This is a genomic window from Kitasatospora sp. NPDC001119, from assembly GCF_053598475.1.
Genome location: NZ_JBSFKI010000027.1, coordinates 57,672 through 145,278, shown reverse-complemented (window position 1 = coordinate 145,278; position 87,607 = coordinate 57,672). Strand labels below are relative to the sequence as shown.

Sequence of the window (87,607 nt, the reverse complement as noted above, 5' to 3'; positions counted from 1 at the left end):
AAACGCGTCCAACACCGCAACTGGCCACCACCAGTCCCCGCAGTCATCGCGATCACCAGAGCAGCCACAACCTAAGTCACTGGCATTGGGCCTAGTACCAGTGGTGGGACTGCCAGAACGACCAGGCGGCGCAGGGGCTGCCGTAGCGGGTGTTCATGTAGTTCAGGCCCCACTTGATCTGGGTGGCCGGGTTGGTGCGCCAGTCGGCGCCCGCGGAGGCCATCTTGGAGCCGGGCAGGGCCTGGACCAGGCCGTAGGCGCCGGAGGAGGCGTTCACCGCGAGGGGGTTCCAGCTGCTCTCGCGGAACACGATGTTGCTGAAGCACTGGAGCTGGCCGGCCGGCACGATCTGCGCGGCGATCTGCTGCGGGGTGCCGGAGTAGGCGGCCGGGGCGCTGTTCAGGTCCTGGCGCTCCTGGGAGCGGGAGGCGGCGGCCTCGGCGTCGGCCTTGGCCTTGGCGTCCGCCTGGGCCTGCGCCTCGGCCTGGGCCTGGGCGGCGGCGTCCGCCTCGGCCTTGGCCTGGGCCTCCTGGGCGGCCTGCTCGGCGGCGCCGGCGGCAGCGGTGTCGGCCTGGCCCTGCTCGGCGACCAGCGTGCCGTCCACCGACACGGCGGCCACGGGGGCGGCCTCGGTGCCGTTCCCGGCCTGCGGGATGGCGAGGGCCGCGGTGGCGGCGCTCGCGACCACGAGGGTGGCGACGCCGGTGATCAGGGAGTTGCGGCGGGCATGGCTGAGCTGCATGGGGCGGACGATCCTTCTCCGTCGGGGGCCGTGCCGGTGGCACCGGGGGCGGGGCATCGCGTGGGCTCCGGGTGAGCGGGGCCCGTGCGGCCGCCCTGGACGGCCGTGGCGCCCCGGCGGAAGCGGCGGGGCGGGCGGGCTGCGCGGCGGCGGGGGGTGGTCGGCTGCGCTGTCTGGCGACGGGCCATTCTTGGCAGGGCCGGGGACGGGTGGCAAAGGCGTTCGCTACTACGCAGGGTCGTGGCTGAGGGGTGGCCGGAGCGGGGCCCGGCGGCTTATTTGGGCAGATTTGTCCGAATCATCCATCCGGAGGTGGCAGCCCGGGGGTGGTGAAGGATCGCACCGCCGGCAGGTGCGGTGGCCTGTGTTCTTCAGGCGGATCACGGTCGCGGGCGGCCCGGTCGGGGCGGCTCGACGGCGCCGGGGGCGGTGCTACGGGGAGCGCGTCCACTATCGGGGATCGTGGATGGCGATCCCGCTGTGGGCGGGCTCACACGCCGACGGGCGCGGCGTCGACGCGGAGTGAGCGACCGGTGACGGCTCCGGGGGGTCGCGCACGGGATTCCCCGGAGCGGGCCGTGAGGTTCGGTGCGTGATCGTCCCGGGCCCTCCGCAGCCGGAACCCCTCATTGCCATGTTCCTGCCAGATCCGACCGGCAAGGGCGGACCCCTCCTATCGCGCCGCCCGTCGGGCCACTCTCGGTCTTCCCCCACCTGCAAGGAGGATCTGATGAAGCGTCAATTCGGCAGGTTCGTCTGCCTGCTGGCCGGCCTGGTGCTCGGCGCCGGAGCGCTCGTGCTGCCCGCCGCCGCCTCACCCGAGCCGTCGCCGAGCGTGGTCGGCGGCACGCGGGCGGCGCAGGGCGAGTTCCCGTTCGTGGTGCGGCTCTCGATGGGCTGCGGCGGCGCGCTCTACACCTCGCAGATCGTGCTCACCGCCGCCCACTGCGTCGACGGCACCGGCGCCGACAGCAGCATCACCGCCACCGCGGGGGCGGTCGACCTGAACAGCGGCAGCGCGGTCAAGGTCCGCTCCTCGTACGTGTACCAGTCGCCCGCCTTCACCGGCGCCGAGAACGGCGACGACTGGGCGCTGATCAAGCTGGCCTCGCCGGTGACCGGCGGCCAGGTCAGCACCCTGCCGATCGCCACCTCCACCGCCTACGACAGCGGCACCTTCACCATCATGGGGTGGGGCGCCGCGCGCGAGGGCGGCGGCCAGCAGCGGTACCTGCTCAAGGCGACCGTACCGTTCGTCGACGACGCGACCTGCGCCCGCGCCTACCCGGGGCTGAACGCGGCCGGCTCGCTCTGCGCGGGCTACGTCTCCCAGGGCGGCGTCGACACCTGCCAGGGTGACTCCGGCGGCCCGATGGTCCGGCAGGACGCGGCGGGCCGCTGGGTCCAGGTCGGCATCGTCAGCTGGGGCAACGGCTGCGCCCGCGCGGGCTACCCGGGCGTCTACAGCCAGGTGAGCACCTACGCGGCCGACATCGCCGCGGCGGCGGCCGGCCTCTGATCCGACCCGGCGGGTCCCCGGGCTGACCCGGAAGGTCACTGATCCGACCCGGCAGGGCCGGTCGAAGCGGTACGGCAGGGCCGGTCACCACACCCGCAGGTGGTGGCCGGTCCTGCCGTTCCGTGACGGACCGGGGACGGCCGTGCCCGGGGAGCCTCACCCGCGCAGCCACTCCTCGGCCCGCCGTCGCTCCCGGGCGATGCGGCCGGCGGCGTGCGGGGGCAGCCGGGTGAGCAGGGCGACGGCGGCGTCGGCGCGGCCGGCGAGGGCGTGGGCGCCGGCGAGGCGGGCGGTGACCAGGGCGTGGTCGCGCGGGCGGGCGGCCGGGTCGAGGAGCCGCAGGGCGGCCTCCAGCCAGGCCGCCGCGGTGCGGGCGTGGCCGGCGCGGCCGGTGCGGACGGCGAGGTCCCGGTGGCAGGTGCCGTGCGCGACGGCCAGGACCAGGTCGGCGCGGTCCGCCCAGGGCGTCGGTTCGCCGGTGCGCAGCGCGGTGTCGGTCAGCCGCCGGGCCTCCGCCAGGGTCCGGCGCACCAGCGGGGCCCGGCCGGCCAGCGCGTGGGCGTGGGCCTGGGCGACGGCGGTCCAGGCCCGCAGCCCCGGCAGGGGAGGCGCGGTGGTCCGGGCGGCCTCGGCCAGGGCGAGCGCGGTGGCCGGGTCGCCGTGCCACCAGTACAGGGTGCTCTGCCGGGCGAGCAGCGCGGCCGCGGTGATCCGGTCGCCGGTCGCGCGTGCCCACTCCAGCCCGGTGGCGTACCAGCTGAGCGCGCGGGCGTGGCGGTCGCCCTCGAAGTGCGCCCAGCCGGCGAGTTCGGCGTACTGGGCGGCGAGCGAGCGGTCGGCGGCGGGGTGGTCGCGGGGGTCGGGGTACTGGTGCGGGTCGGGGTGCGGCCGGCCGAGCAGGGTGTGGGCGTGGTGCTCCAGGACGGTCGCCAGTTCCTCGCCGCCGATCCGGCCCGCGGCGGCGCGGTAGACGGCGAGCAGCTGGGCGAGCACCTCGACGGTGGCGGCGTCCGGCGGGCCGGTGGCGGTGGTGTCGAGCGGTGGCCGGGTGGCGGCGGCGCGTTCGCCGAGGTGTTCGCGCTCCTGCTGCACGGCCTGCCAGAGGTCCGCCAACTCGCCGTCGGCGTGCAGGAGTTCGTCGGCCCGCGCGGGCAATCCGGGTGGTGGCCAGCGGTGGGCGTTCTCCACCCGGCTGATCAGCGAGTCGTGGTAGCCGAGCAGCCGGCCGAACTCGGCCTGGCTGAGGCCGCGGGCCTCGCGCCAGTGGCGCAGTCGGCGGCCGAAGCGCAGGCGCGCGGACCCGGGCCCCGTACGGGGCGGCGGCGGTGGCGGCTGGGGTGGTGGCGGCGGGGGTGGCGTGGGGGCGGGTAGGGACGGCACGGGGTCTCCCGGAGGGGGCGGGGGGAGCGCTCGTGGGGGAGCGCCCGGCCCTGGTATCCCCGTTGACGTGCCTTGGTCAAACTGGACGGGCGTTGCATCGCGGTGCGCCGCGGTGCCGGGCGGTGCGCTGCGCCGAGCAGAACGGCGCCGGGCAGAACGGCGCCGGGCCCGGGAGCCTCCGCATCGGCTCCCGGGCCCGGCGTTCCCGCGCGGGGCGGACGGGTCAGGAGCCCGCCGCCGCCACCGCGGCCCGCCGCCGTCGGCCCACCACGGCCGAGGCCGCCAGCACGATGGCTGCGGCGACCAGCGACAGGTACATCTGCTTGCGTCCGTCGGCGTCGGTGAACATGTACGCCATGACGAACCCGATCATGCCCATGGCCGTCCAGGTCAGGTACGGGTACAGCCACATCCGGACGGTGTGCCGCTCGGGCATCTCGCGCTCGATGATCCTGCGCATCCGCAGCTGGGTCGCGCAGATCACCAGCCAGACGAAGAGCGCGACGGCGCCGGAGGAGTTGAGCAGGAAGGCGAACACGGTGTCCGGCGAGGTGTAGTTGAAGAACACCGCGACGAAGCCGAAGACCACCGAGGAGAGGATCGCCACCCGCGGCACGCCGCGCGAGGTCACCGTGGCGAAGGCCTTGGGCGCGTCCCCGCGCTGGCCCAGCGAGAACGCCATCCGGGAGGCCGTGTACATCCCGGAGTTGAGGCAGGACAGCACCGCCGTCAGCACGATCACGTCCATCACCTGGCCGGCGCCCGGGATGCCGATGTGGTCCAGCACCGCCACGTACGGGCTCGCCTTGACGTCGGCGGAGTCCCAGGGCAGCAGGGTGACCACCAGCAGGATAGAGCCCAGGTAGAAGATCCCGATCCGCCAGATCACGCTGTTGGTGGCCTTGGAGACGGCCTTCTCCGGGTTCTCCGACTCGCCGGCGGCCAGGGTCACGATCTCGCTGCCCATGAAGGCGAAGACCACCGTGAGCATGCCGGTGAACACCGCCCCCACCCCGTGCGGCAGGAACCCGCCGTGGCCGGTGAGGTTGCTGGCGCCGACCGCGTGGGTGCTCGGCAGCAGGCCGAAGGCGGCGAGGGTGCCGATCACCAGGAACGCGGCGATCGCGACCACCTTGATCCCGGCGAACCAGAACTCGAACTCGCCGTAGGAGGCCACCGAGAAGAGGTTGGTGGCGGTCAGCACCGCCATGACTATCAGGGCCCAGCCCCACTGGGGGACGCCCGGCACCCAGTTGTTGAGGATCTTCGCGCCGGCCGTCGCCTCGACCGCGAGCACCACCACCCAGAAGAACCAGTACAGCCAGCCGATGCTGAACCCGGCCCAGCGGCCGAGCGCCCGGTCCGCGTACGCCGAGAACGAGCCGCTCTGCGGGTCGGCCGCGGCCATCTCGCCGAGCATCCGCATCACCAGGACGACCAGCACGCCGGCCATGGCGTAGGAGAGCAGGATGCCCGGGCCGGTGGTCGCGATGCCCGCGCCGGAGCCGACGAACAGGCCGGCGCCGATCACGCCGCCGATGGCGATCATCGACAGGTGGCGGTTCTTGAGTCCGGCCTTCAGGTGGCCGTCGCCGCCGTGGCCGATCGGCCCGGTCTGGTGGGGGAGCTTGGTGGCCGTGGCCGGGGGCTTGGTGGTGTCCGCACTCATCTGGGTGCCCTGTGCCTTTCCCGCGCGGCGTGTCCCTCGGCTCGTCGCGCCGAGGGTGGGGGACTGACCCGCGCATTGCGTCGCAACCTAACTTCTACGCCCGAGTATCGGAACAATCCTTTGGTAACTGTTCGCTCAACGGACGGAAAAGGCCTGGTCGGGGTGGGTGGAAAGGTGGCATGGAAACCTCAAATCTGACGCATCGTCAGCATTCGGAAAGGTCGCCAAGCTCTGTTGGGGCTCAAATCGCCCGCGGGTGGCCGGTCAGATCGGCCGCACGTCGAGGACGGTGATCGACGCCTCGTCCGCCGGCCGCCCGGTGAGCCGGGCGGCGAGGATCCGGGGGATGTCGTCCTCCTGCGAGTATCCGGGCAGCACCGTGACTTCCGCGCGCCGTGCGCCGGGCTCGCCCCGCACCGCGTACGTCACCAGGTAGCCGTACCGCTCCGGCGGCGGCGCCTGGTCGCGTTCCCGCTGGTCCCGCCGGCCCCGCTGGTGCCCCCGGCTCCGGATGCCCATCCGCGTCGACCTCCTCGGCCCATTGTCGGCGCGCTGTGGACGATCGGGGCAAACCAGAGCACAGTGGGACTCTCGGGACATGCCGTAGGAGCATCCCGAGCGTTCTCGGTGCCGGCCGGTTCCCGGCGCCGGTCAGGAGCGACCCCATGCAGACCACCTGGAAGGGGACGATCAGCTTCGGGCTGGTCAGCATCCCCGTCCACCTGTACTCCGCGACCCAGGAGCACGACGTCCCGCTGCACCAGGTGCACGCCAAGGACGGCGGCCGGGTGCGGATGAAGCGGTACTGCGAGCGGGAGGAGAAGGAGGTCCCGTACGCGGAGATCGCCAAGGGGTACGAGTCCCCCGACGGGCGGACCGTCACGCTCTCCGACGAGGACCTCGCCGACCTGCCGCTGCCCAGCAAGAAGATCATCGACGTGCTGGCCTTCGTGGACGAGGGCGAGATCGACCCGCTGATGTTCTCCAAGGCCTACTACGTGGGCGTCGCCGACAAGGCCGCCGCCAAGCCGTACGCGCTGCTGCGCGACGCGCTCACCGACTCCGGGCAGATCGCCGTCACCAAGATCGCGCTGCGCACCCGGGAGTCGCCCGCGGTGCTGCGGGTGCACGACAACACCCTGGTGCTGCAGACCTGCATCTGGCCCGACGAGGTCCGCCCGGCCGCCGGCATCGCGCCCGAGGGCGACGTCGCCGTCCGGCCGCAGGAGCTCAAGATGGCGCGGTCGCTGATGGACACCCTCTCCGAGGACTTCGACCTGTCCCAGCTGCACGACGACTACCAGCAGGCGCTGCAGCAGGTGATCACCGCGCGGCTGGAGGGCGTCGAGGTCCCGCACGAGGAGGAGCCGGGCGAGGCGCCGGACAACGTGATCGACCTGATGGAGGCGCTGCGCAGCAGCCTCAAGCAGGCCAGGGGCGGGCGGGGCGGCGGGGCCGGGGAGGCCGCCCCGGAGGAGGCGGAGCCCGCGCCGCGCAAGCGCGCCCCGGTGAAGCGGAGCGCCTCGAAGGCAGCAGCCTCCGGGAAGGCCCCCTCCGAGACGGCCGCCTCCGAGAAGTCCGCCGGGAAGACCTCCGCGAGGAGCCCGGCGGCGAAGAAGACCACCACCCGGAAGCCCTCGGCTCCCCGCAAGGCCTCCTGACCCCACCGGGGCCAGGCACCCCTCCCGTCCAGCCGTCCAGCACTGGAGGCGATCCCGATGGACCTGCTGACCTACAAGGAACTCGACGCCGAACTCGACGCCCGGGCCGAGGCCGACCCCGCAACCCGCAGGGCCCGGGGCTTCGGGCACCGCGTCTGGCACTGGCTGCTCAGCCTCAGCCCCACCGTGGTGACGTTCATGATCGCGCTCTCGATCGGCCTCTGCATGGTCGCGGTCCAGGTGAGCCTGCTGCCCGTGCTGGTGCCGATGGCGGTCTTCTGGGGCCTGACGCTCATCGCGATGGGCGGCGTGGTCGCCCGCTGGATGACCCCGGGGCCGGGTCGGCACCGGATGGCGTCCTGACCCGGCCGGGACGGGTGCGGGGCCGGAGGGGCGCGGGCCCGGGAGGGCTCAGCCGATCCACACCGTGGTGACGTTGCAGAACTCCCGGATCCCGTGCCCGGACAGCTCCCGCCCGAACCCGGAGCGCTTGACGCCGCCGAACGGCAGCGCCGGGTGCGAGGCCGTCATCCCGTTGAAGAACACCCCGCCGGCCTGGATGTCCCGGACGAAGCGCTCCCGCTCGGCCTCGTCGGTGGTCCAGACGTTGGCGCTCAACCCGAACGGGGTGTCGTTGGCGACCGCCACCGCCTCGTCCAGGTCGGCCACCCGGTAGACGGTGGCGACCGGGCCGAAGGTCTCCTCCAGGTGGATCCGCATCGCCGGGGTGATGCCCGTCAGCACCGTCGGCTCGTAGAACCAGCCGGTGTCCCAGCCCTCCGGGCGCCCGCCGCCGCACTCCACCCGGGCGCCGTGCACCCGGGCGTCCTCGACCAGTTCCTCCAGGTCGTCCCGGCCCTGGCGGCTGGCCAGCGGGCCGACGTCGGTGGACTCGTCCATCGGGTCGCCGACCTTCAGCGCGCCCATCGCCGCGGTGAAGGCGGCGGTGAAGCGGTCGTACACGTCGGTGTGCACGATGAAGCGCTTGGCGGCGATGCAGGACTGGCCGTTGTTCTGAACCCGGGCCCGGACGGCGGTGCGCACCGCCGCGTCCAGGTCGGCGCTCGGCAGCACGACGAACGGGTCGCTGCCGCCCAGCTCCAGGACGGCCTTCTTCACCTCGTCCGCCGCGGTGGCCGCGACCGCCCGCCCGGCCGGCTCGCTGCCGGTGAGAGTGACGGCGACGACCCGGCGGTCCCGGATCACGCCCTCCACCGCGCCCGAGCCGATCAACAGGGTCTGGAAGCAGCCCTCCGGGAACCCGGCCCGCTGGAACAGCTCCTCGATCGCCAGCGCGGTGCGCGGCACGTTGGACGCGTGCTTGAGCAGGCCGACGTTGCCCGCCATCAGGGCCGGCGCGGCGAACCGGAGGACCTGCCAGAGTGGAAAGTTCCATGGCATGACGGCAAGAACCGGACCGAGCGGACGGTAGCGGACGTAGGCCCGGGAGGCACCGGAGTCGGCGACGTCGGCCGGGGCCGGGTGCTCGTCGGCGAGCAGCTCCTCGGCGTGGTCCGCGTACCAGCGCATCGCCTTCCCGCACTTGGCGACCTCGGCGCGGGAGGCGGCGAGCGGCTTGCCCATCTCCTCGGTCATGGTGCGGGCGACCGCCTCCAGCTCCCGGTCCAGCAGGTCGGCGGCGCGGCGCATCAGTTCGGCGCGGGCGGCGAACGGGGTGCCGCGGTAGCTGTGGAAGGCGGCCTCGGCGCGGGCCAGCCGCCGTTCGATGCCGGCCGCGTCGAGCGGCTCGAAGGTCTGGACGGTCTCGCCGGTCGCGGGGTTGACGCTGGCGATGGGCATGCGGGGCTCCCAGGTGGGGTCACGGTCCGGTGCGTCTGCCCTCACACCCTCCCCGACCGCCCGCCTCCGGGCACGCCACCGGGCGCCCGGCGTGTCCCGGCGGGCGCGCGGCCCGCCCCGTCACTCCGGCAGCGACTCCACCCGGGCCGCCGCCTCCCGGGCGCGGGCCCCGGCCCTGGTCCGCGCGGCGGTGACCTGCCGGGTCGGGAAGCGGTGCAGGTACTCGGCCTCCAGCTCCCCGGTGCGCAGCGTGTGCCGCTTCAGTGCCTCCTCCGAGCCGTACAGGAACGTCTCGTGCCGCGTGCGGTGCAGCTGCTCCAGCTCGTGCAGGAGCGTGTCGTTGCCCAGGGCGTGCGCGGAGATGCCCGCGGGCCGGATGTGCGGGTCTTCGGCGTGCCGCATCTCGGTGCCTCCTCGGCGGAAGTCCCCTCCTCCAGGGTGCCCGCCGTCCGCCGCCGCTGCACCCGGTCCGTCGGCGCGGATCATAGGATGAATCCTTCCGTACACGTTCAGGACCACCCCGCTAGCGCTCGGACACCCACATGCCGCTTCCCAAGGCCGAACTCCACCTGCACATCGAAGGCACCCTGGAGCCCGAACTCGCCTTCGAGCTCGCCGCCCGCAACGGTGTCGAGCTGCCGTACGCCGACACCGAGGCGCTGCGCGAGGCGTACTCCTTCAGCGACCTCCAGTCCTTCCTGGACCTCTACTACGCGCTGATGGCCGTGCTGCGCACCGAGGACGACTTCGCCGACCTCGCCGACGCCTACCTGGCCCGGGCCGCCGAGCAGGGCGTCCGCCACGCGGAGATCTTCTTCGACCCGCAGGCGCACACCGCGCGCGGGGTGCCGCTGGGCGTGGTGGTCGACGGGCTGACCCGGGCGCTGGAGCGCGCCGAGGAGCGGTACGGCATCAGCACGCAGCTGATCATGTGCTTCCTGCGGGACGAGTCCGCCGAGTCCGCGCTGGAGACCTTCGAGGCCGCCCGCCCGTACTTCGGCCGGATCGCCGGCATCGGCCTGGACTCCGCCGAGGTCGGCCACCCGCCGGTCAAGTTCCGCGAGGTGTACCGCCGGGCCGCCGAGGCCGGGCTGCGCCGGGTCGCCCACGCGGGCGAGGAGGGCCCGGCCGCGTACATCACCGAGGCGCTGGACGTGCTCGGCGTGGAGCGGATCGACCACGGGCTGCGCTGCCTGGAGGACGGCGAGCTGGTCGCCCGCCTGGTGCGCGAGCAGGTCCCGCTGACCCTCTGCCCGCTCTCCAACGTCCGGCTGCGCTGCATCGACACCCTCGCCGACCACCCGCTGCGCGAGATGCTGGACGCCGGCCTGCTGGTCACCGTCAACTCCGACGACCCGGCGTACTTCGGCGGCTACGTGGAGGACAACTTCCGTGCCGTGCGCGAGGCCCTCGCCCTCGACCAGGAGACCCTGCGCCGGCTGGCCGCCAACTCCTTCCGAGCCTCCTTCATCAGCGAGGAGCGCCGCGCCGAGCTCCTCGCCGAGGTCGCCGCGTACGCCTTCTGACCTGCCGGACCGCCGCCCCCGCGCGGGCGGGGGCGGCGGACGGGGTCAGAGCAGGGTGCTCCAGTAGTACCAGAACCGGTTGAGGACCAGCAGCGCGATCACCGCGTACCACAGCGCCGGGACGACCCAGTGGTAGCGGGCCGCCTCCCGGACGGCCACCCGCAGCCGCGGGCCCACCGGGATCACGCCCGAGCGCAGGTTGTGCAGCGTGGTGTACCAGAACAGCGGGATCACCGCGGCCCACACCACCATGCAGTACGGGCAGAGCGCGCCGATCCGGTACAGCGCCTGGTACATCAGCCAGGTCACGAAGCCGATGCCGAACACCGTCCCGGCCTGCAGGCCGAGCCAGAACCAGCGCCGGAACGCCGCCCCGGACAGCAGCCCGGCACCGACCGCGATCACCACCCCGAAGGCGACCAGCCCGATCAGCGAGTTGGGGAAGCCGAAGGCCTCCGCCTGGTCGCTGCGCATGATCGAACCGCAGCTGATGATCGGGTTGATGTTGCAGCTGGGGACGTAGGACGGGTCCTCCAGCAGCCGGATCTTGTCCAGGGTGAGGACCGTCGAGGCGAACAGGCCGACGGCGCCGCCGATCAGCAGCAGCCAGGCGAACGGGCGGCTCGCGCCGTACCCGGGCCGCCCGGCGGGGGCGCCGGCCGTCACCCGGTCACCTGCTTGACCATCGCGGTGAACTGCTCGGGGGAGACGGCCTTGCCGTTGTTCAGGACGTCCAGCTTCTTGCCGTCCAGCTTGACGGTCGGGGTGCCGGTGACGTCGCTCTTGTTGAACTCCTCGTTCACCTTGGCCGCCCACGGCGCGTACGTGCCGTCCTGGACGGCCTTGACGAAGGCGTCGGTCTTCAGCCCGGGCACCTGGCCGGCCAGGTCCAGGATGTGGTTGACGTCGCCGAAGGCGTCGCTGCGCTCGTCCGGCTGGTTGGCGTACAGCACGTCGTGGAACGCCTTGAACTTGTCCACGCCCTCGTTCAGCGCGGCGCCGGCCGCGGCCAGCGCGGTGCGCGAACCCTTGCCGCCCAGGTTGTTGTCCAGGAACGTCGCCAGGTGGTACTCGACCTTGTACGTGCCGTCGTCGGCGAGCTGCTGGATCGCCTTGCCGGTGGTGGTCTCCAGCTGCTCGCAGAACGGGCAGCGGAAGTCCTCGTAGACGTCCAGGGTGTGCGGGGCGTCGGCCTTGCCGTAGGTGATCACGGTGCCGTTGGTGCCGCTCGCGTTGGCCGGCACGACCAGCGGGCCGTTCGCGGCGTTCGAACCGGAGCCGGAGGAACCGCCGACGGCGAAGGCCACGCCCGCCACCAGGGCGAGCACGGCGGCGGAAGCGCCGCCGACCACCACCCGGCGGCGGATCCGGTCGGAGCGCTCGGCCTGGGCGCGGGCGACGCGCATGCGGTCGGTGGCGGAGGCCTTCTTGTCGGTCTTGCGGGTGTTGCTCATGGGGTGTCGTCCTGTGCTCTCGGGCGTACGGGGCGGCGCGGCCGGTCGGGGCCAGCGCGGGAGGAGAGAACAGCCGACTGAGCGGGCGGGGAAGCCCGTGGCTCAGACGGCCAGGGCGAACACCGGCGGACCGCGCCGGACGGCCGGACGGACGACGACGTCCTCGGCGGGGACCAGCACGCGGCTGGCCCGGGGGAACGGCACCCGGGACGGCGGACGGGCCGGCAGCGGCGCGACCAGCAGCCGCAGCCAGCGGGCGGCGGCCGGCAGGTGGCGGTGCAGGAACTCGCCCAGCATCCGGACGGCCCCGGTCAGGCAGCAGAGTGCGGCGTCCGCGCGGCTCAGCCAGAAGGCGCCGGCCAGCGCGATCACCGTGTGCAGCAGGAGGAGCAGCAGCAGGCCGGTCTGGGCGGAGACGCCGTGGCCGAGCAGGAAGCCGCCGAGCGAGCCGCCGCCGCAGAGCAGCGGCTGGAGGCCGTGTCCGCTGCCTGGCGGCAGCGAGGGACAGGTGCTCTGGGCGAGGTCGAAGAGGGCGCCGGCGGCCAGCTCCAGCGGCAGGAACACCGCCGCGACCGCCGGGAAGCCGCGTTCGCGGCCGGCCAGGGCGAAGGCCGCGGCGAAGACGGCGGCCGAGGCGAGCAGCATCGGGCCGACGGGGAGGGTGCGGCCGGTGACCAGGACCTGGCCGAGCCCGGCGAGCAGCACGACCAGCGCGGCGAAGACCGCTGCGCGGAGCGTTCTGGTGACCGGGCTGGTGTTCATGGCATCCGAGTGTGCCACAGGTTGAATGTGGAACAGCCTGCTGGGAGGGGGGCTGTGAAGAGGGTCACCACCGGTGCTGAGCTGGGCTTATGCGGTGCTTACGGGGGTTGGGGTGGGGGTGTGGGCTCTCGGGAGGGTGGGGGGCCGGGGGCGGCTCCGGGGGTGGCCGCTCCGGGGGCTGGATGATTTTCAGACTGCCGACCCTGGGGGTGGGGGGCTACCACCGTTGGCAGTCTGAAAATCACCCGTCACGCCCCTCTCCGCGGCCACCCCCTGCGCCACCCCCTCCCGCAGCGCGTCCCTCTCGCCTGGTCGGGTGGGGAGGAGGGGGTGGGTGGGGGGTGCTGTGGGTGGGTGGGTGTTGGGGGAGGTTTTGTTGCGGGCGCGCGGGCTTTCGCCCTGCGCGCCCGCTGGGTGGGAGCGCAGGCGGGGGGTGGGGGGTCGGGGGAGACTGGGGGCATGCCGGAGCTGCCTGAGGTCGAGGCGTTGAGTGCTTTCCTGTCCGAGCGGTTGACCGGGCGGGTGATCGCTCGGGTGCAGCCGGTGGCGATCAGTGCGTTGAAGACGTACGACCCGCCGGTGACGGCGTTGGAGGGGCGGACGGTCGGGGCGGTGACCAGGCGGGGCAAGTTCCTGGACGTCGAGGCGGAGGGGCTGCACCTGGTGGTCCACCTGGCCCGGGCGGGCTGGTTGCGGTGGAAGGACGGTCTGCCCGCTGAGCCGCCGCGGCCTTCTCCGCGCAATCCGCTGGCGTTGCGGGTGCGGTTGGCGGGGGAGGCCGGGGACGGGTTCGATCTCACCGAGGCCGGGTCGAAGAAGGGGCTGGCGGTGTATGTGGTGCGGGAGCCGGCCGAGGTGCCCGGGGTGGCCAGGCTCGGGCCGGATCCGCTGGATCCGGGCTTCACGCTGGCGGACTTCGCGGCGTTGTTGCGGGGCGAGCGGCGTCGGCTCAAGGGGGTGCTGCGGGACCAGGGGGTGTTGGCGGGGGTGGGCAATGCCTACTCGGACGAGGTGCTGCATGCGGCCCGGATGTCGCCGTACAAGCTGGCCGCGAGTCTGACCGAGGACGAGGTGGCCCGGCTGTATGAGGCGCTCGGGGGCACCTTGCGGGAGGCGGTGGAGCGCTCGCGGGGGCTGGCGGCGGGGGAGCTGAAGGCGGAGAAGAAGCTCGGGCTGCGGGTGCACGGACGGACCGGTGAGCCCTGCCCGGTGTGTGGGGACACCATTCGGGAGGTGTCCTTCGCGGACTCCTCGTTCCAGTACTGCCCTACCTGCCAGACCGGGGGCAAGCCGTTGGCGGACCGGCGGTTGTCGCGGCTGTTGAAGTGAGGGGGAGGAGAAGTGAGGGGGAGGGGGAGGGGAAGTGAGGGGTGGGACGGGTTCTGGCCGTCCCACCCGGTCGTCGGCGTTTGGTCAGCGCTTGATGGCGACGCCGCCCCAGTAGTAGGCGGCCTTCGGGTCGGCCGGGGGCTCGCTGTCGGGGCGCCAGGCCAGGACCGGGGCGACGCCCGGCTCGACCAGGTCCCAGCCGTCGAAGAAGCGGACGACGTCGTCGTAGCCGCGCGGCACCAGGGTCATCCCGCCGGCCCGGGCGGCCTCGGCGACCTTGCCGACGGCCTCGGGGTCGAAGTCCGGGGTGGGGGTGGTCAGGGCGATGCAGCTGCCGGCGGGCAGGGCGTCGCGCAGTGCGGCGACCCGGCCCCAGGGGTCGTCCTCGTCGGCGATCAGCATCAGTACGGCGATCATCAGCAGGCCGACGGGCTGGGTGAGGTCGAGGGTGGCGGTGAGCGCCGGGTCGGCGAACAGCTCCTCGGGCTTGCGCAGGTCGGCGTGGATGTAGGTGGTGCGGCTGGCCGGGCTGGAGACCATCAGGGCGCGGGCGTGGGCGAGCACGATCGGGTCGTTGTCGACGTAGACCACCCGGGTGCCGGGGCTGACCGCCTCGGCGATCTCGTGGGTGTTCGGCGAGGTCGGGATGCCGGTGCCGAGGTCGAGGAACTGGCGGATGCCGTGCTCCTGGGCGAGGTGGCGCACGGCCCGGCCCTGGAACGCCCGGTTGGCCTTGGCCATCGCCTTGACGCTCGGTACGGCCTGCTCGATGGCCTGCCCCATGGCGCGGTCCGGCGGGAAGTTGGTCTTCCCGCCCAGCCAGTAGTCGTACACGCGCGCAGAGTGCGGGGCGGTGGTGTCGACACCGAAGCGTTCCCACTGGCTGAGCTCGGTGGCGTCGTCGTCCTGCGGGCCCTGGCGGGGGGAGTCCTGACTTGTCGTCATGGCCACGTCCTCTGATGGCAGATCATCACACTGGGGAAGGCACAGCGTAGCGGTCCGGACGGGAGGTGGAGCGTCCGGTCGGGGAAGATCCGTGGAAGATCTTCGGAAGCGGAGTGGACGGCGGGAATCGTCAGACACGCCCTGGGCCGTCGGAGTGGTGATGGGGGCCGTCGGAGTTGCCGTCGGGGAACCGTGGTGACGGCCGGGGGAAGCATCCAGAATGCTGTCAGATCGTCAGATTACTTCGCGCAGATTGCTGCTGGTTACGGCCGGAATGTCCCTGCTGGGGACGGCCGCCGGATGTCGGAGCCCCTGGGGTGGTGGGGAGGGCGGTGCGGCAGCGGGGGCGGCCGATGCCGCCGCTCCGGCCGCCCCGGCGGGGACCGAGGGGGCGTCGGCCGCGCCGTCGGTGGCGGCCCCGGGGGGCACGCCGAGCGCGGTGCCCTCGCCGGCGCCGCCGTCCGGCGCCGCGCCGAGCGCGGTGCCCGTGCGCCGGGCGCTCTCCGAGGCGGAGAGCAAGCCGGTGTACGACCTGGACCCGGAGCGGAAGGTGGTGGCGCTCACCATCGACGACGGGCCGGACCCCCGGTACACGCCGACCGTGCTGTCGATGTTCGAGCAGTACGGGATCAGGGCCACGTTCTTCCTGATCGGGGAGAACGCGGTCGAGCACCCCGCCCTGGTGCGGGAGATCGCGGACCGCGGCCACCACATCGCCAACCACACCTGGACCCACCCCGACCTGCGGCACATGTCGGAGGGCAAGGTGCGGGACGAGTTGGAGCGCACCTCCGACCTGCTGCAGCGGACCACCGGCCGGCAGCCCACCTGGTTCCGTGCGCCGGGCGGGGACTTCTCGGCGGTCTCGCTCAAGGTGGCCGCCGATCTGGGGATGCGGAACATGGCGTGGTCGGTGGACCCGCGGGACTGGGCCCGTCCGGGGACCTCGGCGATCATCGACCGGGTCCTCAAGAACGTCCGGCCCGGGTCGATCGTGCTCAACCACGACGGGGGCGGGGACCGGTCGCAGACGGTGGCGGCGTTGAAGGCGTACCTGCCGGTGCTCGTCGACTCGGGGTATCTCTTCACGGCTCCGCCGAACTGAGTTTCGCATGACGGGGCAGGTCGCGGTTTTAACCCTTAAACCACTCGAATGGGTGGATTAGAAGAACCGTTTCTGCGTTTTTTGGGCCTCTAGGGTGATCTCGCACCAATTAACCGGGTACTGCCGAGTACCACCTGAAAGGCCCTCACTCATGCGTCTCCGCAACGCCATGCTCGCCGCCGCCAGCGCCGTCGCCCTCGTCCTCGCCGTCCCGTTCTCCGCGAATGCCGCGACGGGCGACTTCCTCTACAAGGTCGGCCCCGGGGTCCCCGTGGGCCTGGCCGACCCGCAGAGCCGCGAGTGCATCGACCTGCCGTGGACCACCGAGGAGGACCCGGGCTTCGCACCGGAGAACCGCACCCAGTCCACGGCCACGGTCTTCCTGGACTTCGGCTGCTCGGGCGACGTCTTCTACGTCATGAACCCGGGCAAGAAGCTCGGTGACCGACTGAAGCTGCGCTCCGTGGTCTTCTCCTGAGCCCCGGGGAGCGCGGGGTGGCCGGGGCCGGGCGGGCGGCGTAGGTTCGAACTGTCCGGCCCGGTCGCCGGCCCCTCGCCGTGCCCGTACGCCTGTCGTCGTCGCGCGGCCCGCCGTGCCCGTGGTCGGGCGTCGCAGCCTGGGCAGAGCGAAGGAGGGCCTGGGATGACCGGCAACGGCTACGCGCACCCCGAGGCGTTGGTCCGCACCGAATGGCTGGCCCACCACCTGGACGACGGGACGATCCGGGTCGTCGAGGTGGACGAGGACACCGAGGCCTACGACCGGGACCACATCCCCGGCGCGGTCGGCTGGAACTGGACCACCGACCTGCACAGCCAGGTCGGCCGGGACTACATCGACCGCGACGGCGTCCAGCACCTGCTGCGGGCGGCCGGGGTCGAGGACGACACCACCGTGGTGCTCTACGGGGGCAACAACAACTGGTTCGCCGCCTACGCCTACTGGCTGTTGCGGCTGCGCGGCTTCGGGCCGGTGCGGCTGCTGGACGGCGGGCGCAAGAAGTGGGAGCTGGAGGAGCGGGAGCTCACCCGTGCGGTGATGGACTACCAGCACAGCGGGTTCCGGTTGAGCGGGCCCGAGCGGCCGGAGCTGCGGGCGCTGCGGGACGAGGTGCTGGCCAGGGCCGAGGTGTTCGCCAAGCCCGGGGCGGACGCGGTGCTGGTGGACGTCCGCTCGCCGGCCGAGTTCCGGGGCGAGCTGATCGCGCCCCCGCACCTGCCGCAGGAGCAGGCGCAGGTGCCCGGGCACATCCCCGGCGCGGTCAACATCCCGTGGTCCCAGGCGGCCAACGACGACGGGTCGTTCCGTTCGGCGGAGGAGCTGCGGGCGCTGTACGGGGGGAAGGGCGTGGAGCCGGAGCGCGAGGTGATCGCGTACTGCCGGATCGGCGAGCGGTCCGCGCACACCTGGTTCGCGCTCACCGAGCTGCTCGGGTACCCGCACGTGAAGAACTACGACGGCTCGTGGACGGAGTACGGCTCGTTGGTGCGGGCGCCGGTGGTGCTCGGGGCGTGAGGGGCAGGAAGGGCAGGAGGGGTGCGAGGGGCTTCAGGGGCCTCAGGGGTGGGTGAGGTGGCGTGACGGCTTCGCGGCCGGGCTGCGAAGCCGTCGTGTCGGCGGGTTTCTTTTCATGAACATCTCACCGGAGGGGAGTGGACGAGGGGCTGCCGGGACAAGGATCGATCCGACCCAATCGTTCCGGTGATCCCTGGAGGACCACGTGCGCAAGAGGCTGATCGTCTCTGCTGCCAGTGCCCTGAGCCTGTTCCTGGCCGTTCCCGCCTCGGCTTCCGGCTTCCAGCCGGGCGCGGCCGGGGTCGGCGACCCGTACTACCCGACCTACGGCAACGGCGGGTACCGGGTCTCGCACTACGACATCCGGTTGAAGTACCAGCCCGCCACGGACGAGCTGGAGGGCACCACGACCATCCTCGCGACGGCCACCCAGGACCTCTCCCGGTTCAACCTCGACTTCGCGCTGGACGTCTCGGAGGTGCGGGTCAACGGCCGGGTCGCGAAGTTCGCCACCAGCGGTGAGCAGGAGCTGGAGATCACCCCCGCGCGGCCGCTCGCCAAGGGCGCCCAGGCCACCGTGGTGGTGCGCTACAAGGGCGTGCCCTCCACGGTGAAGAAGTACGGCTTCACCAGCTGGCACCGGACCCCGGACGGCGCCGTGGCGGCGAACGAGCCCGAGGCCGCCTGGTGGTGGTTCCCGAGCAACGACCACCCGAGCAACAAGGCCACCTACGACGTCTCGGTGCTCGTCCCGGACGGCAACCAGGTGATCAGCAACGGCGTGCTGACGGGCACCACCTCGCAGGCCGGCTGGACCCGGTACAGCTGGCGGGAGAACAAGCCGCAGGCGACCTACCTGGCCACGCTCGCGGTCGGCAAGTTCGACATCACCCGGGACACCACGCCGAGCGGGCTGCCGGTCTACAACGCGTACAGCAAGGACCTCGGCGAGAACGCGGACGCGGCGCGGGCGAGCGTCGAGCGCACCGGTGAGCTGGTGGACTGGCTGAGCGGCTACTTCGGCGAGTACCCGTTCAGCTCGGTCGGCGGCTACGTCCCCAATGTGCCGACCGGCTACGCCCTGGAGACCCAGACCCGGATCTTCTACAGCCCCCGGCAGTTCGCCCGGGGCACCAACACCTCGGTGGTCGTCCACGAGCTGGCCCACCAGTGGTACGGGGACAGCGTCTCGCTCTCCAAGTGGAGCGACATCTGGCTGAACGAGGGCTTCGCCCGGTACTCGCAGTTCCTCTGGTCCGAGCAGGAGAACGAGGGCACCGCGCAGGAGCTCGCCGACTACGTCTACGCCTCGCACCCGGCCGACGACCCGTTCTGGAAGGTCAAGCCGGGCGACCCGGGCCCGGACGACCAGTTCTCCGGCGCGGTGTACGACCGGGGTGCGGTCGCCGTCCAGGCGCTGCGCAACGCCGTCGGGGACGAGAAGTTCTTCAAGATCCTGAAGGGCTGGCCCACCGAGCGCCGCTACGGCAACGCCACCATCCCGGAGTTCCAGGCCTATGCGGAGAAGGTCTCCGGGAAGAAGCTCGGGGACGTGCTGAACACCTGGCTGTTCACCCCCGGCAAGCCGGCGGTCGGGCCGGTGGCGCCGGGTGCCGCGGCCGCCGCCTCGCTGGCGCCGGGTGCGGGCCGGGCGGAGGGTCGGCTGCCGGCGGAGCCGAAGTCCTGGAAGCAGATCCAGGAGACCAACTCGGTGCACCAGTCCCACAGCTGACGACATGTCGGAATGGTCGGCGTGACGGCTTCGGGGCGCGGGCGCGAAGCCGTCATGTCGGCGCATTTCTTTTTATGAACATCTCACCGGAAGGGAGTGGGGGAGGGGTTGACGGGACAAGGATCGGTTCAACCCCATCGTTCCGGTGATCCCTGGAGGACCATGTGCGCAAGAGGCTGATCGTCTCTGCTGCCAGTGCCCTGAGCCTGTTCCTGGCCGTCCCGGCCTCGGCTTCCGGCTTCCAACCCGGCGCGGACGGCGTCGGGGACCCGTACTACCCGACCCTCGGCAACGGCGGGTACCGGGTCTCGCACTACGACATCCGGTTGAAGTACCAGCCCGCCACGGACGAGCTGGAGGGCACCACGACCATCCTCGCCACGGCCACCCAGGACCTCTCCCGGTTCAACCTCGACTTCGCGCTGAAGGTCTCCGAGGTGCGGGTCAACGGCCGGGTCGCGACCTTCGCCACCAGTGGCGACCAGGAGCTGCAGATCACCCCCGCGCGGCCGCTCGCCAAGGGCGACCAGGCCACCGTGGTGGTGCGCTACAAGGACGTGCCGTCCACCGTGGAGAGGTACGGCGGCTACACCGCCTGGCGCCGCACCCCGGACGGTGCGGTCGTGGCCGGCGAGCCCGTGTCGGCCGCGTGGTGGTACCCGAGCAACGACCACCCGAGCAACAAGGCGACCTTCGACGTCTCGGTGCTGGTGCCGGACGGCAACCAGGTGATCAGCAACGGCGTGCTGACCGGGACCAGTTCGCTGGCGGGCTGGACCCGGTACAGCTGGCGGGAGAACAAGCCGCAGGCGACCTATCTGGCGACCCTGGCGATCGGCAAGTTCGACATCACCCAGGACACCACCGCGAGCGGGCTGCCGGTCTACAACGCGTACAGCAAGGACCTGGGCGACAACGGCGCCGCGGCGCGGGCGAGCATCGAGCGGACCGGCGAGCTGGTGGACTGGCTGAGCGGCTACTTCGGCGAGTACCCGTTCAGCTCCGTCGGCGGCTACGTCGCCAACACCTCCTCCAGTGGCGCCCTGGAGACCCAGACCAGGGTCTCCTACGGCCCCGGGCTGTTCGCCCGGGGCACCAACACCTCGGTGGTCGTCCACGAGCTGGCCCACCAGTGGTACGGCGACAGCGTCTCGCTCTCCAAGTGGAGCGACATCTGGCTGAACGAGGGCTTCGCCGAGTACTCGCAGTTCCTCTGGTCCGAGCACGAGAACGAGGGCACCGCGCAGGCAGTGGCCGACTACATCTACGCCTCGCACCCGGCCGACGACCCGTTCTGGACCGTCAAGCCGGGCGACCCGGGTGAGGAGAACCAGTTCTCCGGTGCGGTGTACTTCCGCGGCGCGGTGGCCATCCAGGCGCTGCGCAACGCCGTCGGGGACGAGAAGTTCTTCCAGATCCTCAAGGGCTGGCCCACCGAGCGGCGCTACGGGAACGCCACCATCCCGGAGTTCCAGGCGTACGCCGAGAAGGTCTCCGGCCAGAAGCTCGGGGACCTGCTGAACACCTGGCTGTTCACCCCGAGCAAGCCGGCCGTCGGACCGGTGCCGCCGGGTGCCGCGGCCGCGGCCTCGCTGGCGCCGGGCGCGGACGCCGGCCGGGACGCGGCGCCGGTCGAGCCGAAGTCCTGGAAGAAGATCCAGGAGGCCGGTTCGGTGCACGAGGGCCGGCACTGACGGCAGGGCGGTACGAGGGGGTTCGGGTCGGCGGTTCCGCGCGCGCTGCGGGGACCGTCGGCCCGGCCTATGCCTCCCCGGGGCCGTCCGCCGCCAGCAGTTCGGTGAGGCGGCGGACGGCGAAGGGTATGAGCTCGCGGACCGGGACCAGGCGGCAGGGCGCGGCGCCGACGAGGACCTCGCGGATGCCCGCCAGCTCCTCGAACTCCCGCCCCACGACCGGGAAGTGGGTGTCGTTGTCGTCCCCCACGTCCGGTGCCTCGATCCAGACCCGCTCGCCCTGGATCGCCATCGGGAAGCGGCGGAGCTTGAGCCGGCGGTTGGGGGCGAAGGTCTCGGCGTAGTGCAGGAAGGTGTTGCGGTTGTGGCCGACGCCGACCAGCAGCACGTGCCCGCCGAGGTCGTGCAGCGCGCCGAACGGCGACTCCCGGCCGACGGCGAAGCCGAGCGAGCGCCGGGCGGTGACCTCCCGGGCGTGCGCGCCGACGGCGGCGACCGAGACCTGCGGGTGGGTGCTGCGCAGGCTCTCCGGCAGGGCGCGCAGTGCCTCCGCGACCGCGCCCGTGTCGCAGGGCAGCCCGGCGTGGAACAGCGGGACGGCGGCCCGGAGTTCGGCCAGCTCGGGGCCGGGCGGGCCGCTGTGCCCGGGGGCCGGGTCGTGGACCGTGCCGGAGGTGAAGGCGGGCACGGCGACGGTGCCGCCGGGCCCGACCGCCTCGCGCAGGCCGGCCACCACGGCCGCCGCGCCGCCCTCGACCCGGCCGAGGCTGGAGAGCGAGGAGTGCACGATCAGCGCCATGCCCTCACGGACGCCCACCCGGTGCCAGCCCTCCACGAGGTCGGCGGTGGTGAGCGGGCGGGTGCCCGGTGTGGTCATGGTGCCCCCTGGTGACGGCGGTGCGGTTGGTACTGGATGGTTCGGGGCCGACCATAGCGGGTGGCACTGACAGTGGGTCAGGACGGGGGTGCCCTGGGTCAGCTCGTGGTCGGCCGGACGGCGGGGTGGCCGGCCGGGAGGCGGGGGTAGTCGGTGTAGCCGGTGGCCTCCTGGCCGTAGAGGTGGGTGGGGTCGACGGGGGTGAGCGGGGCGTTCGCGGCGAACCGTTCCGGCAGGTCGGGGTTGGCGATGAAGGCGCGGCCGTAGGAGACCAGGTCGGCCAGGCCGGCGGCCAGCACGGCCTCGCCGCGCTCGCGGTCGGTGGCGGCGCGGTTCTCGCCGACGTTGCCGATCAGCGGGCCGGACCAGCGCGGGCGCAGGTCGGCCAGGGCCGGGTAGTCGTCGTTGTCGGTGAGGTGGAGGTAGGCCAGGCCGAGGCCGTCGAGTTCGGCGAGCAGGGCGCGGTAGACGGGGGCGGGGTCGGCCTCGTCCATGCCGAACTGCGGGTTGCCGGGGGACAGCCGCAGGCCGAGGCGGTCGGGACCGATGGCCTCGGCGACGGCGGTGACCAGTTCGATCGGGAAGCGCAGCCGGTCGGCGAGGGTGCGGGGGCCGTACTCGTCGGTGCGCAGGTTGGTGTTGTCGGCCAGGAACTGGTGGATCAGGTAGGAGTTGGCGCCGTGCAGTTCGACGGCGTCGAAGCCGGCGGCGAGGGCCAGGCGGGCGGAGTCGACGTGGTCGGCGACGGTGCGGCGGATCTCCTCGCGGGTCATGGCGCGCGGGGTGACGGCCTCGGCCTTGCCGCCGTCCTTGACGTGCACCGGGCCCGGGGCCGGGACGGCGGAGGGGCCGGCCGGGACGTCGCCGAGCAGCCGGTAGAGCGGGTGGCCCTGGCGTCCGCCGTGCATCAGCTGGGCGGCGATCCGCCCGCCGGCGGCGTGCACGGCCCCGGTCACGGCGCGCCAGCCGGCCGCGTGCGCGGGCGTCTCCAGGCCGGGCAGGCGCCAGCCGGACTGGCCCTGCCGGCTGGGCCAGATGCCTTCGGTGACGATCAGGCCGGCGCTCGCGCGCTGGGCGTAGTACTCGGCGACGACGGGCAGCGGCGTGCCGTCCTCGGCGGCCCGGTAGCGCGTCATCGGGGCCATGACGACGCGGTTCGGCAGGTCGAGCGCGCCGAGGCGGTACGGGGTGAGCAGGGATGCGGTGGCGGTCGTGGTCATGCCGGTACGGTAGAACTTGACATCAGTGTCAGGTTCAAGCGCCGACGGCCGCTCCGTCCGCCGGCGTGGCCGCCTCGGTGAGGATCAACTCCTCGATCCCGTACAGGAACCGCTCCATCGCGGGGCGCGGCAGCACGGCCGGGTCGGCCGTCATGGCCAGGCTCAGCGCCTCGGCGGACTGCAGGGCGTCCAGGGCGTAGGTCAGGCCGGGGCGCGGCTCGAAGTCCACCGGCCAGCTGAGGGTGGTGTGCTCCTCGCCGGGGGCGGCCGGGGCCGGGAGCAGCTCCCGGGTGTCGTTGAACACGCAGGAGCGGTCGGCCAGTTGGACCCCCTCGGCGGTCAGTCGGTCGATCTCGGCGGCCAGGGCCAGCCTGTCGTAGTACGCGTGGCGGTAGGTGCCGATCGCCGCGGCGTGGGTGCGGCGCACGACCTCGCCGAACTCGGCGGTGGCGTCCGGGAGATGGAACAGGCCGTCGCCCGCGATCACGCCGACCGCGTTGGCCAGCTCCGGCAGGAAGCGGTTGTTGACCACGACGTTCAGCACGGCCTCGGTGGAGCCGGCGAGCCGGGCGGTCATCGCGGCCGTCGCGGCGAGCAGCACCGAGCCCGTGCTGACCCGGTGCCGGGCCGCGACCCGCTCGACGGCCCGGGGCAGGGCGGGGGAGCGGAGCACCGCGTTCGGGAACCGGGCGGGCTCTGCGGTGGTCGGCGGGAGGGGGTGGGACGGGAAGAGTCGGGGCGGGCCGAGTCGGAGCTTGCGCACGAACTGCTTGCGGGCCCCCGCGTCGCGCCGCCGGCCGCGTTCGGAGGTCTGGAACTCGGCTTCCTCCAGCGGCTGTTGGGCTGGTTCGCGCAGCTCGGCCAGCTCCTCGGGGGAGCTGCCGAGGCAGAGCGCGGACAGGTCGGCGACCAGCCTGCTCATCCCGGAGCCGTCCACCGCGGTGTGCGAGAGCACTAGGCTGATGTGCCGGACCAGCCCGCCCGCCGTCACCGCGCCGATCCGCACCGGCCACTGGGCGGCGGTGTCGAAGGGCTGTGCCGCCAGCTCCTCGTGCAGCCGGGTGCCGAGTTCGGCCGGGTCCTCGTGCTTCCCGGCGGGCCACAGGTGGACGTCCAGGGTGCCTTCGCCGTCGACGAGTTGGCGGAGGCCGCCGGCCTCGTCGGGGCGCAGCCGGGTGTGCAGCGAGTCGTGCAGGTGCAGCAGCCGCTCCAGGGCGGCGAGCAGGACGGGCAGGGGCAGCCCCGGGTCCAGCGGCGCGGCGGTGGCGATGTTGTAGCGCGGCGCGTCGGCCGGTGGCAGCCGTCGTACGGCGTCCCAGATGGCCCGTTGGCCCCAGGTGGCCGGTCCGGCCCCGGTCCGTCCGGACGAGAAGGCGAGCTCCAGCAGTTGGCGAGTGGTCACCGATCGGCTCTCCGTAGTGCGGTGGTCGTGGCGTCGTGGCGTCGTGGCGTCGTGCCGGTGCGTTGGGAGCGCGGGTGCTGCTGGGGAGAGTGTGGCGCACCGCCCGCCGCGCGTCGAGGGTCGTGCGGCCGGCCGCGCCCGGCGGCCGTCGGGGGTTCGGGGCTTCCAAAAGTCTCTTGATGTGAAGTATCTTGATATCGAGATTGATGCCGATCGCGCGACTCGCGCCACGCACACGACGGGGGCCTGCCATGCGGGGGAACGGACTGATAGCGCAGCTGCGGCGGCCGCCGGGCGGGCGGGACGCGCGGATCATGCTGCTGGCGCAGTGTGTCGACCGGACCGGCACGGGGGTGTGGGCAGCGGCCTCGGTGCTCTACTTCACCTACGTCTGCGGGATGGACGCGCGGCAGCTGGGACTGCTGCTCGGGGTCGGGGCGGTGGCGGGGATCGCCGGGTCCCCGCTGGCCGGGCGGGCGGCCGAACGGGTGCCGGTGCGGTGGCTGCTGATCGGCTGCCACCTGCTGCGGCTCGGGGCGATGGGGCTGCTGCTGGTGGTCGACGGCTTCGCCGCGCTGCTGCCCGTGGTGGCCCTGATCTGCCTGGCCGAACGGGCCGCCAAGACCCTGGAGATGCTGTTCGCGACCCGGGTGGCGGGCGAGCGGCGGGCCACCTACCAGGCCCTGTTCCGCAGCGTGGCCAACGCCGGGTACGCGCTCGGCGCGGGTGTCGCGGCGATCGGGCTGGCGGTCGGGACCACCGCCGCCTACCGGGTGCTGATCCTGGCCAACGGGCTGTCCTACGTGCTGGCCGCCGTGCTGGTCTGGCGCACCCGGGAGCCGTCCGGGCGCGGCCTGGTCGCGGCGAAGGCCGGGGAGGCGCCCGCCGGGGCGGCGGCCGCGCCCAGCCCCTGGCGCGACCGCGGCTACCTGCGGTTCGTCCTGCTGGACATGCCGCTGAACCTGGACGACTCGGTCCTCAACGTCGGGCTGCCGCTCTGGCTGGTCCACCACACCGGCGCGCCGCACGCCGTCGTCCCGGTCTTCCTGGTGCTCAACACGGTGCTCGTGGTGCTGCTGCAACTGCGGGTCTCCGCCTGGGCGGAGGGCGCGCTCGGGGCGGCCGCGGCGGTCCGCTGGTACGGGGTGACGGTGCTGGGGGGCTGCCTGCTGATCGCGCTCGCCACCGGCGCCGGGCCGGTCCTGGCCTCGGTCGCGCTGCTGGCCGCGGCGATGCTGATCACGCTGGCGGAACTGCTGCGCTCGGTGAGCTCCTGGGAGCTGGCGGTCGTGCTGGCCCCGCCGGGCGCCCAGGCCTCGTACCTCGGGGTCGCCGGGATGTCCCAGTCGGTGCAGAAGTCGGTGGGGCCGCTGCTGCTGACCGGGGTGGTGATGGCGGCCGGGCCGGTCGGCTGGCTCGGGCTCGGCGCGGCGACCGTCGGCCTCGGCGCGCTCCAGCGCCGGGCCAGCCTGCGGCGGCTGGCGGCGCTGGGCGGGGCGGCCGACGGTGCGGGGGCCGAGCCGGCGCGGCCGGTCACGGCCTCGGTGGGCTGAGTCGCCACGGAGTCGGTGCGGGGGAGTCCCGGGACGGCGCTGGGGGACGACTGGGGGACATCCCCCATTCCTCCCCCAAGTAGCGGAGCACCACGGCCCGTTCGGGCCGGAACCGGTTAGCGTGCGGCCATGACTTCGATCATGGGTTCGACCCTGCGCAGGCACCTCGTCGTGGCGGCCGGCGTCACCGTGCTGCTCGCCGCCAACGCGGCCACCGCCGTCGCCCGCCCGGCCGGTCCGTCCGTCGCCGAGCAGTTGCGCCGGGACGCCGCGGCGATCCACGACCTCGGCATCAGCGGCGTGCAGGCCCGGGTGATCGGGCCCGACGGCCGCCAGACGGTCGCCACCAGCGGCGCCGCCGACGTCACCACCGGCCGCCCGGTCTCCCCCGACGGCTACTTCCGGATGGCCAGCACGGCCAAGACGATGGTCGCGACCGTGGTCCTCCAACTGGAGGCCGAGGGGCGGCTGTCGCTGGACGACACGCTCGGCCACTGGCTGCCGGAGGTGGTACGGGCCAAGGGCGGAGCCGGCGGCGGGACCACCGTCCGCGAGCTGCTCCAGCACCAGGGCGGCATCGTGGACCACCTGCCCGGATACGACTCGAAGGACGGGTACGAGCGGGAGCGCTACAAGGTCTACCAGCCCGAAGACCTGGTGGCCGGGGCGGAGTTCGGCACGGACAAGAGCTGGAGGTACTCCAACGTCGGCTACCTCCTGCTCGACATGGTCGTCGAGCGGGCCACCGGCCGCCCCGCCCACCGGGAGGTCGAGGACCGCATCCTGCGCCCGCTCGGCCTCGACCGGACCCGGCTGATGGGCACCTCGCCCACCCTGCCCCGGCCGCACGCCCAGGCCTACCAGCTCTTCCCCGAACCCGACGGCCGGGTGGACGTCACCGAGCAGGTGCCGATGGACCAGGGGCTCTCCTGGGCCACCACCACGCGGGACGAGAACGTCCTCCTCCGCGCACTGCTCGCGGGCCGGCTGCTGCCGGCGCGGCAACTGGCAGACATGCGGCGGACGGTGCCCGTGGACGACCAGACCTCGGAGATGTGGCACGGCGGCGAGTACGGGCTCGGCCTGGTCAAGCGCTCGCTGACCTGCGGCGGGACCTACTGGGGCCACGACGGCGGGGACGGCGGCTTCATCACCCTCAACGGCGTCACCGAGGACGGGAAGCGCAGCGCCGTGGTCTCCATGTCCGAGGCGCTCGGCGACAGTTGGGACCACATCAAGGCCCAGGAGGACGCGGCCTCGAAGCTGATCGACCACGCCCTGTGCGCCGGGAGCCCCCGCGCCAGCTGAGCGGGCGTCGGACTCTGTGATCGACGACCGCATCGTCCGACGGGAGGGTCGTGCGGGTAGGGAACGTCTCCTCCCCGGGGTGTACACGGATAGGTCGTAGGGTCGAGGGCAGGTCGTCCCGAGGGGCGATGACCGGCGGGTGCCGGCGGCCACAGGGTGAGGCCATGACGGAAGTGAAGAACATGAAGGAACGTCAGTTCCCATCGAAAATAAGGCGGTTCACCTCGGGCGCGCTAGCGGTCGGGCTGACGTCCGCGCTGCTGACGGCCCTGGTGCCCGCCGTGGCCCAGGCCGCCGGCACCGACCTCGGGACCGGCCCGGACGCCGACCGGGGTGGCTGGACCGCGAAGATCAGCCGGACCGAGTACGGCGTCCCGCACGTCCTCGCCCGCGACTTCGGCGGCCTCGGCTACGGCTACGGGTACGCCTTCGCCCAGGACAACCTCTGCCAGCTCGCCGACCAGGTGCTCACCGTGCGCGGCGAGCGCTCGCGCCACCTCGGCCCGGACGGCGAGTCCGTGGACCGGGTGAGCAACCTGGTGAGCGACACCTACCAGCAGGGCCTGCTGCGCGCCGGGACGGTGCGGCGGCTGCAGGCCGCCCCCGCGCCGCTCGGCCCGACCGACGAGGTGCGGCAGCTGGTGGACGGCTACGTCGCCGGGTACAACCGCTACCTGCGCGACACCGGCCCCGACCACCTGCCGGACCCGTCCTGCCGGGGGAAGGCCTGGGTCGGGCCGATCACCGCGGACGACCTGTGGAACATCCTCTACTCCGCCAACACCCTGGCGGGCAGCGGCGCCGCCAAGCAGCAGATCGCCACGGCCGTCCCCGCGGCCTCGACCGGGCCCGCAGCCACAGCCGGGTCCGGCGCCGAGGCCGCCGGACCCGCGGCGGACGCACCCCGGATCGCCGCTCCCGGCCACTCCGCCGACAACCCCGAACTCGGCAGCAACGCCTGGGCGATCGGGCGCGACGCCAGCCGCGACGGCACCGGCCTGCTGCTGGCCAACCCGCACCTCCAGTGGGCCGGCGAGCAGCGCTTCTACCAGGCCCAGCTGACCATCCCCGGCGTCCTGGACGTCGCCGGCGCCGGGCTGTACGGCATCCCGTTCCTCCAGATCGGCCACACCCGTGGCCTCGCCTGGAGCCACACCACCAGCTACGCCGACCACCACACCCTCCACCGGCTCAGCCTGGTGCCCGGCGACCCGACCGCGTACCTGGTGGACGGCAAGGCCGAGCGGATGGCCCAGGAGACCGTCAAGGTCACGGTCCGGGCCGCCGACGGGACGCTCTCCACCGTCGACCGGAGCCTCTACCGCTCCCGCCACGGCTACGTCCTCGCCGAGGGCTGGACCGGGGAGCACGCCTACACCCTCGGCGACGCCAACGCCGAGAACCTCCGCTCCCTGAACCAGTGGCTGGCGGTCGGCCGCGCCCAGAACCTCGACCAGCTCCGCCAGGCCCAGCGCACCTACCAGGGCCTCCCGTGGGTGTACACCACGGCCGTCGACTCCACCGGCACCACCTGGTTCACCGACGCCTCCGCCGTCCCGAACCTCCCCGACGCCCAGCGCGACCGCTGCCTGGTCGCGGGCGGCGGCTTCGGACAGGTACTGGACGGCTCGACCGCCGCCTGCGACCCGGGCACCGACCCGGACGCGCTCGTACCCGGCGTCTTCGGCCCCGCCAACCAGCCGGGCCTGACCCGCACCGACTACGTCGCCAACTCCAACAACGGCCCGTACCTGACCAACGCGGAGGCCCCGCTCACCGGCTTTCCCGCCATGTACCAGGGCGCCTCCGCGCGGATGCTGCGCAGCCAGCTGGGCCTGCGGATGATCGCCGACCGCCGGGCCGGCACCGACGGCCTCGGCGCCCCCGGGTTCACCCTCGGCTCGCTCCAGGCGACGATGTTCGGCAACCGGGTGCAGAGTGCCGAACTCGACCGCGACGACGCCGTGGCGCTCTGCCGCGCCCACCCGGAGATCGCCGCCTCCGACGGCAGCCGGGTCGACGTCCGCCCGGCCTGCGACGCGCTCGCCGCCTGGAACACCCGGGCCGACGCCGACAGCCGGGGCACCGTGCTCTGGCAGGCGTACCGGGACGCGCTGGCGGGGACCGGCACGACCGCCTGGCAGACGGTCCCGGCCGATCCGGCCCGGCCGCTGACCACCCCGCGCGGCATCGACGCCGCCAACCCCGAGGCCCAGCGCGCCCTGGCCGACGCGGTGAAGGGCATGGCGGCCCGCGGCCTGCCGGTGGACGCCCCGATCGGCCTCGTCCAGCGCTGGGCGGGCATCCCGCTGCACGGCTGCTCCCACCAGCTGGGCTGCTTCAACGTGCTGACGGCGGGGCCGGATTCGGGCACCGGCGGCGGCACCTACCCGACGAACCTCGGCAGCGTCCCGCACGGCGGCACCTTCCTGATGGCCACCGAGCTGACCGACCGGGGTCCGCGCACCAGGACGCTGCTCACCTACGGCGAGTCCGCCGACCCGACCTCGCCGCACTTCACCGACCAGACCCGCGTCTACGCCCGCAAGCAGTGGGTGACCGAGCGCTTCACCGAGGCCGAGATCCGCTCCGCGCCGGGCCTCGGCGTCACCGTCCTGCGGCGCTGACGCACCGTCGCACGGGCCTCCGGGCCGCCGCCGTTCCCGGAACGGCGGCGGCCCGTCCGACCTCGTGCGGCGGGGTCAGGCGAGGGTGACCTCGACCGGGAGCCGCTTGATGCCGTTGACGAAGTTGGAGCGCACCCGCGGGACGTCCCCGGCGAGTTCGATGCCCGCCAGCCGCGGGATCAGCTCCTCGAACATGATGCGGATCTCGGTGCGCGCGAGCAGGTTGCCCAGGCACAGGTGGGGGCTGCCCTTGCCGAAGGTGACGTGGTCGTTGTCGCGGCGGGTCACGTCGAAGTCGTAGGGGTTGCCGAAGACCTCCTCGTCGCGGTTGCCGGAGGCGAACCACATCACGACCTTCTCGCCCTCCCTGATCCGCCTGCCGCCGAGTTCGACGTCGCGGGTGGCCGTGCGGCGGAAGTGGTAGACGGGGGAGGCCCAGCGCAGGAACTCCTCCACCGCGCCGGGGATGAGGGACGGGTCCTGCTGGAGGCGGGCGAGCTGCTCGGGGTGCTGGAGGAGGGCCAGCATGGAGTGGCTGATGGTGTGCCGGGTGGTCTCGTTGCCGGCGACGACCAGGAGCAGGAAGTAGTTGTCGAAGTCCTGCGGCGAGAGCGGCACCCCGTCGCGGGGGGTCTCGTTGACCAGCCTGGAGACCAGGTCGGTGCCGGCGCCGCCGCGCCGCTGCCGGGCGAGTTCGCGGCCGTAGGCGAAGACCTCCAGCGAGGCGGGCGAACGGAACGGCAGGTCGCGGTACTTCTCGCTCTCCGCGCTGTGCAGCAGGACGTCGGCGTAGTCCGGGTCGGTGTTGCCGATGATCCGGTTGCCCCAGTCGATGAGCTGCTGGTTGTCCTCCGGGGGCACGTCCAGGAGGCGGGCGAGCACGTTGATCGGGAAGTCGGCGGAGACCTCCTTGACGAAGTCGAAGCGGCCCTTGGCCAGGGCGGCGTCCAGCGTGGTGGCGGTCAGGCCGCGCAGGAAGTCGGCGTAGCTGTTGATCACGCCCGCGCCGAACTGGCGCTGGAGGATGCTGCGCAGGGCGCGGTGGCGGACCCCGTCCAGCTCCAGGATGGAGGCGCGCTTCTTGATCTGGTCGTCGTCGACCTCCTCCAGGTTCACGAACCTCGTCGAGGTGAAGGTCTCGGCGTCCCGGTCGACGCGGGCGATGTCGGCGTGCCGGGTGACCGCCCAGAAGCCGGAGTTGGGCGCCTCCTCCGGCTGCCAGTGCACCGGGTCCTGGTGGCGCAGGGTGTGGAACATCCGCCACGGGGTGACGCCGTCGGTGAAGTTGTCGAGGTCGGCCAGGTCCACCTGGTCGAGGGGCAGCGGTTCGTCGATGGCGCCGGAGGCGGGCGGCGTGGACGGCACGGTGGTCACGGTTGGTCTCCTCGGTCTCACAGGTGGTACGCGTACTCGGTGAACTCCCAGTCGGTGACGTGCCGTTGGAAGCGGGCGACCTCGTCGCGCTTGTACGAGAGGTAGGCGTCGACGAAGTCCCGGCCGAGCACCCCGGTCAGGTCCTGGTCCGCCTCCAGGGCGTCGAGCGCCTCGGGCAGGGACGTCGGCAGCAGCGCGGACCTGGCGCGGTCGTAGCCGTAGCCCTCCAGCGGGGCGGCGGGCTCCTCGCCGGCGAGGACGCCCAGCAGGGCCGCCGCGACGGTCCCCGCGATCAGCAGGTAGGGGTTGGCGCTCGCGTCCCCCAGCCGCAGCTCGAAGCGGCTGCCGGAGCCGCGCTCCGGCGGGATCCGGACCATGGCGCTGCGGTTGTCCAGCCCCCAGTCGATCAGCCAGGGGGCGAGGGTGTCGGGGCCGAAGCGCTTGTAGGAGTTGACCGTCGGGTTGGCGAGCGCCGCGAGCGCCGGGGCGTGGGCGAGGACGCCGGCCACCGCGTGGCGCGCGGTCGCGCTGAGCCCGTACGGCGCGGCCGGGTCCGCGAAGACGTTGCCGCCCGCGCCGTCCACGCAGGACAGGTGGAGGTGGAAGCCGGAACCGCCGGCGCCCTGGAAGGGCTTGGCCATGAAGGTGGCCAACCGGCCTTCCTTGCGGGCGAGTTCCTTGACCGCGGACTTGAAGCGGAAGGCGCGGTCGGCGGCCGCCATGGCGTCGGAGTGGTTGAGGTTGATCTCGAACTGGGAGCCGTCGAACTCGTGGTTGCCGTTGGTGATGCCGATGCCGAGGTCGCGCAGCAGGCGCAGGGTGCGCAGCAGGTGGTTGTCGGCGTCCGCGCGCAGCCCCGCCGTGTAGACCACGCCGGCGGCCTCGCTGTAGCGGCGCCAGCCCTGCGGCGTCCCGGGCGCGGCGTCGCACAGGAAGTACTCCAACTCCGGCCCCACGACCGGGTGCAGGCCGTGCTCCCGGCACCGGTCGACGACCGTGCGCAGCAGGTCGCGGGGGGATTCCGGGGCGGGCCGTCCGGTGGCCGGGTCGGTGACGTCGCCGAGGCAGCTGGCGACTCCGGGCTCCCAGGGCAGGGCGGCCAGGGTGTCGAGGTCGGGGCGCACGCAGATGTCGGGCAGGCCGGCGTCCAGGCCGCCGGGGACGGGGACCACGTCGCCCTGGGGGCTGGTGTGGTAGACGGCGCGGCAGAAGGCGAGGCCGTGTTCGCAGGCCGAGGGCAGGTGGTCCAGCAGGACGTCCCGGGCCCGTTCGGTGCCGATGAGGTCGGGATAGGTCACCCGGACCACGTCGATGCCCTGGGCGGCCAGCCGCTCCAGGTGGTGGCGGACGGGCGGGATGTCGGATGCGCTCACCGGTGTCTCCTCTGGGGGAAGTGGGGCGCCTCCCCGCGTTCACGGCGTCGGGAGGGCCAGGGCGCACGGCAGTGGCGGGGTGGGGGAGGGGGCGCGGCGGCTTCGGGCTGCGGGGTGGGGCAGGACACGCTCGCTCGCTGGTGGCAAACGGTAGGGACGCCGGTCGCTCTCCCGCAAGGGGTCTGCCCCAGAAATTTATCCATCCGGATAGCTCTTGACCAGAGGCCGGCTGCTTCCTATGTTATTTGACATCAAACGTTTTGGCGGTCGCTCGTCACCGCCTTCCTCGGCGGCCATCGCCCCCTGCCTCCGGCGTCCGCCGCCCCCTCGGCCGTGATCCGGCCCCCGCGGCCCCACGCCCCCCGCGATCCCCCCCCGTTCCCTCCCTTTCCCGCGACGCTCCCCCACCACCAGGAGGACCGGCCATGAAGGTCGTCGTCGACATGAACAAGTGCCAGGACCACGGCCAGTGCGTCTTCGCCGCCCCCGACGTCTTCCGCTTCGACGAGGACGGACACCTCGCGTACGTCGCCCACCCCGACGAGGGCCTGCGCGCCGACGTCGAGGAGGCCGCCGACGTCTGCCCGCTCCAGGCCATCCGGATCGAGGACTGAGCCGTGACCGCACCCACCGCCGGGGCCGGCGCACCCGTCCTCGTGGCCGGCGCCTCCATGGCCGGGCTGCGCGCCGCCGAACAGCTGCGCGCCGCGGGCTGGGACGGGCCGATCACCCTCGTCGGGGACGAGCCCCACATGCCCTACAACCGGCCCCCGCTGTCCAAGGAGGTCCTGGCGGGCACGGCCTCCTTCGACTCGCTCGCCCTCCGGCCCCGGGCCGGCGTCTCCGACGTGCACTGGCGCCTGGGCACCGCGGTCGTCCGGGCCGACCTCGACCGCCGGACCGTCGAACTCGACGGCGGCGAGACCCTGCCCTACCGCGCCCTCGTCGTGGCCACCGGCATGCGCGCCCGGCGGCTGCGCTGCCCCGGCCCCGCCACCGGACGGCACACCGTCCGGACCCAGGCCGACGCCCGGGGGCTGCGCGAGGCGCTGACCCGGCCCGGCGCGCGGGTGGTCGTGGTCGGAGCCGGCTTCATCGGCTGCGAGGTGGCCGCCACCGCCGTCGCCCTCGGCGCCGCCGAGGTCACCGTCGTCGACCCGCAGCCGCTGCCCATGGTCGGCCCGCTGGGCGAACTGCTCGCCGGGTCGCTGCTCGGCCGCCACCGGCGGCGGGGCGTCCGCTTCGCCCTCGGCGCCGGGGTGACCGGCTTCCGGGGCGAGGACCGGGTCACCGGGGTGGCGCTGGCGGACGGCCGGGTGCTGGACGCGGACGTGGTGGTGGAGTCGGTCGGCTCGGTGGCCAACACCGAGTGGCTCGAGGGCAACGGCCTGGACCTCTCCGACGGCGTGCGCACGGACGAGCACCTGCGGGCCGGCGGGCGGCCGGAGGTGGTCGCCGTCGGTGACGTCGCCCGCTTCCCCAACGCCCGGTACGACGGCGTCCCGCGCCGCGTCGAGCACTGGTCCATCCCCACCGACACGGCCAAGCACGCCGCCAGGGTGCTCGCCGCCCACCTCGCCGGCGCCGACCACGGTCTCGCGCCGTTCGCCCCGCTGCCGACCTTCTGGAGCGACCAGCACGACTTCCGGCTGCAGTCCTTCGGCGCCCCCGGCCTCGGCCGGGACGACGCGCGCGTCCTGGCCGGCGACCCCGACGGGGACCCCGACGGGGACGTCCTGGTCGGCTACCACCGGGCCGGCCGCCTGGTCGGCGTCGTCGCCCTCGGCGGGCGGGGTGCCGCGGCGGCCGCCGCCCGCTACCGCGCCGAGCTGCTGCGGCGGCCGGACGTCGAGCAGCCGGCCGTAGGGCAGCAGGCCGTAGAGCAGCCCGCCCTCCCGTAGCCGGCCGTAGCGCGGCCCGCCCTCCCACACCCCGCTCCCACCGCGTAAGGAACCCCAAGTGGCCAGTGTCCGTGGATACTTCCACCCCAAGACGGCGACCGGCGACTCGTCGCTGATCCCCCCGCCGCCGTGGCGCTACTCCGGCGACCTGCTCACCGTCGAGTACCGCACCGACCCGGCCCGGGTGCGCGAGCTGCTGCCCGAGCCGCTGGAACTCGCCGACGAGGACCCGGGCGCCGTCGCGCTGATCTGGGCCGACTGGCAGTCCTGCTCCGACTCCGGACGGGAGCTGCTCGACCCGGTGCGCGCCCAGTACAAGGAGGCGTTCGCCGTCGTCCGCTGCGCGTACCGGGGCCGGACGTACAGCCGCTGCGCGCACATCTGGGTCGACAAGGACTTCGCGATCGCCCGGGGGCTGCACCAGGGCTACCCGAAGAAGCTCGGCTCCATCCACCAGACCCGGCCGCACCCGTACGGGCCCGCCCCGCGGATCGAGGCCGGTGCCCGGTTCGGCGCGACCCTCGCCGCCGCGGACCGGCGCCTGGCCCAGGCCGTCGTCACGCTGCGCGAGCCGTCGGAGAGCAACGGCTTCGTCAACGGCCACCCGATGCTCCACCACCGCTGGCTGCCCTCCATCGAGAAGGGCAAGGGCCTCGCCCTGGACGAGCTGGTCGAGTCCGGTGCCGCCTCCTTCGAGGCCGGGCAGCCCTGGGTGGGCGACGCCGAGCTGGAGCTGTTCGAGGCGCCCACCGAGGAGCTGGCCCGGCTGGAGGTCCGCGAGCCGATCGCCGCCTACTACCGGCAGGTCGGCGTGGTGTGGGACGGCGGCCGGCTGCTGGAGTCCGGCACCTCCGGTGCCGAGTGACCCCCCGCCGCACCGCCCACGAGGAACCCGGAGACACGAGGAAGCGCAGGACATGAGCGAACACACCACCACCGTCGCCGGGGTCGCCGTCGACACCCGGCACTGGATCGGCGGCGAACGCGTCGCCTCCGCCGGCACCTTCACCGACGTCTCGCCCGTCGACGGCGCCGTCCTCGGCGAGATCGCCCGGGGTACCGCGACGGAGGCCGCCGCCGCGGTCGCCGCCGCCAAGGCCGCCTTCCCCGCCTGGGCGGCCACCCCGCGCGAGGAGCGGGCCCGCCTCCTGCACGCCGTCGCCGACGGCGTGGAGCGCCGGCTGGAGGAGCTGGCCGTCGTGGAGACGGCCGACAACGGCGCCCTGCTGCGCTCGCACCGCCGCGGCGTCATGCCCCGGGTCGCCCACAACTTCCGCTTCTTCGCCGACTGGCTGCTGCGGCTCGGCCACGAGGACTTCGACACCCGCGGCCACACCAACCACGTCAGCTGGGACCCGGCCGGCCCCTGCGTGCTGATCACCCCCTGGAACGCGCCGCTGATGCTGGCCACCTGGAAGGTCGCCCCGGCCCTGGCGGCCGGGAACACGGTCGTCCTCAAGCCCGCCGAGTGGTCGCCGCTGACGGCCTCGCTGCTCGCCGCGATCGCCGCCGAGGCGGGGCTGCCGGCCGGCGTCCTCAATGTGGTGCAGGGGTACGGCTCCGAGATCGGCGACGCCCTCACCTCGCACCCGGACGTGCGCCGGATCAGCTTCACCGGGTCCGTGCCGACCGCCCGGCGGATCGCCGCGTCGGCCGCCGCCAACCTCACCCCGCTCAGCCTCGAACTGGGCGGCAAGTCCCCGCTGCTGGTCTTCGCCGACGCCGACCTGGACCTCGCCGTCGAGCTCGCGGTGGAGCAGTACGACAACGCCGGCCAGGTCTGCCTGGCCGCCACCCGCCTCCTCGTCGAGGAGACGGTCGCCGAGGAGTTCACCCGGCGCTTCGTCGAGCGGGCCGCACGCCTCGTACAGGGCGACCCGCGGGACGAGGCGACCGACATCGGCCCCACCGTCCACCCCCGCCAGCTGGAGAAGATCGACGGCTTCGTCCGGCGGGCCGTCGCGGCCGGCGCCCGCACCGTGATCGGCGGCCGGCCCCGGGACGGCCGGTACTACGCGCCGACCCTGCTCACCGATGTCGCCCAGGACGCGGAGATCGTCCAGGAGGAGGTCTTCGGCCCCGTCCTGACCCTCCAGACCTTCGGCACCGAGGAGGAGGCCGTCCGGCTGGCCAACGACACCCGCTTCGGCCTGGCGGCCACCGTGGCCACCGGCGACCCGGAGCGCGCCCGCCGGGTCACCGCACGGCTGGTGGCGGGCACCGTCTGGGTCAACTGCTTCTTCGTCCGGGACCTCCAGGCCCCGTTCGGCGGCTCCCGCCACTCGGGCGTCGGCCGCGAGGGCGGCACCTGGAGCTTCGACTTCTACTGCGATGTCAAGAACACCGTCACCTCGCCGAAGGGGTGGACCAGCCATGGGTGAGATCGTCGGGGCCGGCCTGCTGGCCCACGTGCCCACCATCGTGCTGCCCGAGGAGACCAGGCGCCGGCTGAACGACGGCCGGGAGATCACCCTCGTCACCGGCCTGCGGCAGCTGCGCGAGGAGGTCTTCGAGCGCGCGGACTACGACACCGTCGTCGTCCTGGACTCCCACTGGGCGACCACCGTCGAGTTCGTGGTCACCGCCCAGCAGCGCCGGGCCGGGCTGTTCACCTCCGAGGAGCTGCCGCGCGGCATGTGCCGGATGCCGTACGACTTCCCCGGGGACCCCGAACTCGCCCGCGCCATCGCCTCGTTCGCCGACCGGCACGGCACCTGGATCACCCCGGTCGACGACGCGTACCTGCCGATCTACTACGCCACCGTCAACCTGTGGAAGTTCCTCGGCGAGGGCCTGCCGGACAAGCGCTGGGTGACCATCGGCGTCTGCCAGACCGGCGACGCCGAGGACCACCTGCGGCTGGGCCGCGCGCTGGCCGACGGCATCGCCGCCACCCCGGGCCGGCGGGTGCTGCTGATCGCCTCCGGGGCCCTGTCCCACACCTTCTGGCCGCTGCGCGAGCTGCGCGACCACGAGTCCGGCGACCCGGCGCACATCTTCACCCCCGAGGCCCGGGCCGCCGACCGGGAACGGATCGCCTGGTTCAAGGAGGGCCGCCACGACCGGGTCCTCGACACCATGGACGAGTTCCGGCGCCACCGGCCCGAGGCCGGGTTCTCCCACTACCTGATGATGGCCGGCGCCCTCGGCGAGCGGGCCTGCACCGCGACGGCGCGCCAGTACGGCGAGTACGAGAACGCGATCGGCACCGGCCAGGCCCACCTCTGGTTCGACCGCCCGCAGGGCGGCTGGACGGGCACCGGCCCGTCCGCCGCCTCGGCCGGCCCGCGCAACCCCCACAGCCTCCGCTAGAAAGGCCCCGCCATGCCCGAGTACCGCCGCATCCTGCTCGACGGCGCCGCCGTCCAGACCGTGCGCGAGGGCGACGACCTGGTGGCCGGCGACGGCCGGCGCGTCGCGGCCGAGGACGCCCACCACCTGCCGCCCGTCGTCCCCTCCAAGGTGATCGCCGTCCACCTCAACCACCGCAGCCGGGTGGAGGAGTTCCGGATCGGCCTGCCCGACAGCCCCACCTACTTCCACAAGCCGACCTCGGCGCTCAACTCCCACCGGGGCGCGGTCGTCCGCCCCGAGGGCTGCAAGTGGCTCAACTACGAGGGCGAGGTCGCCATCGTGATCGGCCGCACCGCGCGCAACGTCTCCCCGGCCGAGGCGGGGGAGTACATCGCCGGGTACACCGTGGCCAACGACTACGGCCTGCACGACTTCCGGGACACCGACGCCGGCTCCATGCTCCGGGTCAAGGGCTCCGACACCCTGTGCCCGCTCGGCCCCGGGCTGGTCACCGACTGGGACTTCCACGGCAAGCGGCTGCGGACCTACGTCAACGGCGAGGTCGTCCAGGACGGCTCCACCGACGAGATGACCTGGGACATGCACTACCTCGTCGCCGACATCGCCCGCACCATCACCCTGTACCCCGGCGACGTGCTGCTGTCCGGCACCCCGGCCAACTCCCGGCCGGTGGCGCCCGGGGACCTCGTCGAGGTGGAGGTGGAGGGCCTCGGCCGACTCGCCAACCGCATCGTCGCCGGGCCGACCCCGGTGCGCACCGACGTGGGGGCGCAGCCCACCGAGTCGGAGGAGGTGCTGTCCACCGCCCTGGGCGGGGACTGGGAGTTCCGCGGCATCCGGCCGCCGAAGCGCTGACCGGTGCGCGCCGGTAGGGTCGATCACATGACCGATCCCGTCAAGCCCACCACCGTCGAGCGCGGCCCCCGCAAGCGCGTGACGAACTACGGGACGGGACGGACGGCCCTGCTGGACGCCGCCGTGCGCGTGGTGGCCCGGGGCGGTCTGCGCAAGCTCACCTACCGGGCCGTCGCCCAGGAGGCCGGTGTCACCCACGGGCTCGTCGTGCACTACTTCGGTACGCGGGACGCGCTGATCGAGGAGGCGCTGACCCACGCCATCCGCTCCTCGCTGAGCGTCAGCGCGCTCGGCGTCGGCACCGGCCCCGCGGCCGACTTCGCCACCGGTCTCGTGGAGATGGTCGAGTCCGGTCCCGAGGTGCAGGCCTTCCAGTACGAGCTGCTGCTGGAGGCCCGCCGCCGGCCGGAGCTGCTGCCGCACCTGCGCGGCCTCTACGAGGAGTACTTCGAGGCCAGCCGGAGCGAGTTGGGCCGGATCCTGCCCGGCCCGGTGAGCCGCGGCATGTCCCGGCTGGTCTTCGCCGCGCTGGAGGGCCTGGTGCTGCACCAGCTGGTCTTCGGTGAGCGGGAGGCCACCGAGGAGGCGCTGGCGGAGCTCAGGGGCCTGCTGGCCGGGCTGGCCGAGGAGCCCGACGGGCGCTGACGCCGCGCCGTCCAAGCCCCTTTTTCCTGCTTCCCGACCCCTTGTCAAACGCATGGCGCCGCCCCACGATGAGGCAACTCGTTTGACCTGAAACGACCTTCTCCGGACCTTCCCCCACTTCGACCTGGCAGGTGATCCGTGTGGACAGTCGGACGACGTCCTCCGAACGGACCGAGCGGGACGCCCCCACCGCGGCCACGCTCAAACCCAACGCCCTGGGTGTCCTGGGCATCCTCTTCTTCGTCCTCTCCGGCCAGGCCCCGCTGACGGGCATCGCCGGCGCCGCCCCGATCTCGGTCGCCCTCGGCAACGGCTCCGGCACCCCCGCGGCCTACGTGGTGGCCGGGGCGGTGATCCTGCTCTTCTCCGTCGGGTTCATCGCCATGGGCCGGCACGTCGTGGACGCCGGAGCCTTCTACACGTACATCGGCACCGGCCTCGGCCGGGCCGCCGGCGCGGGCAGCGCGAGCGTCGCCCTGTTCGCCTACTGCGTCATCCAGGCGGCGATGTACGGCCTGTACGGCTCGATCGTCAGCGGGCTGGTCTCCGACCACACCCCGCTCCACCTCCCGTGGTGGGTCTACACCCTGGTCACCATGGCTGTGGTGCAGGCCCTCGGCGCCCTGGGCATCGAGATGGGCGCCCGGGTACTGGCCGCGTTCGTCCTCGCCGAGTTCAGCATCCTGCTGGTCTTCGGCGTGGTCACCCTGGTCAAGGGCGGCGGGCCGGAAGGGCTCGGGGTGGCCGAGAGCTTCTCCCCGTCGGCCGCCCTCCAGGGCGCGCCGGGCGTCGCCGTGATGTTCGCCCTGGCCTCGATGTTCGGCTTCGAGGCCACCGCCATCTACGGCGAGGAGGCGAAGGAGCCCAAGAAGACCGTACCGAGGGCGACCTACCTCTCGGTGACCGTGGTCACCGTCTTCTTCGCCCTCACCTCGTGGATGCTGATCTCCGCGTACGGCGCCGCCAAGGCCCCTGCGGCGGCCGCCAAGGCGGTGGCCGCCGGGGACTCCGCCGGGTTCGTCTTCGCCCCCGTGGCCGACCTGTTCGGCGGCTGGATCGGCGGCGTCCTGCCGGTCCTGCTCGCCACCTCGCTGTTCGCCGGCGTCCTGACCTTCCACAACTCCGCCAGCCGGTACCTGTTCTGCCTCGGCCGGGACCGGCAGCTGCCCGCACCGCTGTGCCGGCTGAACCGGCGGCACGCCCCGGCGGTCGCGGGCCGGGTGCAGACCGCCATCGCCGTCCTCCTGGTCGTGCCCTTCGCGCTGGCCGGCAAGGACCCGGTGCTCACCCTCTTCTCCTGGTTCAGCGGACTCGCCGTCCTGGCGATGATGCTGCTCTACCTGCTCACCTCGGTGTCCGTCGTGGTGTACTTCCGCCGTCGACGGGTCGACACCAGGCTGTGGAACACCGTGATCGCCCCCGTGCTGGGCGCGCTCGGCATCGCCGGTGCCATCTGGCTCATCCTGGCCAACTTCACCACCCTGATCGGCGGCGAGGCCGGTACCGCGCTGTGGCTCGTCCTGTCCGTGCCGGTCGTCATGGCGCTCGGCGTGGCCAACCAGCGCATCCGGCGCCGACGCACCGGCTGACGCGCCCCCCGGTCGACGCTTTGCCCGGTCGATGCCTTCCCCGGCTGATCCTTTCCCGGCTGACGCTTTCCCCGGCGCGCGCCCGCAGGCAGGGCGCGCGCCACCCACCCCGCACCCACGTGCTCCGGAGGACCCGATGACCCTCGCCACCCACGACGACTGGCTGCGCCGGGCCGAGGCGCTGGAACCGGCCGTCACGCACCTGATCGACGGCGCCGACGAACCCGGCGACGGCGCTTTCCCCGTGGTGTCGCCCCGCGACGGCCGGGTGCTGGCCGAGGCCGCCGACGCCGGCCCGGCCGAGGTCGACGCGGCCGTCGCCGCCGCCCGCCGCGCCTTCGACCACGGCCCCTGGCCGCGGCTCTCCCCGGCCGACCGCGGACGGATCCTGCTGCGGTTCGCCGACCTCCTGGAGGAACAGCGGACCGAACTGGCGCTCACCATCAGCCTGGAGATGGGCAAACCGGTCACCGACGCCCACGACATCGAACTGCGGGCCGTCATCACCACCTTCCGCTGGTACGGCGGGCTCGCCGACAAGCTCACCGACGAGTCCCCGCACACCGCGCCCGACGCCCTCGCCCTCGTCACCCGGGAGCCCGCCGGGGTCGTCGGCGCGGTCGTCCCGTGGAACTTCCCGCTCACCCTGGCCGGCTGGAAGATCGCCCCGGCCCTGGCCGCCGGCTGCACGGTCGTCCTCAAGCCCTCGGAGCACTCCCCGCTGTCCGCCCTGCTGCTCGGACGGATCGGCCTCGCGGCCGGGCTGCCGCCGGGCGTGCTCAACGTCGTGGCCGGCGACGGACCGGTGGCCGGCCAGGCCCTCGGTCTCCACCCCGACGTGGACATCCTCGCCTTCACCGGCTCCACCGCCGTCGGCCGCCACTTCCTGCGCTACTCCGCCGACTCCAACCTCAAGCGGGTCTGGCTGGAGCTGGGCGGCAAGTCGCCCAACATCGTCCTGCCCGACGCCCCCGACCTGGAGCGGGCCGCGGCCACCGCCGCCTGGGGCATCTTCTTCAACCAGGGCGAGATGTGCACCGCGCCCTCCCGGCTGCTGGTCCACCGCTCCGTCGCCGAGCAGGTCACCGAGGCCGTCGTGGCGCGCGCCCGCGCCCTGCGGGTGGGCGACCCCCTCGACCCGGCCACCGAGATGGGCGCCCTGGTCGGCGAGCACCACCTGAACCGGGTGCTCGGCCACGTCCGCACCGCCCTCGACGACGGCGCCCGCCTGCGCGCGGGCGGCGGGCGCACCCTGACCGGCACCGGCGGCTCCTACCTCGAACCGACCGTCTTCGACCGGGTCGCCCCCGACAGCCGGCTGGCCCGCGAGGAGGTCTTCGGCCCGGTGCTCTCCGTCCTCGCCTTCGACGACCTCGACGAGGCCGTCGCCCTCGCCAACGCCACCGAGTACGGCCTCGCGGCCGGCCTGTGGACCTCCGACCTGTCCACCGCCCACCGGGTCTCCCGCGCCCTCAGGGCCGGTACGGTCTGGGTCAACTGCTACGAGGAGGGCGACCTCACCGTGCCCTTCGGCGGCATGAAGCAGTCCGGCAACGGACGCGACAAGTCCGCCCACGCGCTGGAGAAGTACACCGAACTCAAGACCACCTGGATCCAGTTGTGACCCGTCGCCCGCCCACGGCCCGTCGCCCGCTGATCGCGGTGCCGGCCCGCTTCGCCGCCACCACCTCCGCGCTGCGGTACGCCGCGGAGGTCAGCGCCCGCGCGCTGGTCGAGGCCGTCTGGCAGGCCGGCGGCGAGCCCGCCACCCTGCACCCGCACGCGCCCGGCGGCACCGCCGACCCCGAGGAGGTCGCCGCCCGGCTCTCCCGCTTCGACGCGCTGCTGCTCCCTGGCGGCGGCGACCTGGCACCCCACCGTTACGGGGCGCCCGACGCCCACGAGGCCGTCTACGACGTGGACGAGGAGCAGGACGCGTTCGACCTGGAACTCGCCCGGCGGGCCCTCGCGAGCGGACTGCCGCTGCTGGCCGTCTGCCGCGGACTCCAGGTGGTCAACACGGTGCTGGGCGGCACCCTGCACCAGGACATGGGCGGCCCCGGACGGGACCACCGCCACCTGCGGCACCCCGTCCCGCTCGCGCCCGGCTCCGCGCTGGCCCGGATCATCGACGCCGGGGAGGTCCGGGTGTCCTGCTACCACCACCAGCACGTGGACCGCCTCGGGGAGGGCCTGGCCGTCACCGCCCGGGCCGCCGACGGGACCGTCGAAGCCGTCGAACTCCCCGACTACGAGGGCTGGTTCGCCGCCGTGCAGTGGCACCCCGAGGACACCGCCCACGAGGACCCGGCCCAGCAGCGCCTCTTCGACGCCCTGGTGCGGGCCGCCGACTGAGTCCTACCGACGGGCGCGCCGGCCGCTGCGGCGCGGGGCGGGCTCCTCGCCGTTCAGCAGCGCGCGGCGCCGCTCCTCGCCCGACTCCTCGACCTGGAGCACCACGCGCCGCAGCCCGTCGGCGAGGCCGACGCACTCCGCGTCGCTCAGCCGGCCGGTGACGAAGGACTCCTCCTCGTTGAACGCGGGGAACACCTCGCGCATGAACTCCTCGCCCTCCTCGGTGAGCGCGAGCAGCACCAGCCGTCCGTCGGTGGGGTGGTCGGTGCGCCGCAGCAGCCCGCGCGACTCCAGCGTGCGGGACACCCCGGTCAGCGTCCCCTTGGAGATCCCCGCCTCCTCGGCGACGTGCCGGGTCTCGGACTCGCCCCAGACCCACACCACCCACAGCACCACGAAGGCGGTCCAGGTCAGGTCCGAGCCGCGCAGCACGGAGTTCTCCAGGTGCTGCCGGACGGCGGAGGCGGCCCGGTAGATGTTGGCCACCGCGGCCATCCGCTCCCGGCGGATCGGAATGCCGCCGAGCTTCGCCTGGACGAGCCGCTCCGCCTCGTTGATGGACCGCTGGCTGGGCACCGGTGCTCCCTCGTCTCGCCGTCACCGCTTCGGACATGGCCTGCGCCGCCGGCACGGAGGTTTGGGCCCGTACCAGTGACTCAGGCATCTTAGATGGCCGGATCCGCCCACCCGCGGCGCGACCGCCCGGGCGGGGCGGCGGGGCGGGGCTCAGGCGCGAGCGGCGGGGGCGGAGGCGTGGGCGAGGTCGTCCACGAGGGTGGGGGAGGGCTGGGGGATCTCGCCGTGGTCCTCGTCGTCGGTGGCGACGGGCAGCTGGTGGACGACGGCGGCCACGCGCGGTGGCAGGCGCAGGGTCAGGCCGTCGTGGCAGGCGGCGAGGGTGTCGGCCCACACGGCGGGGGGGAGCGGCCGGCCGGGCCAGGGCGCGGGCGGCGCGGCCGGGTTACGGGCTTCGGCGGCGAGCTGGTCGGCCTGGTTGCGCCAGTAGTCGGCGTCGCGGAACTCGCCGCGGGCGGCGTGCAGGAAGGAGAGGCAGCTGGCGGCGGTCGTGCTGCCGCCGCCGGCGGCGAACTGCAGCCAGAACTGGCAGCCGTCGTCGTGTCCGGCGAGGTGGAGCAGTGCGGCCAGGACGAGCGCGCCGCCGGGGTGGATGCGGCGCCGGTTGTTGGTGAGGGCCTCCAGGGAGTCGGCGGCCTCGGGCTGGGCGATGATCAGGGTCGCGGCGAGGTCGAGTTCGTGGCGGGCCTGGAGGTGCTCGGCGCCCAGGGGGGCGCGGGCGCGGACGAGTCGGCGCAGGTCGGGACCGGACACGCCGTCGGGCAGCTCGACCGGTCCGTCGGGTCCGTCGCCGTTCCCGTCGTACCGGTTCCGGGGGGTGGCTGCCCGGCGGTCGTGTCCCCGTGTCACTGCATGTCCCCCATGGTGGTGTCGGTGCCGAGGAGGCGGCGGAGCTTGGCCAGGCCGTGGCTGGTGGTGGTGCGGGCGTTGGTCTCGGTGATGCCGAGGTAGGTGGCGATCGTCGGGTAGTCGATGTCCAGCATGTAGCGGAGCACGATCATGTCGTACTGGCGCTCCGGCAGCCGCAGGATCGCCTTGTAGAGCTCCTCGTAGTCGTTGTCGAGGTTCTCCAGGCTGACGCGGGCCAGGGCTTGGGCGCCTCGGATGGCGACGATCCAGTCCGGGACGACCGCGCTGGGCGGGGCCTGGCCGGCGCTCATCTCCCGGTCGGCGATGCACCGCTTGGCGATCATCCAGGCGTGGGCCTCGATGTCGGGCTGGCTCAGCGCGCCGAGCCAGTCCTGCCCCAGTTCCCGGCGGGTGCTGCGGACCGCCTGGTCGACGAGTTCCTGGTCGTGCAACCGGGCCCAGGCGACTCCGCGCCAGGTCTCTTCGCGGCTGTCGCAGAAAGCCTGGTAGGACAGCCGATGAGTGGGGCGCACGGCTGCCCACTCGTCGTCGCTGGTCAAATGATCCTCCTCGTCGCCCGTGCGGACGACGTTCGGCCGACCCGGGGGTCGGGAACGGTGGAGTCAGGTGGAGAACGGCCGTCCTCCGTACGGACATCCAATCGTCCTGAAAAGCCTGATGTGAAGGGGATCCCAAAAAGGTTTGTATGAACTGGCATGTGATGACTTATCAGATGGTGATCAGTCACATGCGATCAGATATCGTCACGTTGAGCTGAACGATGGCCCGCGCAAGGGTTCGCCACGCCGCGCCACGGGTTGTGGCGCGCCGGCCTGCGGGCACGACATGACGCCGACGCAGGGGGACAACGCACCATGGCAGCAGAGCAGCACGACGACATCGCCACTCCGCCGGGCGCCGAGGTCAACCTCGCCATCCACCGCCCGCACTCGGCGCGGATCTACGACTACTTCCTCGACGGCACGACCAACTTCCCCGCCGACCGGGAGGCCGCCGGGCACGCCCTCGCGGTCTTCCCCCAGGCCCGGTCGGCGGCCCGCGCCAACCGGACGTTCATGCACCGCGCCACCCGCGCGCTCGCCCGCGGCGGCGTGACCCAGTTCCTCGACATCGGCACCGGCATCCCGACCTCGCCCAACCTCCACGAGATCGCCCAGGGCATCGAACCGCGGGCCAGGATCGTCTACGCGGACAACGACCCCATCGTCCTCACCCACGCCCAGGCGCTCCTGCGCAGCAGCCCCGAAGGGCGGACCGCCTACGTCCAGGCCGACGTCCGGGACCCCGACGCCCTCCTGGACGCGGTCCGCGCCACCGGCGTCCTCGACTTCACCCGGCCGATCGCCCTGAGCCTCGTCGCCCTGCTCCACTTCGTCCCCGAGGGCGCCCACGAGATCGCCGAAACGCTCGGGAACGCGCTGCCGACCCGCGGTTCCGCCCTGGTGATCAGCCACTTCACCCCCGACTACGCCCCCCAGGACGCGGCCCGCATCGAGCAGGTCTACCGCGACAACGGCAACCCGGTCCGCGCCCGGGTCGCCGACGAGTTCGCCCGGTTCTTCACCGGCTGGGACATCCTCGCCCCCGGCATCACCTCCACCCCCCGCTGGCGCCCCGAACCGGACGCCCCGCACGTCAGCGACGCCGAGGCGTCCTGCCTCGCCGCCGTGGCCGTCCGCCCCTGACCGGGCCCCGGCACGGTCCGGCGGACACGGCAGCGAGGACGGACACGGCGCTACGGCCGTTCCGTTGCTGCCCGGACGATGTCGATCATCAGGCGGGTGTCCAGGAGCGCCTCGTGCGCGTTGGTGAGGGGCTGCGCTCCCGGCGCGCCGACGCACTCGTGGAAGTGCGCGAGCTGGGCCTTGAACGCCTCCTCGTAGGACCCCGTGACGGTCTCCTCCACGGCGGCCCCCCTGCCGGCGCCCGGCCCCGCCGGCGCCTCGTCACGCCAGATCCGCACGGTCGACGGCGCGTTGGGCAGGAAGGGGTTGGAGATGTCCAGCATCACCGTGCGGTCCTCGCCCCAGACGGTGAGGCTCTCCTCGAACCGGCGGACCGAGGTGGACGAGCCCTGGAAGACGCACTGGAACCCGTCGGAGTACAGGAGCGAGGCGGTGAGCGTCGTGCCGTCCGGCGAGCAGTGCGCCTTGATGGAGGCCGGCGGCGCGGGGAAGGCGGCCCGGTAGACGTTCACGTCGTGGCTCCACACCCCGAACATGTCCATGTACGCTTCCAGCGCTTCGGGCGAGGCGGCGCCGAACTCCCGGGCGACCCGGCCGCGCCGCTCGTCCGGCCCCGCCGCCCCGTCGGGTTCGCCGGAGCGGGTGATCCGGGACAGCTCGGGGATGATCCAGTTCCCGTACTCGGGGCCCACCACGATGTGGATCCTCGCCATGACGGGCCGGGTGATCCGCGCGATCTCCTCCAGGCCCCGCCGGACGCCGCTGTCGTACCGCTTCATGTAGCCCACCATGACCTTGGAGCCGGTGCGCTCGGCGGCGGCGATCACCTCCTCGGTCTCCGCGACCGTGTGGCCGAGGGGCTTCTCGGTGAACACGTGCTTGCCGTGCTCCAGGGCGGTGAGCACCGGTTCCCGGTGGTCGGTGGTGAGGACGAGGACCGCGTCCAGTTCGGGTGTCTTCGCCAGCATGTCCTCGACGGCCGCGTAGGCGTTCGGGACGTGGAAGCGCTCGGCCACCGACCGGGCCAGGTCGTAGGACCGGTCGCAGAGCGCCACGATGTCGAAGCGGTCGCGCAGCGCCGCCAGATACGGGAGGTGCACCAGCTGCGCGATCATCCCGCAGCCCACGACCCCCACACGGACACGTACCATATCGGCCTCCTCAGAAACGGGCTGGTCCTGGTGCCGGCGGCTGTCGTCGGAGCACGTGCCCCAGGACGTCGACGACCCCCTCCAGGTCGGCCGCCGGCGAGACGTACCAGGCCGCGTCCCGTATGTGCCGGGGCACGGCGGGGTCCGCCACGAACGCGCACCTGACGCCCGGCACCCCGGGGACCCAGTCGGCGGGCGAGTTCCCGACGAGGAGGGTGCTCCTCGGGTCGCGCGCGGCCAGTCCGGCCAGGGCCACGCGCTTTCCGGACTCCGTGCGCGGATAGGGGTGGATCCCGGCGTACGAGCCGCCCGGACCGAGCTCGACGGAGACGGCGACGCGGTTCCCGGTGCTCCAGCCGGTCAGCCGGTGCCGTACGTCGTGGATGAAGTCCGGGGGCCCGAAGACGCTGGCCGACGCCAGGCGGTTCGCCCCGAAGGCCCAGGTGCGGCCGGTCGGCGGCCGGCCCCCGAACTCGGGGGCCACCGCGTCGCCGACCCGGGTCAGTCCGTGGGCGGCGGCCGCCTCCGCCACCTCGGCGCGCAGGCTCCGCAGCGCCGGGAACGGGGTGGTGACGCGCACGGTCCCGTCGACCGCGACCACGTTGCCGTTCTCGGCGATCACCGGGAACCCGGACGCCGTGCCCAGGCCGATCCGGGTGCCGAACTCCCGCAGTTGCCGGAGCGGCGAGTCCGAGCAGAGCCCCACGGCGACGCCCGCGGAGGTCAGGTGCCGCACCAGCCGCCGGAAGCGCTGCAGGGCGAGGGCGTCCGGAGGGCCGCTGGGGACCGAGGGCACCAGGGTGCCGTTGACGTCGAGGAGCACCACGGCGAACGGCTCGTGGCCGGGCCCGGTCACCGGGCGGCCGATCCGGCCGGCACGTCCGTGCCCCGCTCCTCGACCTCCGCGATCAGTTCGGACCAACTGTCCATCCCCGTCTGGAGTTTGCGCAGGACGGATATGACCGGCTCGCCCGGCTCCGCCATCCCCAGCGACAACAGCGGCCGGCGCGCGTCGGGTCGCAGGTCGGCCACCCGGAGGGTGCGCCGCAGCAGCTGGTCGACGCGGGCGAAGAAGCGCGCGTTGGCCTCCAGCATGAGGACGGCGAACTCCCGGTCGGCCCCGGCGGGGCTGCCGAGCCGGGCCGAGGTCCGGACGAAGGGGAGCCAGTACGGTGTGCGGCCCCACGTTCCGTCCGGCAGGCGGACGACGAGCCCCGAGAGGCCGAGCAGGAAGTTCCTCGGGTCGAGCAGTTCCAGGGCGGGCCCGTCCGGCCCGGTGGCGGCGGTCCGGTAGTGGAGCACGGGGTCGACGGCGGCGCCCAGGATGGGGGAATGTGCCGAACCGCCCAGCCGGATACCGGGGATGACGTGCCGGACCCGCCGTCCCGTGTCCTGGAACAGGCGGATGACGGCGGCGACGGTCCCGCCGGTGGCGATGTCGTCCTCGATGAGGGTGTAGCCCCGCCCGGCCGGGTCCGGTGGCAGCGAGGCGATCTGGTCGCGGATGGGGACGGCGCCGGGCCGCGGCACCAGCCCGACCTGCCGACGGCCGCCGAGCAGGAAGCCCCGGGACACCCGCAGCGGCCGGACCGCCCGGTCGAGGAGCGGATCGAGGCTCACCGGCGGCCCGCCGGTGACCCGGCGGCGGACCGCCAGTTCGAGCCGGTGCGCGTCGACCAGGTGGAACCGGAGGCCGCCCGGCCGTGGCACTACCGTGCGCAGCGCGTCCCTCAGGTCCCGCTGGAAGGCGCGGTAGGCCTCCGCGACGGCGGGAGCCGAGCCGCCCGGCGACACGGTGCCGCACCGGGCCGGTGCGCGGCCCAGGGTCCGTACGCAGTAGGAGGTGTCGTCGCGCATGACGATGGTGAACGCGCCCGTGGTGGGGGCCTCGATGCGGGTCGTGACGTCGGAGCCCGGGTCGGGGCTCACGAGGTGGTGGTCGGGGTGTACGAGGTGGTGGCCGGGGACGGCGCGGATCACCGCGGGCTCCGCTCGCGGCCCAGGACGTACCTGCCGCGGGCGACCTCCCGTTCCCCGTCGAGCACCACCTCCAGCGGCATGGGGTGGCAGTGGAACAGGGCCAGCCCCGCGTGCAGGCCGTAGGCGCCGACGTTCGGCACCGTCAGCAGGTCTCCGACGGCCACGTCCGGAAGGCGCGCGTCCCTGGTCCAGACGTCCAGCGGGTGGCAGAGCGGGCCGGCGACGATGGTCCCGTCGGGGACGGCGGACGCGTGGGGATCGTCACCGCACTGGAAGCGCGGCTCGATCCGGTCCTCCTTGCGGAGCCCCGACATCCCGCCCAGGTGGTTGACGCCGGTGTCCAGGACGACGACGCGCCGCCCCTGCGAGCGCTTGACGTCCAGCACCCTGGTCAGCAGCCGGCCGCAGCCCGCCGTCAGGTAGCGGCCCGACTCGAAGACGACCCGCCGCTCCCCGTCCGGCCAGCCGGGGAGCCCCTCCTCGAGCAGGGCGTCGAGCCGGCTCCTGAGCGCGTCGAACCGCGGCAGTGCGCCGGGGACGGCGTACGGTGCGCCGAAGCCTCCGCCGAGGTCGATCACGGGGAGCCGGCGGTCGAGTGCCGTCTCGATCCGCCGCACGACGTCGAGCCCGTAGCGGAACACCGCGAGCAGCGCGTCCACCCGGGTCAGGTTGCTGCCCATGTAGAGGTGCAGGCCGGCCAGTTCCGCGTGCTCCCGGTCCGCGAAGAGCTCGGGCCGCTCCAGCACCCAGGCCAGGTCGGCGCCGAACTGGGAGGGGCCGCCGGTCATCGCGAGACCGGCCCCGGCCGGGGGGACGGGCGGGTTGACCCGCAGCAGTGCGCGCACCCGCGTGCCCGCGGCGCGGCCCAGCCGGTCGAGCTGGTCCAGGGCGTGCGGGGAGTCGACGGAGAACTGCCGGACGCCCGCCGCGAGGGCCCCGGCCACGTCCTCGTCGCGTTTGCCGGGGCCGGTGTAGAGCGCCCCGTCGGCCGGGAAGCCGGCCTGGAGGGCGGCGCGCAGTTCGCCGGGCGAGCTGACCTCGGCGTGGCAGCCGAGCGCCGCCAGCCGGCCGAGGACGGCGGGGTGCGGGTTGGCCTTGAGGGAGTAGAGCAGGGTGGCCGGGGAGGGCAGTGAGCCCACCAGCCGGTGGTGGGCGTCGCTCACGGCGGCCAGGTCGTAGAGGTAGGCCGGTGTCTCCCACCGGGTTTCCGGTAACGCCGTTCTCGTCGTCGTTTCCCCGACCTCGACGTCCATAGAACCGAGGGCTCCTCATGAGTCGTGCGGGCGCACCTTCTGACGGGCTTCAGGAGACCCCGCCGGGCCGGGGAGGACAAGGCCCCCTGGAGCCCGGTGGCTGCTTTCGGTCATGTCATGCCACTTCCGGGTGACGGGGTTCCGGTTTCCCGGGCCGGTCGGCGGACGCCGGGAGACGGCTGGTCAGGCGTCGGTCCGGCGGGTCGGCGGATCCGTCTCCCGGGGCGCCGCGCCGTGCGCGGGTGGGCCCAACTCAGTTTGGCTCATTACGAGTTGGGGTGATAGTGGTCCGTTGCTGTCCGTTGGGTGCGCCTCTAGAGTCTCGGCATCGGCCGTGGTCTGACGACGTTCGATACCCGCAGATTCTCGGTCACGCGAAACACGCCACCAGCAGCGGCTCACGGGACAGATCGGGGTACGCACATGCAGGAGCACATCGAGCAGGTCGGTACCAAACTCGGGCGAGGCGCCCCGGTGGCTCACGCTGGACGAAGCGCTGGCGGCCGACCTGACCCACGCCGTGCGGCAGGTCGTCACCACCTGTACGGAGCAACTGCTGGACGGCTGAGGGCCGGTGGGGGCGGTATCCTCGGGGACCGGCCGGAGCAACCGGTCGGAGCAACAGGAGGACTGGTCCATGGCGGCGCTCATCGACAAGGTGGCGTGGATCCACCTGGAGAACGGCCTGGTGCTGAGCACGCGTTCCCACGGCAAGGACGCCTACTACCTGCCCGGGGGGAAGCGCGAGCCGGGGGAGAGCGACCTCGACACGCTGTGCCGGGAGATCGGGGAGGAGCTGTCCGTCGCCGTCGTACGGGACTCGGCCGCCCTGCTGGGCGTCTTCGAGGCCCAGGCCCACGGGCACGGCCAGGGCGTGGTCGTCCGCATGACCTGCTACACCGCCGCGTACGAGGGGGTGCTCGCGCCGGCCAGTGAGATCGCCGAGCTGGTGTGGCTCACCCACGCCGACCGGCACCGGACGTCCCCCGTGGACCGGATCATCTTCGACCGGCTGCGGGCCGACGGGCTGCTGCGCTGACCTAAGTCCTTTCCAACGCCTCCTCCAGGAGGCCGAGTTGGTCGCCCAGCGCGTCCCCCAGCCTGTCCAGCGGGGCGAGCAGGGAGCGGTCCCCCACCAGGCCCAGGTTCAACCGGCCGCCCGCCGAGCGGGCCGCGATGAACAGGCCGACCCCGTGGCAGACGCTGCCCAGCGGGTGGACCGCCTCCAACGGGCAGCCGGCGAAGTACATCCGCTGCGAGGAGCCGGGGATGTTCGACACCACGACGTTGTACGGGGGCCGGGTCGCGCCGCCCAGGCCCAGCACGTTCTGCGCGACGAACGGCCAGGTGAACAGGGCCCCGTAGAGCCCGGTGGAGCCCTTCGGCAGCTCGCCCAGCTCCCGCTTGGCCAGCGCGCTGGACCGGGCCACGGCGCGCAGCCGCTCCAGCGGGTCGGCCACGTCGGTGCCGAGGCTCATGACCGTCATGGCGAAGGAGTTGGCGGTGGACGCGTCGCCCGCCTCCCTCGTCGAGACGGGGGTGCCCGCGGTCAGGGACCGCGCCGGAAGCGCCCCGGCCGCGGCCAGGCACTGCCGGAGGGCGCCCCCGCACACCGCCAGCAGGACGTCGTTGACGGTCGTGCCGGCGTCCTTCGCCGCCGCCCGGAACCGGTCGAACTCGTAGCTGCGGGTGATCACTTGGCGCTGCCGCCCGACGGCGGCGTTGAGCGGGGAGCGCGGGACCAGGAACGGCACCGCGCGGGTGCGGTCGGCCCTGGCCCGCACGCCCCGCGCCATGGTCCTGGCGGCCCGGCCGAGGCCCAGCGCGGTGGCCGCGAGCCCGCGGGCCGTCGGTCCGGCTGCCCCGGTGCTGTGGTCGGCGGGGGCGGCGATGCTCCACAGCGGGCGCAGCCCCTCGTCCCGCGGATCGGTGCTCAGCATGCGCCGCAGGCGCTGTTGGACGCCGAGCCCGTCCGTGAGCGCGTGGTGCACCTTGACGTACAGGGCGAACCGGCCGTCCGCCAGGCCCTCGATCAGGTGGCACTCCCACAGCGGCCGGGTGGTGTCGAGCGGCCGGGAGTGCAACCGGGAGACCAGGTCGGTCAGTTCGCGCTCGCCGCCGGGCGCGGGCAGCGCGGAGCGGCGCAGGTGGTACGACCGGTCGACGTCCTGCCCGGCGAGCTCCTCCCAGGTGCCGTCGAAGGCCCCCCAGCGTGCGTGGCGCGGCCGGAAGGTGAAGGGGGCCGCGACGGGCGCGGCGACGAGCCGCTCGAACAGGCGCTGTACGTACGGCCCGGGCTCGGCACCGGCGGGCGGCCCGAAGGTGGCCAGGAGCGCCACGTGCTGGGGAGTGGTGGCGGACTCCAAGGCGAGAAAGACCCGGTCGGGCATCCTGATCCTGGCCACAGCACCCCTCCTGTCCGCGTCCGGTCACCAGTCTGGTGGCGGCGGCACCGCCGGACAAGAGCGCGCCGTCGGACAGGGACGCGCGGCCGGACAGGGACGCACGGCCGACGACCCGACGCTCCGGGAACGCACCAGTCTCCGCGCCCGGCCCCGCCGCTGTCAGTCCGTATGGTTCCGGATTCCGCGCCCCCCGGCGGGTGGCTACCGTCCGAACCGTCCGAACGACGGACATCCGGCGGTCGCGGACCGGCCGCCGACACGCACCCTCAGGAGGTCACGGTGACCGCGAACCACCCCACCCGCAGGAGCATCCTCAAGTCCGCCGGCGGGCTCGGCGCCGCGCTGGCGCTCGGCGGCGCGAGCGTCCTCGCGACGGCCTCGACCGCCCACGCCGCCGACGACGGCTTCGGCCTGCACATCACCGACCGCGGCGAGGCCGACGCCCGGATGTGGTACTACCGCTTCCACACCGCCGAGATCGGCTGGGACCCGGCCGTCAACGTGCTGCTCCCCGACGACTACCACACCAGCGGGCGCACCTACCCCGTCCTCTACCTCCTGCACGGCGGCCTCCAGGACTTCATCGAGTTCGACCGCCAGGGCGTCCGCGACTGGACCATCGGCAAGCCCCTGATCGTGGTGATGCCCGACGGCGGGCAGGCCGGCTGGTACTCCAACCCGGTCAGCACCAACGTCGGCCCCCGCAACTGGGAGTCCTTCCACATCAACCAGCTGATCCCGTGGGTCGACGCCAACTTCCGCACCTTCGCCGAGCCCGAGGGCCGCGCCGTCTCCGGCTTCTCCATGGGCGGCTTCGGCGCGCTGAAGTACGCGGCCAAGTACTGGGGCCACTTCGCCTCGGTCAGCGCCCACTCCGGCCCGGCCAGCCTGCGCCGCGACAACGGCGCGGTCGTCCACTGGGCCAACGTCTCCGCCGCCGTCAAGGACCTGGCCGGCGGCACCATCTACGGCGCGCCGCTGTGGGACCAGGCCAGGGTGACCGCCGACAACCCGGTCGAGCGCCTGGAGAGCTACCGCAACAAGCGGATCTTCCTGGTCGCCGGCACCAGCCCCGACCCGACCAACCCCTTCGACACCTTCAACGAGACCGCGGTGCTGGCCGGGCAGCGGGAGTTCCGCGCCCTGCTCGACGGCGCCGGCATCCCGTACGAGGCCCACGAGGAGTCGGGCGGGCACTTCATCCGGCCCGACATGATGCGGCGCGACATCGACGGCATCATCGGCCGCCTCCGCAAGGCGTGAGGGGGCCGCACCGATGATCTCCCGCACCTCGCGGCGGGCCCTGGCCGTGGTGGCCCTGCTGCTGCCGGTCGCCGTCCCGGCCGCTCCCGCTGTCGCCGTTCCCGCCGCTACCGCTGCTCCCGCTGTTGCCGCCGGGTTCGCGGCGGCCTGTCCGACCGACGGCGCCATCACCCAGCACTACACCGCGGAGCACAACGGCATCGACATCGCCAACAACCGCGGCACCCCGATCTACGCGGTCGGCGACGGCAAGGTCGTCATCTCCGGCCCGGTGTCCGGCTACGGCCAGTGGATCCGCATCCTGCACCCGGACGGGACCATCACCGAGTACGGGCACATGCAGCGGCGGGACGTGTTCGAGGGCGACGACGTGAGGGCCGGCCAGCAGATCGCGCTGATGGGCAGCGAGGGCAACTCCACGGGCCCGCACCTGCACCTGCGGGTCTGGGCCGACCCGAACGCGTCCCAGCGCACCGACCCGGAGCCGTACCTCACGGAGCGCGGCGTCACCGTGCCCTGCGTCCCCGGGAGCGGTCCCCGGCCCGCGCCGCTGGTGTATCCGGCCGAGTCCGGCCGGGTGGTGTCGGCCCGGTCCGCGGACGGGCGCCTGGAGGTCTTCGCCGCCGGGGCGAGCGGTGTCTCGCACGCCTGGCAGACCGTGGTCAACGGGGCCTGGTCGGAGTGGGAGAGCCTCGGCGGCCCGGGCGGCGCCGAACTCGCCATCGGTCCGAACGCGGACGGCCGGCTGGAGGTGTTCGCCCTCAACGGCACCACCCTCCAGCACCGTTACCAGCTCCAACCGTCCGGCGCCTGGTCCGGCTGGGAGGACTTCGGCGGCGGGGGCCACGACCTCGCCGTCGGCGCCAACCAGGACGGGCGGCTCGAAGTCTTCGCCTCGGGACCGGCCGCCGTCTTCCACCGCTACCAGACCGCGCCCAACGGCGGCTGGTCCGGTTGGGAGGGCACCGGTGGCGGCCCGGCCAACAGTGAGATCGAGCTCGGGAAGGCCCCCGATAGCCGCCTCGAGGTCTTCGCCCTCAACGGCGACACCTTCCAGCACCAGTGGCAGACGGACGTCAACGGCGGCTGGTCCGCCTGGGACGCGACCTTCGGCGGCGGGGGACACGACCTCACCGTCAGCCACAACCGGGACGGCCGCCTGGAGGTCTTCGCCTCGGGGCCGGTCGGCGTCTACCACAAGTACCAGACGAACCCCACCAGTTGGTCCGGCTGGGAAGCCACCGGCGGCCCCGCCGACTCCCGGCTCACCAGCGAACTGACCGCGGACGGCCGGGTCGAGGCCTTCGCCATCAACGGCAGCACCGCGCAGCACATCTGGCAGACCGGCCTCAACGCCCCGTACGGCCAGTGGGAGACCTTCGGCACCGGCGGCACCGAGATCGGTGCCGCCGCCAACGCCGATGGCCGGATCGAGGTGTTCGGCGCCAACACCGACGGCGTGCACCACCGTTGGCAGACCGGCTTCTCCACCTGGTCCGAGTGGGCCTGGCTGAACACCACTCCCGGGCCCGCCGCCAGTCGAGGAGCCACCCCGTGACCGGACCGCAGCACGCCCGCCGGGCGCCCCACCGCGCCCTGCTGTCCGCGATCGCCGCCCTGGGCGTCACGGCGGGCCTGACGGTCGCCGCCCCCTCCGCTCCGGCCGCCACCGGCAGCGACCTGTGCGCCGAGGTCGCCTACCAGGCGGGCTTCCGGGGCGAGGCCCTGGTGACCGCGATCGCCGTCGGCCTCGCCGAGTCCAGCTGCAACCCGCTGGCCTCCAACCGCCAGGGCAACCAGCCGGACTACTCCGTCGACCGCGGCCTGTGGGAGATCAACGACCACTGGCACAAGGAGGTCTCCGACGCCTGCGCCTACGACGCCCAGTGCAACGCCGACGCGGCCTACCGGATCTCCAACGGCGGCCTCGACTGGCACCAGTGGTCGACCTACAGCGCGCGCGCCCACGTGCGGCACCTGGAGGAGGCACAGGCCGCCGTCGACCGGCTCGGCCACCACGAGCCCGGCCCCGCACCGCTGGAGTACCCGGCGGAGTCCGGCCGGGTGGTCTCGGCCCGGTCCGCCGACGGACGCCTCGAAGTCTTCGCGGCCGGGAAGAACGGCGTCTCGCACGCCTGGCAGACCGTGGTCAACGGCGGCTGGTCGGAGTGGGAGGACCTCGGCGGCCCGGCCGGCGCCGAACTCGCCATCGGCCTGAACGCGGACGGTCGGCTGGAGGTCTTCGCCCTCAACGGCACCACCCTCCAGCACCGTTACCAGCTCCAGCCGTCCGGCGCCTGGTCCGGTTGGGAGGACTTCGGCACCGGTGGCCACGACCTCGCCGTCGGCTCCAACCAGGACGGGCGGCTCGAAGTCTTCGCCTCGGGACCGGTCGGCGTCTTCCACCGGTACCAGACGGCGCCCAACGGCGGCTGGTCCGGCTGGGAGGGCACCGGCGGCGGCCCCGCCGACAGCGAGATCGAACTCGGCAAGGCCCCCGACGGGCGGCTGGAGGTCTTCGCCCTCAACGGCAGCGTCTTCCAGCACCAGTGGCAGACCGCCGTCAACGGCGGCTGGTCCGCCTGGGACTCCACCTTCGGCACCGGCGGCCACGACCTCACCGTCAGCCACAACCAGGACGGCCGGCTCGAGGTCTTCGCCTCCGGTCCGGCCGGCGTCTACCACAAGTACCAGACGGACCCGACCAGTTGGTCCGGCTGGGAGGCCACCGGCGGTCCCGCCGACGCGCAGCTGACCAGCGGGCGTTCGCCGGACGGCCGGGTGGAGGTGTTCGCCATCAACGGCAGTACGGCGCAGCACATCTGGCAGACCGGCCTGAACGCCCCGTACGGCCAGTGGGACACCTTCGGCACCGGCGGCACCGAGATCGGCTCGGCGAACAACGCCGACGGCCGGATCGAGGTCTTCGGCGCCAACACCGACGGCGTGCACCACCGTTGGCAGACCGGCTTCTCCACCTGGTCCGAGTGGGCCTGGCTGAACACCACCCACGGACCCGCCGCCGGCTGACCACGCAGGCTGACCCCGCCGGAAACCCCCTGGAGCGCAGCGATGCACCCGATCAGCAGGCGCGGCCTGCTGCGGGCGGCCGGAGCGGGAGCCCTCGTGCTCCCGCTCGCGGGCCGTACCGCCCCGGCGGCCTCCGCCGTCCCCGCCGTCCCCGCCGGCGCCTCCGCCGGCGCCGTCTGGGTCGGCGCCGGCCCGTTCGACCACGTCTACGACCCGTCCACCGCGCGCCGCCGCTACCTCAACGACCACACCCTGGTCCAGGCCGACGGGCGCTGGCACCTGTTCAGCATCGTCGGCGACAGCGCGCCGCCCGGGCAGGCGCCCGACAGCGCGGCCGAGGTCTCACTCGCGCACGCCTCCGCGCCCTCCCCGTCCGGGCCGTGGCGGAGCCACCCGGACGCGCTGACCGTCGACGCCTCGTACTTCGGCGAGGAGCACCTGTGGGCCCCGCACGTCGTCGAGTCGGGCGGCGTGCACTGGATGTTCTACGCGGCGGGCGGACGCGCCGGGGCGGCGGTCAACGCCGCCACCTCCACCGACCTGTCCACCTGGACGAGGCTGCCGTCCGGTCCGCTGTTCCGCGGGACCGCCGCCCGCGACCCGATGGTGCTGCGGATCGGCGCCGAGTGGGTGATGTACTACACCGAGCTGTCCGCCCCCGGCGGCCGCCACCAGGTCTGCTACCGGCGCTCCACCGACCTGCTGACCTGGGGCGAGCCCGGCGTGGCCTTCGCCGACGCGGCCACCGCCGCGGACGGCGTCTCGGTCACCGAGTCGCCCTTCGTGGTGGCCCGGGACGGCTGGTACCACCTGTTCATCGGACCGCGCAACGGGTACGAGGGCACCGACGTCCTCGCCTCCCAGGACCCGTTCCGCTTCTCCCTCGACGGCTACGCCGGCCATGTGCCCGGCCACGCGGTGGAGGTGGTCACCGACGGGCGGCAGTGGTGGGCCAGCGCCGTCGGCTGGTTCCGGCGCGGCCTCTACCTGGCCCCGCTGGACTGGCGGTCCACCCCGCCGCCCTGGCAGAGCCCGGACAACCCCGTCGCCGCCCCGGACGTCCACGGCCGGCTGACCGTGTTCGCCCTCGACGCCGCCGACCGGTCGGTGCTGCGCCGGGTCCAGACCGGCCCGGACACCGACACCTGGTCGGACTGGGAGGTGTTCGGGACACCCGCCGGCGCGGTGCCCGTCCTGGGCCGCAACGCCGACGGCCGGCTGGAGGTGTTCTCGCTCGCCCCCGACGGCGCCGCCCTGCACCACCGCGTCCAGCGGAGCGACGGCGGCTGGTCGGACTGGGAGGCCTTCGGCGGCCCGGCCGGCGCCGCCCCCGCCGTCGCCCGGAACGCCGACGACCGGCTGGAGGTCTTCGCGCTCGCCCCCGGCGGCGCCCTGATCGCCCGCCGCCGCCAGTCCTCGCCCGGCTCGACCGGCTGGGACGACTGGGACCCGGGCTTCGGCGGCCCGGCGGGCGCGCCGCCGGCCGTCGCCGCCAACGCCGACGGCCGGCTGGAGGTGTTCGCGCTCGCGCCCGGCGGCGCCGCGCTGCTGCACCGCTGGCAGACCTCGCCCGGCGGCACCTGGTCCGCCTGGGAGCCCTTCGGGACGCCCGCCGGGGCCGCGCCCAGGGTGGCCCGCGACGGCACCGGGCGGCTGAACGTCACCGCGATCGCCCCGTCCGGCACGGCCGCCTTCCACCGCCGCCAGTCGGTGCCCAGCGGGGGCTGGGACGCCTGGCAGCCGCTGCTCGGCTGGTCCACCGCCGCGCCGCCGGTGATCGCCGGCTCGGACGGCCGACTGGAGGCCTTCACCCTCTCCCCGGGCGGCGAACGCCTCGCCCACCGCTGGCAGTCGGCGCCCGCCGGAGCCTGGGCACCGACGGACGTGCTCGGCGAGGACTTCGGCGAGCCCGGCCTGGTGCTCGCGGCGCCGCCCTCGGCCGCGGCCGACTCCACCGGGCGGCTGCACGTCTTCGCGGTGGCCGAGGACGGCCGGGTGCGCACCCGCGTCCAGGACCGGCCCGGTGGCGGCTGGCGGCCGTGGGCCGCCTTCGGCGACCGGCCGGTGGCGCCGCTGCGGTCGGGGGCGCCGATGGGTGCGGTGGCACCCGTGCGTTCGGGGGCGCCGATGCGCTGACCGAACGCCTGTACCCTCCGCTCCCGCTTTGTCAAGTAGCCTGCGGCATCCGGTTTATTGTCGTACGCGAAGAGGTACCGTTCGTCCGTCCGGCAAGAGCCGGCGCGCGAAACGGGGGAGCGGTGCGCGGGACGGAGGAACGGTGAGCGGGATTGTCGTCCACCTGCCGGAGGGGAACGGCGACGACACGGTGACCTTACGGCTCGGTCCGGGAGAACGGGCGCGCTTCGGCCGGGGCTCCGCCCGCATCCCCGTGGAGCTGCGCCTCGGCGACGAGACGGTCTCCCGACTGGCCGGTGAGATCCACGCGACCGACGACCACTGGCAGTTGAGCAACCTCAGCAACACCCACGCCTACCTGGTGGAGAACCCGGAGGGCGCCGGCGAGTACCTGCGGGTGCCGCCACGGCGGATCGGCGCGCCGATCCCCTTCGAGTTCTCCCGGGTGGTGCTGCCCTCCCGGCGGGAAACCCCGCTCTCCTTCCAGGTGTTCGCGCCCGACCACGTCTACCTGGACCCGGGCGCCCACGGCGGCTCCCGGGAGAGCCGCACCATGACGGCGTACTCGCTGGACGAGACCGCCACCTACTTCCTGGTCCTGGTCGCACTCTGCGAACCGTGGCTGCGCGACCGCTCCCCGGCCGCCGTCCCCACCACCCCGCAGGTGGTCGCCCGGCTGCACGGCCACCCTGCCTGCGCCCGGCTCACCGCCCGCGCCGTCAGCTCGCACCTCGACTACCTCGCCGACGAGAAGCTCCGCATCGACCTGCCCGACGGCGACCGCGCGGACCGCCGCAGCGGCAAACGCGAGGCCGTGGTGGGGCTCGCCCTGAAGTTCGGCATCGTCCGCGAGGAGCACCTCGCGCTCCTGCCGGCCCCCGAACCCGCCCGCACCGGACGGTAGGGAGGGGCGGAGATGCCGCAAGACCCGGCCCTTCCCGGGGAGGCCGTCCCGAGGGAGGGCGTCCCCAGCGAGGCCGTCCCCAGGGAGGGCGTCCCCGAGCAGGACTTCCCCGGGGACGGCGAGGAACTGCTGCCGGCCGGCCACCGGGTCGGCGAGTGGACCGTCACCGGGTTGCTCGGCGAGGGCGGCTGGGCGACGGTCTACGCCGCCCGCCGGGCCGACGGCGGGGCCGGCCGCGCGGACGACGCGGACGGCACGGTCGCCCTCAAGGTGCTGCCGACCGCCGGACTCGCCCCCCGCCAGGCCCGCCAGGTCGCCGAAGCCGCCCGCCGCGAAACCGAGTTGGGCCGCACCGCCCCGCACCCCCGACTGGTCCGGCTGCTCGACACCCTCGTCCTGGCCGCCCCCGACCAGCCCACCCTCGACGGCGCGATCGTCCTCGTCATGGAACGCGCCCGGTGCACCCTGCGCGACCTGCTCGCCCTCGGCGTCGACGAGGCCGAGGGCGCCCGGATCGTCACCGGCATCTGCGAAGGCCTGGCCCACCTGCACCGCTCCGGCTGGGTCCACACCGACCTCAAACCGGAGAACGTCCTCATCGGCGCCGACGGCGAGGTCCGCCTCTCCGACTTCGGCCTCGCCATCGAACTCACCGGCACCCACGGCCACTGCTCCCCGATGGGCACCCCCGACTACCTCCCGCCGGAACGCTGGACGGAACCGCTCGGCGAACACGGCGTCAAAGTCCGTACCACAGCGGACATCTGGGCGCTCGGCATCGTCATCCACGAGGTCTTCGCCGACGGCGGCCGCCCCTTCCCCGGCGTCACCCCCACCGCCCGCAGCGCCGCGGCCCAACAGTACGCGGAAGGCCGCGCCGCCCTGCGACTGGCCGCCGCCGTCCCCCCGTTCTGGCGCGCCCTCGCCGCCGACTGCCTCGCCCCCACCCAGGCCGCCCGCGCCCCGCACACGGCGGAGAGCCTGCTCGCGCGCATCCGCTCCGACCGGGGGCCACGCCGCCCGCGCCGTCCGAGCACCGCTTTGCTGGCCATCGCCTCCTGCGCCACGGCCGCCGTCACCGCCACCGCCCTCTGGCCACACCCGGAACCGTCGCCCGGACAGCCCGCCCACGTCCGCGTCTTCAACGCCGAACGCGGCTGCCAGGACCGCACCGACCACGACCCCCAGTGCAGCCTCGGCCTCGCCGTCGACCCCCTGCGCCCCTACACCGCCGACAACGTCGGCCCCGTCCGGGTCTGGCACAACGACACCCTCGACGCCGACTGCCAACTCCCCACCGGCCTCCCCGTCATCAACGAGGAAGACCTCACCTCCACCCTCTGGTACCGCATCCGCCTCCCAGGCCACACCCCCGCCTGGCTCCCCGCCGTCCGCACCCGCGACCGCCCCGCCCTGCTCCGCTGCCCATAACCGCCCTACGCGCCATCGGTCTTCCCGACCCCGGCCGCGAGGTCGCCACCGTCCTACGGCCGCACCGCCGCCGACCAGGCCCGTCGCGACCGCGCCCGTCCCGTCCGCGCAGTGGGTGTGCGGACGGAACGGGCGGGAAATGCCCTGGCAGCGGGCTACCGGGTGATCAGGACGTACCCGTCACCGCCGGTGCTCACAGCGGTGTTCCTGGCGCTGCCGCCACCGGTACCCGACTGGTCGTCCGGGCCGGGCGGTGGTGCGCCGCCGTTCCCGCCCCTGCCCCGCCGCTGCTGCCGCCGGTGCCGCCGCCACCGCCCCGGCCCGCGCTGCCGCTCACGCCTCCGTCCCCGCCCCGGAGGATCCGGTGATCGCAGAACCGTTGTGAACGCGGACGAAGGTGTCCCCGCCATTGCGGGGCCTCGCGCCGACGGACCCCGCCGTCCCCGCAGCACCGGGTTCGGCCGGGCGCAGAGTGGCGCCCGCCGCACCGCCCCCACCACCTGCACCGCCATCGCCACTCCGACCTTCGGGGACGCCGCCCCGGCCGACGATGACCACGAGGCGCATGCCCGGGGTCACCGGCACGGCGGTGCAGGCCAGGGCCGCTCCGCCGCCCCCGCCGCCGCCACCGGCCCCTCCGGCGCTGCCGCCGCCCGTGGCGCTGCCGAGGAAGGTCCAGTTACCGCTTCCTCCGCCGCCCTCACCCCCACCTCCGCCACCGGGCGCGCCCCCGCCCCCCGGGCCGAGCGCGTACAGGTTCAGCGAGGTGACGCCCTCGGGCACCTTGAAGAGGTAGATGTCGGCCTTGCCGTACGCCTGCTGGCCGTGGGGCTGGTCGGCCAGGGTCGGGGAGCGGGCCGTCCTCGGGACGGCGGGGTGGGCGGGAGCCGCCGCCGCGAGCAGACAGCACAACGCCACAGGCACCCCGAGCAGCACGCCCGGCCGCCCGAGCGGAAGCACCCGGCGCGCACGGTGCGCACGGGAGCGCCGCACCGGAGGCACGACGGACGACGACGAAGCGGACCCACGGACGGGCCCGCACGATCCACGGAGTCTCATGGTCCCCTTGTGGCCGGACCTCCGGGGCCGGGACCCGCCGATCGCCTCTGGCGGTACATCAGAGGAGGCAGAGCGCGGGCGTGCGAACGAGGCCGCACGCCCGGGGCTTCCCAGGGGGACATCCAGTATGTCGCCCCGGCAGGGGAGTTGCATCCTCCGGAGCCGCCGGCGAACACTCCCGTGTACCCCGCCGATGGCCGGGTTGGAGGCCACTCCGCGCCCTGGCCGCCCGCTACGGCGTTGCAACCGGCTCTACGGAACGCCCGGCATCCAGTTCCGGGCGCATCGGCCGATCGTGCCCGCAGTCAAGAGGCACGCCTGCCGGGACGGCGGCGCTGCCCGGGCCGGCGCTGCCGTGCACTGCTCCGGCCACCCCCCTCCGGACGCGGCTTCGGGGCACGGTCGAACCGAGCCCTCGACCGCTTCAACTCGGCCACCCGACGCGACGACCGCCGGGTACGGCGCGGACGCCGTACGGACGGCTCCACCGTTGTACCGGGCGGCAGATCCGCCCGCCGCCTGGCGCGGCCCTTGACGAACTGAAGGGACCACTCCAACACGATGCTCAGGACTACTCCCGCGACCTTGACCGCAGCTTCGTCCTGCCACAGCAACTCCATGAACCGCACTTCCATCCTCCAGTGAATCGACAAGCTGGAGGGGTGTAGATCACGCGGCCGGGCCGACACCCAGCCTGTGGGCGCCCACCCCGGAACGACCGGCCGCGTCGGCCCTCCCGGGAGCCCGGGGAACCAGAGGTACCCGGAGCCGGGCGACTCCACAGGCGATGGCCAGCGGCTCCGGCACACCTTCGGTACCTGACCTCAAGACGCACGCGGCAGCTGGCGGAGGATCTATTCGGGCTTCCAGCCGTTGCCGGCGGGCGCATAGCGGAGTGAGGGGATGCGGTCCCTGAACGCACCGCTCGCGATGCCAATCCGGACGCATCGCTGCGGATGGCACTACGCGGGCAACCGCAGCGCCCGGCACGACGGCGGCCAGCAGCGCGTCGACGAGCACGAGAACGGATTCCGAGACGTTCACCTGGTCATCCCCCCACGGGACAGAGGCCTTGGCGACAAGCCGCGCATAGTGCTGGGGTCTTCGCGCTCAGGGCAGCACCAGTATTGGTTGGTCCTTCATGGATCAGCCCAAGGCTTGCTGGCCGCTGGGCTTGGCTGCTGCATCCGACAGTTGATAAAGCCGCAGGTGAGAGGCTAAGTGTCGGATGATGAGTGTGGTTTGGGAGCAGTCCGGCCCGGGGCTGATGTCACCCGATCGTGGGACGCCCGTCTTGATTGGTGGGCCCTCGCGATGCCGGTGAGCTCATCAGCGAACTAGATGACTCGCTCCGATGAATCAACCTGCGAGCAAGTTCGGGAGCAGTGGCACCGGGAGCGGACTGGCACCGCGCATGGGTGATTACGTCGACCCTGAGAGTTGGTCGCGGAGCTGTCGAGACTGGTTCGGATGGGCGTGTTGGCCAGCGGCGGTGTCCGCCCGAGGACTTCACCGCCGCCAGCCTCTCGGCCAACTCTATGGCGCGCTCATTGCAAGCCCTCTAGGGCTGATGAGAACGAACCTGACCGGCGCCACGACGGCACCGTACGAGTGTCGGCCCGCCAAGGCTAGCGGCCTTTGTCGGATCTCACCAACGATCACCGCCCCCCATCGGGAGAGCCCCGTGAGCCTGTTCACCTCGTTGCGAGCCCTCCAGGGCTGGTTACGACCGCGTGCGCGTTCCTGCTGCAACGGTGCGCGAGCATGTTGCGAGCCCTCCAGGGCTGGTTGCGACCCGAGCGGGACCTGCGGTGGATCGGCAGCGGCCTGGCGTTGCGAGTCCTCCAGGGCTGATTACGATCCGCCCTGGAGGACGTCCTGGAACGCATGATCATGTTGCGAGCCCTCCAGGGCTGATTACGACGCATGCCCGTCGTGCTGTGCGGACAGATCCTCAACCTGTTGCAAGCCCTCCAGGGCTGATTACGACTGCGGCCGTCATCGCCACGGCCCGGCAACAAGGCCTGTTGCAAGCCCTCCAGGGCTGATTACGACTACGACGCGCTGGTGCGGGCGATCGCGGCCTACGAGTTGCAAGCCCTCCAGGGCTGATTACGACCGGTCGCCGCCGCCCTCGGCATCGGAGCCACCAGTTGTTGCAAGCCCTCCAGGGCTGATTACGACCGTTAACCAACGCGCTGGCCGCGTTGAACAGGATGCGTTGCAAGCCCTCCAGGGCTGATTACGACCCGAGGGTAAAGCACCAGGTCCAGCGGCGCGTGCGGATTGCGTGCGGCGATGTTGTTGCGGCGACTCGGCGGTAGTGCATCGTGGCAGGTCAGGGCGTTTTGGGGCTGGTGCCTCTGCAGGTGGACGCTATTCCCGTCGCGGGGCTGGCGGCGTGGCCGGGGCCTCTAGCACATATGGCTGGCTATTGCTCCAAATCGTGAGGAATGCGGTGTCGATCGTTCACGCCCAACTACGTTGCGGCGTGTTCGGGTTGCGGCACGCGGGTCGGGAGAGTCTGGTGCGGGTGAGGGTCGATGTGACGCCGGATGCGTCGAGCGTGCGGTGGGAGGACGTGCACGGGGCGGCGCGGGGCGTGGTGTACGGGTTGATCGGTGGGCAGGACGAGGCTCTGGCACAGGCCCTGCACGACGGCGGGTGGCGGGGGAAGCCGTTGAAGCCGGTGGGGGTGGCCGGGCCGCTGTTTCTGGGGGCGCCGCGGAAGAGGGGCGTGTACTCCACGTCGCGGGACGGTTCGGTGTGGTTCGGGTCGCCGGTGCCGGAGATCGCTTCGGTGTTGGTGCGCGCTTTGGCCGGGGCCGAGGAATTGGTGTGGGGCGCAACGCGGTTGCGGGTGCGCGGGGTCGCGGTGGACATGGATGCGGTGCTGCCGCCGGGGGAGGGGCCGGTGGAGTTGGAGACGATGACGCCGGTCGTGCTCAAGCACGAGAGCTGGAACCTGCTCCCGGGCGACGAGCACTACCTGGACCGCCTCCAGCACAACCTGGCGCACAAGGCGGACATGTTGGGCCTGCCGGCCCCGCACGGTCTGCGGGTGCTGGAGGCCGGCCCCCGGCGGCGGTTCACGGTGCGCGGGGCGCCGCGGATCGGGGCGCGGGTGCGGGTGGCGATGGAGGCTGACGGCCGGTTCGTGAACGCGATCCGTTCCTGGGGGCTGGGCCTGGACACGATCCAGGGCTTCGGGTGGGTACGGTGACGGCCCTCGTCGCGTCCGGTCATCCCTTGCAGCGGGCGGGTGCCTGGGCCGTGGCCGTCATCGCCGAGCGCGACGGCCCGGGCCGGGTGAGCGCCGCAGACCTCGACGCCATGGCGTCCACCCTGGTGGCGGACGTGCTGGCGGCCGCGACGGCACCCAAGGACAGCGGCGGCCGCTACGACTGGTGGAAGGTCCTGTTCGCGCTGTACCCGAACTCGAAGGCCACGCACAGCAAGCGGCCCTCCGACCCGAACGTGCTGAGGCCGGACATCGAAAGGCTCTTCGCCCCGGACGCCCCGCAGGCCGGGCCGGTGCGGCCGTGCACGTTCTGCGGCGCCGGTACGGCGGTGGTCTGGGCGAAGTCGAACCTCCCCCTGTTCGACACCAGCAAGGCCCTGAACACCCTGCCACCCGGCGTCCCCGGCTGGCCGGTCTGCCGGGGGTGCCGGATCGCGATGTGGGCGCTGCCCTACGGTGCCTGGGTGACGGCCGGCTCGGCTACCGTCCTGTCTTGCCAAGAAGAAGGCGCTGAACGGGAGTTCGCCGGCCGTAACGTACGGCGTGCCCGCCGCGTCATGCAGGCCGGCTTCACCGGGATGCCCGCCGGGGCCAGGCCCGAGCTGGTCGTCCTCGCCGCGCTGCGGGACGCCACCGACGGCCTGTGCGCGACCACTCTGTGGAGCTTCAAGAACGACAACCAGGAGCCCTGGTTGCGCGTCACCCGTACCCGGCGCGCCGTCCCGGCCTTCCTCGCCACCGTCGACGGCAACGCGCCGCTGCGCCGTGGCTGGCACCTGCTGCGTCGTGCCCTGGCTCGGCCGGACGCCGGGAGGAGCGGCGCGAGTGAGGCGGCGCGGCTGCTGTTCGAGGCGGAGGACGGACGGAGTCGCCCGCTGCTCGGGCAGGTGCACCGCCTCCTCGCGGATCCCGACGGCGCGTGGAGCGTCGACGACCGCGAGGCCCTGGTCAGGCTCGCCTTCACCTACGCCGAGGAGGTCTTCGGAATGGAAACGGATCTTGAACCGGTGGCGACGCTGATCGCCGACTGGATCGCCCAGGACGGCTCGCGCGGGCGCCTGGCCGAGTACCGCAGGGCCGCGCTCAACGACTACCAGCTCGGCGCGCTCATGGTGAAGGCCTACACGCGTCTGCAACTGGACGGGAACAAGACGCCGTTGGCGGGCCCCGAGCTGTGGAAGCCGCTGATCGGGCGCCGGCCGCGTGCCTGGGAGCAGCGGATGCTCCTGTTCGCGCTGGTGTCGGTGATGCTCCAGCGCCGAGGGGTCGCGATCAGCGGCAAGGAGCCCGACCCGCAGCAGGAACGCGAGATCGAGGAGCTGGCGGAGCAACCGGCGTTCGGCGTGGACGCCGAGGACGAGTACGACGCATACGAGATGGAGCAGGCGTAAATGGCTTACCTGGCAGGGATGATGGTGCTCTCCGTGCAGGCCGGGGCACCCAACAACGGGCGGAGTGAGGAGACGGTTTCCCGCGTCAAGTTCGCGCGGATCAGGGGCCGCAAGTTCCCGTACGTGTCCGCGCAGGCGGCGCGTCGCTGGATCCGGGAGACGATGGTCGAGCGCGGTTCGGTGCCGTCGCCCGTCACCCGGGTGGGCAAGGCCCAGGGCAAGGCGCAGAAGGCCAACACCCAAGCGGATCCGGTCCGTTACGCGGACGACGACCTGTTCGGCTACATGCGGGCGGGTGCGAAGAAGGACGACGCGGCGACCACCCTGCGCGACAGCCCGTTCATGCTCGGCACCCTGATGTCCGTCGAACCCGCCTATCCGACCGAGGACTTCGGCGTCATGTCCCGGGGGGTGACCGAACCCGTCCTGCACGGCCACGAGTTCTACACCGCCGACCTCGCCGCGCCCTTCCTGCTCGACCTTCCGAGGATCGGCACGTTCACGCTGCCCGGGGCGGACGGGGTGGGCCGGCCCAACTACCTCACCCAGGAGCAGGCGCTCCAGGTGGCGGAGGCCGCCGCGCTCGGCGCCACCACCGGCCCGTTCCGCGACCAGCCGGCTGTACGGCTGCCGTTGGAGGAGCGGCGCCGCCGGGCCGCGCTGCTGCCCGAGGCGATCGCGCACCTGAGCGGCGGGGCGAAGCAGGCCCTGCACTACGGCGACCGGGTGCCCGCGCTGATCGTCCTGGTCGCCTTCAAGGGCGGCATCAACCCGCTGGGCCACGTGATCGACAGCGACCCCGACACGGGGGTGCGGGTGCGCGGGGACGTCCTGGTCCAGGAGCTCGAAGCGTGGGCGGGGGAGTGGGAGGGGCCGGTACGGATCGGTTGGCGGCCCGGCTTCCGCGACCAGGCGCGCGAGGACTTCGAGAAGCAGTGCGAGCGGCAGCTGGCCGAGGGCACCATCGTCGTCGACCACCCCCGGACTGTTCTGCTCAAGCTGGCGGAGGAACTGCGCGCGGGCGAGCTGGACGGCTGGTTCGACGACCCGGAGCCGCGATGACCCCGGCGCCACCGGGCGGGCCGGTACGGGCCCTGCGTGCGACGTTCCACGCGCCCGTGGCCTCCTTCCGGGACCCGCTGTTCCCCGGTGTCACCCGCGTTCTCCCGGTGCCGCCGCCGTCCACCGTCCGCGGGCTGCTGGCGGCCGCCACCGGCGCGTACGCCGAACCCTTCGTCCTCGGCATGGCGGCCTGGTCGGAAGGCCACGGTACCGACACCGAGACCTACCATCCGATCGCCGCCGACGGCAGCAACCCGTCCGCCGGCGGCCGCATCCGGGCCGGAAAGGGCGGCACGACGGCCAAGGACCGGCCTTTCCTCGCCGACGTCCACCTGACCCTGTGGCTGCCCGAACCGGGAGCGGACGGCGACCGGTTCGCCCGGGCGCTGCGCCGGCCTCGTCACGCCCTGCGCCTGGGCCGCTCCCAGGACCTCGTCCACCTCACCGGACTGGCCCACGTCGTCCTCGAACCTGCCGAGCGGGCGGTCGTCGGCCATGCCCTCGCCCCCGCCGACGGCCACGACGTGCCCTCCGCCCACGAGCACCGGCTCGCCGACACCGTCTCCGCCGACCGCCTCACCACCCGCTGGTCGCCGTACCTGTGGTGCGACGAACCCGCTGGGGCGGCACCGGTCCGCGGCGCCTACCGAGAAGCACCCACCAGTAACGAGGACACCCAAGCCGTATGGCTGCTGACCCCCTGACCCCACCCCTGGCCCCACCCTTGGTCCCACCACGAAGGCGCGCCCTCACCGACCTGCGGGCCAAGTCGCTGCCCCGGGAAGACCCCGAACGCCTCACCACCCACCTGCGCACCGTCCACGACGCGGTCGCCCAGCTGGAGGCGCGCATCGGGGCCGCCGGCGTCATCGCCACCGAACCGCAGTTCTGGAGCCTCGTACGCGTCGCGGCGCTGCTGCACGACGCGGGCAAGATCGCCGAACTGTTCCAGCGGCAGGTCGAACCCGGCGGCAAACCCTGGGGCGAGCGCCACGAGGTCCTCTCCCTCGCCTACGTCGACCTGCTGGCCCCGGCAGCGGGGTGGGGCAGCGAGGAGCGCCTGCTGATCGCCACGCTCGTCGCCGGCCACCACCGGCCGCTCCACGCGGCGTCCTCCCTCGGCGGCGGCAAGCCCGCCCTGTCCCGCCTCTACAACGAACGGACCCGCTGGGACGAGGCCTTCGGCCACGTGCCCGGCCCGGACGGCCCACGGCCGCAGGTCCCGCGCGGCCTGCACCAGGAACTCCTGGCCTGGCTGGCCGGCTCCCTCGGCACCGAACCCGCACCACCGGGGCCGAACGACCCGGTGCTCGCCGACCGGGCCCGCCTGCTCCTCCAGGACGTCCTCACCGCCTGGAGGCTCCCGGTGAAGGCCCACCAGGGCCTGCTCGCCGTCCTGGCCCAGGGCGCCCTCACCCTGGCCGACCACGCCGGCTCCGCCCACGTGGACCTCCAGACCCACATGCCGCTGCCCACCGACTACCTCGCGCGGCTCCCGTACCCGCCGCACCGGCACCAGCACGACGCCGGTACGACCGTGGGCCACCTCGTCCTCATCGCCCCCACGGGCAGCGGCAAGACCGAAGCCGGACTCTCCTGGGCTGCCCGGCAGTTGGCGACGATGGCGGGCAGGCCCAGGGTCGTGTGGACCCTGCCCTACCACGCCTCCCTCAACGCCGCCCGACGGCGCTTCCAGGGCACCCTCCACCCGGCCGCGGGGGAGAAGCAGCCCGACATCGGCCTCCTCCACGGCGCCCTCGCCCGTACCCTCCTCACGGAGGCGTCGGAGGACGACTGCTGTAGCGGCCCCACCAAGGACGACGCCCGCAAAGCCCGCGCCCGCGCCAACGCCATGCGCCTGTTCACCCAACGCCTGCGCGTCGCCACGCCCCACCAACTCCTCGCCGCCGCCATCGCCGGGCCCACCCACTCCTCCGTCCTCCTCGAACAGGCCAACTCCCTGTTCGTCCTGGACGAACTCCACGCCTACGACCCCGAGACCTTCGGCCGGCTCTGCGCCGCGATGCGGCTGTGGGAACAACTCGGCAGCAGGATCGCCGTGTTGTCCGCGACCCTCGCCCCGCCGCTGCTGACCATCGTCGACGAGAGCCTGCACCAGCCCGTCACCTGCCACCGGGCCGAGCCCGGGACGGCGCCGGTGCGGCACCGACTGGTCGTCGACGAGCTCGCGCTGACGGACCCGGAGAGCATCGCGCGGCTGGAAGGGTGGATCGACGAGGGGCACAGCGTGCTGGCGGTCGTCAACAGGGTTGCCGCGGGGCAGGCCCTCTTCGCCGCCCTCGCCGACCACGCCCGCGAGCAGCACCCCGACGACCCGGACGCCGCGCTGCTCCTCCACTCGGGCTTCAAGAACAAGGACCGCGACGAGATCGAACGCCGACTCCTGAAACGCCACCGCGAGCGCCGGTCCGACGACGCGCCGCGTCGAGGCGGTCTGGTCGTGGCCACGCAGACGGTGGAGGTCTCGCTGCAACTCGACTTCGACCGGGGCGCGGTGGAGAACGCCCCCATCGAGGCCGTCGCCCAGCGCGCCGGACGCGTCAACCGTCGGGGCCTCCACCCGGACGGGGCGGTCGAGTTCCGTGTCCACCGGACGGACGGCCACCGCCCGTACGACCAGGGTGCGGTGGAGGCCGCCTGGTCGGCGCTCACCACCCTGGCGGTGGAAGGCGCCACCGACCTCAGCGAAGAGGACATCGACCGCCTCCTCGCCCTCGCCTACGACACCGAATGGGGCCACAAGTGGGCTGAGAGGGCTCGGGAGGCCCGCGACGGGTTCACCGCCGAGTTCCTCACCTTCGCCGACCCCTTCCACGACCGCACCGAGTACGCGAAGTCCCTCGGCGAACGCTTCGACACCGTGGAGGTGCTCCTGGAGGAGGACACCGAGGAGTACCGCCGACTCGCGGTCGGCAGGAAGGCGGACCCGCTCCTCGCCGCCGGACTGCTCATCCCGCTGGGCTACGGGCAGTTGAAGACCTACAGCCACGCGTTCGACCGGTCGCTAGGCGTCCATCTCGTCAAGGGCGAGTACGACCCCGTCCTGGGCCTCCGCCCGCCCGCCGAAACGGAGACGATCCTGTGAAACCCATCCCTGCGAGTCCACTCGGCGACGACCAGGGCCTCGGCGGCGTCCACATCAAGTACCTGCGCCACTGCCCGCGCCAACTCTGGCTCTACACGCGCGGTTACCGGCCCGAAGGCGGCAGCGACCTCGTCGCCTTCGGGGAGGTCGTGAGCGAGACCACGTTCACGCGACGGCGGGACGTCGACCTCGGCGAAGCCCGCATCGACTGGGTCACCGCCGGGGCCGTCATCCACGAGACCAAGTCCTCCCGCAGCCCATCACCCGCCCACGACGCCCAAGTCCGGCACTACTGCCTGCTGTTGGAGCGCCGAGGCGTCAACGTGCGCGGCGGCACCGTCCACTACCCCCTCATCCGCCGCACCACCGATGTCCCCTGGAACGAAGAGGCGCGGGAAGCGGCCGAGACCGCCGAGGACGAGGCCCGCGCCGTCATCGCCTCGGCCGAACCCCCCGACCGCCAGACCCGTGCCGCCTGCCGCGGCTGCTCCTACCTCGACTACTGCTGGGGAGACTGATGCCCGCCGTCGGCCGTACCTACTGGCTCACCGGACCCTGCCGCATCCGCCGCGAGGACGACAGCATCCGCATCGAGCGTGCCGACGGCAGCCCCGTCCGCATCCCCATCACGGACATCCGCGACCTCGTCGCCTTCGAGCACGTCGACCTCAACACCTCCGTGATGTCCCTCCTCAGTCGCCACGGCGTCACCGTCCACATCCTCGACCACTACGGCAACTACGCCGGACACTTCGCGCCCGCCGAGGCCATGTCCTCCGCCACCGTCCTCCGCCGACAGGTCGAGATCACCGGCGACCCCGCGCAACGCCTCCCGGTCGCGCGCGGACTCCTCCTCGCCACCGCCGAGAACCTCCGCTGGGCCCTCGACACCGACCTCCTCGACCCGGCACTCGAAACCCTGCGCACCGCCCTGCCCGACTGCCACGACACCGACGAACTCATGGGCCAGGAAGGCAACTTCCGCCGCACCGCCTGGGCCGTCCTCGACACCCGCCTCCCCGCCTGGCTCCGCCTCAACGGACGCACCCGCCGGCCACCCACCAACGCCGGCAACGCCTTCATCAGCTACCTCAACGCCCTCACCTACGCCCGCGTCCTCACCGCCCTGCGCAGCACCCCGCTCCACCCCGCCATCGGCTTCCTGCACAGCGACACTGACCGCCGCCGCAACACCCTCGCCCTCGACCTCGCCGAACCCTTCAAACCCCTGCTCGCCGAACGGCTACTGCGACGGGCCGCCGGCCAGAAGCACCTCAAGCCCAGCGACTTCGAGACGGAAGTCGGTCGCGCCGCACTCAGCGCGGACGGCCGAAAGAAGATCGCCGCTCTCGTCCGGGAGGAACTCGCGACGACGGTGTACCACCGGACGCTGAAGCGGAAGGTCAGCTACGAGGAGCTCATCCACCTCGAAGCACTCAAGCTCGTCCGGCTGTGCCTGGAGGGCGTGCCGTACAAGCCCTTCCGGCCCTGGTGGTAGCCGCCGATGTTCGTCATCCTGGTCTACGACACCGCAGCCGAACGCAACCCGAAAGTATTGAAAACCTGCCGCAAGTACCTCCACTGGACCCAGCGCAGCGTCTTCCACGGCGAACTCACCGCCGCCCAGTACCGCGCCCTCACCCACACCCTCAACAGCGTGATCGACCCCAGCTACGACAGCATCGTCACCTACACCGCCCGCTCCCCGGACATGATCGACAGAGCAACACTCGGCGCCACCCTCGGAGGGCCGGGCGAGATCCTGTGACCAGTGCCGCTGCAGTACCGGCCGGTCGCCGCGCTTCCGTCGCCTACGGCGACGCCCGTAGGTGCGCTGATCTTGGGCTTTACCCTCGGGTCGTGATCAGCCCTGGAGGGCTTGCAACGCGGGGTCTTCTTCGGCACGGCCTGCTACGCCGCCACGTCGTGATCAGCCCTGGAGGGCTTGCAACGTCAGCACCCGGCGGGAGAGCTGCTCGGCGTACTCGTCGTGATCAGCCCTGGAGGGCTTGCAACGGGGCGGCGTTCCAGACCATGGCGAGGGTGGCGGTGTCGTGATCAGCCCTGGAGGGCTTGCAACAGGTTGACCCGGAGTTGGTTACCGAGCTGCCGGCGTCGTGATCAGCCCTGGAGGGCTTGCAACGGTCGGCAACGCGGACCCTGGAAGCGGCGGCGGCCAGTCGTGATCAGCCCTGGAGGGCTTGCAACACCTGCAGGTTGGCCGACACGGTCAGCGGAGCCCGCGTCGCGATCAGCCCTGGAGGGCTTGCAACGTGCCGTGGACGTAGGTCCAGGTGCACCCGCGGCAGGTCGTGATCAGCCCTGGAGGGCTTGCAACGTTGCGAACTCCGGCACGTTCTCCACCATGACGGCCGTCACGGTCGGCCCTGGGCCCGTAACAGGTCCAGGGCCGCTCACTGCCGGTCAGATGCGGATGGCGGTGAGGACGTGGTAGTCGAGGAGGCCGTCGCGCCAGGCGGGGAGGAAGTGGCGGGTCCAGTGGGCGGCGGGGACGGCGTCGGTGAGGTAGCGGTCGAGGCCGGGCCAGACGTCGGCGCCGATGGATTCGGTGGTGATGTCGGTGAAGCCGGTGCGGGTGAGGGAGGTGGTGAAGTCGTCGAGGGGGTGGGCGATGTCGAGGCCGTCGGCGAAGCTGGCGAGGAGGATCTTGAGGCGTTCGGCGACGTCGGGGCCGGGGGCGGTGAAGAAGGTGGCGACGACGAGCCGGCCGCCGGGGCGCAGGACGCGGGCGGACTCGCGGGCGAAGCCGGTCAGTTCGCGGAAGTGCTGGGCGGCCTCGACGGAGAAGACGCCGTCCAGATAGCCGTCGGAGAAGGGGAGTTCGTCCGCCGAGCCGAGGGTGTACGCCAGCCGATCGGGGTACGTTGCCAGGGCTCTCGCGTTGACGGCGCGGGCCCGTTCGATCTGGTCGGGGTGGATGTCCACGCCCGTCACGCCCGCGAACCGGAACTCCCGCAGGGCGAGGGCGGCGCCCAGCCCCCGGCCGCAGCCCACCTCCGCCAGCCGCAGCCGCTCCCGCGGCTCAGGGAACTCCCGCAGCACCCGCCGGTACATCTGCTCCTGGCTGCGCACCCGGTCTTCGGAGGTCGGGTCGGCGAGGTCGATCCCTTGCCAGTAGCCGAAGTTGATGAAGCCTCCGGCGAACGACGGGGCGGTGCTGAGGTCGTCGACGCCGTACGTCCGGCGTACGGTCGGGGGGATGCGGTTGTGGTCCATGGGCCGCTGGGTCTCCTGCTCGGTGGGCGCCCGGCCGTCGGGCGCGCCGAGGTACGTACCCAAACCTGTGGTGGTCCGAACACGGTACGTGATGGCGGAGCGTCCAGGGAGCGGTGGGGAGCGCGGTGGTGCTCCGAGCGGGCTCGGGGCACCACCACGCGAACGGGGAGAGGCTACCGGGTGAGGTCGGCCGGTGTGTCGAGGCGGGTCAGTTTCCGCGGGTTGCGCACGATGTAGACCCGGGTGACCCGGCCGTTCTCCACCGCGAGGCTCACCACCGAGGGTTCGCCGCCGATGTCGATCCGGCCGGCCGGGGCGCCGTTGAGCCACACCGTGGTGGTGTCGAACGGGACCGGCAGCCGCCCGGTGCGCGCGAGCAGCGCGGCCACGGCCTCGGCCCCGTGCACGGGGGCCGGGACGGCGGCCGCGATCCCGCCGCCGTCGGCGATCAGGACGACGTCCGGCGCCAGCACCTCCATCAGGTCCTGCAGCCGCCCGGTGCGCAGGGTCTCCAGGAACCGTTCCACCACCCGTTGTTGCTCGGAGCGGCTGACCCGTACCCGGGGCCGGCGGGCCGCCACGTGCGCGCGGGCGCGCCGGGCGATCTGCCGGACGGTGGGCGGGGTCTTGCCGAGGGCCTCGGCGATCTCCTCGTAGGGCAGCTCGAAGACCTCGCGCAGCACGAACACGGCCCGCTCGGTCGGCCCGAGCGTCTCCAGCACGGTCAGCATCGCGAACGAGACGCTCTCCGCGAGTTCGACGTCCTCGGCGACGTCGGGGCTGGTGAGCAGCGGCTCCGGCAGCCACTCGCCGACGTACTGCTCGCGTCGACGGGTGAGCGTCCGCAGCCGGTTGAGGCCCTGGCGGGTGACGATCCGGATGAGGTACGAGCGCGGGTCGTGCACCTGGGCGCGGTCGACCCCGGCCCACCGCAGCCAGGACTCCTGCAGCACGTCCTCGGCGTCGGCGGCGGAGCCGAGCAGCTCGTAGGCGACGGTGAAGAGCAGGCTGCGGTGGGCGACGAAGGGGTCCTCGGTCATGCCGGCTTCACTCCGGCCGGCACGGAGGTGTCGGTGACGGTGGGCCGGGCCAGCGGGATCCCGCAGGAGTCGGAGAAGCCCTGCGACCGGACGCCGTTCGCGGTGTTGTTCCTGGTGGCCATGTTGACGAAGGCGACGTAGGCGGTGAGTTCGACCATGGCCGCCGGGCCGAGCTCGCCCAGCAGGTGTTCGTACTGCTCGTCGGTGACGGTCGGTGGGGTCACCGTCATGGCCTCGGCGTACGCCATCACCTCGCGCTCCAGCGTCGTGAACACCTCCGCCGCCCGCCAGTTCGGCACCTGGCTCGCCTTGGCCGGGTCCAGGCCCTGGTTCCGGGCCTGGAAGTAGCCGACGTCCAGGCACCAGCCGCAGCCGACCTGGGCGGCCACCGCCATGTGCGCGAAGGACTTGAGGCCCTCGTCGAGCGCGTCCCACTCGGCGATCCCGCGGGAGAAGTCCAGGTTCGCGGTGGCGACGGCGGGGTTGTGCCAGACGGCCTCGACGGGTTCGAGGGCGGTCCCGAACGTCCTGATCATGTTCTCGCTCAGCTCGGCGGGCAGCTGGGCCTTCGGCAGTCGCAGTGCCATGGTGTCCTCCGGGTTCGGTGGTTCGGCGGGTTGCCGGACATGAAGACACCGGAGGGCGCCCGGATGTGACAGCGGATGGCGAAGCCGGGCGAGCGGCCGGCCAGCCAGGTGGGCGGCCGGGAGAAAAGGCGTTTCGGACCGGCCGGGCGGTTCGCTACAGTCCGCCGGGAGTCCGACCACCGCGAGGAGACCGACCACCGTGACCGTCCCCGACGACCGCCCCGCCCCGCCGCTGACCGGCGGTGAGCGCGAGATGCTGCGCGGCTTCCTCGACTTCCACCGGGCGACCCTGGCCCTGAAGTGCGAGGGCCTGACCGACGAGCAGCTGCGGCTGCGCTCCAGCCCGCCGTCCACGCTCAGCCTGCTCGGGCTGGTCCGGCACATGGCGGAGGTCGAGCGGGTCTGGTTCCGCCGGGTGATCGACGGTGAGGATCTGCCGCTGGTCTGGTCCGAGGACGGCGACTACCAGGCCGCCTACGACCCCGCCGGCGCCACCCGCGCCGAGGCCTTCGCCGCGTGGCAGGCCGAGGTCGAGCACTCCCGCCGGATCGAGCTCGCCGCCGACTCCCTCGACGTCACCGGCTACCAGTCCCGGTGGGACGCCGAGGTGTCGCTGCGGCTGGTGATGCTCCACCTGATCCACGAGTACGCCCGGCACAACGGGCACGCGGACTTCCTGCGGGAGGCGATCGACGGCACGGTGGGCGCCTGAGCGCCGAGGGGAGCTACCGGGCTACCAGCCGAGCAGGTGGGTGCGCCGGGTGAGGGCGGTGAGGACGGAGCCGGTGGCGGCCTCGGGGGTGAGGGCCGCGGTGTCGAGGGTGTGGGCGGTGTGGACGGTGTCCTCGGGCGCCGGGCCGGGGTGGAGGACGACGTAGTGGAGGGCGGCGCCGGTGGCGCGGCTCTCGCGGCGGAAGGTGTCGAGGGCGGCCGGGGCGGCGGGGGCCTCCACCACGACCTGGTAGCCGCGGGTGGCGTAGGCGAAGGCGGCCTGGGCGGCGGCCGCGAGGGCGGTGGCGTTCTGGCGCCCGGCCTCGGGCAGGTGGGGCGGGAGCTGGCCGCTGCGTATGACCCGCAGGAAGTCGTCCGTCCGCAGGTGGACGCTCGGGTTCAGTTCCCGGGCGAGCAGCTCCGCGACCGGGCTGTTCCCGGCCCCGGCCGGGTCGACGAGGACGAGGACGCCCCCGGCGCCCCCGCCGCCCCCGAGCTCCGGCCCACCTACGGTCGTACGGTTCACAGCTGCTGATCCCTTCGCGGGCCGGGGACGGTCGGGTAGCCGGGGCGGGGCGGTCGGAGTGCGAAGGGGCTGGTCGGCCCATATCCGGACATCCGACCGCCTCGTCCCTACGACTGATGCGTTTCGGGGATCAACCTAGTCCAAACGGGTGGTCCGAGTCGTCCCCAGCCCGCTTCCTGGGCGGGTCGGAGTGGTCGGTCGGCGGGGCCGGCCGGGGTGGTCAGCCCGCTTCGGTGCGCAGCACGATCGGGTTGGTGAGCGCCGCCATCGGGCCCCAGGGCAGGTCCGGGCCCATCGAGTTGCCCCTGCCGGGGGTGCCGTCCGCCTTCGGGTGGCGCACCTCGGCCCGGACGTAGGCGGCGAGCGAGGCGGTGGTGCGCCAGATCACGGTGCCGGAGCCGTCGGCGGGCAGCGACTCCTGGTGCATCTGGCCCTCGTCGGTGAGCAGGCGGACCGTCCCGCCGGGCACGCCGGAGACGGTGAGCCGGACGTCCAGCGGGGCGTCGGCCGGGACGGTCAGCTCCTCGCCGATGCCCGCCCGGCGGCCGTGCCCGGTGACGGTGAGGTCCAGCGTGACGGCGGAGGACTCGGCCAGCCAGCTGCGCCCGGCGCGCAGCCCGTCGAGGATCGCGTCCCGGGTGAGGTCCTCGGCCAGGACGACGTTGTGCGGGGAGCCGATGGCCTGCGGCTCGCTGTGCGCGTCGCTGTTGCCCAGGGCGGGCAGCCAGGAGCGGCCCTCGCGCAGGGCGACGGCGAGCCGGCCGTCCCAGGTGTCCACCGCCGACTCGTCGTCGTACGTCCAGGGGCCGTTCCACACCTCGACGCCGTCGGCCTGCTCGTAGCCGAACTTCCACTGGCAGGCGACGTACGGGCAGTACGGGTGCGCGGGCACCACCAGGCCGCCGGACCGGTGGACCTGGCGGACGAAGCGCGGGAACTCCTCGTCGCGGGAGCGGTAGCGCCAGTCGACGAACTGGCCGGGCTCCAGGCCGAGGGCCAGCCAGTGGCCGTTGCGGGTGGTGATCTCCTCGCCCGGCAGGATCAGCAGGTCGGGGCCGGCCAGCGGGCCCCAGGCGGCGTGCGAGGAGCTGGTGTTGTGGTCGGTGGAGACGATGAAGTCCAGGCCGGCCGCGCGGGCCCCGGCGGCCACCTCCTCCGGCTTGCGCCGCCCGTCGGAGTGGACGGTGTGCAGGTGGCAGTCGCCCCGGTACCAGGCGCGGCCGCGGCCGCGGGCCCGCTCCGCCGGGTACTGCGGGGTGAACCGCGGCCCGGGGGCGCCGAAGCGGAGGGTGACCTCGACGTGGTACTCCAGGCCCTGCGGGGCGACCTGGTAGGGGCCGAGGACGACGTGCCAGGTGCCGGGGTTGACCGGGCCGGGGAGGTAGCCGGGGGTCGCGGCGGCGCGGGAGAGGCTGAACTCGGTGCGGAAGCCGCCGGACCAGCCGCGGAAGCCGGGGCCGCCGAGGTCGGTGCCGCGCTCGTCGAAGATGCCGATGTCGCAGGAGTTGCCGGGGGTGCCGGCCGGGACGGGCGGCTTGTCGTAGCCGTAGGAGACGGCGATCTCGCGGACGCCCTCGGGGACCTCGACCGGGAGGTAGACGAAGTCGGGGGAGCCGGTGGGCAGGTGGCCGGTGAGGGTGAGGGTGCGGTCGGGGGGTGTGGCGGCGGGGCCGTCGGCGGGGGCGGCGTCCGCCCGGCCGGTGGCGGCGGCGAGGCCGAGCGCGGTGGCGGCGCCGGTGGCGAGGCCGGTGCGGAGCAGGTCGCGGCGGGCGGGCTGTGGAGTCGGCGGGTGGGTCGGCTGGTCGGCCGGTTGGTCGGCGGGTCGGTTCGGGCACGGGGTGCTGGGCTCGGTCGGCATCGAGGTCTCCGGATCGGGGCGGGCGGGTCGCTCGCGGGCTTACCCGGGCGGGTGAACCGGGGGTGAGTCGTGGCCCACGGCGGCGGGGCGGGTCGGTGAAGAGGCGCCGGGCGGGGGCGGGGGCGAGTTGCGGGGAGTGACGAATGGTCGGTTCATAGTCATGTCATCGGTTTACATGCCATCGGGTTGTATGAGGCATGGCTTGTGCGAGACATGGCGCGGATGGGAGACGGGCGTGTCGGTGAGTCGGCGGGCGCTGCTCATGGGGGTGGCCGGAGGAGCGCTGGCGGGGTGCCGGAGCAGGGCGGTGGGCACCGGTCCGGCCTCGCCCTCGGCCTCGGCGCCACCGTCCACCGAGCCGTCCGCCGAACCGCTCGCGACGCCGTCCGGCGGGCCCACCGAGGCCCTCGCGCCGACACCCGCGCCGGACCCCGCGAAGCAGCCCCCGCACCCGGCGACCCGGGCCGAGGTGGTCGAGCGGTACGGCGCGCTGGCCCCGGCCGAGTGGGGGCTGGACGTGTCCGGGGTGATCACCGAGCTGCCGGAGGGCGAGAGCGCCATGGCGCTCACCTTCGACGCCTGCGGCGGCCCCGGCGGCAGCGGCTACGACGCCGACCTGATCGACGCCCTGCGGGCGCACGGGGTGCCGGCCACGCTCTTCCTGAACGCCCGCTGGATCGACGCCAACCCGGACGAGTTCGAGCAGCTCGCCGCCGACCCGCTGTTCGAGATCGGCAACCACGGCACCGTCCACCGTCCGCTCTCGGTGACCGGCCGCTCCGCCTACGGCATCGCCGGCACGCGCGGCGTCGGCGAGGTGTACGACGAGGTGGCGGGCAACGCCGAGAAGCTCACCGGGCTGCTCGGGCACCCGCCCCGGTTCTTCCGCTCCGGCACCGCGCACTACGACGACGTCGCCACCCGGGTGGTCGCCGACCTGGGCCAGCGGGTGGCCGGATTCACCGTCAACGGGGACGACGGGGCGACGCTCCGGTCCGCCGAGGTGCGGCGGGAGGTCGCCTCCGCCCCGCCCGGCGCGATCGTGATCGGGCACATGAACCGCCCGGGCGGCGGCACCGCCCCCGGGGTGGCGGCGGCGGTGCCGGGGCTGCTGGCGGCGGGGCGGCGCTTCGTCCGGCTCTCGGACGTGCTGTAGCGGAACGTCCGGAGACGGGGCCCCGGGGCGGTCAGGCGGGGTGAAGGGCGGTCAGGCCAGGCGCAGGCCGCCCGGGTGCTCCTCCTCGATGATCCGGACCAGCCAGTCGAAGACCGTCGGCCCCCTGCCCGCCCGGGCGGCGTCCAGCTGGGCGGTGATCCGCGCGCGGTTGGTCGGGTGGGCGCGCGCCAGCCGCAGCTCCAGCTGCCGGACCGTCTCCGGGTAGCCGAGGTTGCGGCGGGAGACCTCGTGGTGGCGCCACTCGATGACCCAGTCGCCGTCCTCGGGGGTGCCGTAGCCGCCGCGCAGGCAGTCGGCGAAGGCGTCGAGGTTGCGGCCGAAGTAGCCGTCCACGCCGATGGTCCGCCCGACCACGTCCCAGAAGTCCTCCAGGGTCTTGATCTCGTCGCCGTCGATCACATAGGTCACCGTCACGGGGTCGAGGATATGCCGCCCCGGTCGAGGGCCGGTCGGTGACGGCCCGGGGCCTGGTCGCCGGTCAGGGGGCGACGGCGATCGCGGTGGCGAGCAGCCCGTCCCGGACCGCCCAGCGGCCGTCGAAGCCGTCGAGCCGGCGGCCGTTGACCACCGGGCCCGGGACGAGCAGCCGGGCGGTGAAGGTGCCGTCGGGGGAGAGGTCCAGTTCGGCCTCCTCGAAGTCCAGGAAGACCTGCGTCAGCGGGAACCAGGCCTTGTACACCGACTCCTTGGCGCTGAACAGGATGCGGTCCCACGGGACGTCCGGGTGCTCGGCGGCCAGTTTGGCGAGCCGCTGCCGCTCGACCGGCAGCGCGACGGCCTCCTGGACGCCCTCCGGCAGCGGCAGCGCGGGCTCGGCGTCGATGCCGACGGAGGCGAGGGTGCCGGCCCGGGCCACGGCCGCCGCGCGGAAGCCGTCGCAGTGGGTGAGGCTGCCGACCACGCCGTCCGGCCAGCTCGGCGCGCCGCGCAGGCCCGGGACGAGCGGGCGGTACGGGACGCCGAGCCGGGCGAGGGCGGCCCGGGCGCAGTGCCGGACGGTGGTGAACTCGCGGCGCCGCTTGTCGACGGCGCGGGCGACGGCGGGCTCCTCCTCGGGCTCCAGCCGGGCCTCCGGCGGGTCCTCGTAGGCCACCTCGGTCACCACGACGTCCGGCAGCAGGTCCCCGATCATCCGTTCCCCCCTCGGTCGGCCGCGCGGCCGGGCTGCCGCGCGGGACGAGGGTAACCCGGGTGGGGGGATCTTGGCGGGTGATCGGGGATCATGGCCGACCGGCCCGGCCCGACTGGCGCGGACCGGTCGGTCCGAGTCCGGTCCGGGGCCGGTCCGAGTCCGGTCCGGCCCGGTTTGGGCCCGGTCCGGCCCGGCTTGGGCCCGGCTACTCGAAGGCGGCCGCCGCCTCGCGCAGCGCCCGGGCCACCGTCTCCGGGTCGTACGGCGCGGGCTCGCCGGGCCGGTAGGTGACGGAGTGCAGGGCGCCGGTGTAGCGGAAGGAGCGGTGCCGCTCGTACAGCGGCCAGGAGACCGGGGACTTGCGGTCGATGCCGATGCTGATGCCCTGGAACGGGGCCATGCCGATCAGCTGGTGGACCGGGCCGAGCAGGGCGGGCTCCGCCCAGGTGGCAGCGCCGTCCCCGGTGTCGCCCACCGGCAGGCCGTCCACCGGCAGGCCTTCCACGAGCAGCCGGAACTCCCATCTGAGGTCGGCGACGGCGGTGGCCTCCAGGGTGATCAGCCGGGCGCCGGCCGGCAGCGGGCCTCCGTCGGCCTCCAGCAGGTCGCCGTACTGGTTGTAGGCGAGGCGCAGCCGGCCGTCCTCGACGTAGAGGCTGTAGCCGCCGCCCTGGTCACCGTGCGAGACCAGGACGCCCTGGTCGCCCGGCCGGTAGCCGTCGAGCGCGGCCTCGACGGTGAAGGAGCGGAAGGCGATCAGCCGGGAGGAGCGGTAGCGTTCCAGTTCGGGGGTGCCGGCCAGCAGGGTGACGGGGCGGCGCAGCCGCTCGGCCTCGGGGCCGCGCAGGGCGAGGGCGCCGCTGCCGTCGGCGAGCGGGAAGACCCCGTCGCGCCAGGCGGCGGCCTCCCAGGCGGCGGACAACTCCTTGACCAGGTCGGGATGTTCGGCGGCGACGTCGTGGATCTCGGTGGGGTCGGTGCGCAGGTCGTACAGCGCCCACTCGCCGTCGTCGTACGGGGTGCCCGGGCGGTGCAGGGTGACCAGCTTCCAGCCGTCGCGGTAGTAGCTGCGGTTGCCGGTCATCTCGCAGTACTGCTCGTGGTGGGTGCCGGGCGCGGCGCCGTCGCGCAGCACGGAGGTGAAGCCGGTGCCGTCGAGCTCCTGGACGGGGTGGCCCCGGCGCTCCGACGGCCGTTCCACGCCCGCGAGTTCGAGCAGGGTGGGCAGGATGTCGGTGACGTACTGGTACTGGGTGCGGACGCCGGTGTCGCCCTCGGCGCGGGGCAGGCCGGCCGGCCAGGAGAGCACGAAGGGGACGCGGACGCCGCCCGCGTAGGTCTGGCCCTTGTAGAGGCGGAAGGGGGTGTTGGAGGCCATGCCCCAGCCGCGCGGGTAGTGCACCAGGCTCCGCGGGCCGCCGATCAGGTCGATCTCGCGCCGGACGTCCGGGTTCCAGTCCGCCGGCAGGTCCGGGTGGTGGACGAAGCGGCTGAAGTAGCTGCGGGTGCCCTCGGCGCCGCCCTCGCCGGTGCCGCCGTTGTCGCTGGTGAACACGATGATGGTGTTGTCGAGTTCGCCGAGGGCGGCCAGGGTGTCGGTGAGCCGGCCGAGGTTCTGGTCGACGTTGTCGACCATCGCCGCGTACACCTCCATGTAGCGGGCGTACAACTTCTGCTGGACGTCGGTGAGTTCGTCCCACGGGCCGACCTCGTACCCGGCCTCGGAGTTGCGCTCGGGCAGCTCGGTGCCGGGCGGGAAGTGTCCGGCGGCCAGCTGGCGGGCGAAGCGGGTGCGGCGCAGCTCGTCCCAGCCGCCGTCGTAGCGGCCGCGGTGGCGGGCGAGGTCCTCGGGCTTGGCCTGGAGCGGGCCGTGCACGGCGTTGTGGGCGAGGTAGAGGAAGAACGGCTTGTCGGCGTCGTGGGCGCGCAGTGAGGTGACCATCTTGACGGCCTGGTCGGTGATGTCGTCGGTGTAGTAGTAGCCGTCGGGGAACTCGTCGATGTCCAGCGGGCTGTTGTCGCGGACGAGTTGGTGCGGGTGGAAGAGGCTGGTCAGGCCCTCCAGGACGCCGTAGTACTGGTCGAAGCCCTTCTGGAGCGGCCAGTTGGCGCGGTCGTCGGCGGCGTTGGAGGCGGAGTCCCGGGTGAGGTGCCACTTGCCGACCGCGTAGGTGGCGTAGCCGGCGTCGTGCAGCAGTTCGGCCAGGGTGGGGATGTCCCCGGCGACCTCCATGCCGTAGCCGGGGAAGCCCGGGTCGGCGTTGGCGACGAAGGAGTAGCCGACCCGGTGCGGGTTGAGGCCGGTGAGCAGGGCCGCCCGGGCGGGGGAGCAGAGCGGCATGGTGTGGTAGTTGGCGAGCCGGACGCCGGTGGCGGCGAGGCGGTCCAGGGTGGGGGTGGGGATCTCGGCGCCGAACGGGCCGATGTCGCTGTAGCCCATGTCGTCGATCAGCACGACGACGATGTTGGGCGCGCCCTCGCGCGGGCGGACCCGCCGCGGCCAGGCGGGGACGGACTCGGCGAAGGTGCGGCCGACGGTGCCGGGGAAGCCCGCGTACGGGTCGCGGCGGTGCGGGTCGGGCTGCGGCGTCGGCCGGCGGTGCGGGTCGGGCGGGGTGCTCATACGGTGCTCCGGGGGTGGCTCGGGCGGGCGGCGGCTCAGCGGGCGCCGGCTCAGCGGCTGGCGGCCGGAGCGGGCTCCAGGCCCGGCACGGCGGCCAACAGCTCGGCGGTGTAGGGGTGTTCGGGCGCGGTGACGACCCGGTCGGCCGGGCCGGTCTCGACGATCCGGCCGCGGTGCATCACCGCGATCCGGTGGCTGACCCGGCGGACCACCGCCAGGTCGTGGGCGATGAACAGGACGGCCAGGCCGAGTTCGCGCTGGAGCCGGGCGAGCAGCTCGATCACCTGGGCCTGGACCGAGACGTCCAGCGCGGAGACCGGCTCGTCGCAGACCAGCACGCTCGGTTCGGGCGCCAGGGCCCGGGCGATGCCGATGCGTTGGCGCTGGCCGCCGGAGAAGGCGCGCGGGTGGCGGTCGGCCACGGCCGGGTCCAGCCCGACCTGCTCCAGCAGTTCGGCGACCCGGGCGGCGCGCTGCTCCCGGTCGCCGAGGCGGTGGGCGATCAGCGGTTCGGCGATGATCTGCCCGGCGGTCATCCGGGGGTTGAGCGAGGAGTACGGGTCCTGGAAGACGAGTTGGACCTCGCGGTGCGGCCTGTCGCGCCGTGCCCCGCGGCCGAGTTCCTCGCCGCGGAAGCGGATGCTGCCGCCGGACGGCGGGCGTGCCTGGACCAGGGCGCGGGCCAGGGTGGACTTGCCGGAGCCGGACTCCCCGACCAGGCCCAGCGTCTCGCCGGGGTGCAGGTCGAGGTCGACGCCGTGCAGCGCGGTGACGGCGCGCCGCCGGGAGCCGTACGTCTTGGTCAGGCCGCGGACGGTGAGCAGCGGCCGGGTGCCCGGGGTGCTGTTGGCGGCCGCCCGGGAGGGCTCCTCCAGGCGCGGTACGGCGGCCAACAGCTCCCGGGTGTACGGGTGTTCGGGCCGGGCGAGGACCTCGGCGGTGGTGCCGCGCTCGACCACCCGGCCGTGCCGCATGACCAGCAGCCGGCGGCAGGTCCGGGCGATCACCCCGAGGTCGTGGCTGATCACCACCAGGGCGGTGCCGGTCTCCCGGTTGATCCGGGTCAGCAGCCGCAGGATCTGCTGCTGGACGGTGGGGTCGAGGGCGGTGGTCGGCTCGTCGGCGACCAGCACCTCGGCGTCGTGGGCGAGTGCGAGGGCGATCATGATGCGCTGGCGCTGGCCGCCGGAGAACCGGTGCGGGTGGTCGCGCAGCCGGCCGACGGCGTCGGGGATGCCGACCAGGTCGAGCAACTCGGCGGCGCGGGCCCGCCGTTCGGCCTTCCGCAGGGGGCCGCCGTGGGCGCGCAGCGCCTCGTCCAGCTGGCGGCCGACGGTGAGCACGGGGTTGAGCGAGGACATCGGGTCCTGGAAGACCATGGCGATCCGCCGCCCGCGCAGGGCGCGCAGCGCGGTCTCGGGGAGGGCGGCGAGGTCCTGCCCGGCGAGGTGGACCGAGCCGGCGGTGATCCGGCCGCCGGGCGGCAGCATCCGCAGCAGGGCCAGCGCGGTGGTGGACTTGCCGGAGCCGGACTCGCCGACGATGCCCAGGGTGTCGCCCGCTCCGAGGTCGAAGGAGACGCCGTCGGCGGCCGTGGTGCCCTGGGGGTCGGAATCTCCGAACCGTACGGTGAGGTCGGTGACGCGGAGCACGGTGGTCATCGGCGGATCCCCCGGTTCAGGGCCTCGGCGATCAGCGTGAAGCCGAGCACCAGCGCGGTGGTGGCGGCCAGCGGGGCGGCCGCGAAGGTCGGGTGGGTGGCCAGGTAGGCGACGGACTGGCTGAGGATGCTGCCCAGGGTGGGCTCCGGCGGGCGGACCCCGAGGCCGAGGAAGCTCATCGCGCCCTCGATGAACACGCCGAGCGAGAGCGCCACGGCGGTCTGCACGATCAGCGGGTCGACGGCGTTGGGCAGTACGTGCCGCAGCAGCACCCGGGCCCGGGAGGCGCCGCCGACCCGGGCCGCCAGGGCGTACTCGCGCTCCCGCTGGACGAGGATGCCGGCCCGCAACTGCCGTCCGTAGCCGGGGATCTCGGCCAGCGCGATGACGATCACCACCGGCCAGCGGCCCGGGCCGAGGACGGCGGTGACGGCCAGGGCGAGGATGAGCCCGGGGAAGGCGAGCAGCAGGTCGAAGGTGCGCTGGACGGCGAGGTCGGCCCACCGGGAGGTGGCCGCGAGCAGGGCGGCGGAGCAGCCGAGCAGGGCGCCGACCGGGACGGCGGTGACGATCAGCGCGAGGTCGGTGCCGATGCCGTGCAGCACCCGGCTGTACAGGTCGCGGCCGAGGTCGTCGGTGCCGAAGGGGTGCGCGGCGCCGGGGCCGGCCAGGGCGAGCGCGCTCTGGGCGTTCGGGTCGGTGCCGGTGAGCAGCGGTGCGAGCAGTCCGGCCAGGGCGACGGTGCCGACCAGGACGAGGCCGGTCAGGCCGCGCGGGCTGAGCAGGGCGGAGCGGTAACGGCCGCGCGGTGCGGCGGACTTGAGGGGAAGGGCGGTGGTGGTCATCGGGTCACTCCCAGCGGATCCGGGGGTCGAGCCAGGTGTAGGCCAGGTCGGTGAGCAGTTGGACGGCCACGTAGACCGCGACCACGAGCAGCAGCAGGTCCTGCACCAGCGGGTAGTCCCGGCGCAGCACGCCCTGCTCGATCAGCTGGCCGAGGCCCGGCCAGGCGAAGATCCGTTCCACCAGGACGGCCCCGGCGACGAGGTGGCCGGTCTGGAGGCCGAGGACGGTGACGGCGGAGGGCAGTGCGTTGGGCAGGGCGTGCCGCCAGACGATCCGCCGCCGGGAGACGCCGAGCGCGGTCGCGGTGCGGACGTAGTCCTCGGCGAGGGCGCGTTCGATGCCGTCCTTGAGGTAGCGGGCCAGCACGGCGGCGCTGGGCAGGGCCAGGCAGAGGGCGGGCATCGCCAGGTACTGGACGGCCAGGTCCGGTTCGGCGAG

The 87,607-nt window shown here is 73.5% G+C and carries 76 protein-coding genes and 1 CRISPR repeat array (1 of these 77 running past the window's edge); of the genes, 41 read left to right on the top strand and 35 right to left on the bottom strand.

Annotation, left to right across the window (positions count from 1 at the left end; translation table 11 throughout):
* Nucleotides 1–91 precede the first annotated feature (91 nt).
* Nucleotides 92–742, bottom strand: a complete 651-nt coding sequence (locus ACWDD9_RS29970; RefSeq protein ID WP_053112595.1) for an aggregation-promoting factor C-terminal-like domain-containing protein — start codon at nt 740–742, stop codon at nt 92–94.
* 730 nt (nt 743–1,472) lie between these two features.
* On the opposite strand from ACWDD9_RS29970, the gene ACWDD9_RS29965 reads away from it, so the two are divergent.
* Complete coding sequence (locus tag ACWDD9_RS29965) at nt 1,473–2,261, top strand: S1 family peptidase (protein ID WP_449813285.1); 789 nt, start codon at nt 1,473–1,475, stop codon at nt 2,259–2,261.
* A 156-nt stretch (nt 2,262–2,417) separates the two neighbouring features.
* Here ACWDD9_RS29965 and ACWDD9_RS29960 read toward each other — a convergent pair whose 3' ends face one another.
* From ACWDD9_RS29960 to ACWDD9_RS29950, 3 genes are all read right to left on the bottom strand, one after another.
* A complete protein-coding gene (locus tag ACWDD9_RS29960) occupies nt 2,418–3,641 on the bottom strand; it encodes a helix-turn-helix domain-containing protein (RefSeq protein ID WP_449813284.1) in 1,224 nt (407 codons plus the stop codon).
* Between the two features lie 223 nt (nt 3,642–3,864).
* Nucleotides 3,865–5,310 (bottom strand): amino acid permease, encoded by a 1,446-nt coding sequence (locus ACWDD9_RS29955; protein WP_449813283.1) that lies wholly within the window; start codon nt 5,308–5,310, stop codon nt 3,865–3,867.
* A 264-nt stretch (nt 5,311–5,574) separates the two neighbouring features.
* Nucleotides 5,575–5,829, bottom strand: a complete 255-nt coding sequence (locus ACWDD9_RS29950) for a hypothetical protein (protein ID WP_049658988.1) — start codon at nt 5,827–5,829, stop codon at nt 5,575–5,577.
* A 146-nt stretch (nt 5,830–5,975) separates the two neighbouring features.
* Here ACWDD9_RS29950 and ku point away from each other — a divergent pair, with 146 nt between their 5' ends.
* Together ku and ACWDD9_RS29940 are read left to right on the top strand one after the other, a co-directional pair.
* Nucleotides 5,976–6,971, top strand: coding sequence for a non-homologous end joining protein Ku (gene ku, locus ACWDD9_RS29945; RefSeq protein WP_074005189.1), 996 nt, complete (start codon nt 5,976–5,978; stop codon nt 6,969–6,971).
* 57 nt (nt 6,972–7,028) lie between these two features.
* Nucleotides 7,029–7,334 carry a hypothetical protein gene (locus ACWDD9_RS29940; protein ID WP_049658984.1) on the top strand — a complete coding sequence of 102 codons (306 nt, stop codon included), beginning with the start codon at nt 7,029–7,031 and terminating at the stop codon, nt 7,332–7,334.
* 48 nt (nt 7,335–7,382) lie between these two features.
* Here the strand turns inward: ACWDD9_RS29940 and ACWDD9_RS29935 are convergent, their stop codons facing one another.
* Nucleotides 7,383–8,771 (bottom strand): NADP-dependent succinic semialdehyde dehydrogenase, encoded by a 1,389-nt coding sequence (locus ACWDD9_RS29935; protein WP_074005190.1) that lies wholly within the window; start codon nt 8,769–8,771, stop codon nt 7,383–7,385.
* A 120-nt stretch (nt 8,772–8,891) separates the two neighbouring features.
* Nucleotides 8,892–9,173 (bottom strand): DUF6158 family protein, encoded by a 282-nt coding sequence (locus ACWDD9_RS29930; RefSeq protein WP_380781796.1) that lies wholly within the window; start codon nt 9,171–9,173, stop codon nt 8,892–8,894.
* A 140-nt stretch (nt 9,174–9,313) separates the two neighbouring features.
* Between ACWDD9_RS29930 and ACWDD9_RS29925 the strand changes: the two genes are divergently transcribed.
* Nucleotides 9,314–10,297 (top strand): adenosine deaminase, encoded by a 984-nt coding sequence (locus ACWDD9_RS29925; RefSeq protein ID WP_049659827.1) that lies wholly within the window; start codon nt 9,314–9,316, stop codon nt 10,295–10,297.
* A 45-nt stretch (nt 10,298–10,342) separates the two neighbouring features.
* Here the strand turns inward: ACWDD9_RS29925 and ACWDD9_RS29920 are convergent, their stop codons facing one another.
* The 3 genes from ACWDD9_RS29920 to ACWDD9_RS29910 all read right to left on the bottom strand — a co-directional run bounded on the left by ACWDD9_RS29920 (nt 10,343) and on the right by ACWDD9_RS29910 (nt 12,513).
* The gene (locus tag ACWDD9_RS29920; RefSeq protein ID WP_074005192.1) at nt 10,343–10,963 is read right to left on the bottom strand and encodes a vitamin K epoxide reductase family protein; all 621 of its coding nucleotides are present in this window, start codon (nt 10,961–10,963) and stop codon (nt 10,343–10,345) included.
* A complete protein-coding gene (locus ACWDD9_RS29915) occupies nt 10,960–11,751 on the bottom strand; it encodes a DsbA family protein (protein WP_388045228.1) in 792 nt (263 codons plus the stop codon). The genes ACWDD9_RS29920 and ACWDD9_RS29915 overlap by 4 nt, the downstream gene beginning before the upstream one ends.
* Before the next feature lie 102 nt (nt 11,752–11,853).
* Nucleotides 11,854–12,513, bottom strand: a complete 660-nt coding sequence (locus ACWDD9_RS29910) for a hypothetical protein (protein ID WP_449813282.1) — start codon at nt 12,511–12,513, stop codon at nt 11,854–11,856.
* 459 nt (nt 12,514–12,972) lie between these two features.
* Between ACWDD9_RS29910 and ACWDD9_RS29905 the strand changes: the two genes are divergently transcribed.
* Nucleotides 12,973–13,842, top strand: coding sequence for an Fpg/Nei family DNA glycosylase (locus tag ACWDD9_RS29905; protein WP_117486950.1), 870 nt, complete (start codon nt 12,973–12,975; stop codon nt 13,840–13,842).
* A gap of 84 nt (nt 13,843–13,926) precedes the next feature.
* Here ACWDD9_RS29905 and ACWDD9_RS29900 read toward each other — a convergent pair whose 3' ends face one another.
* A complete protein-coding gene (locus tag ACWDD9_RS29900) occupies nt 13,927–14,787 on the bottom strand; it encodes an SAM-dependent methyltransferase (protein ID WP_449813281.1) in 861 nt (286 codons plus the stop codon).
* A 439-nt stretch (nt 14,788–15,226) separates the two neighbouring features.
* On the opposite strand from ACWDD9_RS29900, the gene ACWDD9_RS29895 reads away from it, so the two are divergent.
* From ACWDD9_RS29895 to ACWDD9_RS29875, 5 genes are all read left to right on the top strand, one after another.
* Nucleotides 15,227–15,892, top strand: a complete 666-nt coding sequence (locus ACWDD9_RS29895; protein WP_158077770.1) for a polysaccharide deacetylase family protein — start codon at nt 15,227–15,229, stop codon at nt 15,890–15,892.
* 151 nt (nt 15,893–16,043) lie between these two features.
* On the top strand, nt 16,044–16,370 hold the full coding sequence (locus ACWDD9_RS29890) for a hypothetical protein (protein ID WP_049658296.1): 327 nt from the start codon (nt 16,044–16,046) through the stop codon (nt 16,368–16,370).
* 165 nt (nt 16,371–16,535) lie between these two features.
* Nucleotides 16,536–17,408 (top strand): sulfurtransferase, encoded by an 873-nt coding sequence (locus ACWDD9_RS29885; protein WP_049658298.1) that lies wholly within the window; start codon nt 16,536–16,538, stop codon nt 17,406–17,408.
* Between the two features lie 205 nt (nt 17,409–17,613).
* A complete protein-coding gene (locus ACWDD9_RS29880; RefSeq protein ID WP_449813280.1) occupies nt 17,614–19,140 on the top strand; it encodes a M1 family metallopeptidase in 1,527 nt (508 codons plus the stop codon).
* Between the two features lie 164 nt (nt 19,141–19,304).
* On the top strand, nt 19,305–20,834 hold the full coding sequence (locus ACWDD9_RS29875) for a M1 family metallopeptidase (RefSeq protein WP_449813279.1): 1,530 nt from the start codon (nt 19,305–19,307) through the stop codon (nt 20,832–20,834).
* Nucleotides 20,835–20,901: 67 nt separating this feature from the next.
* On the opposite strand, the gene ACWDD9_RS29870 is transcribed toward ACWDD9_RS29875, so the two are convergent.
* The 3 genes from ACWDD9_RS29870 to ACWDD9_RS29860 all read right to left on the bottom strand — a co-directional run bounded on the left by ACWDD9_RS29870 (nt 20,902) and on the right by ACWDD9_RS29860 (nt 24,333).
* Nucleotides 20,902–21,711 carry an aminoglycoside N(3)-acetyltransferase gene (locus ACWDD9_RS29870; protein WP_375874903.1) on the bottom strand — a complete coding sequence of 270 codons (810 nt, stop codon included), beginning with the start codon at nt 21,709–21,711 and terminating at the stop codon, nt 20,902–20,904.
* Nucleotides 21,712–21,809: 98 nt separating this feature from the next.
* The gene (locus ACWDD9_RS29865) at nt 21,810–22,931 is read right to left on the bottom strand and encodes an alkene reductase (RefSeq protein ID WP_449813278.1); all 1,122 of its coding nucleotides are present in this window, start codon (nt 22,929–22,931) and stop codon (nt 21,810–21,812) included.
* Between the two features lie 34 nt (nt 22,932–22,965).
* Nucleotides 22,966–24,333, bottom strand: coding sequence for a condensation domain-containing protein (locus ACWDD9_RS29860; protein WP_449813277.1), 1,368 nt, complete (start codon nt 24,331–24,333; stop codon nt 22,966–22,968).
* Between the two features lie 251 nt (nt 24,334–24,584).
* Between ACWDD9_RS29860 and ACWDD9_RS29855 the strand changes: the two genes are divergently transcribed.
* From ACWDD9_RS29855 to ACWDD9_RS29845, 3 genes are all read left to right on the top strand, one after another.
* Complete coding sequence (locus tag ACWDD9_RS29855) at nt 24,585–25,886, top strand: MFS transporter (RefSeq protein ID WP_449813276.1); 1,302 nt, start codon at nt 24,585–24,587, stop codon at nt 25,884–25,886.
* Between the two features lie 129 nt (nt 25,887–26,015).
* Complete coding sequence (locus tag ACWDD9_RS29850; RefSeq protein ID WP_449813275.1) at nt 26,016–27,194, top strand: serine hydrolase domain-containing protein; 1,179 nt, start codon at nt 26,016–26,018, stop codon at nt 27,192–27,194.
* A 164-nt stretch (nt 27,195–27,358) separates the two neighbouring features.
* Nucleotides 27,359–29,821 (top strand): penicillin acylase family protein, encoded by a 2,463-nt coding sequence (locus tag ACWDD9_RS29845; RefSeq protein ID WP_449813274.1) that lies wholly within the window; start codon nt 27,359–27,361, stop codon nt 29,819–29,821.
* 75 nt (nt 29,822–29,896) lie between these two features.
* Here ACWDD9_RS29845 and ACWDD9_RS29840 read toward each other — a convergent pair whose 3' ends face one another.
* Both ACWDD9_RS29840 and ACWDD9_RS29835 read right to left on the bottom strand, forming a co-directional pair.
* A complete protein-coding gene (locus ACWDD9_RS29840) occupies nt 29,897–31,186 on the bottom strand; it encodes a cytochrome P450 (RefSeq protein WP_117491489.1) in 1,290 nt (429 codons plus the stop codon).
* 26 nt (nt 31,187–31,212) lie between these two features.
* Nucleotides 31,213–32,568 (bottom strand): glutamine synthetase family protein, encoded by a 1,356-nt coding sequence (locus ACWDD9_RS29835; RefSeq protein ID WP_375877027.1) that lies wholly within the window; start codon nt 32,566–32,568, stop codon nt 31,213–31,215.
* A gap of 425 nt (nt 32,569–32,993) precedes the next feature.
* Between ACWDD9_RS29835 and ACWDD9_RS29830 the strand changes: the two genes are divergently transcribed.
* The 10 genes from ACWDD9_RS29830 to ACWDD9_RS29785 all read left to right on the top strand — a co-directional run bounded on the left by ACWDD9_RS29830 (nt 32,994) and on the right by ACWDD9_RS29785 (nt 43,228).
* Nucleotides 32,994–33,182 (top strand): ferredoxin, encoded by a 189-nt coding sequence (locus ACWDD9_RS29830; protein ID WP_049656520.1) that lies wholly within the window; start codon nt 32,994–32,996, stop codon nt 33,180–33,182.
* A gap of 3 nt (nt 33,183–33,185) precedes the next feature.
* On the top strand, nt 33,186–34,469 hold the full coding sequence (locus ACWDD9_RS29825; RefSeq protein WP_449813273.1) for an NAD(P)/FAD-dependent oxidoreductase: 1,284 nt from the start codon (nt 33,186–33,188) through the stop codon (nt 34,467–34,469).
* A 58-nt stretch (nt 34,470–34,527) separates the two neighbouring features.
* Nucleotides 34,528–35,334, top strand: coding sequence for an acetoacetate decarboxylase family protein (locus ACWDD9_RS29820; protein WP_049650716.1), 807 nt, complete (start codon nt 34,528–34,530; stop codon nt 35,332–35,334).
* A gap of 52 nt (nt 35,335–35,386) precedes the next feature.
* Nucleotides 35,387–36,850 carry an aldehyde dehydrogenase gene (locus ACWDD9_RS29815; protein WP_449813272.1) on the top strand — a complete coding sequence of 488 codons (1,464 nt, stop codon included), beginning with the start codon at nt 35,387–35,389 and terminating at the stop codon, nt 36,848–36,850.
* Nucleotides 36,843–37,781, top strand: a complete 939-nt coding sequence (locus tag ACWDD9_RS29810; protein WP_117486940.1) for a 3,4-dihydroxyphenylacetate 2,3-dioxygenase — start codon at nt 36,843–36,845, stop codon at nt 37,779–37,781. Before ACWDD9_RS29815 ends, ACWDD9_RS29810 begins: the two co-directional genes overlap by 8 nt.
* 12 nt (nt 37,782–37,793) lie before the next feature.
* On the top strand, nt 37,794–38,639 hold the full coding sequence (locus ACWDD9_RS29805; protein WP_074005209.1) for a fumarylacetoacetate hydrolase family protein: 846 nt from the start codon (nt 37,794–37,796) through the stop codon (nt 38,637–38,639).
* 27 nt (nt 38,640–38,666) lie between these two features.
* Nucleotides 38,667–39,284 (top strand): TetR/AcrR family transcriptional regulator, encoded by a 618-nt coding sequence (locus tag ACWDD9_RS29800; RefSeq protein WP_049650720.1) that lies wholly within the window; start codon nt 38,667–38,669, stop codon nt 39,282–39,284.
* 140 nt (nt 39,285–39,424) lie between these two features.
* Nucleotides 39,425–40,873 (top strand): APC family permease, encoded by a 1,449-nt coding sequence (locus tag ACWDD9_RS29795; protein ID WP_049650721.1) that lies wholly within the window; start codon nt 39,425–39,427, stop codon nt 40,871–40,873.
* 136 nt (nt 40,874–41,009) lie between these two features.
* Complete coding sequence (locus tag ACWDD9_RS29790) at nt 41,010–42,497, top strand: aldehyde dehydrogenase (RefSeq protein ID WP_449813271.1); 1,488 nt, start codon at nt 41,010–41,012, stop codon at nt 42,495–42,497.
* The gene (locus tag ACWDD9_RS29785) at nt 42,494–43,228 is read left to right on the top strand and encodes a gamma-glutamyl-gamma-aminobutyrate hydrolase family protein (protein ID WP_449813270.1); all 735 of its coding nucleotides are present in this window, start codon (nt 42,494–42,496) and stop codon (nt 43,226–43,228) included. The genes ACWDD9_RS29790 and ACWDD9_RS29785 overlap by 4 nt, the downstream gene beginning before the upstream one ends.
* A gap of 3 nt (nt 43,229–43,231) precedes the next feature.
* Here the strand turns inward: ACWDD9_RS29785 and ACWDD9_RS29780 are convergent, their stop codons facing one another.
* The 3 genes from ACWDD9_RS29780 to ACWDD9_RS29770 form a co-directional block, all read right to left on the bottom strand.
* Nucleotides 43,232–43,804 (bottom strand): MarR family winged helix-turn-helix transcriptional regulator, encoded by a 573-nt coding sequence (locus ACWDD9_RS29780; RefSeq protein ID WP_049650724.1) that lies wholly within the window; start codon nt 43,802–43,804, stop codon nt 43,232–43,234.
* A 150-nt stretch (nt 43,805–43,954) separates the two neighbouring features.
* Entirely contained in the window at nt 43,955–44,557 is a 603-nt protein-coding gene (locus ACWDD9_RS29775) for a hypothetical protein (protein WP_234348309.1), read from the bottom strand.
* A gap of 92 nt (nt 44,558–44,649) precedes the next feature.
* Nucleotides 44,650–45,213: an RNA polymerase sigma factor gene (locus ACWDD9_RS29770; protein WP_147409059.1), complete on the bottom strand. Its 564-nt coding sequence runs from the start codon at nt 45,211–45,213 to the stop codon at nt 44,650–44,652.
* Nucleotides 45,214–45,528: 315 nt separating this feature from the next.
* Between ACWDD9_RS29770 and ACWDD9_RS29765 the strand changes: the two genes are divergently transcribed.
* Nucleotides 45,529–46,359: an SAM-dependent methyltransferase gene (locus ACWDD9_RS29765; protein ID WP_449813269.1), complete on the top strand. Its 831-nt coding sequence runs from the start codon at nt 45,529–45,531 to the stop codon at nt 46,357–46,359.
* 50 nt (nt 46,360–46,409) lie between these two features.
* Here the strand turns inward: ACWDD9_RS29765 and ACWDD9_RS29760 are convergent, their stop codons facing one another.
* Genes ACWDD9_RS29760 through ACWDD9_RS29745 form a run of 4 tightly spaced genes read right to left on the bottom strand, consistent with a single transcriptional unit; the run spans nt 46,410 to nt 50,743 of the window.
* Nucleotides 46,410–47,510 (bottom strand): Gfo/Idh/MocA family protein, encoded by a 1,101-nt coding sequence (locus ACWDD9_RS29760; protein WP_449813268.1) that lies wholly within the window; start codon nt 47,508–47,510, stop codon nt 46,410–46,412.
* Nucleotides 47,511–47,520: 10 nt separating this feature from the next.
* Nucleotides 47,521–48,366 (bottom strand): hypothetical protein, encoded by an 846-nt coding sequence (locus ACWDD9_RS29755; RefSeq protein WP_449813267.1) that lies wholly within the window; start codon nt 48,364–48,366, stop codon nt 47,521–47,523.
* Nucleotides 48,363–49,490: a hypothetical protein gene (locus ACWDD9_RS29750; RefSeq protein ID WP_449813266.1), complete on the bottom strand. Its 1,128-nt coding sequence runs from the start codon at nt 49,488–49,490 to the stop codon at nt 48,363–48,365. The genes ACWDD9_RS29755 and ACWDD9_RS29750 overlap by 4 nt, the downstream gene beginning before the upstream one ends.
* Nucleotides 49,487–50,743: a type III PLP-dependent enzyme gene (locus ACWDD9_RS29745; RefSeq protein WP_449813265.1), complete on the bottom strand. Its 1,257-nt coding sequence runs from the start codon at nt 50,741–50,743 to the stop codon at nt 49,487–49,489. The genes ACWDD9_RS29750 and ACWDD9_RS29745 overlap by 4 nt, the downstream gene beginning before the upstream one ends.
* Nucleotides 50,744–51,380: 637 nt before the next feature.
* Here ACWDD9_RS29745 and ACWDD9_RS29740 point away from each other — a divergent pair.
* Nucleotides 51,381–51,782, top strand: a complete 402-nt coding sequence (locus ACWDD9_RS29740; protein ID WP_449813264.1) for an NUDIX hydrolase — start codon at nt 51,381–51,383, stop codon at nt 51,780–51,782.
* A gap of 1 nt (nt 51,783) precedes the next feature.
* Here the strand turns inward: ACWDD9_RS29740 and ACWDD9_RS29735 are convergent, their stop codons facing one another.
* Nucleotides 51,784–53,148, bottom strand: a complete 1,365-nt coding sequence (locus ACWDD9_RS29735; RefSeq protein ID WP_449813263.1) for a wax ester/triacylglycerol synthase family O-acyltransferase — start codon at nt 53,146–53,148, stop codon at nt 51,784–51,786.
* A gap of 279 nt (nt 53,149–53,427) precedes the next feature.
* On the opposite strand from ACWDD9_RS29735, the gene ACWDD9_RS29730 reads away from it, so the two are divergent.
* From ACWDD9_RS29730 to ACWDD9_RS29705, 6 genes are all read left to right on the top strand, one after another.
* Nucleotides 53,428–54,411, top strand: coding sequence for an alpha/beta hydrolase (locus ACWDD9_RS29730; RefSeq protein ID WP_049655836.1), 984 nt, complete (start codon nt 53,428–53,430; stop codon nt 54,409–54,411).
* 13 nt (nt 54,412–54,424) lie between these two features.
* Nucleotides 54,425–55,969, top strand: coding sequence for a peptidoglycan DD-metalloendopeptidase family protein (locus ACWDD9_RS29725; RefSeq protein WP_449813262.1), 1,545 nt, complete (start codon nt 54,425–54,427; stop codon nt 55,967–55,969).
* On the top strand, nt 55,966–57,441 hold the full coding sequence (locus ACWDD9_RS29720; protein ID WP_449813261.1) for a hypothetical protein: 1,476 nt from the start codon (nt 55,966–55,968) through the stop codon (nt 57,439–57,441). Before ACWDD9_RS29725 ends, ACWDD9_RS29720 begins: the two co-directional genes overlap by 4 nt.
* A gap of 42 nt (nt 57,442–57,483) precedes the next feature.
* Complete coding sequence (locus tag ACWDD9_RS29715; protein WP_449813260.1) at nt 57,484–59,577, top strand: family 43 glycosylhydrolase; 2,094 nt, start codon at nt 57,484–57,486, stop codon at nt 59,575–59,577.
* 142 nt (nt 59,578–59,719) lie between these two features.
* Nucleotides 59,720–60,481, top strand: coding sequence for a serine/threonine protein kinase (locus ACWDD9_RS29710; protein WP_449813258.1), 762 nt, complete (start codon nt 59,720–59,722; stop codon nt 60,479–60,481).
* A gap of 12 nt (nt 60,482–60,493) precedes the next feature.
* Nucleotides 60,494–61,912 (top strand): serine/threonine-protein kinase, encoded by a 1,419-nt coding sequence (locus ACWDD9_RS29705; RefSeq protein ID WP_449813257.1) that lies wholly within the window; start codon nt 60,494–60,496, stop codon nt 61,910–61,912.
* Nucleotides 61,913–62,245: 333 nt separating this feature from the next.
* Here ACWDD9_RS29705 and ACWDD9_RS29700 read toward each other — a convergent pair whose 3' ends face one another.
* On the bottom strand, nt 62,246–62,836 hold the full coding sequence (locus ACWDD9_RS29700; protein WP_375877052.1) for a hypothetical protein: 591 nt from the start codon (nt 62,834–62,836) through the stop codon (nt 62,246–62,248).
* 2,593 nt (nt 62,837–65,429) lie between these two features.
* On the opposite strand from ACWDD9_RS29700, the gene cas6 reads away from it, so the two are divergent.
* From cas6 to cas2, 8 genes are read left to right on the top strand one after another with little or no spacing between them, the layout of a single operon-like run.
* The gene (cas6, locus tag ACWDD9_RS29695) at nt 65,430–66,194 is read left to right on the top strand and encodes a CRISPR-associated endoribonuclease Cas6 (RefSeq protein WP_449813256.1); all 765 of its coding nucleotides are present in this window, start codon (nt 65,430–65,432) and stop codon (nt 66,192–66,194) included.
* 50 nt (nt 66,195–66,244) lie between these two features.
* The gene (locus tag ACWDD9_RS29690; protein ID WP_449813255.1) at nt 66,245–67,603 is read left to right on the top strand and encodes a hypothetical protein; all 1,359 of its coding nucleotides are present in this window, start codon (nt 66,245–66,247) and stop codon (nt 67,601–67,603) included.
* Nucleotides 67,604–68,665 (top strand): type I-B CRISPR-associated protein Cas7/Cst2/DevR, encoded by a 1,062-nt coding sequence (gene cas7i, locus ACWDD9_RS29685; RefSeq protein WP_449813254.1) that lies wholly within the window; start codon nt 67,604–67,606, stop codon nt 68,663–68,665.
* Complete coding sequence (gene cas5, locus ACWDD9_RS29680) at nt 68,662–69,369, top strand: CRISPR-associated protein Cas5 (protein WP_375877056.1); 708 nt, start codon at nt 68,662–68,664, stop codon at nt 69,367–69,369. Before cas7i ends, cas5 begins: the two co-directional genes overlap by 4 nt.
* Nucleotides 69,351–71,771, top strand: coding sequence for a CRISPR-associated helicase Cas3' (gene cas3, locus ACWDD9_RS29675; protein ID WP_449813253.1), 2,421 nt, complete (start codon nt 69,351–69,353; stop codon nt 71,769–71,771). The genes cas5 and cas3 overlap by 19 nt, the downstream gene beginning before the upstream one ends.
* Nucleotides 71,768–72,289, top strand: a complete 522-nt coding sequence (locus tag ACWDD9_RS29670; protein ID WP_416874762.1) for a CRISPR-associated protein Cas4 — start codon at nt 71,768–71,770, stop codon at nt 72,287–72,289. Before cas3 ends, ACWDD9_RS29670 begins: the two co-directional genes overlap by 4 nt.
* The gene (gene cas1b, locus ACWDD9_RS29665) at nt 72,289–73,269 is read left to right on the top strand and encodes a type I-B CRISPR-associated endonuclease Cas1b (protein ID WP_449813252.1); all 981 of its coding nucleotides are present in this window, start codon (nt 72,289–72,291) and stop codon (nt 73,267–73,269) included. Before ACWDD9_RS29670 ends, cas1b begins: the two co-directional genes overlap by 1 nt.
* 6 nt (nt 73,270–73,275) lie before the next feature.
* Nucleotides 73,276–73,539 (top strand): CRISPR-associated endonuclease Cas2, encoded by a 264-nt coding sequence (gene cas2 / locus ACWDD9_RS29660; protein ID WP_049652019.1) that lies wholly within the window; start codon nt 73,276–73,278, stop codon nt 73,537–73,539.
* An 89-nt stretch (nt 73,540–73,628) separates the two neighbouring features.
* Nucleotides 73,629–74,109: a CRISPR direct-repeat array (repeat unit 29 nt; unit sequence GTCGTGATCAGCCCTGGAGGGCTTGCAAC).
* A gap of 86 nt (nt 74,110–74,195) precedes the next feature.
* Here the strand turns inward: cas2 and ACWDD9_RS29655 are convergent.
* The 3 genes from ACWDD9_RS29655 to ACWDD9_RS29645 form a co-directional block, all read right to left on the bottom strand.
* Entirely contained in the window at nt 74,196–75,071 is an 876-nt protein-coding gene (locus ACWDD9_RS29655; protein ID WP_234348398.1) for a class I SAM-dependent methyltransferase, read from the bottom strand.
* Between the two features lie 110 nt (nt 75,072–75,181).
* Nucleotides 75,182–76,048 (bottom strand): RNA polymerase sigma-70 factor, encoded by an 867-nt coding sequence (locus ACWDD9_RS29650; protein WP_449813251.1) that lies wholly within the window; start codon nt 76,046–76,048, stop codon nt 75,182–75,184.
* Nucleotides 76,045–76,635 carry a carboxymuconolactone decarboxylase family protein gene (locus ACWDD9_RS29645; protein ID WP_449813250.1) on the bottom strand — a complete coding sequence of 197 codons (591 nt, stop codon included), beginning with the start codon at nt 76,633–76,635 and terminating at the stop codon, nt 76,045–76,047. Before ACWDD9_RS29645 ends, ACWDD9_RS29650 begins: the two co-directional genes overlap by 4 nt.
* Before the next feature lie 253 nt (nt 76,636–76,888).
* On the opposite strand from ACWDD9_RS29645, the gene ACWDD9_RS29640 reads away from it, so the two are divergent.
* The gene (locus tag ACWDD9_RS29640; protein WP_449813286.1) at nt 76,889–77,347 is read left to right on the top strand and encodes a DinB family protein; all 459 of its coding nucleotides are present in this window, start codon (nt 76,889–76,891) and stop codon (nt 77,345–77,347) included.
* A 21-nt stretch (nt 77,348–77,368) separates the two neighbouring features.
* On the opposite strand, the gene ACWDD9_RS29635 is transcribed toward ACWDD9_RS29640, so the two are convergent.
* Complete coding sequence (locus tag ACWDD9_RS29635) at nt 77,369–77,872, bottom strand: hypothetical protein (protein WP_049652015.1); 504 nt, start codon at nt 77,870–77,872, stop codon at nt 77,369–77,371.
* 220 nt (nt 77,873–78,092) lie between these two features.
* A complete protein-coding gene (locus ACWDD9_RS29630) occupies nt 78,093–79,730 on the bottom strand; it encodes a CehA/McbA family metallohydrolase (protein ID WP_449813249.1) in 1,638 nt (545 codons plus the stop codon).
* A gap of 307 nt (nt 79,731–80,037) precedes the next feature.
* Here ACWDD9_RS29630 and ACWDD9_RS29625 point away from each other — a divergent pair, with 307 nt between their 5' ends.
* Nucleotides 80,038–80,886, top strand: coding sequence for a polysaccharide deacetylase family protein (locus ACWDD9_RS29625; RefSeq protein ID WP_449813248.1), 849 nt, complete (start codon nt 80,038–80,040; stop codon nt 80,884–80,886).
* A 51-nt stretch (nt 80,887–80,937) separates the two neighbouring features.
* Here the strand turns inward: ACWDD9_RS29625 and ACWDD9_RS29620 are convergent, their stop codons facing one another.
* The 6 genes from ACWDD9_RS29620 to ACWDD9_RS29595 form a co-directional block, all read right to left on the bottom strand.
* Nucleotides 80,938–81,321, bottom strand: a complete 384-nt coding sequence (locus ACWDD9_RS29620; RefSeq protein ID WP_380777709.1) for a barstar family protein — start codon at nt 81,319–81,321, stop codon at nt 80,938–80,940.
* A 64-nt stretch (nt 81,322–81,385) separates the two neighbouring features.
* A complete protein-coding gene (locus ACWDD9_RS29615) occupies nt 81,386–82,039 on the bottom strand; it encodes a 4'-phosphopantetheinyl transferase family protein (protein ID WP_388047027.1) in 654 nt (217 codons plus the stop codon).
* Between the two features lie 205 nt (nt 82,040–82,244).
* Entirely contained in the window at nt 82,245–84,662 is a 2,418-nt protein-coding gene (locus tag ACWDD9_RS29610; RefSeq protein WP_449813247.1) for an arylsulfatase, read from the bottom strand.
* 50 nt (nt 84,663–84,712) lie between these two features.
* Nucleotides 84,713–86,323, bottom strand: coding sequence for a dipeptide ABC transporter ATP-binding protein (locus ACWDD9_RS29605; RefSeq protein WP_449813246.1), 1,611 nt, complete (start codon nt 86,321–86,323; stop codon nt 84,713–84,715).
* On the bottom strand, nt 86,320–87,168 hold the full coding sequence (locus tag ACWDD9_RS29600; RefSeq protein ID WP_449813245.1) for an ABC transporter permease: 849 nt from the start codon (nt 87,166–87,168) through the stop codon (nt 86,320–86,322). The genes ACWDD9_RS29605 and ACWDD9_RS29600 overlap by 4 nt, the downstream gene beginning before the upstream one ends.
* Nucleotides 87,169–87,172: 4 nt before the next feature.
* Nucleotides 87,173–87,607: the 3' end of an ABC transporter permease gene (locus tag ACWDD9_RS29595; protein ID WP_449813244.1), read on the bottom strand. The gene runs 510 nt beyond the window's last position; the window shows 435 of its 945 coding nt (coding positions 511–945); its start codon lies beyond the right edge, outside the window; it ends in the stop codon at nt 87,173–87,175.

Coding starts and splice junctions, on each gene's coding strand:
- ACWDD9_RS29970 (WP_053112595.1), bottom strand. CDS start 742: ATGCAGCTCAGCCATGCCCGCCGCAACTCCCTGATCACCGGCGTCGCC.
- ACWDD9_RS29965 (WP_449813285.1), top strand. CDS start 1,473: ATGAAGCGTCAATTCGGCAGGTTCGTCTGCCTGCTGGCCGGCCTGGTG.
- ACWDD9_RS29955 (WP_449813283.1), bottom strand. CDS start 5,310: ATGAGTGCGGACACCACCAAGCCCCCGGCCACGGCCACCAAGCTCCCC.
- ACWDD9_RS29950 (WP_049658988.1), bottom strand. CDS start 5,829: ATGGGCATCCGGAGCCGGGGGCACCAGCGGGGCCGGCGGGACCAGCGG.
- ku (WP_074005189.1), top strand. CDS start 5,976: ATGCAGACCACCTGGAAGGGGACGATCAGCTTCGGGCTGGTCAGCATC.
- ACWDD9_RS29940 (WP_049658984.1), top strand. CDS start 7,029: ATGGACCTGCTGACCTACAAGGAACTCGACGCCGAACTCGACGCCCGG.
- ACWDD9_RS29935 (WP_074005190.1), bottom strand. CDS start 8,771: ATGCCCATCGCCAGCGTCAACCCCGCGACCGGCGAGACCGTCCAGACC.
- ACWDD9_RS29930 (WP_380781796.1), bottom strand. CDS start 9,173: ATGCGGCACGCCGAAGACCCGCACATCCGGCCCGCGGGCATCTCCGCG.
- ACWDD9_RS29925 (WP_049659827.1), top strand. CDS start 9,314: ATGCCGCTTCCCAAGGCCGAACTCCACCTGCACATCGAAGGCACCCTG.
- ACWDD9_RS29915 (WP_388045228.1), bottom strand. CDS start 11,751: ATGAGCAACACCCGCAAGACCGACAAGAAGGCCTCCGCCACCGACCGC.
- ACWDD9_RS29910 (WP_449813282.1), bottom strand. CDS start 12,513: ATGAACACCAGCCCGGTCACCAGAACGCTCCGCGCAGCGGTCTTCGCC.
- ACWDD9_RS29905 (WP_117486950.1), top strand. CDS start 12,973: ATGCCGGAGCTGCCTGAGGTCGAGGCGTTGAGTGCTTTCCTGTCCGAG.
- ACWDD9_RS29900 (WP_449813281.1), bottom strand. CDS start 14,787: ATGACGACAAGTCAGGACTCCCCCCGCCAGGGCCCGCAGGACGACGAC.
- ACWDD9_RS29890 (WP_049658296.1), top strand. CDS start 16,044: ATGCGTCTCCGCAACGCCATGCTCGCCGCCGCCAGCGCCGTCGCCCTC.
- ACWDD9_RS29885 (WP_049658298.1), top strand. CDS start 16,536: ATGACCGGCAACGGCTACGCGCACCCCGAGGCGTTGGTCCGCACCGAA.
- ACWDD9_RS29870 (WP_375874903.1), bottom strand. CDS start 21,711: ATGACCACACCGGGCACCCGCCCGCTCACCACCGCCGACCTCGTGGAG.
- ACWDD9_RS29865 (WP_449813278.1), bottom strand. CDS start 22,931: ATGACCACGACCGCCACCGCATCCCTGCTCACCCCGTACCGCCTCGGC.
- ACWDD9_RS29855 (WP_449813276.1), top strand. CDS start 24,585: ATGCGGGGGAACGGACTGATAGCGCAGCTGCGGCGGCCGCCGGGCGGG.
- ACWDD9_RS29850 (WP_449813275.1), top strand. CDS start 26,016: ATGACTTCGATCATGGGTTCGACCCTGCGCAGGCACCTCGTCGTGGCG.
- ACWDD9_RS29845 (WP_449813274.1), top strand. CDS start 27,359: ATGACGGAAGTGAAGAACATGAAGGAACGTCAGTTCCCATCGAAAATA.
- ACWDD9_RS29830 (WP_049656520.1), top strand. CDS start 32,994: ATGAAGGTCGTCGTCGACATGAACAAGTGCCAGGACCACGGCCAGTGC.
- ACWDD9_RS29815 (WP_449813272.1), top strand. CDS start 35,387: ATGAGCGAACACACCACCACCGTCGCCGGGGTCGCCGTCGACACCCGG.
- ACWDD9_RS29810 (WP_117486940.1), top strand. CDS start 36,843: ATGGGTGAGATCGTCGGGGCCGGCCTGCTGGCCCACGTGCCCACCATC.
- ACWDD9_RS29805 (WP_074005209.1), top strand. CDS start 37,794: ATGCCCGAGTACCGCCGCATCCTGCTCGACGGCGCCGCCGTCCAGACC.
- ACWDD9_RS29800 (WP_049650720.1), top strand. CDS start 38,667: ATGACCGATCCCGTCAAGCCCACCACCGTCGAGCGCGGCCCCCGCAAG.
- ACWDD9_RS29790 (WP_449813271.1), top strand. CDS start 41,010: ATGACCCTCGCCACCCACGACGACTGGCTGCGCCGGGCCGAGGCGCTG.
- ACWDD9_RS29765 (WP_449813269.1), top strand. CDS start 45,529: ATGGCAGCAGAGCAGCACGACGACATCGCCACTCCGCCGGGCGCCGAG.
- ACWDD9_RS29760 (WP_449813268.1), bottom strand. CDS start 47,510: ATGGTACGTGTCCGTGTGGGGGTCGTGGGCTGCGGGATGATCGCGCAG.
- ACWDD9_RS29745 (WP_449813265.1), bottom strand. CDS start 50,743: ATGGACGTCGAGGTCGGGGAAACGACGACGAGAACGGCGTTACCGGAA.
- ACWDD9_RS29740 (WP_449813264.1), top strand. CDS start 51,381: ATGGCGGCGCTCATCGACAAGGTGGCGTGGATCCACCTGGAGAACGGC.
- ACWDD9_RS29725 (WP_449813262.1), top strand. CDS start 54,425: ATGATCTCCCGCACCTCGCGGCGGGCCCTGGCCGTGGTGGCCCTGCTG.
- ACWDD9_RS29715 (WP_449813260.1), top strand. CDS start 57,484: ATGCACCCGATCAGCAGGCGCGGCCTGCTGCGGGCGGCCGGAGCGGGA.
- ACWDD9_RS29705 (WP_449813257.1), top strand. CDS start 60,494: ATGCCGCAAGACCCGGCCCTTCCCGGGGAGGCCGTCCCGAGGGAGGGC.
- cas7i (WP_449813254.1), top strand. CDS start 67,604: ATGGCTTACCTGGCAGGGATGATGGTGCTCTCCGTGCAGGCCGGGGCA.
- cas5 (WP_375877056.1), top strand. CDS start 68,662: ATGACCCCGGCGCCACCGGGCGGGCCGGTACGGGCCCTGCGTGCGACG.
- cas3 (WP_449813253.1), top strand. CDS start 69,351: ATGGCTGCTGACCCCCTGACCCCACCCCTGGCCCCACCCTTGGTCCCA.
- cas1b (WP_449813252.1), top strand. CDS start 72,289: ATGCCCGCCGTCGGCCGTACCTACTGGCTCACCGGACCCTGCCGCATC.
- cas2 (WP_049652019.1), top strand. CDS start 73,276: ATGTTCGTCATCCTGGTCTACGACACCGCAGCCGAACGCAACCCGAAA.
- ACWDD9_RS29650 (WP_449813251.1), bottom strand. CDS start 76,048: ATGACCGAGGACCCCTTCGTCGCCCACCGCAGCCTGCTCTTCACCGTC.
- ACWDD9_RS29645 (WP_449813250.1), bottom strand. CDS start 76,635: ATGGCACTGCGACTGCCGAAGGCCCAGCTGCCCGCCGAGCTGAGCGAG.
- ACWDD9_RS29640 (WP_449813286.1), top strand. CDS start 76,889: ATGCTGCGCGGCTTCCTCGACTTCCACCGGGCGACCCTGGCCCTGAAG.
- ACWDD9_RS29630 (WP_449813249.1), bottom strand. CDS start 79,730: ATGCCGACCGAGCCCAGCACCCCGTGCCCGAACCGACCCGCCGACCAA.
- ACWDD9_RS29615 (WP_388047027.1), bottom strand. CDS start 82,039: ATGATCGGGGACCTGCTGCCGGACGTCGTGGTGACCGAGGTGGCCTAC.
- ACWDD9_RS29610 (WP_449813247.1), bottom strand. CDS start 84,662: ATGAGCACCCCGCCCGACCCGCACCGCCGGCCGACGCCGCAGCCCGAC.
- ACWDD9_RS29605 (WP_449813246.1), bottom strand. CDS start 86,323: ATGACCACCGTGCTCCGCGTCACCGACCTCACCGTACGGTTCGGAGAT.
- ACWDD9_RS29600 (WP_449813245.1), bottom strand. CDS start 87,168: ATGACCACCACCGCCCTTCCCCTCAAGTCCGCCGCACCGCGCGGCCGT.